The sequence below is a fragment of the Ruegeria sp. CK3 genome (assembly GCF_056536565.1).
The window spans coordinates 1-113,091 of sequence record NZ_JBQFPV010000006.1; the positions used below are offsets into that span (position 1 = coordinate 1).

Consider the following 113,091-nt stretch of genomic DNA (forward strand, 5'->3'; position numbering starts at 1 on the left):
AACTCAACCTCAGATGCCCCCAGTCTATCCTGAGCGTCTCCACCGTCTCTCCAGTGCGTCTCACCGTCTCGCCGGTGTGTCACCAGCGCCTCAGCAGCGCCGGTGAAGGGGGTTCTAAGGTTTAGCGCAGAAGGCCGCAAGCGGAAAATTACATATCGGCGTATTTTTTTGCGTTTTCTTATTTTTAGACATAAAATCAATGTATTAATAAATGTCTTCGGGCGCCAATTCAGCAAGAAACAGACGCACTAACATGGGAACACCATAGCCCGACCGGAACCCCACAATGGCAAACCACAACATCTTGGGCCAAGTTAACCCACGGATACAATAAAGCCCGACTCGCGCCCGCGAGTCGAATCCGGTGACAGGCTTCAAAAACTCCGTTTTGCGCGTCGGTGTGGATCACTCTTTCCTCTACTTGCGCATTTCATTGGGATGCGGTCTGGTTCCCGAATGACAAGACACGATCCAATCTCGGCCTACCTATGACTGAAGGTATTTCCTACCCACTGGTGCGCACCGTCGGGCTCGACGGGGCTTTGGTGACATTTGCAGACAAGATGGATGAGGCCGCAAACCGCGCGGCCTTGGCGTTTCGGGCGCAGGTGGACAGCTTAGCGCTGCATGGGCTTATAGAGACATCGGCCTCTCTGGGGTCTGCATATGTTCGCTTTGACCCTCAGGTGGTTTCACATCTCGAGATCACAAGCCAACTGCAGCAGATCCTGAACCAACAAAACTGGTATTCTGCCCCTCTGCCACACGGTCGAAGACTGTGGCGGGTGCCAACCGTATATGGCACAGACCTTGCCCCACAACTGGAGGACGCCGCGCGTGTTGCTGGGCTGGACCCGGCCGAGGCTGTCCGGCGGCTTAGTCAGACACAAGTGCGTGTGCTGACCATCGGTTTTGCGCCGGGGCAACCCTATCTCGGGCCGCTGGGGCCCGAGTTCAACATACCGCGCCTGCAGGAGCTGACGCCCATGGTGCCCGAGGGCGCTCTCGTTTTGGCGATCTCACAGTTTGTGCTGTTCTCCGGCCCGACCCCGACCGGGTGGAGGCATGTTGGCCAAACGGCGTTCCGGTGCTTTCAGCCTGACAAGTATCAAGCATTTACCCTGCGGCCCGGTGATGAGCTTCAGTTCACCTCTGTCTCGCGTGAAGAACTTGAGGCGATCCGCGCCAATAATGACGACGGCCTTGGTGGCGCAACCTGCCAGGAGCTCGCCTGATGACCCTGTTGGTTCACCGCATTGGTCCGGCTTGTACGGTTCAGGATCAGGGGCGTATCGGCTATTTGGATCAGGGTCTCTCTCGTTCCGGAGCGGCAGATATTCTGGCGCTGCATGAGGGCGCAGCCTTGCTGGGACAAAGTCCCGATCTAGCCGCGCTGGAAATGGCAGGCATGGGTGGCACGTTCGAAGTGACGCAACGCACAAGGATCGCTCTGACCGGTGCGACGATGCAGGCGAGCATCGACGGCTCCCCGATCGTCTGGAATGCGTCCCACGTTCTTGAGCTAGGGCAAACGCTGACGATCGGTGCAACCGTGCAGGGCAACTACGGCTACCTGCATTTGGATGGTGGCATTGAGACCGAGCTGTTCCTCGGCTCGCGCGCGACACATCTGACAGCCAAGATCGGCCGCGCCGTTGCGGTGGGCGATGTGTTGCCCGCAGGGAAGACTGCTGGCGATGGCAGAATGAAGCTGTCCCCTTCGGACCGGTTCAATGGCGGCAGCCTTCGCGTCGTCGCCAGTTTTCAAACCGCGTTGTTCGATGATGAAACGCTGGATCGCTTTGCGCAGACAGAGTTCACGCGTGGCGCGCGGGCAAATCGGATGGGGATGCAGCTGGAAAGCAACGGACCGGGCTTTGCGGCTAAAGATCAGCTCAATATCCTGTCCGAGGTGATAACGCCCGGCGACATTCAGATGACTGGCACCGGCAACCCTTTCATCCTGCTGCCCGAATGCCAGACGACCGGAGGCTACCCCCGGATTGCAACCGTCTTGCCCTGCGACATGCCAAAAGCGGCGCAGACCTCGGCGGGCGGGACGGTTCGGTTTGAATTCGTGACTCTGGAACAGGCTGTAGAGATTGATGCCGCATTTCGCGCGGATCTTGCGCGCCTTCCGGGCCGCGTGGAACCTCTGGTCCGCGACCCTCATGACATCCCGGACCTGTTGTCCTACCAATTGATCGGCGGAGTGATCTCTGCCACCGACTAAGGAGACTATCTGATGCCGCGCGTGGATCTGAACGCCGATATGGGCGAGAGCTTTGGCCCCTGGAAGATGGGCGATGACGAAAGCCTGCTGAAGATCATAACATCCGCCAATATCGCCTGCGGATTTCATGCAGGCGACTGGGATGTAATGGCCAAGACCATGACATTGGCCGCTGAGAATGATGTGGGCATCGGGGCGCATCCCGGCTTTCCTGACCTACAGGGATTTGGGCGGCGCAATATGAAAGTGCCCCATGACAGCCTGCGCAATCTGGTGCGCTATCAGCTGGGCGCGGCTTTGGGTATGGCCGCAGCCACTGGCACAAAGGTGCGGCATCTGAAACTGCACGGGGCTTTGGCCAATATGTGTTCGGTCGACTTCGACATGGCGCGGGCCTGTTACCAAGGTGCGCTGGATGTTGATCCGGACATCATCATCATGGTGCTGGCGGTTACGAAACAGGAAGAGGCCGTGCGAGAGCTTGGCTGCAAATGGGTGGGCGAGATCTTCGCCGACCGGGCCTACAATGACGATGGCACTTTGGTGGATCGCAGCCTGCCCGGCGCAGTGATCCACGACCCTGAGATTGCCGGCCCTCGCATCCTGAACATGGTGCGCGAAGGGGCCATCATCACCGAATCCGGCAAACGGCTGGAGACGTCCATCGACACGATCTGCCTGCATGGGGACGGCGCAACTGCCGTACAGATCGCCCGGTCGGTCCGGGAAAACCTGATCGAAGGCGGGGTCGAGGTGACAAAGTTCACCCGATAGACATCAGCCCGTAATCCTGGGTCCCTAGCCTATGGCTGTTGCCTGAATTCAGTTCAGCGCATAGCATGCCCGCAAGTGCATGTTCTGAATACCGTATTTCTAGCAACGCTATTGGCTGGCCCCGCGCTCGCCGCCAGATCCCCGGCAAGGAGGCGTACATGTCTTTCGATCTGATGTCTTACACACCCCGAGGTGACAAAAAGAACTCGGACTTCTTTCACGAATACCTTCCTATGATCTACGAGCGCAGGACCAGCTCGGGCGTCGCGGATCAGGTCGGGCCGATGCGCGCGATTGTCATCCAGGTCGAATCCACGGCACTTTTCGATACGATGGTCGAGCTTTATGTGATGACCCCCTACCGCCACTCGGCCAGTTACCTAGGACAGACACACAAGTTCGCGGTCCTGCATTCGCATCCCGACTATCCGGCGCTGATCCTGATGGCCCCGCTGAGCGACAGTTTCGAGGACTTCATCCCCCGCATCAACCGGATGTACCCTCTGGCCCGCCCGACCCCGCAAACGCGGTATGTGGGTGAGGTTTTTGCCGCCTGCAATCTGAAAGAGCTAAGCAAAACTCTCGAAGAGCAGAACATCCGGTTTGAATATTCAGGTGATACGGAAAACCCGTTCTACACGCTGGATGGATTTCGCTTTACCACACCGTCGGATTTTACCTGCAACCGCGTTGGCTATTCCACCCTGGATTTCAACGACCCCGACAGTCTGGGCCTCGGCGACCGCGTTTTGCTGAGCGATACCGAGAAAGCTAGATTGGAAGAGGCTGCGGCCTTCGGCACCGCCTCGAACATCGCGCCGCTGATGCTGGGGATCGACCACCTCGCCACGCGGGTTCTGGCCGGAGAGCGCGAGGATGCGATCCTCGAGTTTCTGACGATGGTGCCCTATTACTTCTGGGGGGCTTACAACATCTTCGACATGAATTCGTCGACCAATGTGAATCGCAACGCCAATGTGGATGACGACAAGAAATCCCCGGCCAAGGTGTTTACGGCAAACAACACGCCGTCCTTCGTAAACTCATTTGCCAAACTGCCCATGCCGACCGAGGATTTCGTGCGCAATTTCGGCCGCCGCCTGCATCACATGGCGGTTGAGATTCAGGACGGTGACCACGGCGCGGGCGAAAAGAACGTGGATTTCGTCGTCAATACGCTCAAAAACAAGGGTGTTCCGTTCCTCGCCCATGTGGTGGGGGAATGCAAAGACGATCCCAACCTGAAACAGATCTTCTCGAAGCACTCGAAGAATACGCTGCTGATCACCGAGTATATCGAACGGTGCCACCACTACGACGGGTTCTTCACCAAGGACAACGTCGCGGCCCTGACCGCCGCCGCCGGGCAGGATGAACAATACGAGCACGGCCATGTGTTCGACTGAGCTGGTTTCATGAAAAAAGGGCTGCGAGGTTTCGCAGCCCAGACCCATCAGGAGAGTATATGTCGGGTCTTATGACGGCCCGATCATGAAACAGGTGACATTGCGCGCTTGAAGGCGGCGGCATGCCAGATCGGCCTGTTCGCGAGTCATGCCCTGGAACGTGGCCTCGAAACCTTTGGAGCTTTGATTGACCTTGCGCAACGTGCCGTCCAGCGCTGTCATCTCGGACAGAGCGGTTTTCAGCAGCACCTTCTCGGCTTCATAGCGCGTGGTGTAGCGGCCAACATTCACGCCCCACAGATGCCCGCCCGAGGTGGACAGCCGTGTGACGACCTCTTGTTCCGGCTCCGGTTGCTCGGCCGGTTGAGTCGAAGCCAGAACCAGATTGTCGGGCCGCAAGGCGGGACGTGTATCCGAGCTTTCGACCGGAGGCGCCGTCGGCGCGATATCAGCCTGTGCAATCGCTGCAGCGATCCCGTTCTTGATGCGGTCGCGATTTTCATCGGCGCTGTCAACAACCGCGCTTGCAACCTGTGTCGCCGCTGTTGGACGCATCGCCGGTCGCAGGCTGGTCTTGGGTGCGCCGGTCAAACGGGCAACTTGCGTGCCGCCCAAACCGGCATTGCCCGCGTAGGCCGGGCGCGCCGGGCGGCGGATCGGCGCGCGCGAGGGGGCGCGGCGGAACCCGAGATCCAACAGCTCAGCCACTTTGGCGTTCCGCGAGGCACCCGATTTGCCACCAAAGACCGTTGCGATGATACGCTCATCCTTGCGCTTAGCCGAGGCCACAAGGTTGAAGCCCGCCGCGCGGGTATAGCCTGTCTTGATCCCATCCGCGCCTTTATACGCGGTCAACAAGCGGCGGTTGGTGTTGGGAACCGTCTTGATCCCAGCATTGGTCGACTGGCGCGAGAACAGGTTGTAATACTGCGGGTAATCATACAGCAGATGCCGCCCCAGCGTGGTCATGTCACGCGCGGTAGACATATGCCCTGATTCCGTTAGGCCATGGGCGTTCTTGAAGGTTGTGCGGCTCATCCCCATTGCTTTGGCAGTGCGCGTCATGCGGCGGGCAAAGGCGGCCTCGGACCCGCTGATCGCAATCCCGATAGCCGTTGCGGCATCATTGGCCGATTTCACCGCTGCCGCGCGGATCAGGTAGCGGAACGCAATCGTCTGGCCCGACCGCAAGCCCAGCTTCGACGGAGGCTCGGCCGCTGCCGCCCGCGTGATGCGAACCTGAGTATCCAGCGTGATCTCTCCGTTCCGAACTGCCTCGAACGCGATATAGAGGGTCATCATCTTGGTCAGTGAGGCCGGGTGCAGGCGGGTATCAGCGTTGCGTGAGTGCAAGACCTCCCCCGTTCGCGCGTCGATCACCATCGCCGCGTAAGGCGCGGCCAAAGCTTTGAGCGGCGCGAAAGAGAGCACCAACATAAACGCTGTGAGGAATACGCCCATCCGGGCCGGGAATGTCCACCGACTCTGCACGATCTTTGCCTCTGTCTGCCTCGTTCCGCCGGGTTTTCCCGGTCGGATGAAATTTATTGATTATCACCAAGGCTAACACAGGACCCCGGCAAAATAAACCAAAAGCTGGGGTTTTCCCGGCATCGTGAGGGGCACGAACACCTTCTATATATAGGCGCAGCCCCTATACCGACCCACCAGATGAGCGATGATGACGGGAACAAGGCAAAGGTTGCGCGGTTTTTTCCGGAACTGCGGCCGAACGGCAACATCAGCCTAGGGCGCGCACCAGATCCGAAAGTCCGCCTAGATCCGACAGCTCTCGGAATCGGGGATGGTGAGAGGGTGTTTCGGCATGCTCGACCTCCCACACCAACCCATGCGGGACATGAACGCCCCAGCACCCGGCGGCAATCGGCGCAACCACATCCGACCGCATTGAGTTGCCCACCATCATCGCGGTCGAGGGGCCATCGCCATGCTGTTCAAAGATCGTCCGATAGGTCTCGGCCGTCTTTTCTGAGACGATCTCGACCCCGTCGAACAAATCCCCCAACCCCGATTGGGCCAGCTTACGCTCCTGATCAATCAGGTCACCCTTGGTGATCAGAATGACGCGGTGGGTCTCGGCCACGCCCTCGACCGCCTCGCGCGCATGGGGCAGGAGTTCGATGGGATGGGCCAGCATCTCTTGCCCCGCGTCGATCAACTGGCGGATGACCGACGCTGGAACGCGATCTTCGGTCACCTCAATCGCCGTTTCGATCATCGACAGGACAAAGCCTTTGATTCCATAGCCGTAGTGCTGGATATTCCGCTCTTCGGCGGCCAGCAGACGCTCCATCAGGTGGTCCCGTTCGGCGTGGTCTGCCAGCAATTGGGCGAAATGGGCCTGTGTCAGCTGGAAAAACCGCTCGTTATGCCAGAGCGTATCGTCCGCATCGAAGGCGATTGTGGTCAGTTTACTGTCCATTCCGAAAGGGTCCGCTGCCTCTTTATTCTGACGGCGTCAACGTTATATAAGCCCTCAGATAAACCCAATGCCTGAATCGGACAGTTGCGCGCGATGCTGGAAAACCCCTGGATGATGTCTGACAAATCGGATGACGACGGCGACTCGTCCGTCCTGCTGCAGACGCGACCCAAAACCAAGCGCCCTCCGCTGTATAAAGTGCTGTTGCTAAACGATGACTACACCCCGATGGAGTTTGTCGTTCATGTTTTGGAGCGCTTTTTCGGTATGACCCACGCGCAGGCGTTCGAGATCATGCTGACCGTGCATAAAAAGGGTGTCGCGGTGGTTGGCGTCTTCAGCCACGAGATCGCCGAGACCAAAGTCGGCCAGGTGATGGATTTCGCACGTCGGCATCAGCATCCGCTGCAATGCACGATGGAACGCGAAGAATAACGCAGGCCGGGCCGCCCGGAATTTATCATGTCCCCTCGTCTTGATCTTGCCTTGAACAGCGGTTTGACCCTGTCGCAACCGCTGGTGGTGATCGGCCCGACCCCCGAAGAGGACCTGTCAGCCCTGCCGCGCGAGGCGCAGGTGATTCAGCCGTTCAAACCTTTCCACGATCATTTCGCTAGTCAGGGCTTTGCCACCAAACCGGTGCTTGACGCCGCTTGCAGCGACGCGCTTGTGTTCTTGCCGCGCGCCAAGGCGCTGGCCCGGTCGCTTGTCCAGCAGGCATGCAGTTATGCCAGCGGGACTGTCGTCGTTGATGGGACCAAAACCAACGGTGTCGACAGCATTCTGAAAGACGTCCGCAAGCGTGTTGCCGTCGAAGGCCCTATTTCCAAGGCCCATGGCAAGATCTTCTGGTTTCAGGCCGACGCCGAGGCCTTCGCCGATTGGGCAGCACCCGAGAAGCAAAGCGTCGATGGCTACATGACGGCTCCGGGTGTGTTTTCCGCTGACGGGATCGACCCGGCATCGGCCCTTCTGGCGCAGTCCTTGCCGGACAAGATCAGCCCGCGCGTGGCTGATCTGGGCGCAGGTTGGGGGTATCTGTCGGCGGGTCTATTAAATAACGACCGCCTCAAAGCCCTTCATCTGGTTGAGGCGGATCACGCCGCGCTGACATGCGCGCAAGCAAACGTCCCCGATATGCGTGCTCAGTTTCACTGGGCGGATGCGGTGACCTGGACCGCGCCCGAGCCTATCGACACCGTCATCATGAACCCGCCCTTTCACACCTCACGCAGTGCCGATCCGGCGTTGGGGCAGGGCTTCATCAAGTCCGCCGCGAAGAACCTGACCCGCAACGGCACCCTGTGGATGGTTGCCAACCGCCACCTGCCCTATGAGGCAACACTGGCCGAATCCTTCGCCCAAGTTCAGGAAGTGGCAGGCGACAATCGGTTCAAGGTGTTTCAAGCCTCTCGCCCCCGGGCCTAAGCCCGGCTAACCTGCCCCAAATCAGGAGGATTCGGATGTCCTTTTCCATAGCTGGCAAGACAGCGATTGTAACCGGCGGGGCCAACGGGATTGGGTTGGCCATCGGGCGGCATTTTGCAGATGCCGGGGCCAATGTCGTCTTTGCAGATATGGATGAAAAACGGCTGGCCGAGGAATTGGGCGAGCAGGCCGACGATGGCAACATCCGCTATTTCGCCGGTGATTTGCGCGAAAAGCTGACCATCGCCAACCTGCTTTCGGCCACGCTGGATGCGTTCGATCAGGTCGACATTCTGATCAACGGCGCGCGTCAGGTGATCCCGTCTGACCCGCTGGACCCCGATGACGACTCGGTCCGGACCTTGCTGAACCAGAACCTGATGCCCGCCTTGCGCCTCAGCCAATTGGTGGCCAAGCGGATGATCAAACAATCCGGCGAGGATGAGGAAAACCCGGCGGGGTCCATCATCAACCTGTCTTCAATCGCAGCGCGGCGCACCCATCCGGATCTTATGGCCTATTCCGTCTCGACCGCAGCATTGGATCAAATGACCCGCTCACTGGCGGTTGCACTGGCCCCCAACCGTATCCGCGTGAACTCGATCGCGCTGGGATCGGTGATGAGCGCATCGCTGCAATCAACGCTAAAAGAAAACCGCGATTTCCGCGACGACATCGAGAAACACACCCCTCTGGCCCGGATCGCGGCCCCGACCGAACTGACGGAAACAGCGCAGTTTCTGGCCTCGGACGCGGCAGGGTTTATCACTGGTCAGATCCTGACAATTGACGGCGGCCGCACCTTGCTGGATCCCGTCGCAGCTCCGGCGCATTGACCATGTTTGATACCGAAAAGACCACCGCCTCAGCCTGGTTCCACCAATTGCGCGACGATATCGTTGCTGCTTTTGAAGCGCTGGAGGACAGCCACGACACCGGCCCGTTTGCTGACGCAACTCCCGGTCGTTTCGAAGTAAAAGAAACCAAACGCCAGTCCGAGGACGGCTCGGACGCGGGCGGCGGGCTGATGTCTGTGATGCGTGGCGGGCGCGTGTTCGAAAAGGTCGGCGTCAATGTCTCAACCGTCTACGGCACGTTGGGCGAACGCGCACAACAGGCCATGGCGGCACGCAAGGGCATCCCCGGCATGACCGAGGACCCTCGGTTCTGGGCCTCCGGCATTTCTCTGGTCGCCCACATGCAAAACCCACATGCCCCCGCTGTTCACATGAACACGCGCATGTTCTGGACACCACATGCCTGGTGGTTCGGCGGCGGGTCAGACCTGAACCCTTGCATCGAATATGACGACGATACCGCCCATTTCCACGCGACCCAGAAGGCACATCTGGACCCGCACGGACCAAGCCACTATCCGCGATTGAAAGACTGGGCGGATGAGTATTTCTACATCCCCCACCGCAAACGCGCGCGCGGCGTTGGTGGTATCTTCATGGATGACTACTGCACCGATGACTGGCAGGCGGATTTCGCCCTGACGCAGGATATCGGCAAAGCCTTCCTGCCTGCGTTCCTGCCTTTGGTCGAAAAACGCCGGGTCCAGAGCTTTTCAGACGCGGACAAAGACACCCAACTGGTGCATCGGGGCCTCTATGCCGAATACAATCTTGTCTATGACCGCGGCACCAAGTTCGGGCTTGAGACAGGCCACGATCCGGATGCGGTGCTGATGAGCTTGCCGCCCATGGCGAAATGGGTCTGAGGCTCAGAACCCAAAATCCATGAAGTTGTCAAAGCAATAGGCCTGTGCCGAGGTCGCCGACATATTCTCTCCGACCTTTCTGACCGTGATGGAATAGCCCGGATCGGTATCCGCGCCCGGAGGTGGTGTCAGCGAAAATTGCACAGTGCGCACGCCCGGCTCATAGGCACGGTAGATATAAATTCGCGTTGGGCCGGGTACGCCCAGCGTACGTATCGCGAAATCGCCGATCCCGCACCAGTAGTTCACGGGCGCCGATGATCCGATAGCCTTGACCTCATAGATGCCACCCTCCAACGGCGTTATCTGCGTCCGGTTTTGTGGCCCCACACGAACACCGAAGCCGACAGCCTGTGCAAGTTGGGGTGCTAGAACAAAGGCTGAGACCGCAATGAGCTTGGCAACACGCATCATCTTAACATCCTGAAATAAACTCTGTCCCATGAGAGTAACACAATTGGAGGTTGGGTCGAGAGGGGGGTCGGCAACAGACCGCAAACACATCAAAATACCTATATGCAACTGACAAGTCGGCGCATATCATCATGATATTTATTGCAAGTCTGGTGTCCCTGTGAGCCAAACATTTCCAAAGGACTGGTTTGATCTCTCGCCTGAGAAATACGCCGATTTCGGAGCGATGTTCTATTTGGCGGGCCTGACTCCAACGCATCAGAAACGCAGTTTGGCGCAGGTTCTCTATACCTTTGAAACGCCGTTGCGGCTGGGGCAATATCACATCTTCCGCCAGAACGGCTTTCCCCGAGGGTTCGTAACCTTTGCTGGCCTCAACCGTGAGGCTGAAAACAGATATGCCATTCAGGAAAAGCCCTTGAAGGATAAGGATTTCACCAGCGGGTCCTCGTTCTGGATCGTCGATCTGGTTGCGCCGTTCGGGCAGACCAATGAAATTGTCGACATTCTCAAGGCAGAAGTACCACACCCTCGCGTTCGAACGAATCGTCTGGTTGGTGACATGGGTCAGAACCGGATCGTAGAATGGAGCCGGGATGCCGCGGGCGAGGTCCATATGAAGCTCTATCGTAAGAAGGATTTCAAACGCTTGCTGGAACAAGGCGAGGGCTAGCATGGTCTCGGTTCCGGTCACGGGTGATTTGACAGGGGATGTCACGGGCTCACCGCCAAACGTTGCCACCGGGCAGGTCATTCTTGGCGACACTCCGGGAACATTTGATGTCGACAATTGGGCAATCGCGACCCCTCCGGCCAATGGGACGGCCACGATTGACGCGGATACCGGCGAATGGACCTATACGGTCGATCCCACCTTTTTTGACAGCCTCGACTTCAACCAGATCGCAACCGACACGTTCATCATTCAGGGGTCTGACGGGTTCTTCTTTGGTCAGGCGACTATCACCATTTCCATTCAAGGCGTTTGCTTTACCGCCGGGACGCTGATCGAAACCGAAACCGGACCAGAGCTCGTAGAGGCCATGACAGTCGGCGATCTGGTCCAGACCAAAGATCACGGGCTGCAGCCTATTCGGTGGATCGAGGCCAGCCCGATCCCCCCCGAGCGATTGCGTCGTGACCCTGAACTGCGGCCCGTGCGTATCCTGCGCGGCAGCCTTGGGCCCGACATACCCTCGCGCGATCTTCTGGTGTCGCAGCAACATCGCGTCCTGATTCAAGGACCGAAAGTCGAGCTGCTGTTTGGCGCCGCCGAGGTTCTGGTCGCCGCAAAACACCTGTGTTCGTGGCCGGGTATCTTCGTCGACACCTCAGACCAGCCGGTCGAATACTTGCATATCCTGCTGGATCAGCATGAGATTCTGACTGCCGAAGGCGCATTGGCAGAGAGCCTGTTTCTAGGCGACGAGGCGCTACATTCCCTGTCCTCGAATGGGCTGCAGGAGCTGGCCTCGATCTTTCCCGATCGCACCCCGGATAAATCCATCGGCTTCGGCCGCGCCGCCCGAATGATCCTGCGCGAGCATGAGGCCCGCGCCTTGGCCTAACTCTAACCTGTCGGGCCGATCCGTCCGCCCACATCCTGCGGCGCCAGCGCAACTGTCTTGATCACGGCATAGCATCGCGCGCCTGGTTGCAGGCCAAGCCCCGCAACTGAGCGTCGGGTGATCCGCGCCAGCACGATACCTGCCGAAGTTTCCATAGAGATAATCGCACCTGGCCCGTCCCCGGCGCGGATCGTCTCGATCGTGCCCTCCAAAACATTCAGGGCCGACAGCCCTGCTGGAGGCTTGTTGGACAGGATCACCTCTTGCGCGGGGATACGAATACGAAGCTCTGCACCGATCTGATGCGGGATACGCGGCAGAAACAGAGCCTCTCCACCCGCTTCCAACTCGGTCAAACCGTCCTCATGATGGGCCCGAACACGCACTTGCAGCACCGCGCCGACCGCGCGCACCCCCGCAGGTGTCACGGACGGATCGGCCAGCACTTCAGAGGCCGGACCATGGCGCGCCACCTTACCATCCTGGAGCGCAACAACCGAGGTCGCCAACCGCGCGACCTCGGCCGCGGAATGCGTGACATAGAGAATTGGAACCGAGACCTCATCCCGAAGACGCTCAAAGTAAGGCAGGATCTCGGCCTTGCGGCCTTCGTCCAACGCAGCCAGAGGTTCGTCGGCCAATATTAGACGTGGGCTGGCCAGCAAGGCGCGTCCGATCGCGACCCGCTGCTTCTCCCCCCCGGACAAACCGGCTGGGCGACGGTCGAGCAGATGACCGATGCCCAGCATCTCAATCACTTTGTCCGGGTCCTCACGCTTTGCACACCGCGGTGCAAACCAGCGCCCGAAAGACAGGTTCTGTCGCACGGTCAGGTGAGGGAACAGACGTCCTTCCTGAAAGATATAGCCGAGCCTGCGTTTGTGCGGCGGCAGCCAAAGCTTGGTGTCCGTGTCGAACAGGACCCAATCATCCACGGCGACGCGCCCGGCCTCGGGTCGCAACAGACCCGCCACGGCATTCACCACCGTAGTCTTGCCCGACCCCGAACGCCCGAATAGAACCGTCACACCCGGCGGAGCCTCAAAGTTGAGGTCCAGATCCAGCCCAGCAAGGCTGTGGCGCAGACGAACAGACAGGCTCATGACCCGGCCACCCGCGCCGCCGCACGGCGCCCGACATATTCCGACAATAGCAATGCCCCCATCGCGATGATGATCGAGATGACGACCAACCGGGTCGCCGCTGCCTCACCCCCCGGCACCTGCAGGAAGGCGTAGACGGCGGATGGCAGCGTTTGGGTCTGGCCTGGAATGTTCGACACAAAGGTAATCGTAGCCCCAAATTCGCCCATCGCCTTGGCAAAGGCCAGAATGGACCCCGCGATGACCCCCGGCAGGATCATCGGCAATGTCACCGTCGCAAACACCCAAGGGCGTGAGGCGCCCAGCGTAGCTCCCGCTTGTTCAAGTCGAGGGTCAACGGCCTCGATCGACAGACGGATGGCCCGTACCATCAAAGGGAACGCCATGATCCCTGCCGCCATCGCAGCGCCCGTCCACCGGAAAGCAAAAACGATCCCGAACTCGGCCAAAAAGCGTCCGACCGGACCCTGAACGCCAAAGGTCAGCAGCAGCAGGTAACCGGTTACCACGGGCGGTAATATCAGGGGCAAATGCACGAGACCATTCAACACCTGCCGTCCCGGAAAGTGCCAGCGCGCCAAAGCATAAGCCACGAATATCCCAAAGGGCAAAGTCGCCAGCGTTGCCCAGAACGACACCCGCAGGGACAATCTCAACGCGTCGATCTCGGCAGGGCCCAACCAATCCATAAGGCTCACCGTTCAGGCAGAGAAAACCCCTGCCCCTTGAACACATCTGACGCGAATTCGCTCTGGAGAAACGTCAGAAAATCCTGCGCCTCTGGCTTGGCAAAAGACATCTCGGCGACCGGGTATATGATGGGCGGGTGGCTGTCTTCTGGGAAGCTGCCAACAACACCAACCCGCACGTCAGCCTGAGCGTCCGTCCGGTAGACAATGCCCATCGGTGCCGCTCCGGTCGCGACCAAAGCCAGTGCCGCGCGCACATTGTCGGTTTGCGCGACCTGACGCTGCACTGCGTCCCACAGGCCGAGGCTCCGCAACGCGGCCTTGCCGTAGATCCCTGCGGGAACGGCATCGACCAATGCCATGGCCAGAAAGCCGCCCTCAAGATGTTCGGCCAGATCATAGGCCGCCGAGACCTCGCCAATATGCGTCCGGGGTGCGGCTCCGATCAGAACCAACCCATTGCCCAAGAGGGCGACTCGGGTTTCGGGCTTGATTACGTCATCCTTCTGCAACACATCCATCCAATCCTCATTCGCGGAAATGAACAGATCAGCCGGAGCGCCTTGCTGCAACTGACGCGCAAGAACCGAGGACGCGGCATATGAAATCGTGACATCGTTGCCGGTTTCGCGCTGATACGCGGTCGAAACCTCGTCCAAAGCAGTCTTCAGACTGGCCGCCGCAAACACCAAAATCCCATCTGCCCCGGCCCGAAGCGGAGCCAGCAAAAACGCGCCAAGCGCCAGCGCTGCCACAAGAAAACGGCAAGGGGAGTGTCGGGCCATGTCCTCTCCGGCCTGAGGGGTTTCGGTCCCTTCTGGGGATATCGGAGGCAACAGGCCCCGCGCAAGCGCCTTTCCGACTTTGCCTTCAATCGGGTGTGCAGTGATGCCTTTGGCGGAACAGGCAGCCATCGCTGACGCGATACCCGAAGAAAGGTAAGAAATTCGTGCAAACCCTCTTGCACCCACCCTCAGGCTTGGCTACATGCACCGTCACGGGTGATTAGCTCAGTTGGTAGAGCGCTTCGTTTACACCGAAGATGTCGGGAGTTCGAGTCTCTCATCACCCACCATCCTTTCCTCGCAGTGCATCAAGGTCTTACGCCACTAGCGCCATTTTCTGTGCTGCGCATGAAACTATGTCCGCTGCGCCTCCGCTTCTGTTATACGGAAAAGATGTCTAGTACACAGGAGCTTTGGGCGACTGCAATATTCGTAAACGAACTATCAGCAATTGGCAGGCGACTTTGCGGAAGGGCGTTCAATCTCGACCCAAATCGTTACTAGAGCGTTCTGATGCGGCGAAGTGGCCACGAGAGACTGAGTTGCGCGCCAAGGAGTTTCGTCTCTGGAGTCAAGCAAAGCGGTTTTTTTTGGCCTCGGCGCAGCATTTGACACATTAGGCTCAGAGTGGTCATTCGATCCGATCTTACGAACAGCTGCCTTGCGGGAAAAGCTGCCGTAACCTGACTGGTTGCTGATGGTCGATCTCAGCCTAAAGTAGGCTTTCATTTTTCACTGCTCCAAGACTCTACAAATTAGTTTGCTCTGCGTTGTTCCGACTGATTAGGCCTGACCCTCCCATTTTTGACATCATAGCCTTCGCATAGTCGCGTTTTGCTTGCGCAGGGTCCTCGAAGCGAGCATGCACGACGCAAAAGAAGAGGGCACCGTCATCTAAACCGTTGCGAGGCGTAAACCAATCAAACGGGTCGGTTGGCTTTACCGATGCAAACTGGTTGGTTGATGGCGCGGCGGGTGCGGCACTGGCTTCATTATTTGTGATATCGTCAAGCAGTGTTGGACGGACCGTGCCGGTGTCCGGTGTGAGGATACCCATGATCTGCTCGCGGCCAGCCGGTACAAAACGCCCACTTTCTTCGATTGGAAACCGGATCGGCTGCCCGGCATAAACATCACGCTGCACTTCGCTGTTCCGGACTACTATCGTTCCGTTAACCAGCACATACGGAATGCCTTCTGACGGCAGACCTTGCTGGCCAAGGGTATAGTTCGCCTTTTCGGTCACAGTCTCCGGATCAAAAATCGTGATATCCGCGACCATGCCTTCTTGCATACGCCCACGCACCTCCATTGCACGCAAGCCAGTGTCACCCAATCGCTTCGCATGTATGTAACTCAACTGAGTGAGTGTGAGCATCAGCGGCACATTCGCTTCGCGAGCTAGTCTCAGGACAAGCGCATGACTGCCTGCGGACCGAGGATGCCCGGCATAGTCTTCGTAGGGGGCATCCCAACTCATCAAGTTGCCCTCGATATCCAACCCGGCCATACCGTCGCCCGAGATGCCATAGCCCACGATGGTGATCCAATCATTCAACCATTGCTCTCTTGGCGGGCTGAAAACAATGGCCGTCCGTCCCGGTTCATTCTCGGCGAAGCTCAAGAATTCGTCTTTGGTTACGAAGCGATCAAGCTGGGGGTCAAAGATAGTGTCTTCGTATTTGTACCCCATCGACCCTTCCCAGTTTTCGGGGGCGATGATCGAAGCGCCGTAGTTTCCCGATCCCGCAGTCCAGGGATAGTAGCTGGACCAGACGTTGTAGCCTTGGTCGCGGGCCATCTGGAGCTTTTCCTGATTTTCCCACCATCCATAGTCATTGTCATGATGTATGTGCAACGGCGCGCCCAGCACCATCGCGTTGACCAGAATTTCGTTAACACCGGTCTGTGTTTCGGTGGGCGTCGAAGCACTGGGATGAAACCGGTGGTGCACAGATGTTAACCGCCCATAACGCGACGCAGCCCGTTGTGCTTCGAACATCTCATAGGTTGTGATACCTTCGCGGGCGTAGCCGATGGTCGATCCCACGCCGAGGGCTCCAAGACGAAGCCCCTCATCCAGTTGGGCGGTGATTTCGTTCATCTGCTCGCGGTTGCTTGGAACCGATGACCAGCCCTCGAAACCGTCTTCCACGGATTGTGCCCGCAGTGCGAAGAAGTTCCGGAAGTCGATGTCCCCACCTTCCAGAACAAGGCCGTCATGTACCCGCATCCGCGCGAATTCTTGTCCAACGACTGTGCCATAGTTTGCCTGCGTCACGCCTTGGCGCGCAGCGTACCATTGGTCGATATTCGCGGCTCCGACCTCAAAATCCATTTGCGTCGTAACGCCATCGCGAAGGTTGACCTTGATACCCCAAGGATCCAGCCCGTGTTGTTCAAGGTCGATAAACCCGGGCGCCACAACATGCCCTGTCGCGTCGATGGCCTCTCTGCCGTCAATATCTTCGTCGGTAATCGCTGCGATCCAGCCATTGCTTATTCCAACGTTGGCGATCTGATCGAACCCGGTTTCCGGATCCATTACCCGACCGTTGAGGATGACCACGTCGTAGGTTTGCGCGACGCAGAAAGTGGAAAACACGGACAACGTGCCAGCCAGAAACAGGGTACGCATGGATAGATCCTCCCTTTGATCAGCAGAATTGCATATTTCAACGCTTTTGATGTCTGCTTTCGACCCACACTAGAAAACGATCCGGGTTCGCAGGCCGAACAGCGTAATGCTATCCTGAGAGGGGTTCGGCAGCGGGTTCGAAATGTACTGCAGGGACGGCGTGATCTGCAGCCCGGGTGAGATTGAAAACCGGTAGAAGGCTTCCAGAGTGAATTGATCGCCATCTATGCCTCGTGCCTCGGCCCAGTTCAGGCCCAGACCGGCCAGATCGGTATTGCGACCATAGTAACCCAGACCGGCAGAAACCGACCGGTCATAGAGCGCTGCGGTCCCTTTTGAAGCCCCTGCCCGAAAGAACGGCATCCACTTATTGTCAACAAACCATGCGGCAGAAAACGCAGCGCCATAGTCTTCCGCCCGGCTGCCATCTTCGGCCGCATCCGCATGCCAGAGGGTCAGATGGACATTGTCGAAATAAATGCGATGAAAGCCTGACGTGTACCCAAGTTCGAGCGATTTGAAGAGGTTGCCGTCGCTGAACACATCAAAGTTTGGATCAGACGGATCGGCGTTTGCATCTGCAACGCTCGCGACAGCGTAGAAGTTTTCACTCAGCTTGATCCCACCGGCAATACCAAGACCTGGGTTGGGTGCGTTAAGTGTTGGGTTGGTGTTGAAGGACAGGTTTTGGAAGCCACTATAGGGGCTGACCAGCCCATAGATATCCACAAAGTCCGTTACATCAATCTGCCCGAATTGCAGCGTCCACGAACCGTTTTCGGCCCTTTGGGTCCAGAACAGATTGGTCAGCAGCAGACCGCTATCGTTGAAGGCAGTCCCGGTGATCGACAGCGCTCCGCCATCCAGCCCAAGAAACTGCGGGGCCACATCGGTATAGCTATGCCGGTCTTCGATCTTGAATGTCAGGGAACCCCGTTCAGTCGCCTGCCAACTCCCGTAGAAACGCGCAATTCCGCTGGCCGCTTCGCCGGTTCCCAGATCAGCATTCGTGGTTTGGCCCAGCGCCAGGTAATCAATATTGAACCGAAACCCACCCTCAGCCAGTTGGTCTTTCCACTCAAACCAACCCGGTGCGATGTTGCGTGGAAAATCTGAACGGTATTGTGGGTCGGTGAGCCCATCTCCGGGGGTAAGATCAGCTTCGACCGAAGAGGGCCCGGACAGTCCTTGCGCCGAGGCAGCGCCAGCGACGGTAATACTCAATGTAGCAGCCAGAAGTCTTATCATTCAGACGCCCTTGCCCCACCGGTCTTGCGATTTCCCGCCGCACGGATGCGATCAGCGGCACGCTGCTTCCATTCCAGCCTGTCTGCCGTGGTTTCGAGCGTTTCGACACGTTCCGTTTCCAACTGGAAAGTCGCGTTCATCGGCATCTGGCCATCCACAACCATCATATTCTGAACAGACGGATCGATGGTCAGCATGCCCGTCAGCCGAACGGGTTCATGAAAATAGCTGGGCGCCCAGTTCCCGTTCAACCGCACACGGATCATCTGGTTGGGCGGAGGGGGAGGCATGTGACTGCACATCCCGCGTTCCGGAACCAAATACGCCACAGCCCGACCGTCTGGATCATTCGGAGCAGGAATGGCGAAACCAGCCAGTGTGATTGTTTGACCATCGAATTGCGGATTTCCGTTTGTCCCCGCCTTTCTCCGACGTTCCATCACAACTTCGCGCTGATCGAGCAGCCAGTCGATATCAATTCCATCAGCAGCCAAGGCATCCTCAGTCTCGGTCAAAAGTACTTGCCACTTTTGCCGCTCTTCTTCGCTGCCACCATCCTGCTGCAGCCTGCCGCGCAATCGAACGACGTAAAGAACATCGTCGAATTGTTCAGGGCTGAGCTCGCGATAGGGGTCTTCGAAGACCTGCGCAGATGGGTCTGGCAGGTCGGCCCAATCTAATGCGGTTTCAGGCGCCGCCAGCGCAGAATGCCCACACCAAAATAACCCTGCGAATACTACCCAGCGGAACCAATGGTGCATAAATTCTCTCCGGCTACTTAGACAGGTCAATTCAGTGTGTTTTTGTAGATAACGCCATCTTTCATGATCAGTCGAATCGTATCAGGGCTTTCAGGCCTCGGGTCGGCGCCGAACCATTGATCACCCGTACCAACAACCGAGAAATCTTCGAGCGGGTTACCGTCGATCAACAGGATATCCGCATAGGCGCCTTCTTCGATCACACCGAGTTTTCCAGCGGTATACGGGTTCATGAAGTCACCTGACAAAGCGACTACCTCGCCACCCGTCGACGTCAGTGTGACCATCGAAGTGTAGGGCCCGAAAAACTCATTGTTCAGGTGCTTTTCATAAGCAATCTGGATATTGCACGCCTCAACCGAACCAACGCAGTCGGTCTGGAACCCTCGCTTCACCGGGCATTCCTTCATGTTGTCGATATAGCCTGCAAATGTGGCTGAGGCAGATTTGGCTTTGGCAAGGCTTGCGGGCACGCTGGCCACCGCCGGAATATCAAGCAAGCCGGGATCGAATGCCGTCAGGTTGGTGGTGATATACGCCCCTTTTTCGTTCATGACTTGGGCAATTTCACAGTCAAACGAGAAGCCGTGTTCGATCGACATCACACCTGCATCAAGCGCACTCAGGATCGCTTCTTTGCGATAGGAATGCGCCATGACATAGCTGCCATACTCATTGGCTACTTGCACAGCGGCCCTGATTTCCTCAGGCGATCCAGCCAGTAGTTGCCATGGGTCAAAGGCCGAAACGACACCGCCGGATTGCATGAACTTTAACTGGGTCGCACCCATACGGAAATTGTTGCGCGCAAACCTATAGACGTCGTCGACACCGCTCACCTCCTGCGCCAAGTTCAGACGGCTCATGTTGGTCTCTGAGCCCGGTGGAGCGGTGAAATTCGCGAAATCAGCATGACCGCCGCGCGTTCCGATAAATGCACCGGATGGAAAGTAACGCGGTCCTTCAATTTGGCCTGCGTCAATTGCGCGGCGCAGCCCGCCATTGGCACCACCTGCGTCCCTGACTGTGGTGAAGCCCTGCATCAAATACATCTCGGCCATCCGAGCGCCGTGAATCGCGAAATCTTCCCAAGTCGTGTTGGCCTCCATCGCAGGCAGAGTCGGCCCCATCAGCATCAGGTGCGCGTGCAGTTCGATAAACCCGGGGGTCAGTGTCCGCCCCTCTCCGTCAATGACCGTGGCATTGGGGGCATCAATCGCATCGGTTGAGACGGCCTTGATCAGGTTGCCCTCGACCAGAACGCTGGCATTTTCGATACGCTGTTCATTCACACCGTCGAAGACATGCACGTTGGTAAACAGCGTTTGGGGTTCTTCCTGATCCTGAGCTTGTGCGGGCGCTGAAACAGAGAGACCTGCGGCGACAATTGCCGCCGAGCAAAGAGACATTCGCAGACCGGACATAAGTACTCCCTTCATATTCGTGTTTTGCCAACTGTAGCCCGGAAAGTTTTGCCTCGGTTGCCAGTTTCGCATTAGGATGTTCGAATGTGACTGCAAAAATGGCCACTGATCACAGCATTTGATCCTGAAAGGGTTACGAGATTGCCGTTCAACTCCACCTCTCAAGAGCACAGCGAAGGGTTCATTCGCCTCGCATTGGCAGCTCCGTTTCTGCAGTATCTCACCGACCGCGAACTCGATCCGCAACCCGCCTTGGATCAGGTCGGCTTGAAGTCCGAACTGTTGTCTGACCCTTCTGTCTATGTCCACTCAGAGCTGGTTTACGGTCTGCTAAATGCCTTCTCAGACGTGTCCGGGGACCGATACCTTGGCCTGAATGTAGGAGAGACTTTTGACCTGCAGGAATGGCCTCCATTTGCTCAGGCCCTGCAATCAACAAATTCTCTGTTCGAGTTTTTTACCCGCTTTGTTGGGCTTGTCCCGCAGGAGTCCAATTCTGTGCGGCACAGCCTTGTCATCGAAGCAGACAAAGCAACTTATCGTATCGAGAGGCAACAGGAACCCGCTGTCCCACCCATTCAAGTGACCGGTTTTGGAGCCGCAATCTATGTACGGCTCCTGGAGACTGTCGTCGGAGAATCCTGGGATTCTTCGCGTGTGCGATGGGAAAGCCGTTATATTACGGGTCTACCGGTCAACTACAAAGGGATCGAAGTTGGCTTGGGACCTGACCCCGGAATGCAAATCAGTTTTCCTGTCGAATGGTTGTTTCTGCACCATGCCTCTGAGGGTTCTGCCAAACCTATTGCCTCAGCTCGACAAAACGAAGAAGTAACGGTGGTGGCCGCTTTGCGATCCGTCCTACGCGACAAACTGGATGAAACTGATCTCGGGCCAGAGGTTGTGGCCGGACTACTGGGAATACAGCCGGAACGATTTCTGAAAGCGCTTCAACAACAAGGCACAACACTCCCCCGCGAAATAAAACGGCTGCGTGTCGATGTCGCCAAAGAGCACCTCAGAGATGACAAGATGACAATTGCTGAGATCGGTCTACTCCTTGGCTACTCAGACAAGTCCCATTTCACGCGCTTTTTCCGGGGTCAAACCGGAATGACACCGACCAAATTCCGCCTTGGTGCGTAATTTCGTTGTAACGCCTTGGACTGCTTGCTCCCTCCATAGGAAGTGCAGGTCGTCAAGAATTTGCGACAGATTTTTGGAACCCTATTAAAGGATCGCAGTGGGATAATTCCCCGCGTACCGGAGTTATGTCTCCCACAAGAACGGTGCGTCAGATTCTATGCGGGTCTTGTTAGGTTAAGTTGGTTTGATACCCTTTTAAGTGCCTGGATTGTTTTGTTTCGCGCCGCTCGTCAGAGTCCTTTTCCCTGCAGATCATTTCGGCCCAAGATCTCCTCGGAAGGGACAACCAAGAAGGACAGCAAAGTATGACTTCTCTGACAGTGCATTGCCGATGTGAGGTATGGCTAAGGCATAAATCCTTTAGGTACCCCAAACTCCAATGACCCCACGCTACTTCCTGTCAACGACTGCAGAAAAGCAATCAGGTTTTGAATTTCCAACTCTGTGAGTTGGACCGGAACAATGTCACTTTTATTGCGTTGACGCTCCATTTCATATTCGTCCTCCCACACTATGAAATCGATTTTTTGAAACCATGGCACCTCGGGCAATGCAGCCATTTCAGGCGTCCAACTGTCTAGGCTTGCCTGCGGATTCAAGTGATGGCGAATGACGCTTTCCAGATCGGGAAAGGCTCCATTGTGACCGTAGGGCGCGGTCAGGGCAACGTTGCGCAACATAGGTGTGCGAAACCTATAGGCATCCTCTAGACGGTTGCTTTCACCCATGCGGCCGACATCTCGGACGAAGGGATCCCACTGCCGGGTGCGGCCCGGTCCAAAGGGCGGCAAACCCAAAGCATAAAACTTCTGATCTGACATCAGCGGTCCGGCATGGCAGCTGGAGCAGCGGGCTTTGCCGTAGAAAAGCTTCATCCCATCCAATTGGGCCGGCGAGAGGGCATTCGTGTCACCCGCGAGGTAGTGATCAAACGGGCTGTCGGTGCTCCGCCACTCGATCGCCATGAAAGCGGCCAGAGCGTTGGCGACTTGCGTAATCGTGATGTCTTCGGGCGTCTCGACCTCGTCAAAGGCGGCGACGATGGCCGGGCCATAGCGTGGATCGGTGCGGACGCGTTTCGCCAGAATAGGCCAGCCTTTGTCGATCCGATCATGCACCGCACCAGTGACCTCATTCTCGGCCACATTGCCCGCCATCTCGAATTGTGAGGTCAGGGGAAACAGAGCCTGTGCCGCCAGCAGGGAATTCAGGCCCTCAGGCAGCCACTCCTGCGCTGGGGAATTGAAGCCGTTGCCGTAGACGTCTGAAATACTCAGCCTGCCGTCGTGAAAGACTGTGTGAATTTCCTTGGCCCCAAGGTTCCACAAGCCCGGAGAGTTGCGAGGGATGCGTTTGCGTATTCTGTCTGCCCCGGTGCCAGGTGTGCGGTCCAGTCCCAACCCCTGCCCGCCTTCTCCTATGCCCAGTGACAACCCGTCAGAGGTGCCGAAATCCGGGTGGTGGCAATGGGCGCAGCTGATATTCTGGTTGCCCGACAGGATCGGGTCGTAAAACAGTTGATGACCAACGGCGGCCTGTTCCATATCAAATGGGATAAAGTCATCATCGGTGAGCGGTCGCGGCAAATCCTGTGCCGCAGCGGCCCCAACCCAGAAGAGAGCAACCAGCCCATGCGTCAGCTTGTTTTCGCCCTTTGCATATTTGCGTCTCCGGCTCTGGCGGAACTGGAGCAAGCGCGCGACATGATGGAAGCCGGACAGTTTGAAGCCGCGCGCGAGGAGCTTCTTCCAGCAGCTCGCTCGGGCAACGCCGAGGCTGAGGAGTTGATCGGCGTGATGTACGGGCTGGGTCTCGGGGTCGAGCAGGACTATGAGCGCGCCTTTGAATGGTATCTGCGCGCCTCGATGAAGGGGCATCCGGGGGCTCAGTCGGGCGTTGGCTGGTACTATGAATTGGGTCTGGGCATGCCCGCGCCCGATCTGGTGCGCGCATACATGTGGTACACGCTCAGCGCTATCGGCGGCGACCCCGATGCGGCGATCAGCCTTGAGGAAGTGGTCAAGAGAATGTCGCCAGAGCAGATCGAAAGGGCGCATGTGCTGGTCAACGACTACAAAGGGTGGATGTACCCGTTTCGGTGAGGGCCGGGCCATAAAGCCCGGCCTACGTACTTAGTTCAGATCCGCATCGCGTGAGGCGTTTACATCGGCCTCAGCCGCAGCAACCGCTTCGGTCAACGCACCAAAGATTTCGTCCCCACGGGCAACGTTGGACTGGAACCAGTCATACACCGGGGTTGCGGCCTCTTTGAACGCTGCCTTCTGATCGGGCGTCAGCACGTAGAGGTCTCCGCCACCGGCGACAAAATCCTCATACGCCTGGATCGACTTGCGCTTGGGCGAGGCAAAGGTGGCCTGTTGCAGCGCATAGAAACCGTCGACCACGACGCGGCGCATGTCCTCAGGCATCTCCTGGAACTTGGCGTTATTCATCCACCACAGCGCGCCCATATAGGCGTGGCCGTCCAGCGTGACATATTGCAGACCCGCGTCGGGGAATTTCATGCCCATGATGTCGGTGATGCCGTTCTTGGAGCCCTCAACCACACCGGTCTGGAAGCTGGTGAACAGTTCCGGCCATGGGATCGGTGTCGGAGAAGCGCCCAGCGCTTTGACCAGTTCCTGCGGCAGGTCGGCGACCACGGTGCGGATTTTCAGACCTTCCATGTCGGCAGGCTCGGCAATGCGGCGCTGAGTGTTGGCGAAGTTGCGCCAGCCGCCTGTGTTGCCGATGGTCATCAGGCGGATCGCACCGCCGGAATCCTCCAGCGCCATATCGCGCATGGTGCGGGTGAAATCGCCGGACAGAACATGCTCGGCAATGCGGTCATCGGCCATCAAGTAAGGCAGGTCCAGAACCTGCACGTAAGGAAAGATGCCCGAGGCCCCGCCCGAGGTGGAGATATAGATGTCGATCGTGCCATCGGCCACACCTTGCAGGCATTCCGCGCCGTTCGAACAAAGTTGGGTGCCGATGAACAGCTCGACCTCAATCGCGCCGTTCGAGGCGGCCTCGACATAGTTCTTGAAGACGATCAGACCATCATAGTCTTCGTCATTTTCGTTCGAGTTTGCGGTGGCGCGCAGCGTGTAGTCAGCGGCCGTAGCAGCCATGGCGGATGCGGCCACAAGCGATGTGGCCACCGCTGCGGTTTTGATGAATTCTCTGAGCATGCGTTTCCTCCCTGTGGAACTCAGTTAGTTGGCAAATCCCGTTATCTTCGGGATCGTCATGGATAGTGCGGGGATATAGGTGATCAGGAAGATCACCATGATTTCGACGGCCAGGAACGGCAGGATCGCCTTGGCGATGGTTTCGACCCGCTCGCGCGATACGGCGGCGGCCACGAACAGCACCAAGCCCATTGGAGGTGTGGCGAGGCCGACGGTCAGGTTGACGCTCATGATGATAGCAAAGTGGATCGGGTCGACGCCCAGGCTGGTGAAGATCGGGCCAAGGATCGGACCAAGGATAATGATCGCGGGGCCTGCATCCAGAAACATGCCGACGATGAACAGTAGCAGGTTGATCAGAAACAGCAGGATCAGCGGGTTTTCCGACAGGCTCAGGATCAGCGAGGCCAGTTGTTCCGGCGCATGGCTGAGGCTGACAACCGTCTTGAACGCCATCGCCGCGCCGACCAGCAGCAGGACAACGGCCGAGGTCATGCCTGCATTGCTGAGAACTTCTGGCACTTCTTTCCAAGTCAATGTGCGCAAGACGAAGAAGCCGATGATGAAGGCGTAGCCCACGGCGACGGCGGCGGCCTCGGTCGGTGTGAAGATGCCGCCCAGAATGCCGCCCAGAATGATCACCGGCGTCATCAGCGGGAAGAAGGCTTTGAGGCTGGCCTGACGTCGTTCGGGCCATGTGTATTTGCGGCTGGCAACGGGGAAATCGTAGCGGTCGGCCATGAGTTTGATCATAAGCATCAGGCCTACGCCGACCATCACGCCCGGCACAATGCCTGCAAGGAACAGCGCGGCGACGCTTTCGCCCATGACATAAGCGTAGATGATCATGATGCCCGAAGGAGGGATAATCGGTCCGATCACCGAACTGGCCGCCGTGATCGCGGCGGCGAATTTGCGGGTGTAGCCCTGTTTCTCCATCGCCGGGATCAGCATCGACCCAAGCGCCGAGGTATCCGCCACGGCGGACCCCGAGAGGCCCGCGAAGAGGATCGAGCTGAGGACGTTCACATGCGCAAGACCGCCGCGCAGGTGGCCCATCAGAGCCTGGCTGAACTCGACCAGGCGGATGGTGATCCCACCGCGGTTCATCAGCTCTCCGGCCAGCATGAAGAAGGGGATCGCCATCAGCGGGAAGCTGTCCATGCCGTTATAGACATTTCGATAGAGCAGCGTGATGTCGTTAGTCTGTCCGTTCAACCACAGCAGGATACCGGGCGCGGCCAAAAGGGCGAAAAAGACCGGCAGGCCAATCAGCAGGAAAACCAGGAAGGTGGGCAGGAACCAGATCAGCATTTATTCGGCCCCCACTGCCGCGTCAGGAATTTCGGGCAACAGGTGACCCCCGCCCAGCAGAGTGAAGAAGGATCGCAGGATCAGCTCGATATTCACCGAAATCAGAAGGATGATCCCCACCAGCAACGAGGCCATCATCCAACTGCGGGGGATGCGGTACCATTCGTCGAACCCAAAGGATGTGGGTATGTATAGCGCAGCGGTGGCGAATCTGCCGCCAAAGCCAGTGACCTCAGACCAGCCGATATTGACCGCGACCAGCAAGACGGCGAGCGAAACCAGCAGTAGGAATAGGTTCAGCGATTGGCCGATCAAGCGCGGCAGAAAGCGCTCCAGCATATCAATGGCTACAAAGCCGCCACGCCGGAACGCGGTGGGGGCCATAAGGCCGGTCATCCACAACATGCAAAACCGCGCAGCCTCATCCGGCCAAGGCAAAGCATTGCCTAGCACGTATCGGAAGAACACTTGTATCAGGATTGCGATCACCATGAGTGCAATCGCAACAACACCAACCGCGCGGCCCAGACGCAGCACGGTTTCGTTCACGAATGCAATCGGTGCAAGCACCGATGCCAGTCCGCTCATGCGGATCCTCCCTTGTTCAGCCGCGGGTTTGCCCCGCGGTCGTCAAATCGCGCTTAGTGCTGCGCGAATTGGCCGAGTTTCCCGGCGTAAAAGGTCAGCGCGTCTCCATCCGCCATGCTGGCCTTAAGAACCTTTCCCACCACAATAACGTGATCGCCCGCATCGTGATACGCGTGTTGTTCACATTCGAACCGCGCCAAGCAGTCCGGCAGGATCGGCGTTCCGTTTTCGCACCGCTCATGCTCGATATCGCGCAGCGCAAAGGCGTCTTTCGAGCAGCCAAAGCACAGCTCGGCCTGTTCAGAGGACAGCACATGCACGCTGAAATGACGGGCTTTGTGGAAATAAGGGAAACGGCGCGAGTTGCGGTCGCCCGCCCACATGATCAGGGGCGGATCCAATGAAAGCGACGAAAAGCTGTTGGCTGTAATGCAAACAGGGCCATCGGCGCTGTCGCAGGTGACGATGGTTACACCGGTCGCAAAGCGGCCGAAGGCGTCGCGCAGAGTGCGGGTGTCGTCCTTATGCGGAACGAAGGTGTGGGTCATGTCCTTTGAGATTGCATTCATCATGGTACCTCATGCCCCAGCGCCGCCTCATAGAGGCGGTACCAGCTTTCACGATCCAGTTTGACTTTCAACGCGTCCGAGGCGCGTTTGATCCGATCCAGATTGTTGGTGCCCAGAACTGGCAGGATGTTGGCCGGATGCGCCAACAAGAAGGCCACGGCAACCGCGGCGCGATCCACGCCGAACTCGTCTGCGATTTCATCCGCGACAACGCCCACCGGCGGGTTTCCAGCCATCAATAAGCCACCACCCAACGGCGACCACGCCATCAGCGGATGACCATGTTGCTGGTGAAAAGCCAGATCGCCATTGGTGAAGGGGCTGATCTCGCCAAGAGAGACCTCGATCTGGTTGGTGACCAGTTGGGTTTTCATCGCCGATTGTAGCAGGGACCAATCCCAAGGCCGGAAGTTCGACACGCCGACCGCGCCGACCTTGCCGCTCGCGACGACCTCGTCCAGAGCCGCTCCGGTCTCATGGTGGTCCATCATGGGATCAGGGCGGTGAATCAGCAGCAGGTCGATATGGTCAATCGCCATTTCGGACAGGGACGTCTCCACCGATTTCACGATATGCGCGCGCGAGGTGTCATAGTATTTCACCTTGGCATCCGCATAACGGCCACAGGGCGCGACGATGTCGCATTTGGTGACGATCTCCATCCGCTGGCGCAGACCGGGATTGGCGCGCAAGGCTTTGCCCAGAACCGCCTCGGCCCCGTAGTCGCCATAGATATCGGCCTGATCAAAGGTGGTGATACCCTGATCCAGACAGGCCTGAATCTTGGCTTCGACATGCGCCGCCGATGTGTCTGCATCGTCGCCCAAGCGCCACATGCCATAGACAAGGCGGCTCATTTCCAGCGAGTCAGATAGTTGCACACGTTGCATCAGCGACGAACTCCGTTGCCCAGCGGGGTCGCCGGTGTAGTTGCAGGCACGCGCCCATAAGCTTCGGGCAGCGAACAGGTTTTCAGGTTGGGCAGCACGCGGGCGCCGAAGTGTTTGGCTTCATCCATGTGCGGATAGCCCGAAAAGATGAAGGCGCGGATGCCCATCTTTTGGTATTCTTCAATCTTGCTCATAACCTGATCGGTCGACCCGACCAACGCTGCGCCACAGCCCGAACGCGCACGGCCAACGCCGGTCCAGAGACCGGGTTCGACATAACCATATTCATCGGCCAGATCACGGTTCTTGGCCTGATGCGCCACGCCTAGCGAGGTCGCGTCCAGCGCCCGTTCCCGGATTGCACGGCCATATTCGTCATCCAGTTTCGAGACGATGTAGTCCGCATATTCCTGCGCCTCGGCCTCGGTATCGCGAACGATCATGTGGACGCGCAGGCCGTAGTCCAGTGTGCGATTGTAGTTCTCAGCGACCGCGTGAACGGCTTTCATCCGCTCGGCCAGTTGGTCCTTGGTTTCGGGCCACATCAGGTATACGTCACAATGCTCGCCACACAGGTCCAAAGCGGATGGAGAATAGCCGCCAAAATAAAGCAGCGGGCCTCCGGTCTGATAAGGCTTGGCCGGGTCAGTCGTCAGGCCTGAAAAGTTGTAGACCTCACCCGCATGATTGATCTCATCCTGTGTCCAGGCCTGTTTAAGGATCTCGACCACTTCGCGCGAGCGCTGGTAGCGGAACGCGCTGTCGGCTTTCTCACCGGGAAAGTCGGAGGAGATGATGTTGACCGTCAACCGCCCCTTCAGCATGTGATCCAGCGTTGCAATGGTGCGGGCCAGCATGATCGGTTGCATCTCGCCACAGCGTACAGCAGCCAGCAGGTTGATCCGGTCGGTGATTGGGGCGCAGCCCGCGACAAAGCTCAGCGTGTCCTGACCGACCTGATAGGAGGACGGGCATAGGATGTTGCGGAAGCCCTGCGCTTCGGCCTCTTTCACAATGCCGGAACAATGCTCCCAACTCGACCGCAGGTCGCCATCGGGTACGCCAAGGAACTGGTAATCATCGGAACACAGCGCGGCAAACCACGAAACTTCGGCCGCATCCAGATCGGGGGATGTGATGGGGACGATGCTCATTTGATTCACGCTCCGTATATCTTTGACTTTCCTCTTGCGTAGCAATCGCTTTGATGTAGATCAATAGTGTATCAATTTTTCCTGCGACCGAGTGAAGCGTCCTCTGTGCCTGCCTCCAACCGAAACCCAAATGCCCTGCCGGTATATATTCAGATCGCGGAACTTCTGATCCGCGACGTCGCGGCTGGGCGCCTTATTGATGGTGAGCGTTTACCGCCCGAGCGTGAGATGGCGGCGGAGTTGAATGTCTCGGTCGGAACTCTCCGAAAATCGCTCTCGGAGCTAGAAAAAAAAGGGATGTTGGAGCGTATCCAGGGCTCGGGCAACTACATCCGCGAAACCGGCACACAAAATAGCGTCTATGCAATGTTCAGGCTGGAACTACCTGAAGGTGGAGGCCTGCCACGTGCGGATATCCTTTCAGTTGACCATCTGAATAAGCCCGTCGATCTGCCGAAATTCGGGGCTTCTGATGCCGGTTCGCGCGTCCGGCGAATGCGCTACCTGAATGATACAATCATCGCAGTCGAAGAAATTTGGCTCGACGAATCAGCGGGCCTGATCGACCAGAGCCTGCTGTCCGACTCACTCTACCGCTACTATCAGCGCCAATTGGGCTTTTGGATCGCAAGGGCCGAAGACAGAGTCTCGGTCCAACCGCTACCGGACTGGACACCTCCTGACTTCACCAAACCAGCGGGCCAAACGGTAGGCTACATCGAGCGGTTCAGCTGGTCGGAAAATGCCGAACCCGTTGAATTCTCAAAAACATGGTTCGACCCAGATCGGGCCAACTACGTACAACGTTTGAAGTAAAAGGAATCGCACATGACCCGGACCATCAATTACGGGCTAATTGGATGCGGCATGATGGGGCAAGAGCACCTGCACAATATCAGATTGCTGGAAGGCACCAATGTAGCAGCGATCTTTGAGCCCGATTCAGAGATGGCAAATGCCGCCAAGGCAATTGCGCCAAATGCGGCCATGGTGGGTTCCGTGCAAGAGCTTCTGGCGGTTGAAGAACTGGACTGCGTCGTCATTGTTAGCCCAAACCATCTTCATGTGGACCAGATTTACGAAATTGCGGAAACACGTCCGCTTCCGCTTTTGGTAGAAAAGCCATTATTCACCGACCCGAAAGACGTGGCCCGACTCGAGCAGTTGCAGAGCGACTACCCTTGCCCGATTTGGGTTGCGATGGAATACCGGTACATGCCCCCTATTGCTGCTCTGATCGAGAAGGCTCAGGTGGCCGGTGGTATAAAAATGCTATCGATCCGCGAGCATCGTTTTCCGTTCCTGGACAAGGTCGGCCATTGGAACCGCTTCAACCGCAATACTGGCGGAACTTTCGTCGAAAAATGCTGCCACTTCTTCGACCTTATGCGTCTGATATTGCAATCCGACCCGGTGCGCATAACCGCAAGTGGAGGACAGGCGGTGAACCATTTGGACGAGAGCTACGATGGTCAAACCCCAGATATTCTGGATCACGGCTATGTTCTTGTGGATTTTGCCTCAGGCGCGCGCGCGATGTTGGAACTTTGCATGTTTGCCGAAGGCTCTCGCTATCAGGAAGAGATATCCGCCGTCGGACCGGACGCCAAAATCGAGGCGCTGGTTCCAGGACCCGTGCGCTTTTGGCAGGACCACTTGGGTGCCCCTCCGCCTCCGCGCGTAATCGTTAGTCCGCGCAATCCCAAAGGCCCTGTATCAATGGTCGTTCCAGTGGACCCGAACCTGTTGGCGGCTGGGGATCACAATGGGTCGACCTACTATCAGCACAAAGGTTTCTTGGCCGTGCTTCGTGGCGAAAAAGCTCAACCGGACGTGAGTTTGAACGACGGCCTCTGGGCCGTAAGAATGGGACAAGCGGCGCAACAGGCAGTAGTCACAGGCGAAACGGTGCACATAGTCGATTGAATAGGATCAAAGACACGGGTGCGTGTTGCAGCACCTAAAAGACCCCATATCGCTCGAGTCAATGTCATACATCGCCAATCGAGTTAGCACAGGGCCATTTCCAACGATTGTGCAAGCCTACGTTTGCGCAGTCCTACTTGGATGCCTCGCTACACTTTATGTCTTGCCTTCCCGGCTGCGAATGGCCGCCTTTCATTGTCGAGTGAGATGTTCTCGCGAATGCAGCTCAGGTCGGCTTGCCCTGGGCAAACCGAAACACCTTTCTTCCGAGTTGGCGTCCAAGCTCCAATTAGCCCAGTGCCCAGCATGATTGCGATGTCGTGCAACTTGCGATACCGGCGACGGACCTGCTCAATCATCCGATGGCCCTTTCGGTTGCACCCACGTACTGAGCCTCAAGGTCAAGATTAAATGTCGCGCTCTGATCCAGAATGCGGAAGGGATGGAAGCATAGCCTGATCTTTGGTCACTAGAACTATTTTGTAGTCGGTTACACAGCTAAAGGCCTCTACATAATCCATTCGATCACATGGGTTCGTTGGGTTTCGTGTCTCTCATCACCCAAGATGCCTCTTTAGAAAGATGCGCCTCCTCGCCCGATATCCCTGTGGCATTGTTGCAACCGGTTGCAGCAATGCGGTCTTGGTGCATAATACTGTCACCATGACACTGCCCAACTCCATCCCCGCCCATTTGCCTGCAAGGCACCTGCCATGAGCGTCACTCTCAAAGATGTCGCCGCGCTGGCGGGTGTGTCGCGATCAGCCGTTTCGCGCACTTTTACCGAAGGGGCTTCGGTCTCGGCCAAAACCCGCAGCAAGGTAGAAAAAGCCGCGAAAGAGCTGGGCTATAGCCCCAATGCGCTGGCCTCGTCGCTGACTACGGGGCGGACCAAGCTGATCGGGCTGATCTCGAACAACTTCCACAACCCGATCTTTTTGGAGGTGTTCGACCAGTTCACACGGGCCCTGCAGGAGCGCGGACTGCGTCCTTTGATCGTGAACCTGACCGATGAGACCGAGCCTGCCAATTCCGTTCGGATGTTGCGGCAATACTCGGTCGATGCGGCCATCGTCGCTTCATCGACCTTGCCCCCCAGTTTTGCCAAGGCGTTCCACGACGCTGGGGTTCCCGTCGTGCATACCTTTGGCCGCTCGGCCACCTCGCCCGAGGTGCATGTAGTAGGCATCGACAACGTAGAATGCGGGCGTATGGCCGCGCGAGAGCTAGTGGCCCGGGGGTATAAACGCGTCGGGTATCTGGGGGGGCCGAAGGATGCGACCTCGGCCATGGACCGTTATCGCGGGTTCATCGAGGAAACCGCGCAATATGCGAACCTCAAGGTATCCTATTCCTTCGCGCAGAACTACTCATTCGATGCTGGCAGGGCCGAGATGCTGCGGCTATTGGGCGACACCCCGGCCGAGGGGTATTTCTGCGGCGATGACATCCTGTCGATTGGCGCGCTGTCGGCCCTAAAGGATCATGGGCTGACGCCAGGGCGCGACATCGGCGTCATTGGCCTGAACGATATGGAAATGGCCCGTTGGGAAAGCGTCGACCTGACCACCATTCACCAGCCAATCAAACAGATCATCAACGCCTCGGTGGATCTGGTCGAGGAGATGTTGAAAGAGCCTCAGAGATACCCTGAGGCCCGTATTTTCCCCTGCCGGGTGATCGAGAGGGGCACGCTGCGCCCCCGACCGTGATTACCGGAACATTGGCGGACGAGCGTCTTTCCACGCGCCGTCCTCTTTGCCTGACGCGACGGCGGCATGAACGGCGGCGATCGAGCGCACACCGTCTGAGGCGCCGGGCAGACCGTCTCGAGCCTCACCTCGGATCGCATCGGCCAGATCACAATAGATATTGGCCACGGCCAGCGGGAAGCCCTCGGGGTGGGCGATGGCCACGCGAGACAGGCGCTGCACTTCGTCATGCAGACCACCCTCGCCCTTTTCGATGATCTGGGTGCGCCCTCCGACTGGCGTGTAGATCAGCTGGTTGGGCTGTTCGGACGCCCAGCGCAAACCGCCGGTTTCACCAAACACCTGAATGTCGAACCCGTGTTGCCTCCCGATCGCCACGGACGACGTCCACAAGCGACCGACTGTGCCGCCTTCAGTACGGAAATTGATCATCGCGTCATCCTCCAACTCGCGGCTGGAAATAGTCGAGGCCATATCGGCGGACAGGGATTTCACCTGATCATCACAGACAAAACTGGCCATATGCAGCGCATGGATACCGCAATCAGCAAACTGGCCAGAGACACCCGCCATCGCCGGATCATAGCGCCAGCGGACCCGAGGGTTTTCGGCATCCGTCGCGTCGCCGTGATGGCCATGGCTGAAATTGGTCACCACCAACCGCACGTTGCCGATATCTCCTGCCCGCACCATCGCACGGGCCTGCCGGACCATCGGATAGGCCGAGTAGCAGTAGTTCACCGCGCATATCTTGCCCGAGGCCTCGGCCACGCGCACGATCTCTTCGCCTTCATCGACCGTCATGGTCATAGGCTTTTCGCACAGGACGTTGAAGCCACTCTGTAAAAACGCTTTGGCTATTTCAAAGTGGGTGGAGTTCGGCGTGGCAATCGTGACCAGATCAATCCTGTCGGGGCGGTCTTTTTCGCCTGCCAGCATGTCCTGCCAACTGCCATAGGCGCGGTCGGCGTTGATACCCAATCGCTGAGCAAATTCACGGCCTACCTCGGGCCGATGATCCAGAGCGCCGGCCGCGAACTCGAACATCCCGTCCGCCTGCGCGCCCAACCGATGAGCAGGGCCGATCTGGCTTCCTTCACCGCCACCAATCATGCCCCATTTCAGCTTTGCCATGGTCTTTGTCTCTCTTCAATTTTACCGAGCAAGAGCGATCAAAAATCGCTGATATCTTTCCACTGCCGCTGGTCCGACGAGGCCAGCGCAGCCGCCAGCACCCGGTTGACCTCATGCCCGTCGCGGAAGGTCGGCCAGATCGGATTGCCGGTGTGAATGGCCTGCAGGAAATCCTTGGCCTCGATGATGATCTGGTCCTGGTAGCCTGTTCCGTGGCCGGGGCCCTGGCAGAAAGGCTCATAATCCGGATGGGCGGGGCCGGTCAGGATCTTGGTGAAGCCACGCTGCCCTTCTGGCCCCTCGCGGCGATAGAGCCAGAGGGCGTTCTGATCTTCCTGATCGAACCGGATTGCGCCCTTGGTGCCCGAGATCTCATAGGCATAACCCATCTTGCGGCCTGTCGCGACGCGGCTGAAATAGAGGTTGCCCATCACACCGTTTTCAAAGCGGCACATCATCTGGGCATGGTCGTCATTCGTAACCTCCCCGCCCGGGCGCGTGCGATGAACGGTTTCGACATCGGCCATGACCTGCGCAATCGGGCCGATAAGCGCCAGCGCGCCGTTCACCATATGCGGGGCCAGATCTCCGATCGTGCCGTTGGCCATGCCGGTCGTGCGCCACGTGGCGGGGGCGTCGGGGTCGGCATAGAAATCCTCGGTATGCTCACCGCGAAACCAGGTGATGTCGCCGATCTCACCATCTGCAATCAGCTTGCGCGCGTATTGGCTGGCAGGGGTGCGGATATAGTTGAAACCCACCATGTTGACCACGCCGGCATCCTCGGCCGCGCGCGTCATGGCCAGACTGTCCTCCAGTGACGCACCCAAGGGTTTTTCGCACAGAACCGGCTTACCTAACGCAAAGGCCGCCTCAGCGATATGGCGGTGCGTTTCCTGAGGCGAGGCGATGACGATCGCGTCGACCTTCGGATCCTCGACCAAAGCGCGCCAATCGTCGGTCGCGCGCTGGAACCCATAGGCCGCACGGTATCGTTCGGCACTTTCAGTGGACGAGGCGCAAATCACCTCGAGCTGCGGACGCAGAGCAGTGTTGAACACAGCGCCCACGGCGGACATGGCAACAGAATGCGCCTTGCCCATATAGCCGCCACCAACAATTCCAATTCCGATTTCAGGCATCTGTCGCGGCTCCGAACATACTATTTGCAACCGGTTGCAAAATCAGTATCGTGTGAATCGATTCAACGCAAGGTCCAAACTTTGCCGACGACGTTACGCCGGAGGAACATCACGTGAGCGCTTTGGTCGAGGGCATCAAAGGAAATCGGTTTGCGGTTTTCGGTCGTGCCGGAATGGATATGTTTGCCGATCCAATCGGCGTCAAAAGCGAGGATGCCGACACGTTCCATGCCGATCTCGGCGGATCGTCGGCCAATATTTGCGCGGGTCTGGTCAAGCTCGGCAGTCGGGCATCATTGGTTACGTCGGTCTCGGACGATGCAGTTGGTCGATTCTGTCTGAACCGCCTGCGACACTACGGTGTCGACACCTCTTACATCCGCATTGTCGGCGGTGAATTCCGCATATCCCTGGCGATCTATGAAAGCCGGATCGAGAATTTTCAGAACGTCATCTACCGCAATGGGGCAGTCGATTTCCAAGTCACCGAAGAGGACATGGACCGGATCGATTTTTCGGCATTCTCAGCCGTGATATCCGCCGGAACTGTCTTTGCCGCGGAACCGTCACGCAGCGCCACGTTTCGGGCTTTTGACAATGCCCGCGCCGCAGGGTTGCCAATAATTTTCGATATCGACTATCGCCCTTATAGCTGGCCATCGCCCGAAGTGGCGGCCGACGTCCTGTCCCGGGCCGGAGAGGCCAGCGACCTGATTGTCGGCAATGACGAGGAATTCGGCTTCATGGCCGGCGGTATCGAAAAAGGGTTCGCAAAGGCCAAAGAACTTGCCGAAAAGCCGGGCCGCATCGTCATATACAAGATGGGTGAAAAAGGTGCCGTTACGATGATGGACGGCCATGAGATTCACACGGGCATCTACCCGGTTACCGCAGTCAAACCTAACGGAGCAGGGGATAGCTTTATGGCAGGTTTGCTGGCCTCAGTCGCCGCAGGCTATTCGCTAGAAGAAGCCGTCATGCGCGGATCGGCTTGCGCCTCCATCGTGGTTTCGAAACCCGGATGCGCCCCCGCCATGCCCACGACACCCGAGCTGGATGCGTTTCTGGCCGACCACCCCGGCCCGACCACATAGGAGGCCCCCATGCATATCGCGCCCCATGACAACCAAAACAAAGCCATCGTCAATGTCGACGATCCGCTGGTTCCGCTGAACTATTTCAACATCGTCAAACTCAAGCGCGGCGAGGCGTTCGAATACCAGGTGCCGGGTTATGAGACCTGCATCGCCCCCGCCACCGGCTCCGTGGATGTTGACGTCGAAGGCGTGCAATTCGCCAAACTGGGCAACCGGGGCGAGGACGTGTGGGATGGTGAGCCAGAGGGGGTTTATGTCCCGGTTGGCGCCAAAACGCAGCTGGTCTGCGTGTCGGATGAGGCCGAGGTTTTCATCGCCGGGGCCAAGTATGACAAGGTTCTGGACCCGTTCGATGTACGCGAGCATGACCTCGTGCAGTACGGCAGCGACGACACCAAAACGCATCGCAAGATCAAACATATCCTGGGGCAAAAACAACAGGATAAGGTCGGCCGCCTATTGGTGAGTGAGCTGTTCACCGTCGGCCAAGGCGGCTGGTCGGGCTTTCCCAGCCACAAACACGACACCAACCGCCTGCCGGATGAGACGCGCCACGACGAGACCTATAACTTCCGTTTCAAACCCAATTGGGGCTCGGGCCTGCAGATGTTGCAGCGCGAAGACAACGAACCGGGGGATGCCTATCACATCGTCGATGGCTCGACCGTTTGTATCGACAAGGGCTATCATCCCTGCTGCGTGTTGCCGGGATATGAGATGTATTATTTCACCATCCTCGGCGGGCTGACGCAGCGATCGCTGGTGCAGTATTTCCAACCCACCCATGCCTATCAGGTCGAGACGATTCCGGGCATCAAAGACATGATCGCGAAGTTTAAATGACCCTTGTCACCCTGAAAGACGTCCTGCAGCCGGCTTATGAACAGGGCTATGCCGTCGGCGGTTTGGTAACCCTCGGCTGGGAGGACATGCGCGCCTATGTGGCCGCTGCCGAGGCCGAAAACGCACCGGTCATCCTGCAAGCCGGTCCCAGCTGTCGCGAACACACGCCCCTGCCCATCCTTGGTAAAATGTTCCGCCATCTGGCCGAGGGGGCCTTTGTCCCCGTAGTGGCACATCTGGACCATGGTTACACGTACGAGGACTGCAAGATCGCGCTGGAGAGTGGCTTTACGTCGCTGATGTTCGACGGCTCGCGCAAACCGTTGCAGCAGAATATCGACGAGACCGCCGCGATTGCCGAAATGGCCCACGCGGCCGGGATTTCCTGTGAAGGTGAGATCGGGTTCGTCGGCTATTCCGGCGGTGAAGGCTCGAACGGAACTGACCCCGAGGAGGCCGCGCAATTCGCCCGTGAAACAGGCGTGGATGCGATGGCGATCTCGGTCGGGAATGTCCACCTGCAGCAGAACAAGGAAGGCGGTCTGGACGAAGACCGCATCGCCCGGATCGACGCGCTGACCGAGGTTCCGCTGGTTATCCACGGAGGCTCGGGAGTGCCGGTCGAGCAGCGCACGCGCTTGGCCCAAGGCACCTCGATCTGCAAGTTCAATATCGGAACCGAACTGCGCATGGCCTTCGGGAACGCCTTACGCGACGCTTTGAATAGTGACCCCGAAGGGTTTGACCGCGTGACCATCCTGAAAGAGACCCATGACCCGGTAGAGGCAGCCGCCCGCACCGTGATCCGGGCCTTTGGAGCACCGCCTCAGCGGTAGCTAGATCGGGATGTGAATAGCTCAGCAATCTATACCATGTGGTCAGATTGATTGCCTTCCTCATGCATTTTTTTGACCCTCTAGCGTAGAAAGCGAACATTCGACCTGCGGTCGGCGAAAGAGGGAAAAGAGTCTAAAGTAATCGATGCTGCGCTTCAGGCAAATGTCTGCTATTGAAAACGAGAAAGAAGACTGGATACAAACACTTGTCAGAAATCTCCGTGCCAGATGGTGTTCTCACCTTTCCGCAAACAGTAAGTGACGAAGAACTGCTTGATGGTGTAAAAATGTGGGTCGACATGCTCGCTGAAGAACGGTTCTCCGAAGCATATCAGCTCACAGCGCACGACAGCCACTATGCATGGACACCCGATCTAATTCGATCAGTAGTCGCAGGTTATGGCTTACCACACGAGTCGGGAGAACACGAATATAGGATCTCCAAAATTTGTGAGGCCAGAGGCGGACCTTCACCACGCTGGGTAGTTGATCGATGGAAAGACGCTGAACCGAGATACCGCGTTGGGTTTGTTTCGTTTGATCTTCCGTTAGATGGAGAATGGTCTGACCTCACCGCAACTTTTGAAATCGTGGTACGCCACGGCCAGTTAGTCTTGGTTCTACAAGATATCCACGTTTTCTAGTCGATTCACGCACAAGTGGTCGTTCGTGCAAAAGCAGTGAAATGCTGTTTTGTTCACTCTGCTGCTCTTCAATGGAGCAATTTTGGGCGGCAGGTTCCTGCTAAGCGGCGTTCCGGTGCCAAATTATCTGCCAAAAAGTCAATCTGGTACTCCATAAAGATTTCAGGCTTCGGAAGATCCATTGATTGGCAGGCGACTAGCGGCAGGCGACGTGGTGAACTTAACTAGATCGACCCACCTTCAACCATGAAATTCCCGGCGCTGCACATGGCGGCGTCGTCCGAGGCCAGAAATACTACCATCCGCGCCACGTAGACCGGGTCGATCGGGTCTGGTAGGCATTGGCGGTCAACCTGCTTCGCCAGCGCCTCGGGAGTGACCCACAGGTCTTTCTGGCGTTGGGTCATGATCCAACCGGGGACAACAGTGTTCACGCGGATCCGGTGATCCCCCAGCTCGCGCGCCATGGTTCGGGTGAGACCATGAACCGCAGATTTGGCGGTGGCATAAGCGGGGAAACCTGCGCCGGCCTCCCACCAGGAATTCGACCCCAGATTGACGATGGAGCCTGCGCCCCGTTCGATCATTGCAGGGGCAACCGCCTGAATGGCAAAGAACATATGGCGGATATTGGTCGCCATACGTTCATCCCAATAGTCCGCAGTTACCTCGCGCCAGTCATGTCGGTCATCTTGTGCCGCGTTGTTGACCAGAACATGCGCGGGGCCCAGTTCCTCGGTCAGTTGCTCCAGCGCATCGCGCAGCGCATCGATATCGCGCAGATCGCATTGGGCAAAGGCATGCTCACCTTCCAGCTCCGCCAGCAACTCATGGCCTGCATCCGCGTTGAGGTCCAGAAACCCCACCTTGGCCCCTTGTGCCGCAAAGGCACGCACGGTTTCCGCGCCGATACCGCCAGCCCCGCCCGTTATGAAAACCGTCTTGCCGTTCAGGCTGGGATAGGTGGCAAATTCTGGGGTCATCCGTCACGCTCCATGATCCACTCGACCTCGGGGGCCGCAACAAAGCGCCATTTCCGCAATGGTCCGGCCATGACGTTCAGATAATACATCTCAAACCCGTAGGGTGCTCCGCAAGGGTGATGGCCGCGCGGAACGGTCACAACATCGCCATCCGAAACCGCCATTGTTTCATCCAGCTGGCCGTCATCGGTATAGACGCGCTGAATTCCGAACCCGTTGGCCGGGTTGAGGCGGTGGTAATAGGTTTCCTCGAGATAGGTAATGCGCGGGAAGTCATCCTCATCATGGCGGTGGCTAGGGTATGAAGACCAATGACCGTTCGGGGTGAACACCTCGGTCACCAGCAGGCTATCGGCGTAGTCTTCATTCTCCATCGCGATATTGTTGATATGGCGCGTGTTCACGCCCTTGCCGCGTTCGGTCAGAGTGATGCCATCCGGCCCAATCCGCCGGGCCTGATGCCCGCCTTTGCCGGGGGCCGAGCAGACGGCGATGACGCAATCGGTTTCGGCCACGGCCTCCCATTCGGTGCCGATGGGCAGGTAGAGGCAATGAGGCGGTGATTTCTCGAACACATTCATCCGGTCGCCCAGAACGCCCCAATCCTGCCCGGCGCCGGTGATCTGTGCCTTGCCTTCGACCATGACTAGAATGACCTCACGATCTCCAGTGACCTCGGCCGCCTTGTCGCCCGCGCGCAGGTGGTAGAGGCCGAACCCGACATAACGCCACCCGGCGCTGGCCGGAGTGATATCGTGGACCTTGCCACGGGTGCCGAATGGTTTCTTGAGCAAATCTGCCATGTTGGTCTCCGGTAATGGGCGGCCTTTCAGACCGCCCGGTTCTTATTTCAGGCGGATTGCCGTGTGGTCAGCGCCGAAAGCGCATTCGATAGCTGCGCCTCAGACCACCCCTCAGCCACAGCGCTGCGCAGGATGTCTGCCTGACTGTCCGGCGCATTCCCTCCGACCGGAGGGTCCGTGTCGAGATTGGTTGGGAAAGGATAGCCTTCGGAAGTTGCGGCGATCGCGGCCTCTAGCTGCGTAGCAGTCAGATCGCCCCGTTGTTTCAAGGCGATGAGTGACGGAAACACCGCCTCGGACATAGCGCGGCGATCCACGGCCTCCATCGCCCGACCAAAGGCCGAGGACACCTGAAGCAGGTTTGCCATGCGATGAATGTCCGCGCTGCAGTTTTCGCCCGCCGCATGGAACAGCGCGGGGTTGAAGAACACGGCGTCCCCCTTTTGCAACGGCAGCTGCACATAGTTTTCTTCGAAATGCGCGCGGTGATCCGTGTCGTGGAAAGCAAGATATCCGGGCGCATAAAGCTGCGAGAACGGAAGCAGCTTGGTTGGGCCAGACTCCACCGGCATATCGCAATGCGCTACAGCGCCCTGCAACGTCAGAGCTGCCGTAAGAAAATGCGCGTGCGCGGGATAGCGTGCTGCGCAGTCTGCCGTATGAAACCCAAGATGATAGTCACGGTGCGCTTGCTGTGCCTGCCCGCCGGGACGCACCTGGTTGATCTGCGCCGTGACCTGATAGTTCGGGCCTAGCCAAGCCTCACACGCGGCGGCAATCGAGGTGTTTCCGAAATAGAGCGCAAAGCCCTCGGGATCGCGCAGGCACTGTTTCTGCAACGCGTTCCATATCCGGTCATTGGCCCCAGAGGCCGCAAAGTGGTCGCCCTCACCCCCGCCGCCCTGACGTTCGTCTTCGATGATCTGGCGGAACACATCTGTGGCCCGGTCAATCACACTTGTATCCGGATACGCCTGTTTCAGGGCGATGACGCCTGCGGATTTGGCAAGAACCCAAGCCCATTCGGCCAGCAAGGCCTGCCGATTGTCTGCTTGCTCTAGTAGCGGACGCAAAGCCTGCATGTCATAGACGGGCACATTGTTTTCCACAGACGCAGCAAACGGCACCGCGTCCACCGAAAGGGTCTGTGAGGTCAACACCTTGAATTCATCCAGATCACAGGATTCCCGGTCAAAATAGCCGACATATCCGAGTTCTTGATTTACCATGACTTTCTCCTTTCTCATGGCTTCGGTGTTGCCCCTTGGGGCGGTGTGTTACGCGGTGATCTCCAATCCTGCCTTGCCGCAGACGTCAACGATGTGGTCGTAGCCCTTCTTAGAGTACTCATAGGGCGGCGCTTTGGCCGGGTCCTGTTCTGCCTCAACGACGATCCAACCGTCATAATCCATCGCTTTCAGCGCATTTGCGACCGCTTGGAAATCAATGCAGCCGTCACTGGGCACCGTGAACGCGCCTGCAATCACGGCGTCCAGGAAACTGCGGTTGTTTTCCCGCACATCCTGCACGACGGCCGGACGGATATCCTTGAAATGCACGTGATGCACGCGGTCGCCCCAACGGTTCAGGGTCGCCATTACGTCGCCACCGCCAAACAGCAGGTGACCGGTGTCAAAGCACAGCTTCACCTCGGGGCCTGAACCTTCCATCAACCAGTTCACGTCATCTTCGCTTTCAATGATCGTGCCCATGTGGTGGTGATAAGCCATTGGCATGCCCTGATCACCCATCCATTTTGCCAGTTCGGTCAGCTTGGCCGCGTAGGAGAGCACCTCATCTTTCGACAGTTTCGGGCGGTCATTGACCGGCGTCCCGATCTGGCCCTGAATTGTGTTGGAGCATTCGGCGTAAACGATGCACGGACTGTTCAACGCCACGAACTGTTCAACCTGTTCCCGTACCGCGTCTTGTTCCGACGCGAAGTCGTTGATCAGCGACGCACCGGAACACCAGCCGCCACAAAGCGCGATATCGTTGCCCTCAAGATAGGCGCGCAGCCCCTCGGTATCGCTGGGCATACGCTGGCCCCGTTCGACGCCGGTGTAACCAATCTGACGCGACTCCTGCAGCGCTTGTTCCATTGTGTATGCAGCGGTCAGGTCCGGCAGATCGTCATTCTGCCACGCGATCGGAGAGATCCCGATTTTCACGCTCATTTTGTGTTTCTTTCCTTGATGGCAACCTCATAAGCCGCGCGTTTTTCATTCACTTCGGGGCGGGTGCTGACCTCGGGCACCGCGACTTCCCACCATGTGCCGCCATATTCGGTCGAGGGGTACGGATCGGTGTCGATGACCACCACATAAGGCCCTGAGATGTCGCCGCGTTTGGCCAGCGCGTCCTCAAGCTCGGCGATCGAGCTGACCTTGACCGAGGTCGCCCCCATCGCCGCCGCATGCGCCGCGAAATCAATGTTCGAGGCGGTTTCGTGGACAGTGTGATCCAGCAGGTTGTTAAACTCGGCCCCGCCGGTGCCCATTTGCAGTCGGTTGATGCAACCAAAGCCCCGGTTGTCGGTGATCACAACGGTGAAGGACACGCCCATCATCGCCGCCGTCGCCATTTCCGAGTTCGCCATCATGTAGGTGCCGTCGCCCGTAAAGCAGATCACGTCGCGATCCGGTTGGGCCATCTTGATGCCCATGGCGCCTGCGATCTCATAGCCCATGCAGCTGAACCCGTATTCCATGTGATACGCCCCGGGTCGCGGCGCTTTCCACAGCTTGTGCAGCTCACCCGGCATTGTGCCAGCGGCACACATCACCACCGTGTCGTCATTCGAGGCGCGCTGAACTGCACCCACCACCTGCATATCAGTGGGCAGAGCGTTCCCGTCCCCCGGCGCATCGGTCAGCGCGTCAACCTTGCCAAACCAATCCGCTTTGAGTGTGTCGGCCACAGGATCAGCATTGTAGCCCTGCAGCGAGGCGCCCAGCTCCTGCAAGCCAACGCGCGCATCGGATTGCAACGGCATCGCGCCGTGTTTCTCGGCATCATAGGCGGCTGTGTTGAGGCAGACCATCTCGCGCGCGGGGTTTGAAAACAGGCCCCATGAGCCGGTCGTGAAATCCTGCAAGCGCGTGCCAACGGCCAGCACCAGATCGGCCCCGGCGCAGATGTCATTGGCAGGCTCACCGCCCGTCACACCAATTGGGCCGAGGTTCAGGGGATGATCCCAGGCCAAAGCGGATTTGCCGGCCTGCGTTTCTGTGATCGGAATGTTATGTGTCTCAGCAAAACTCTGCAGCGCATCCGTTGCGTCCGAATAGTGCACCCCACCGCCCGCAACGATAACCGGACGTTTGGCCGCTGAAATCGCGGCCACAGCGCGCGCCAGTTCGCCTTCATCCGGGCGAATACGGCGTTGGAACCACACGCGCGGTTCAAAGAAGCTTTCTGGGTAATCATAGGCCTCAGCCTGTACGTCCTGACAGAAGGCCAAAGTGACCGGCCCACAATCCGCCGGATCCGTCATCGTACGGAAAGCACGCGGCAGAGCAGTCAGCAGATGCTCGGGGCGCGAGATACGGTCATAGTAGCGGCTAACCGGGCGGAAACAGTCATTGGCGCTGATGGTGCCATCGCCAAAACTCTCGACCTGTTGCAACACCGGGTCCGGCCCGCGCGAGGCGAAGACGTCGCCCGGCAGCAGAAGAACCGGCAAGCGGTTAACATGGGCCAGCGCAGCAGCAGTGACCATATTGGTCGCGCCCGGCCCGATGGACGAGGTCACCGCCATCGCCCGCGTGCGCCGCATCTGTTTGGCATAGGCAATCGCGCAATGCGCCATCGTCTGTTCATTGTGGCCACGATAGGTGGGCAGCGAGTCTTTGACGCCATGCAGCGCCTCACCCAGCCCGGCCACATTGCCGTGGCCGAAAATGGCCCAGACACCTGCGATAAAAGGCTCTCCGGCCTCATTCATCTGCGCGCCCAGATAGCGCACCAAAGCTTGCGCTGCGGTCAGTCGGACGGTTTTGCCCATTGTGATCCCTTTCAACACAAGGCCAATTTGGCCAATTCTGCGATTTCGTTGGATGTCGGACCGAATGGTCCCGTTTTGGGGGAACGGCGTTAAACCGTTCCGCCCAGTGACCCTTCCAATTGGGCCAATTCCTGCCCTCCTGCCATCAGGTCCTGTAATTCTTCAGGTGTGATCTCACCGCGTCTTGCGGTGCCCAGCGTTTTGCCCCGGTTCAGCACGGTAAAGCGGTCGCCGACGGCCAGCGCGTGGCGCACGTTGTGGCTGATGAAAACCACACCGACGCCTTGGCTGCGCACCTTGTCGATGGTCGCCAGCACGTTCGAAGTTTGCCGCACCCCAAGGGCCGAGGTTGGCTCGTCCAAAATCAGAATCTTAGCACCGAAATGAACCGCGCGCGCAATCGCAACCGTCTGGCGTTCCCCTCCAGACAGGGTGCCCACAGCCTGATCCGGGCCACGCAGGTTGATGCCCATCTTGCGCATCTCTTCCATAGTGATTTCGTCAGCCAGATTCTTATCGAAGAAGCTGATACCAGCCACTTTACGCGTAGGTTCGTTGCCCATAAAGAAGTTGCGGCTGACACTCATTAGCGGGATCATGGCCAAGTGCTGATGCACTGTTGCGATCCCCGCTGAAATAGCATCGCGCGGGTCTTCAAAGTGCATCGGTTTGTCTTCGAAGAAAATCTCGCCCGAAGTTGGTTTGTGAACGCCCGACATCGTCTTAATGAAGGTCGATTTGCCTGCACCATTGTCGCCGAGAAGACAGTGGCATTCCCCCGGTTTAAGATCAAAGCTGACGCCTGCCAGCGCAATCACCGAGCCGAAGTGTTTCTGGATGTCGACCATACGAATGATCGGCTTGCTATCCTGCACGTCCCCATGGTGGAACTTGGTATCGTCAGTCATCTCAGTGTTCTCCTGTGATGATGCGGCGGATATAGGTGTTCAGGATTACGGCACCCAACAGGATGATCCCCAAGAAGACCCTAAACAATGAGCTTTCTACGCCGGCAAAGAACAGCCCCTGCTGTACCACGCCAAAAATCAAAGCGCCCAAAGCAGCCCCCAGAACCGAGCCATATCCGCCGGTCAGCAGCGCGCCGCCAATTACAACCGCAATAATCGCTTCAAACTCCTTAAGCAAACCACGGTCCGCGCCAGCCGAGCCGAACTCCATAACCTGACAAGTGGCGAAGACCGTGGCGCAGAAGGCGGTGAACATGAACATCAGTATTTTGACTTTGTTCACTGGCACGCCTGAATTCCGCGCTGCCTCGGCGTCGCCACCCGCCGCGAAAATCCAGTTACCAAACTTGGTTTTGGTAAGCAGCACGTGACCAAAAATAATGATACCAATGGCCCAGACAATCAGCATGGGAATACCGTCAACAACAGGCTGACCCGCGCGCGTTCCACGCTCGAACGTTTCGATCAAGCCGTTTTCGCCAAGCCAACTGAAGAACCCTTGTCCGACTTTGCCACCGAAGATCGATGCCAGCCAGTCACCTTCCGCGACGTCTTTGATGCCGCCAATGATCGTCTTCCGCTCGATGGTTTGCGGCAGATAAATGGTGAAGCCGCGCAGGATAAACAGAAAGGCCAAAGTCACGATAAAGCTGGGCAGGCCAGTTCGCACCACGATAAAACCGTTCAAGGCCCCAATCGACACACAGAGCGCAAACGTCACAATGATAGCCATCCACACGGGCCAGCTGAGTGTGACTGAGAAGATCGCGATCATCATCCCGGCAAAGCCGATCATCGAACCGACCGATAAGTCAAATTCGCCTGCGATCATGAGCAGGCACGCCCCTACGGCAATGATCATGAACTGCGCCGAAACGATCGACCAGTTCAGCACACCCTGACTGGTGAACATGCCACTATCGAATGCAAACAACAGAAAAAACGTAAATACGGCGACGGTGCCGACAATTCCACCCAGCTCAGGGCGGATCAGAGCACGGCGCAGCGGCGAGATCTCTTTGATCCGTTCGTCTTCAACTGCTGTGGATTGAGCTGACTCAGACATTGTGGTCCTCCCCTCGCGGGTGATCCAGAAAAATTGGAAGTAGGTCTGAGCGGGCGCCTTAGCACGCCCGCTCAGCTAGGAAGATTAGCGGTATTCACCCGCGAATTCTTCGATTTTCTCCAGACCGTCAGCAGTCACGAAACCGGGGCCAGAGTTGATGTTGTTGCCTGGCAGAACGCCGTAACGGTGGTAATTGGTCAGAACAACAACCGGCAGGTAGGCCTGCAGGAACGGCTGCTGGTCGATTCCCCACTGAATGGTACCGTCCTTGATGGCTTTGACAATCTCGCCACCCAGATCGAACGTGCCGAAATAAATGTCACCGGCCATGCCGTTCTCTTGCAGCGCCAAGATGGTTGGGTCGGCAGAGGTGGGGCCAAGCGTCAAAACAGCGTCCGTCTCCGGGTTAGCCGACAGGTAGGCCAGAACGCGGTTCTTGATCTCAGCCGGATCCTGTCCCGCGTCGATCATCTGTTCACCAAGTTCAATACCCAGGCCGTCCGCGAAGCCCTGGCACCGCTCTTGGCTGGATGGCTGGACGATATAGTGGTTGACACAAAGGAAAGAGCCAATGCCGTCACCTTTCGCCCGAAGACCAGCCGCGTAGCCGGCGTCGTATTCGGGCTGCCCGACATACATCAGGGCGCCAACTTCGCGCGCCTTATCGGGCGTCCCAGTGTTCATAATGATCACGTCGATCCCGGAATCTACAGCAGCTTTGATTGGGCCTTCGAGAATATCCGGGTCAGCCAACGTGGTGATGATACCGTTGGGACCGGAGGCCGCAGCCTGATCGATGATGCGCGCCATATCCGCAAGGTCACCAGTAGGCGGGTTGCGATATTCCACCTCGACACCCATCTGCTCACCAGCCAAAGCGATACCGTTCTTGATCGTGTTCCACCAGCTGTCACTGTCAGGGGCATGGCTGACCAGGATGTACTTTTCGCCTTCAGCCGCGGCACCGCTTGCGGCCGCCACCGCGACAGCACTGGCCATCAGTACTCGTTTCACAAACTTGTTCATTTGGTTTCCTCCCATAAAACCGTCTGTTTTCGTCCTAGGCTATCAGCCCCATTTATTCGGTTGGGCCGAATCTGTATTGCCCGGGTCTGTATCCGAGCTGTTTTTAGTTTGAAGAAATTCAATCATTTTGCAACCGGTTTCAAAACTTCAGCCAGATGAACCGGCCTACCGGACTGCGCCGACAGCGTTGCTGCCTCGGCCATGGCGAGGGCTGCAACCCCATCTTCCAGCGAGACCGGAACCTGCGCGCCCGAGACCACGGCCTCCAAAAAAGCGGCCCACTCGGCCTGGTAGGCGGGCATGTAGCGTTCAAGAAAGAAATAGGTCGGCTTGGCCCCAACGACGCCGGAGGAGGTCGACTTAACAACTGTGTTTTCCAGCACGTTCTGAGCCTGCAGAAGACCTTCGGAACCCAGCAGCTCGATCCGCTGATCATAGCCATAGGCCGCCCGGCGTGAATTCTTGATGGCCGCGATACGACCATCCGCGTAAGTCATTGTGACAACGGCGGTATCCACATCTCCGGCTGCGCCAATTTCCGGGTCGACGATCGACGAGCCGACAGCGGAAATCGTCGTCGGGACCTCTCCCATCAGGAAATTCGCCATGTCGAAATCGTGGATCATCATGTCCCGGAACAAGCCACCCGAAACTTTGACATAGCTCACCGGTGGCGGGGCGGGATCGAACGAAGTGATGGATAACAGTTCAGCCTTGCCGATCTCGCCCGCATCCACAGCCATTTTCAATGCCGAAAAACTGGGATCAAACCGACGGTTGAAGCCGATCATCACGGGCTGACCATGTGCCGCAACCGACTGCTGGCAGGAAATGGCGCGCTGGAGGTTCAGATCGACGGGTTTTTCACACAAAACTGCTTTGCCTGCCGCTGTTGCGGCCTCGATCAGGTCCGAATGCGTGTCGGTCGGCGTCGCGATCAGAACCGCGTCGATTTCAGGGTCAGCTATGATCTGGTCCGAGGTTCGAACCTCGGCACCGTGGTCATTGGCCAGATCCTCTGCCGCCTGAGCCATGGCATCCGAGACAGCACATAACACACTGCCCGGATGGGCCGATATCGCCCGCGCATGCACCCGCCCGATCCGTCCGGCGCCCAGCAATCCAACCTTCAACATCCAAACCCTCGAATCCTGTTATCTGGCGTAACAATGGATTTTTTTGCAACCGGTTGCAACATTTTTGTCGCCTCTATTTGGTAGCAAATGTACCAAAGGACGCGAGCCACACCGCGCGCCCCGCCCAATGCACTCACTGAAGTGCAGGAAAACCCGAGTCTTCCCGGTCACATCTTCTTGGGTCTTCAAAAGTTTGGGTAGATATCCCGATTAAACTCGATAGGCTCAACGCTTGTAGCCAGTGGCCCAAAACCGCAAAGCGAACAGGATGTTGAATGGTACTGCGTAGTTTCTTTTCGATCGACAGCGAGAACATGTTGGTCACGTCCAGCCCCAGCGCTGGGATTGTAGGCACACCGATCCGCAACAACTCGGACACGCCGAATGGAACCGTTTTTCAATATACTTCGGGTGGGGGAACCACGATCACCGTGGATGACACCTCGGGCACTCCGGATGTGTTCGAAGATGATCAGGCCTTCAGCCATACCATAACCGATGGCGGCGGGATTGTGGCCAACGGAACGCCCGTTGAATCCGAATCCTTCATCGACATTCGGCAACTTGACGAAAACGGCCTAGAGACCGGCCCTGTCATCCGGCTGTATGTCTTTTCGCAAAACGGCGTGACTTCGGATGTCTGGGGTTTTGCAGCCTCAGAGCGGCTGATAGATGGGGCGTCCTACGTCAAGGTTGCGGGATCAAATACGGGGTCTTCGCTGTATTCGGACTATGTGGCTTGCTTTGCTGAGGACACATTGATCGAAACAGCCGACGGTTCGGTTCCCGTGCAGCAGATCCACGTCGGTCAAAAGGTCTGGACACGGGACAACGGCCTGCAGCCAGTTCTGTGGATCGGGAGCACATCCGTTCCGGCAACCGGGCGCTTTGCCCCTGTGGTATTTGCCCCCAACACGCTGGGGAACCCGAGACAACTAGTCGTCTCGCAGCAGCACCGGATGATCATCGACACCAGCGTAGCCGAGCTTCTGTTTGGCGCGCCCCACGCATTGGTGGCAGCCAAGTTCTTATGCGGCATGGACGGAGTATCGATTCGCGAAGGCGGGCATGTCAACTATTGGCATGTCATGTTCGATCAGCATCAAATCGTCAGATCTGAGGGCGTCCTGAGCGAGAGTTTTTTCGTAACTTCGAACTCGATCGGAGCGCTGGACCACCCGCAGCGTGCTGAAATACTGTCACTTTTCCCTGAGCTGCGCGGAAATCCCAACGCTTATGGGCCGACAGCTGCACCCATTCTAAAACCACATGAAGCGGCTGTTCTCAGGTCTCATCTCTCCCGTTTGAACACCACAGGATCCCGCGTAGCGGCACAGTAACTACGGGAATCCCCCAATTTCGCGCGCTGTGCGCATTTGTTAATCATTGGTTACTGATTTACCTACCACTCAGTAACCCTCTAAAGAAGGGCTGGCGCGACCCCCTCAGCCAGCCCTTCTGAACCTTCCCCGCCAAAGCGAAGAACGGATCGGACAAGCCGCGTGTTTTTCTTGGGTGGAATGGCGATCCCTGAAGGACTCGAACCCTCAACCTGCTGATTAGAAGTCAGCTGCTCTATCCAGTTGAGCTAAGGGACCGCTGCGCCCTTCTTGCTGGTTTTAAGGGCGGGGTTCAAGGGCCAAGCGCATGAACACGCTGTTTGGATCGTCTTCGTAACCGTAGATCGGGCCGCAATAGGAATAACCCAGCGTCTCATAGAGCTTACGCGCAGCCGCATATTCCGGCAGATGTGACGCACCCGTTTCAAGCACAAGCGCCTCTATGCCCTCATTTGCTGCCATATCGGCAAGATGCGCCATCATCACCCGCGCCAGACCGCGCCCGCGTGCGGCTTCGACAACGTGAACGGATTTCACTTCGGCCGTACCATCGGGCAGCGTCTTTAACGCACCGCAGCCCAAGGCGCGTCCCTCTTCGAAAAGACCCCAGAAGCGGATGCCGTCACCCGACAAGGCTTCGGGTCCCATGGTATGATTGCTTTCCGCCGGACCCGCTTGTTCGCTATGGGTAAAATGCGCTTCAACCACAGGGCGCAAGGCATCCGACGTGGGGTCGGCCAGTCGAATTTCGATCATTCAGTGCGTCCAGGGGCTGCGACGGTCCGTTGCGAAATTCTCGCCATACCCGCGCGGACGCAGGTTGGGCTTACGCTTGTGCGGCTCGCTGACCTGCACGTCGATACCATTGTCCTTGGCGTAATCCAGCGCCTCTTCCTTGGTGTCGAATTTCAGGCGCACCTGGGTCTGGGTGTCATCGGATGAGGTCCAGCCCATCAGCGGATCAACTTCACGCGAGGACGCAGGCGCATATTCCAAAACCCACTTGCGGGTTTTGGCCATGCCCGAGGTCATCGCATTCCGCGAAGGCTGGTAAATCCGTGCGCGCATCTCGCCTCTCCGTACTCATTTGGCTGGCTTTGTTTATGCGCCACAGCATCCTTTCGGACAAGTCCGCAATTGTCGCAATTGCGTGCAATGGAAATGCCCCCTTGAACCGGAACAAAAACAGATCAAAATCAGGCGCGAAAGGAATCCCCCCTCTATGGCCTATGCTCATTCCGACAAGACCCAGCTGACCTCAGAAGACGTCCGCGCCCGCTTGAAGCTCGAGGGCGGCAAGGCGTTCGTGATGCACACCGATTTTGCGCCCGCCGGGGACCAGCCTACGGCCATCAAAGAGCTGGCGGGCGGCGTTCTGGATGGCGAGCGCGATCAGGTTCTGCTGGGCGCGACCGGAACGGGCAAGACCTTCACCATGGCCAAAGTGATTGAGGAAACGCAGCGCCCCGCCATCATTCTTGCGCCCAACAAGACACTGGCCGCGCAGCTATATGGCGAGTTCAAGGGCTTCTTCCCTGAAAACTCAGTCGAGTATTTCGTGTCTTACTACGATTACTACCAGCCCGAGGCCTATGTGCCGCGCAGCGACACCTACATAGAAAAAGAATCCCAGATCAACGAACAGATCGACCGGATGCGCCACTCAGCCACCCGCGCGCTTTTGGAACGTGACGACGTGATCATCGTTGCCTCGGTCTCGTGCATCTATGGTATCGGTTCGGTCGAGACCTACGGGGCGATGACGCAGGATCTGAAGGTCGGCAGTGAGTATGATCAGCGTCAGGTGATGGCCGATCTCGTCGCGCAGCAATATCGCCGTAACGATCAGGCGTTTCAGCGCGGGTCGTTCCGGGTTCGGGGTGACTCGCTAGAGATCTGGCCCGCCCACCTTGAGGACCGCGCGTGGAAGCTCTCCTTTTTCGGTGAGGAACTGGAACAAATCACCGAATTCGACCCCCTGACCGGCGAACGCGCCGCGACGATGGAGCAGGTGCGGGTCTACGCAAACTCGCACTACGTGACGCCGAAACCGACGATGCAACAGGCAATCATCGGGATCAAAAAGGAACTGCGCATCCGGCTGGACCAACTGGTGGGCGAAGGCAAACTGCTGGAAGCCCAACGTCTGGAGCAACGCACCAATTTCGATCTGGAAATGCTTGAAGCCACCGGCGTCTGCAACGGGATCGAGAACTACTCGCGCTATCTGACCGGTCGCGCGCCGGGCGAACCGCCCCCGACCCTGTTCGAATTCATCCCCGACAACGCCATCGTCTTTGCCGATGAAAGTCACGTCTCCGTCCCTCAGATCGGCGGAATGTACCGGGGCGACTATCGGCGTAAATTCACGCTGGCCGAACACGGGTTCCGACTGCCGTCGTGCATGGACAACCGCCCGCTGAAGTTCGAGGAATGGGATGCCATGCGCCCGCAATCCGTCTTCGTCTCGGCCACCCCTGCGAAGTGGGAGATCGAGCAGACCGGCGGTGTGTTCACCGAACAGGTCATCCGCCCCACCGGCCTTCTGGACCCCGAGGTCGAAATCCGCCCCGTGTCGATGCAGGTCGACGACCTGCTGGACGAGGTGCGCAAGGTCTCCGCCAACGGGTTCCGCACGCTGGTGACAACCCTGACCAAACGTATGGCCGAGGACCTGACCGAATACCTGCACGAACAGGGTATCAAAGTCCGCTACATGCACTCGGATATCGACACGCTGGAACGGATCGAAATCCTGCGCGACCTGCGTTTGGGGGCGTTCGACGTGCTGGTCGGCATCAACCTTCTTCGCGAAGGCCTCGACATTCCCGAATGTGGGCTGGTCGCCATTCTGGACGCGGACAAAGAGGGGTTCCTGCGCTCCGAGACCTCTCTGGTCCAGACCATCGGCCGCGCCGCGCGGAACGCCGATGGCCGGGTGATCATGTATGCCGATAAGATCACCGGCTCGATGGAGCGCGCGTTGAACGAGACCAACCGCCGCCGTGCCAAGCAGATCGCCTATAACGAGGAACACGGGATTACGCCCGAGACGGTGAAGAAAAACGTCGAGGACGTTCTGGCCGGTCTCTACGAAGGCGACGTGGACATGAACCGCGTCACCGCCACCATCGACAAACCGATGCACGGCGCCAACCTCGAAGCCCATCTGGATGGCCTGCGCGAGAAGATGCGCAAAGCCGCCGAGAATCTGGAATTCGAAGAGGCGGCCAACATCCGGGATGAGATCAAACGTCTGGAAGCGGTCGATCTGGCCGTCGCCGACGACCCCATGGCGCGGCAATGGGCGGTCGAGAAAGCCTCGGAAGACGCAGTGAAATCGCGCGGGCGCTCAACGGCTGGGCGGCCGGGCCAGCGGGGTGGGAATGTGAAGAGGCGGAAACGGTAGATCGCGCGCCCATCAATGGCCAAATCGAATCCGAGCTGAGCTTTCGATCGCGTCTTGGACTTCAGGCAATTGATCTGCAGATGAGAAATGAAATTCGCTATAACTGTCGGCCATCCCTCTTTTAGGGACGATGGACTTGTAGGACATGTTTTTGTGATTTCCTTTTACTGAAATAAGGAATCGTTTTTTTGTATTTTGTATCGAAATGGCGAGGAAGTTTGGTGCGGCAGTCCATTTTCTAGATTTACCTTCAGATAAGGTGAATACATACTTTTTCGCGATTTGATTTAGAAGTTCACGCATATTCTCAATCAGATTTTCCGGTAAATTTTCTCGTCTACTTGCCTCGATGAAATTAGTAAAATTGCTCTCTGGGTTTCCAGTCTCAATGTCCACCTCCTCTTCGTCGTGAGAAGATTGATCGATCAGTATAGCTTCATTTGTCTTGCCAACCGCCAGCGGAAAAAAGTCACTTATCGAGACCTCGATGGTTTTGCTCTGTTCATCAAAGACTGGATTATTTAGGCCAACTACAGATTTCGCGCACACTTGTGGGGACTTCCTGCCGCCGAGCGCCGAAAGCTCACGTATTTCCACGACATTTATGTCACCAAGCCATACTCCGTTCGAGAGCTTTGAAACACCTTTCAAGATCAACTTCATCAATCTACTCCAATCCGGCAATCGCCACATTTTTACTGCAGCAAATACTGCAGTAACTTTATTGTGTCAACCGCGCCCACGGGAGAATGGGCAGTATTTGGCGCAACCCAGTGCCCAACACTCCACCCTTGCAGCCCAGCGCCCCCTCCTCCACGTTTGAAATCACAGGTTGTGATTCCAAGCGGTTGCCATGACGAAACCCAACACCCTCCCCTCCACGCATGAGGTCCAAAACGCCATTCACCGGGTGCGCGGCACTCGCGTGGTGCTGGCCGAGGATCTGGCGCAGTTCTACGGAAAATCCGTCAGCGCCTTCAATCAGGCCGTCTCGCGCAACAAAGACCTGTTCGAGGGCTACCGTTTTCAACTGACCGACGCCGAGGTCACCGATTTGCAATCACAGAATGTGATTTCAAAACCCAAAGGCCGCGGCGGGCGGCGGGTCAATCCTTGGGTCTATACGGATTACGGCGTGGCCATCGCCTCGGCCCTGTTCAAGGACCCGCGCGCGATCAGGATCACCCGGATGATCACCGAGGCCTTTGTCGACGGTGCGAACGCTCTGGACGAGACCCCGCACAGCCTACCGGAAATCCTGCCGCCCGAGGACGCCCCGGCCCCGCTGCTGCCCAATGGGGAACAACTGCGCGATCTGGCCGAAAACATCCTCGATTCCGGTAAGCAGAGACTTGTTGACTATATCGCCAGCCCTAGCACCAATCGCAAACAGACCGTGGCAGCGATTATGAAGACGCTGGCCGAAACCGCCAGCGAAGATGTCCGCACCCAGCAGGAACGCCTGCGCTTGAGCATTGCCCAGCGCCTGGCCACCGGTGACTATGCTGACGATGATGACCGAAAGCGGCTGCTGGACTTGTTGAACGCAATGAAGGGCTAGCCCGTCACACACTTGCCAAAGGACAATCTGCGGCTAGGTTCCTCGCTATGCGCTTTGTCCTGCTCTCACTGCTGCTCGGCAGCCCCGCCTATGCGTGGAACGCCACGATTGGCGAGATCTGCACGTTGACACACGAGACCGAAGCAGAGGAGATCCGGCTCACCTACGATCCGGCGCAGCCGCTCTATACCCTCGAAATCACGCGCCGCATCGAAGGTTGGACGCAATCACCTTGGTTTGCCATGCGGTTTGAAGGCCCAAACCCGATTGAGATCGGAACGCCACGACACAAGCTGTCGGACGATGCGATGTCCTTGTTCGTCTCAGACACCGGCTTTGGCAACGTCTTGGACGGCCTCGAGTTCAACCAAACGGCCTATGCCTTCACGCAAGACCACCTGACTGAATTCTCACTGGAAGGTGCCGCGCCAGAGGTGCGCAAGTTTCGCACCTGCGCAGCGTCGCTGCTCTCGTAGCACTGCCTGGAGTGGCGCGGATCGGCCTGTGGTCAAACGTGCGTTCAGCCTTTGTCCCAATGGGCAATCACGTCAAAGCCTGCCGGGGTTGGCGGCGCTTCCATGAATTCAGCGAAATGCCCCCAAAGCTCGGCCACTTTTGGAGCGTTTGCGTTCGAGATATCCTCGCTTTCGACCACCGAGATCACGTATCCGGTGCCGTCCTCGTTCATCACATTGGTAAAACAGTGCATGCCGGGCATGCCCATGATTTCAGATTTCAATTCGTTCATCTTCGCCGTGGCCGCCTCGCGCGTGCCAGGCTTCATTTTAAATTGAGTTACGCGTGCAAACATCTTTGTCCTCCCAAACTGGGCGAAATTGCCCGATGGAGGCACCAAACTGGTACCAACGCGGCGCATCATAGCATGAACTTGCAGATTCCCGCAGCTTCACAGGCCAAGCGGTCGCAGAGGAGACAGCCCTCAACCCACGGGTTTTAGGGCTTGATGAACTTGGCGTTGCCCAAGGACCTTTGGCTGGCGCTGGTTTCGCGGGGCGAGGTCGTGTCCGGCGAGGGGGCCGTTTGACGCTGCGCCACATCCGGTCCACAGGCCACTCCGTCACCGTCGGGGTCGTTGCGGGGATGATAGCCCGCATAGCCTTCGTAAAACGTCCCAAACCCAATCGCCCGAGAGGCATCGCAGCCGGCCAGCGCGATTAGGTGCACCATGGCCTCATCCCGGCCATAATCTGAAAGGCGCACGAACATGTTGAAGGAGATCAACGCGACGGTCAGCGGCAGGCACAGAATCATAAGCAGAATACGCACCGGAGAAAGCGCGCGACGCCGAGCGGCTTCGGCCCGGCGCTGACGTTTGCTCGGCAAGGGATCGTCCAATTTGGATTTGCGAAACTTCATGCCATCGCGATACAGGGGATTTGTGGCGAAGCCGAGGCAGAACACGGCTCGCACACAGAGATCAGCGAGTATAGGATCACCTTTACGCTTACCAATGCGAGGCAAAATGCCAACCAAAGACCCCTACCAACCGTTGGACGACACCGCCCGGGGCCTGATCCGCGAATTGATGGATGTGGCGACCCATGCTGCGCTCGCCGTTCTGAGGCCGGGCACCGCTGTACCGTCAGTATCGCGGATTGCTCTTGCAACAGATGCCGAGAAGCAGCCAATCTCGTTGATTTCAAGCCTATCGGATCATAGCCGGGCGCTACAGAACAACCCTGCCTGCGCCCTTCTGATCGGGGATCCAGGCCGTAAGGGGGATCCGCTGACGCATCCTCGGCTGACCTTGCACGCGACGGCGCGTTTGATTGCACGGGGAACGGCGGATCATGACAACCTCCGCCAGAGGTATCTGTCACTGCGCCCGAAGGCCAAGCTCTATGCAGATTTCGCAGATTTCAGCTTTGTCCGCTTTGAGGTTGAAGATGGGCTGCTGAACGGCGGGTTTGGCAAAGCTTACCGCGTCGAAGCTACAGACATCTGACACTGGGAAACGAGACCTGTGTCAATTGAATGTCTCAGCCACGTCATACATGACCGGCTCGAAACTCTTGCACAGCTCATTGATCTTGCGGTTGCGGTCGCGCATTTCCGGGGTGCGCAACATGGCCAGAAAATCCTCGCGCCGTTCCCATTGCGAATAGTTGGCAATCCGGGTCTGAGCGTCGTTGACATGCAGGCCGGCCGATACAAATCCGGGCTGTTTTGAGATAAACTCGGAATAAGCATCCGTCAGCGCCTCAAGCAGGTCCTGACAGGTGCCGGGTGTCATCTCAAATGTCGTGATAACGGTCTGAACGCTGGCGGTTTTGGCTATGGTCGGCATCTGGGTCCTCCTTTGGCTTACCCTCAGCCTAGCACAGGATTCCAAAACGTCTTGTCTTTCCTGCAGCCCAAAGCGAAGCCGCCCCGGTAAAGGGGCGGCTTGCAGGTATTGTTACTCTTCCAGACGCATCTGTACCGAGACATCACCGCTCAGGCTTTCGGCCCAGCGCAATTGGACGGCATCGCCATTGCTGCCCTGTTCGACATCGGCATAGGGAAAGGAATAGCGCACCGACCCCAGCGCCGTTCTGAGCGGCCCCAGAACCGCCACCGCATCGCAACTGCGCGCCTTGGAGCCAAACGGCAATCGACCGTTCGAGTCGATAGTCCAGACCTGCGAGGCCGAGTTCTGGCTGTGCCGCACCCGCAGCGGGTTTTCGACCTTGACGTCAATCCCGTGATAGGTGTTGTTGCTGAACGTGACATTGATGTGCTGATCCGCATCCAGATCCGCAAAGGACGTATCCACCCGGTCGGCACGCTCTAGGTCTGTCCCACTAGAGCGGAACTTGTTACCGGTCACCGCCAGCCCGTTCAGAAAATGCCCCGGGCCGTGCGGACGGATCACGATATAGCTGAACCAGGGCGGCGCTTCGCTGGAATAGAAAATATTGTCGGTGATACTCATAGCGCTGAAGGAATAGCCGGAGACATAGGCGGGCGTCGTGTCACGCTCATTCGTCCACTGCACAAAGCAATTGTCCACGTAGTTCTCGGCGATGGTCGAGCTGTTATAGGTGCCGATCATGATCAGCCCTGCGGTCCGCACCCCTTGCGGGATACTGTCGCCCTGGAAGAAGTGGTTTCCAAGGATCATGTTGTTGTCGCCCCCAACAACCGCAAAATGCTTGAAGCGCACCGCCCGGTTGTGGCGGATCTTCACGTCATTCGAGGTGGTGTTCAGCGCGATGGACTTGCGATCAGGCACAATGAACGACTCTTCTGACGACAGGAACTGGCAATTGTCGATCAGCATCCCCTTACAACCCGTGCCGATCGAGGTGATGCCGCGATCCAACGGGCGGCTGATGAAACAATCCGACAATGAGAACGTGCTGCCCGCGGGTGCCAGACGAATGGCACTGCAGCGGCCGTTGCACTGGAACTCGATCTGCTCCATCCCGAACTTGCGCAGCACTCCGAAATTGCCGAAATCCAGCAGGTATTTGAAGGATACAAAAGTGAAGGTCTGGGTCCCTGCCGCATCATACATCGGCGCATTCAGCGTCAGCTCTCCGGCGCTTTCATCTTTGCCGCGCACGTAAATCTCGCGCCCGACGCCGCTGCCCTGAACCAGCGAACCAATTGGGATGTTCGTGACGTTGGCCACATTGGTCAGACGGGTCGAATCCGCCAGATCATAGGTCGCGACCGAAGTGAAGGTCTCGGTATCCCAGGCCGAGCTGCTTTTGACATCGAACTGACCGTTACGGATAACGCGACGTGTCGAAAACCCCGGCCTGTTGGGAACGGCGGCAAACATGTCGATAGGGGCTGTCACTTCGATCTTGCGCCCACCCAGATCCAGCGATTCATGGTCCGAGTTGTTCAACAGCGCCTGAAACGCTTTTTTGAAGGCCAGCTCTTCATTCCCGAAAGCGGCAATATAGGCGGGGAGGTCATAGTTCTTAAGCAGCAAAAGCATCTTGTCGTCGGGCATCGTGACTGTGCCTTCAAACTCGACCTCAGAAGACAGGGTGGTGTTCTCGGCCAGACGATAAGTGCCTTGGGGCACAAAAATGCGACGGCCTCCAGCGGCCTGATCCGCTGCCTCGAATGCGGCCGAGTCGTCGGCTATGCCGTCGCCCACCGCGCCATAGTCGCGCACATCCACACGGCTAATGATCTCACGCAGGAACACGCTGGTGACATCTGCGATCTCAAGATCATCGACGCGGATGACGGCCCCGTTGGCGCCCTCGACATCAATGCCGAAATGACCGTAGAGCGCACTGACACCCCAAGCCATGTCCACGCCCGGACGTCGCCCCGTGCCTACAATGGCGGTGATCTCGGTCACTGCGCCATAACTTGCCAGCTGAGTGGCTGGGCCTTGCTCGATTACCCCCGTCAGGTGGGTGTCGCCTGCTGCACCGGCCCAGGCCGCGATGCGCACCTCGGGCAGAGGACCACTGATCGCCTTGACCCGCGCCTTGATCTGCAAATAGCACCCCGGCAGGATCTGGGTCTGGCCCATGTAGCGCAACTGCTGCGGACTGTTGATCTTCAGGATCTCAAGGCAGCCGCCAAAATCCGCATCCGACGGCACAAATGCCCCGGTGCCCGAACCATCATAGGTCGGTGAGCCCGGCGTACCATCGCCCGCAGACCATACGCCCAGACCGTTTTCGAAAGCAGGCGGCATGAACACAATGCCGTCGGTGATTGCCTTGTTCATAGAAATCCCTTTCCTCGTCGCGCGGCCCAATGGCTGCACGTTCAAACGCCGTGTTCAGGTCCATCCCGAACGCGACAGTCTGAGTACCCAAAAGGGATTAACCGCCACTCATACGACCGTGACGGTGCTGTTGCATCAGGCTGCGGGGTCAGCGCGACCCAATAGCTGCACGCCGTTGATCTTCCAGCCATTCTCCTGCTGGATCATCTGGTAGTCGAGAATGTGAACCGCGCCATCGCCATCGGTAATCATGACCTTCTGCCACAGCGCGCCTGCGACCTCGCGCAGTTCCAGAAATCGCACATCAGAGGGACGCCAGACCATGGGATAGCCATTGCGTACCATCGCTCCGAAATTGTCAGGGTTTCCAAAGAGACGCTGAATATTGGGGCTGGCAAAGGTAAAGGCTGTGGCGAAATCATCCGCCTTGAAGGCCTGAATCTGGGCCGCGATATTGGCCTCGATCTCGGTGCTCTGGGCAAACGCACCCGAGGCCAGACCAGCACTCAGGGACAGGGCAAGCAGTAAACTACGCATGGGGTTACCTCCTGACGGAACGGTAGCCCCATGCGGGATCAGGTCAAATCAGACCAGCTCTCCGGCCAAGGCCTTGTCGATCAGCGCGATCGTTTCCGGCACGCCATAGAGGGCGATGAAGCCACCAAAACGCGGGCCTTGTGAGGCCCCCAACAGTACCTCGTAAAGGGCGGTGAACCAACCACGCATCGGATCAAACCGCTCACGCCCGATGGAATAGACCACCGATTGCAGCGCCTCATCCTCGGCAGGGCCGTCATAGGCCTCGAGCGCGGCCTTGAGCGCCTCCAGCGCTTCGCGCTCTTGATCCGTCGGGGCGCGGTGCTTGCGCGTTGGTTTGACGAAATCATTGAAGTAGCGCACGGCGAAACCAGCCGCCTGATCCAGATCGGGGTGGCTTTCTGCCGTTGCCTCAGGCGCATAGCGGCGAATGAAACCCCAAAGCGCCTCTTTGTCCTCGGCCCCTGAAACCGACGCGAGGTTCAGCAACATGGCAAACGGTACAATCAAGGTCGATTCCGGAACATCACCGCCATGAATATGCCAGACCGGGTTGTTCAGCTGCGCCTTCAGCTCCTGCCCCGGATAGGCCCGCAGCTGCTGATGGTATTCATCGTAGGCCTTGGGAATGACGTCGAAATGCATCCGCTTGGCCGTCTTGGGCTTTTGATACATGAAATACGACAGGCTTTCCGTCGGCGCATAGGTCAACCATTCGTCAATCGACACACCATTGCCGGACGACTTCGATATCTTCTGACCGTTTTCATCCAAAAACAACTCATACGAGAAATGCTCGGGCGCTCGGCCACCCAACGCACGGCAGATAGCGTCATAGATCTTTTCGTTGGTGGCGTGTTCCTTGCCGTACATCTCGAAATCGACACCAAGCGCAGCCCAGCGCGCGCCAAAGTCCGGCTTCCACTGCAGCTTTACGTTGCCGCCGGTCACGGGAACGGTCCATTCCTTGCCCGTCTCATCATCAAAGGTCACGGTGTAGGTTTCGGCACATACCTTTTTCATCGGCACATACATCACCCGCCCGCTTTCGGGATGCAGAGGCAGGAAGATCGAATATGTTTGCTGCCGCTCTTCGCGGAGACTTTTCAGCATGATCGCCATGATCTCATCGTAGCGTTCGACAGCACGCTTTAGGATCTCGTCAAACTGCCCGGACTCGTAGAATTCCTTGGCCGAATAGAACTCATACTCGAACCCAAAGGTGTCGAGGAATCGGCGTAGCATAGCGTTGTTGTGCGCCCCAAAGCTTTCGTATTCACCGAAGGGATCGGGAACCAAAGTCAGCGGACGCTGCAAATGCTGCTCCAGAATCTCCGGGTTCGGCACGTTGCTGGGCACTTTGCGCATACCGTCCAGATCGTCCGAAAAACAGATCAGCTTGGTCGGGATATCCGAAAGCGCCTCGAACGCGCGCTTGACCATCGTGGTTCGCGCGACCTCACCAAAGGTACCGATATGCGGCAGACCCGAGGGGCCATAGCCTGTCTCGAACAGCACAAACCCCTTCTCCGGAACGTTATTCTGATAGCGTTTGAGCAACCGGCGCGCCTCTTCGAAAGGCCAGGCCTTGGACGACATTGCGGTTTCACGCAGTTCAGACATCAGATTTGCTCCATCGGGAAAAACAGCGCCGGTCGCCCTTTGCAACCGACCGCCCCCTCCTATTGTGCCGGTGCAGCATGAGTCAATAAAAGCACGGGGTTTTTCTAGCGCCGCCCCCTGCAAATAAGCATAAACTCAGTGTGCAGAACCATTTTGAAATCCCGGGCAACGCGGTAACCTTCCGAAAAGATACACTGCACAAGCACGAGGTGCCTGATGAACCGCCCAGATATCTTTGCTTTTTTGCTCATCCTAGCGGTTAGCATCGCATCAGGACCCAGACCGGCGACGTCGCAGCCGAGCGAAGACGTGAAGACTTGGCCGAGAGGGGCGCTGCGGTTGGAAACTCCCATTCCCGACCTAAGTGCGTTGAACCACCGTCCTGCCGGCCGTCACGGTAAGATACAGGCCGTCGGCGATGAGCTTTTCTTCGCGGATGGTACCCCGGCCCGATTTTGGGGGGCGAACCTTCAAGCCTATGCGCTGTTCACGACCGAACCTCGGTTCATGCGGGCCCATGCCCAACGCCTTTCTCGGTTGGGCTTCAATCTGGTGCGCATCCACCACCACGACTCGCATTGGGTGCAACCCAACATCTTTGGCAGCGAAGCGCAGACAACGCGCAAGCTCGATGCCTTCTCATTGAAAAAACTGGACCAATGGATCGCGGCACTAAAGGCCGAGGGCCTTTACATCTGGCTCGACCTTCATGTCGGTCGCAGCTTTACACCCGAAGACGGGGTCGAGGATTTCGAAGAGATCGCCAAGGGTGAGACCTCGATTCGCGTCAAGGGATTCAGCTACATTTCACCCAGTATCGAAGCGCTGATGCTTGATTTCCAGGACAAGTATCTACGACACATCAACAAGATAACTGGGCTATCCTACGCAGAAGATCCTGCGGTCATTGCCGTTATGATCACAAACGAAAATGATCTGACACATCACTTCGGAAATGCGCTGCTGCCAGACAAGAACGTCCCCCTGCACAACGCCGTCTATATGGAGGCCGCGCGCGAATTTGCCGTGGAACACGGCCTTAACCCGGAACTCACCTGGCAATCCTGGCTGCACGGGCCGTCCAAGCTGTTCCTCAACGAACTTGAACGCCGCTTCAATGACCGAATGATCGAGAATATCGAAGCCACAGGGTTTGAGGGTTTGATCACCACAACCAGCCTGTGGGGGGGGATGTCGGTCGCCGGGCTGCCCTCTCTCACGCGCGGCTCCATGGTTGATGGGCATAGCTATGGAAGTTCAGGCGAAGTTATTTACGACCCAAGAACGCAATCCGGCTTTCTGGATTGGCTGGCCATTGGACAGGTGGTCGGAATGCCGTTCAGCATTTCCGAGTGGAACATCGGCGAATTTCCCGGCGACGACAGGTTTATTGCACCGCTCAATGTGGCCGTGCGCGCCGCCCATCAGGGGTGGGATGCCCCCATTGTCTATGGTTATGCGCAGCAGCCCTTAAATGGCCCGCTTCGCCCTACCAACTGGAGCATGGCCGAAGACCCCGCGATGATGGCCATGATGCCTGCGGCTGCTCTTCTCTATCGGCAGGGCCATGTGCGCCTTGCGGAAAAGACCTATGCCCTTTGCCCCGATCACGAGGCCTTTTTTGGCAGTTCGATAACGCCGGCATCCTCGGTTGGCATACGAACAATCGTCGAGCAAAGCAGATTGGTCACCTGCATGCCAGACACGCCGGCGCTGCCTTGGCTGCAAGCCTCGGTCCTGGAGGGGCAGCCATATGAAATACTCGATACCGAGCGCTCTTACCTGGAACCGGACGCTCAAACCGTTGCGGCGGATACCGGTGATTTTTATCGGGCATTCAACGATGGCCTGATTGTCATTGACACGGCCAAGACCCAGGCCGCCGCAGGACACCTTTCGGACAAAACGGTCGCCACCACGAATGTGGCTTTCGAGGTCGAGAACCCAACAGCAGCTGTTGTTGTCCAAAGCCTTGATGATGAAGAGATCACAACTTCAGGACGCATTCTGGTCTCATTGGCCGGCCGCGCAGTTCCGGAAGAACTCTCTTTCCGGATCGAGCCCTTAGTCGGACGGCTTCAGATTAAAGCACAGCCTGAGCTGACGCTTCGCTTCCCCGACCAGAGAAAAGCCGCCGTGGGAGCACACAGTTTTCAGGACGGTGTGCATGTCATTGACCTTGACAAATTGGGCACCGGGAACTGGTTTTATCTCGAATAGAAATCCGGGGGCAGCATGAAACCCGTGCGCAACCACATTCCAATTGAACCGCCCAACTCCCCCTCCTGTCGTGTCGGTGCAGCATGAGTCAAAAAAGCACGGGGTTTTTCTTAGGGCCAAGGCCGATTCAACCGGTCAACTGGTCCAGTTTCGCCGCCCAGATAAAGTCATTCTCGCTGAGTCCGCCGATTTCATGGGTTGTCAGCCTGACATCCACATAGCCCCAGCCGAACGAGATATCGGGATGGTGGCCCTGCTGATCCGCCAGCCATGCACAAAGATTGGCCAGATATGTCGCCTTAGCGAAACCCTTGAACGCGAAGTGGCGGCTAAGCTCGGTCGACCCGACATTCAGTGTCCATTCCGATGACAGCTCGCCCATATGAGCATTCGCCTCGTCTGCCGTCAGGGCTGGAATGCCGCCGGAACAAGGTACGCACGTACGGTCTGACAAGTTGCAGGTTTGTCCTGTTGTGGTCATTTTCGATCACTCCGCTGCTGTTGCTTTGGGTGGGAACTTGTTGGGCAATAGACCGAGCGACTGCGCCTGTCTTACATCTGCCAACAGGTCCCTGTCGGCCGCGGCGAACAGCGCCTCGGGGTCTTGCAGAACAAAGTAGCCCATCTGGTGCATGTCGATCCGGTATGGAGTACGCAGGATCGTCAGCACGTCGAACGGGTCCCGGTCCGGCATATCACTTTCGACCGCATAGACAAGTTCAGTGGGCGAGGACGCCAGCCCCGATCCAAGCGCTTTGATCTCACCGTCTTGCCACCGTAACCCGAACTCGATCGAGAACCAATAGAGCCGGATCAGCCAAGCATAGTCCTTCGGCCCAGCCTGCACCCCGGCCTTGCCGATGGCCTGACTGAACGCCGCAAATCTGGGATCGCTGAGCAAGGGCGTATGCCCAAAGATCTCGTGAAAGATGTCCGGCTCTTCAATATAGTCGAAATCCTCGCGTGAGCGGATAAAGGACGCTGCCGGAAACACTCTGTCGGCCAGCATCCCGAAGAAGGTCTCGAACCCGATCAGAGCAGGCACAGGCTGAACCCGCCATCCAGTCAGGTCCAACAAACGTTCCGAGATATCCGTGCAGGAGGGCACACGGGTCTTCGGCAACTCCAACCGTTTCAGGCCTTCCAGATAGTCACGCGCCATGTATTTCTGCACGTTGTCCTGCTGCGCCGAGTAGAGATCAGCCCAAACGGCGTCCTCTTCAGCCGTATACGCGATATGACCCTTCGCATCGGCGATTTTAGCGCGGTATTTCGTTGATTTCGGCATCTTCTCCTCCCCTTCGCAAATATTCTATTCAAGGGCGGTGGCGAATTCAGTTTCTCTCGGTGGAGAAATCGACTAAAGTTGAATGATTCATTTTATTTTTGGGGTAAAGTTGACACAAACATTTCAGCCCGCTGACCTCGCCATCCTGCAGCAGCTACAAACCGATGGCCGACTATCGATGCAGGAGCTTGCAGACCGCACGGGCCTGTCGGCCTCGCAATGCTGGCGTCGGGTGCGGGATCTTGAGGCATCGGGCGTTGTATCCGGCTACACCGCGCAGGTTCGCGCCAAGTCTGTCGGGCTGAACGCCATTGCCTACATCCACGTCGCTTTGCAGAGCCATCAGGAAGACAGCATCAACGCGTTCCTCCGGCTGGTAGAGACGGAACCTCAGATCGTGGAATGCGCGTCGATTACCGGGGATCATGACTTCCTCCTCAAGGTCTATGCCAAATCGCCCGAAGATCTTGAGCTTTTCATCATGCAGCGCCTTTTGAAGTCAGGCCTGGTACGTGACACCCGTAGCAACTTCGTGTTGCGCCAAACCAAAACTCGGGGGCCATTGCCAATTCTCTGACCCTCGCCAGCAAAAGCCGTTGAACCTGCCCGCCAGCCCTCCTATCGTGCGACGGCAGCAAATGACTCAGGACGACCCAATGACCGATCAAGTACCACACCCGATGTCTCCGCAAGATTGCCTTGTGGCGATCATGGTCGCGATCTCGGCGTCGGATGAGACGATCCGCACCGCCGAACTGGTCAAGATCGAAGGCGCGGTGAATATGCTGCCTGTTTTTGCGGGCTATGACATCGACCGCACCCGCCGGGTTTCGCAAATCGTGTTCGACCTGTTCGAGCAGGAAGACGGGCTGGATGCGCTGTTTGGCCTGATCCGAGAAAACCTGCCCGAACGCCTGAACGAAACCGCCTATGCGCTGGCCTGCGACGTAGCCGCCGCAGACGGTTCACTGGCCGAGACCGAGCTACGTTTGCTGGAAGAGATCCGCTATGAGTTGAACATCGACCGCCTGCACGCTGCCGCGATCGAACGCGGTGCCCGCGCGCGCCACACGATTTAGGTTCAACTGCCGTAAAGAGACCCCCAGCGCTCAATCAAAGCCCGCTGAAGCTTGCGCGACCGTCGGTTCCAACTGCGGGCACCTTCAGGACGCTCGCGCTGCTCTCGCGGGATCGTGGCACGGTGGTCCACATCTGCCGTAAAGATCGCAAAGGCCAGTTCGGACCCGTCGGCCGTGGTCAGAAAGCCGCCAAGACCTGAGACGAAGTTCAGCGTTCCGGTTTTTGCATTCACCTTGATGGGGTGATCCTTGACCGCCCGACCCTGACTATCGGTCAGCGTGAAAGGCTTGAGCAAGGGCCGCAGCGCCCCGGTTTTGCGCGCCGCAACAAGCGCCTTCACCAAATCGCCGGGAGGCATGCGAGACGCATCACCCAGACCAGAGTGATCCACCATGGCGATTTGGTTGGCCCCATAGGTCTCAGCCGCCCAGCGGTTCATCTCTGCCGCCGAGTCCGCCAGGTCACTCGGCCTGACCCCGCGTGCTTTCGTAGCCGCCATACCAACCATTTCTGCCGTCAAATTGGTCGAGTATTTCAACATCCCGCGCAGGATACTCTCCAACCGGTCACTCTGATGCACAACCAACGCAGTGCCTTTCGGGGTTTCCTGAGTGACTTGCACCCGACCAAGAACAACCCCGTTTGAGCGGGCAAGCGTGCGAAACACATCGCCCGCATAAAGTGCAGGTTTTCGAACGGGCAACCAACGTGCGCCGCCGTTGCCCAGCGCGCCTTTAGCCACGGTCCAGCGGTCCTGACGTGCGCTGGGTTGATAGGTGTAGATCGGCAGGCTGCGCGGTTCCACCCGCATCACGGCCATATCGACATCCGGCCGGTACTTGGCGCTGCGCGCATCCATCGTGACTTTGTAGTTCGTCCCGGCCCGCTTCCATTCGAAATGAACGCGGTTGAAGTTCAAAGAAATTCCACTGATCGCCGGGCTATAGCCCAGATGATCCGGTTGCCCGGGGTCGATGCTGAACACATAGGGCAAGGCTCCATCATAGACCTTGAACGCCCCGCGCACCTCGGTCACCCCGGCCTCGCGCAGATTGGCTGCCATGCTTGCCAATGCATCCGTGTCCAGCAGAGGGTCCCCGCCACCGACAAGGATCAGATCGCCCTTTAGAATGCCATTCTCAATTGGTCCATCCGCCAGAAGCTTGGTCTCAAAGCGATGATCTGGACCCAGTACGTCTAACGCATAAAGCGCGGTCAGCGCCTTGCCCACACTGGCCGGAGGCAACCCGGCCTCACCCCCGAACTCCTCAAGCTGAGTGCCTGTCTCAACATCTGCCACAGCAAAGATCACATCGCCCCGCAGCCCGGCTGCGCGCACGAACCGCTCGGCCCCGGTCAGTTGAGGCCCTCGGGCCTGAGGCCGCAGGGACACCAAGGGGGCCTGCGCCACGGCAGCCGCAGGGATCGCAGCTGCGCTCAACCCTGCCAGAAACAAACGGCGTGAAATACGATCAACCATGGGTCAATTAAAATCCCAGAGATGAAATTTGGACAACCATTGCATGAGAATATGCAGGCAATGTGGCTATTCGGGCAACACTCCGTTTGCCCAGTTGCCGCGATTGCGAAGATCAGTTGAACTGAGATTGACCATCGGCACGTTCACGAAACACCATGCCGGCGCCTGCGCGCGTCCCAATAGATGCCGCGCCTGCCCGTCAATCCTGTATGGCACATAAACCCGTGCCGCTGGCGACATCCGCGCGGAAATCCGATCCCCTGGTCGCGCCACAACGCCCACGGGGACGCTGTCCATGATCAGCCGCCAGTCCTTCCATTGGTGAAACTGCGCCAGATTGTCGGCCCCCATGATCCAGACGAACCGAACTTGAGGATATAGCCGCCGGAGGGCCACCAGAGTATCCGCCGTCGCCCGCGTACCCGTCAGCGCCTCGATATCCGTAACGTCCACCCGAGGGTGCTGCATCACCGCCCGCGCGGCCTCTAACCGACGCGGCAAAGGCGCAGGCCCTTTCTGTTTCAGAGGGTTACCCGGAGAAACCAGCCACCACACACGATCCAAACCGAAAGCTTTCATCGCCTCAAGCGTGACATGCACATGACCTTGATGCGGAGGATCAAAGGACCCTCCGAACAGCCCAATGACCTGTCCGGGTCGAGCATATGGTATCTGGCTGCGCAACATCCCTAGCTGATGTTCAGAACTGAAGCAGCTTGTCAATCAATCGGTTGCACCGTATCGCCCACCCGAACGCGTCCAGAGCGCACCACTTCGGCGCACCACCCGCCATGCCCACGCACCGCAGAGTAACCACCTTCGCCCAGCGCTTCCTCCATCCGGCTGCAAGGCGCGCAGATCACGGTAAAGCGCAGAACCGCCTCTCCTACCTGCACCTCGCGTCCTTTGAGCGCAGAGAGGTTGATCCCCGAAACCACCAGATTGCGCCGCAATATCTCTGGCGCGATCGGCCCTTGTCCAAGATACGAGCCAATCGCTGCCAGATGCTCCTGTTGGATCAGCGTCACCGCCCGCTTGCCCGAGCGACTGCGATCTCCATCCAAACCATCAGCGGAAATCATAGCGTCGCCTAAAGTGACGATCGCCGCCCGCCGGGCTGGACGCACTCCGATCCAATCGACCCGACCGGGCTTTGCCCAACCAGCAATCAATTCCGCAAGTTCTGACATCTCACGCGCCCCTCAAACCGATGCCACTCTAGCCCGCCCAAGGTCTAAGCAAAAATCACGAAACCACCAGCTTGCCCCGCCCGCCCCGCTTGGATATCAAGCGTTTCAACTCAATTTCCCCGACCCAGAGGACGCGACATGGCCGCCTATCAATATGTCTACCACATGCAGGGTGTCTCAAAGACCTATCCCGGTGGCAAGAAGTGCTTTGAAAACATCCACCTGAGCTTTCTGCCCGGTGTGAAAATCGGTGTTGTCGGCGTCAACGGCGCGGGTAAATCGACCCTGATGAAGATCATGGCGGGCCTCGACAAGGATTTCACGGGCGAGGCTTGGGCCGCCGAAGGTGCCAAGGTCGGCTATTTGCCGCAGGAACCAAAGCTGGACGAAACCCTGACCGTTCGCGAAAACGTCATGCTGGGCGTGGCGGAAAAGAAGGCGATCCTCGACCGCTATAACGAACTGGCGATGAACTACTCGGATGAGACCGCCGACGAAATGGCCAAGCTGCAGGACGAGATCGACAGCCAGAACCTGTGGGACCTCGACAGCCAGATCGACGTCAGCATGGAGGCGCTGCGCTGCCCGCCGGACGATGCCAACATCGCCAACCTCTCGGGGGGTGAGAAACGCCGCGTGGCGCTCTGCAAGCTGCTGCTCGAAGCGCCCGACATGCTTCTGCTCGACGAACCGACCAACCACCTGGACGCCGAGACCATCGCCTGGCTGCAACAGCACCTGATCGACTACAAGGGCACCATCCTGATCGTCACCCACGACCGCTATTTCCTGGACGACATCACCGGCTGGATCCTCGAACTCGACCGTGGCCGCGGCATTCCGTACGAGGGTAACTATTCCGCATGGCTGGAACAAAAGGCCAAACGGCTGGAGCAGGAAGCGCGCGAGGACAAGTCCAAACAGAAGACCCTGCAGCGCGAATTGGAATGGATGCGTCAGGGTCAAAAGGCCCGTCAGGCCAAATCCAAGGCCCGGATCAACGCCTATAACGAACTGGCCGAACAGTCCGAACGCGAAAAGCTGACCCGCGCCCAGATCGTCATCCCCAACGGCCAGCGCCTTGGCGGCAAGGTGATCGAGGTCGAAGGCCTGTCGAAACACATGGGCGACAAGCAACTGATCGAAGGGCTGGACTTTGCCCTGCCCCCCGGCGGCATCGTCGGCGTCATCGGCCCCAACGGTGCGGGTAAATCGACCCTGTTCAAGATGCTCACCGGTCAGGAACAGCCCGACAGCGGCACCATAACGCTGGGCGACACGGTCGAGCTGTCCTATGTCGACCAGTCCCGCGACGACCTCAAGGATGGCGATACCGTGTGGGAGGCGATCACCGGCGGCGCCGAGATCATCCAACTGGGTGACGCGCAGGTTAATTCCCGCGCCTATTGCTCGTCCTTCAACTTCAAGGGTGGCGACCAGCAGAAAAAGGTCTCGCTGCTGTCAGGCGGTGAGCGCAACCGCGTTCACATGGCCCGCCTGCTGAAAGAGGGCGGCAACGTCCTGCTGCTCGACGAACCAACCAACGACCTCGACGTCGAAACCCTGCGCGCGCTGGAAGACGCCTTGGTCGATTTCGCCGGCTGCGCCGTTGTGATCTCACACGACCGTTTCTTCCTTGACCGGATTTGCACGCATATTCTGGCGTTTGAGGGCGATGCCCATGTGGAGTGGTTCGAGGGTAACTTCGAGGATTACGAAGAGGACAAAAAGCGCCGTCTGGGACCGGATGCGCTGGAACCTAAGCGCTTGAAGTACAAGAAGTTTGCGCGGTGAATGCCAGCCCCAATACGGAGTTCAAGCGCCAGTGCGTTTTTTGCGGAGACAAGCCACGGTCGAAAACAAACGAGGATATTATACCCCGGTGGTGTTCTAAGCTATCCGGGAAGGACAAAATTCCTATTGTTCTGGCAAAACTGAATGGTGAGTTAATTAAGTTACCTTTCAAAAGGTTGGTGCTACCCGCGTGTGAGACCTGCGACAATTCCAAGTCGGAATTTGAAAATCGACCAAAATACGCCTTCGAAGCTCATTTAGATGGTGAGATAAACGAAGACCAAGCGACTGTTATTCTTGATTGGATGGATAAAATTCGAGTTGGATTGTGGCGTTACGAGTTGGGACTAAACGACGATAGACACTCTATAGAACCTAGGTTCGCTATCAATCAAAGAATTGGAGCACACGACCGGATAGCGATTGTTCAACGTCTTAGGAACAAAGATGTCGAAGGTATAGCGCTTTCAGGTATCAGCAGACACTCGTTCTTAAGACTACCTTCTGTATTTGGCACTATAGTACGAGACGTAGCAATTATTAGCTACTCCGGAGCATATTGCTTATATGACTATTTCGGAATGTCATTCCTTAAGTCAGTGGATGAATTAGACGGAAAAGCAGATACTTCTAGAGTTTTTAAAGGCTTTACGAGCTTAGACAGATCAATCAGAGAGCTTTCGCTAGTCGGTGGAACCCAACTATTTCAGTTTCGAGATTTCTTCCCCGGCCAGCACGTTGGTGCTCTTAACGGCAAAACGTTTTTCAACTCTGGCTCTGGGAATCAAATGTTTGAAGAGGGGCAAAGAGTCACAATTCCTAGAACCAGTTATGGACCGGAATCATTTGGTCCACTTTTTGAACTTAACGTCGTGGAACTACAAATTGCCGCTCGGTACGTAATTTCAACGCTCCCTACCGGCAACCGTATCAAAAATAATCTTCTACTTAAGAAAGAGCTTGAGCACGATGCCAGTTTTTGGCTCGATGCACTAAATAGAAACAGCGTCTTTTATCGAAGGCGTCATCTAATCTCGATACCCAAATCCAAATGATTCAAGCAAGCATAGGATGAGGATTCACCCGATCACTCACTCAAAGATCCTACCCGAACACCCGCACGATCTGCTCCTGCGCACCAAACCACTTGCAAACTTCGACCTCCCAAATGATGGGGTGAAACCCCATCCTACGACTCTCCGAAGGTGCCCTCGTTGACCACACCACTCCGGATCAACACGACCTGCGCGAATACCGCGGTGGATTGACGAATGCGGCCGGACCGAAAGTGAAATTCCGTCGGCGGATTCACGTTCAAATCACCCGTTACGCCCTGAATTCACAGCGCATCCTGTTCAATCCACCCTTGCCACATCCCTGCCCCAATGCCATATCCAAAGGGCTAACGTTTTTCTATTTCGACCCACTGTCTCCTTCTACGGCGCTCAGTCATTCGATCCAGACCGACGACGCCAGGCTGCCGCATCAACGTGGGCAGCACTAAAAAGGAGACACGGATATGCCTGCAGGCACCGTAAAATGGTTCAACACCACCAAAGGCTACGGCTTTATCGCACCCGAAGATGGCGGCAAAGACATCTTCGTTCACATCTCGGCTGTCGAGCGTTCGGGCCTGACCGGTCTGGCCGACAACCAGAAAGTCACCTACGAGCTGCGCTCGGGTCGTGACGGTCGCGAAAGCGCAGACAATATCGAACTGGCATAAGCCACTCGGACGGGCGGGGGTAAACCCCGCCCATTTTTGTGGCCGAAAGGCCTCATATCACAATTTCGTAATATCTGCCCCATAATTGACCAATTAAGATATCATTCTGGAATTCGAGTGATGATTTTTCAGGTCAATTCAAGAGGCGCACATGTTTACACGTCGTGTTTTTCTGGCCGGAACGGCCCTGAGCCTTCTCCCCGGTATTGCCGTTGCCAAGAAGGCTGCCGAGTATGATCCCACACCGCAATTTGTCCGGATCAAAAAGCAGTTTCAGCCGGGGCAGCTGCTGGTCGTGCCGCGATCATTCTACCTGTACTACGTGACCGAACCGCGCAAGGCGGTCCGCTATGGCTGTGGTGTCGGCAAAGCCGGGTTGGAGTTCACCGGCACTGCGACCATCGACGTAAAGAAGGAATGGCCCACCTGGCGGCCTACGCAAGAGATGATTGAGCGGGACCCGGTGGCCTATGCCCGTTTCAAGGATAACGACTATGTTCAGCCCGGCGGGGGGGACAATCCGTTGGGCGCGCGCGCGCTCTATCTATTCCAGAACGGGGTCGACACGTATTTCCGCATCCACGGCACAACGCAGCCACAGACGATCGGACGGGCCGCGTCGAACGGATGTATCCGGATGATGAACGAACATGTGGTGGATCTATACAACCGCGTGCCAATTGGAACGGTCGTCACAGTGGTCTAACGGCCCCTAGCCCTGTTCACCCGACATCTTGACCAGTTCCAGCACCAATGGGCCAAGCGCCTCGACAATCCGCGCGACGCCTTGGGCATTCGGGTGAATCCCATCCGGCTGCATGTATTGGCTGACGGCGTTCGGATCACCACCCGAGGCGAGACCGTCAAAGAAACTCTCGGCGTAGAGGACATCAAACTGTTCAGCCAAATCCGGGTAAATCGTGTCGAACGCCTGTTTGTAGTCCGGACCATAGTTGCCGGGGGCCTGCATGCCAATCAGCAACACGTCGACATTGCTTGTTTCAGCCGCGCTCAAGATTGCGGTCAAGTTAGCCCGCGACAGGTCGGGGTCGAGGCCCCGCAGCAAGTCGTTGCCACCCAGCGCAACGATCATCGCGTCCACATCTGGCGTCAAAGTCCACTCGACCCGCGCCGCGCCGCCCGCCGTTGTGTCCCCCGAGACACCCGCGTTGATTAATCGAACCTCAGCGCCGTTCGCCTGCAGCCAGCGTTCAAGCTGTGGGACAAACCCATCCTGTTCGACCAACCCATAGCCTTGGGTCAGCGAATCCCCCATTGCGGCAATCACCACGGGCTCGGCTGTTGCCGTATAGCCCCAACTGACAAACAGCCCTGAAACCAGAACCTTGCGCAGAGCTACAAACGCTCCATATCCCAATTGACTGCCCTCCGATGGAAAGACCAATGACTTCAGCTGTTCTTACGCTCCAAAATGCCTCTTTGTCTCTGGATGGCAATGCCGGGCGGGTCGATATCCTGCATGAAATCTCTCTGTCCGTGACGAAGGGTGAGAGTCTGGGGCTGATCGGGCCATCCGGGTCGGGCAAATCTTCGCTGCTGATGCTGATGGGCGGGTTGGAGCAAGCGACCGGCGGTCGCGTCTCGGCTTTGGGTCAGGATCTGACGACAATGGATGAAGATACTCTGGCCCGCTTTCGACGCGACACGATGGGTATCGTGTTCCAGAACTTCCATCTGATCCCCACCATGACGGCACTGGAAAACGTTGCCACCCCACTGGAGTTGGCTGGCCACAAGGACGCATTCACCCGCGCCGAAGCAGAACTCGACACCGTCGGCCTGTCCCATCGGCGCGACCATTATCCGGCGCAATTGTCCGGGGGTGAGCAGCAGCGTGTTGCCCTGGCCCGCGCCTCGGCCCCGCGCCCTCAGATCCTTCTGGCGGATGAGCCGACGGGCAATCTGGATGAAACCAACGGTGCGGCAATCGTCGATCTGCTGTTCGGCCTGCGGGACAAGCACGGCGCGACCTTGGTGTTGGTCACGCACAGCCCATCTCTGGCAGCGCGCTGCGACTGCGTTGTGCGCCTGCGCGATGGCCGCATCTCGGATGAGACCAATCAAGAGGCAGCGGAATGAGCCTGCGACTGGCCGGACGGCTGGCACGTCGTGAACTGCGCGGAGGCCTGCGCGGCTTTCGTATCTTCCTCGCCTGTCTCGCCCTTGGGGTTGCGGCCATTGCTGCGGTCGGCTCGGTCCGCTCGGCCATCCAGACAGGGTTGACGCAGGAAGGGGCCGCCTTGCTGGGCGGGGACGCGCAGCTTGAGTTCACCTATCGCTTTGCCAGCGACGAAGAACGGCGCTGGATGGACGAGACCGCGCGACAAGTGTCCGAGGTTGTCGATTTTCGGTCGATGGCTGTCGCCGCGCAAGACATCGGAACCGAGCGGGCCCTGACACAAGTCAAAGCGGTGGATGGCGCTTATCCCTTAGTGGGGTCTGTCACTCTGGCCCCGGAGATGCCACTGGACGACGCTTTTGCGGGCGCAGACGGCCTGCCTGGTGCCGTCATGGCCCCCGCATTGATCGATCGGATGGGACTGGTGGTCGGAAATCGTTTTGCCTTAGGCACGCAGGAGTTTGTCCTGATGGCGGCCCTGCGTCATGAGCCGGACGGTGCGGCGGACGGATTCGCCCTTGGGCCAAGAACACTGGTCCGAACCGAGGACTTGCAGGCCTCCGGCCTATTAGCACCGGGCACGCTGTTTTCGACCAAATACCGCCTTGATCTACCCAGAGGCACTAATCTTGAAGACCTCTCCCAGCAGGCCAAGGAGGCATTCGACGGCACCGGCATGCGCTGGACCGACGCCCGCAACGGGGCACCGGGCATAACTGAATTCGTCAACCGCCTCAGCGCGTTTCTGGTTCTGGTCGGTCTTTCGGGGCTAGCAGTCGGAGGCATAGGCGTATCCGCAGCCGTCCGCGCGTACCTGTCACAGAAGACCGAAACCATCGCCACCTTGCGCACCTTGGGGGCCGACCGCGCGACGATCTTCCAGACCTATATGATCCAGATCGGGCTCTTGTCGGGGATCGGAATAGCCATCGGCGTCACATTGGGCGGGGTCCTGCCGCTGGCTTTGGCCCCAATGATCGAAAGCCTGCTGCCGATCCCAGCGGTTTTCGCCCTCTACCCGCAAGCTCTGGCCGAGGCTGCGATCTACGGCATTCTGACCGCTTTCCTGTTTACCCTGTGGCCACTGGCCCGAACTGAGGAGGTGCGCGCCGCCACCCTGTTCCGCGACGCGCTGACTACGGCCAGCGCCCTCCCCCGACCCATCTATGTCATGGCCACCGGTTTCGGGCTGCTCCTGCTGATCGCAATCGCCGCGTGGTTCAGCGGCTCGGCCCGACTGACGCTCTGGACCAGCGCCGGGTTGGTGGGCGCGCTCGTACTTCTGTCCCTGTCGGCCATCGCCATCGGCCGCCTCGCCCGCGCGGGCAAACCCGCAGCACGTGGCCGCCCTGCCCTACGATGGGCGCTCTCGGCTATTTCCGACCCACGTGAGGGCGCGGCATCGGTGGTCCTGTCCCTCGGTCTCGGCCTGTCTGTTCTGGCCGCCGTTGGGCAGATCGATGGGACCTTGCGCAACGCGATCTCGGGCAACCTGCCGGATGTTGCGCCGTCCTATTTCTTTGTCGACATCCAAAAGGACCAGATGCCGGGCTTCACCGAGCGTCTGGAATCCAACCCATCCGTCAGCCGGATCGAAAGCGCACCGATGCTGCGCGGCATCATAACCCAGATCAACGGACGCCCCGCGCGCGACATAGCCGGGGACCATTGGGTTCTTGAAGGCGATCGAGGTATCACTTACTCGACCCGCCCGCCCGAAAACGCCCGCGTTACAGCAGGCGATTGGTGGGCCGAAGACTATTCCGGAGAACCGCAAGTCAGCTTCGCCGCTGAAGAGGCCGCTGAGATGGGCCTGACCCTTGGGGATGAGTTGACGGTTAACATCTTGGGCCGAGATATCACGGCCCGCCTGACCTCATTGCGCGAGGTCGATTTTTCGACCGCAGGTATGGGCTTCATCATGTCGATGAATCCTTCGGCGCTGGCCGGGGCACCACACAGTTTCATCGCCACCGTCTATGCCGAGGAACAGGCCGAAACCGCGATTCTGCGCGATTTGGCTAACCAGTATCCCAACATCACCGCGATCCGGGTGCGGGACGCGATTGACCGGGTGTCGGGCCTGTTGGCCGGGTTGGCGGCGGCAACCTCCTACGGGGCGGGCGTCTCGCTTTTCACAGGATTTTTGGTCCTAATCGGCGCAGCAGCTGCCGGAGAGCCGGCGCGACGCTACGAGGCTGCGGTTCTGAAAACACTAGGGGCGAACCGGCAGCGCATCCTGTTCAGCTTTGCTCTGCGCGCTGTCTTGCTGGGAGCGGCCGCCGGGGGAGTCGCCCTTATGGTCGGCATTCTGGGGGGCTGGGCCGTCGCCACCTATATCTTCGACACCGGCTACGCGGTTATCTGGCCTTCGGCGGTTGGCATCGTTTTGGCCGGAATGGTCGTGACATTGGGCGCAGGGCTTGCCTTCGCCCTACGGCCGCTATCGGTAAGACCAGCCCGCATCCTACGCGCCAGCGACTGATCCCTTAGCGCACGCAGGCGACGGGTTGCAGGATTTTCAACAAAGGATCGTTGTCACAAACCAACGCGTCCAACGTGATTTCGTCAAGCGAGGCGTAAAATACCTCAGCCGCGTCCTTCAGCGCCAGCTTCAATCGACACGCATCGGTCAGAGGGCAGGTGTTGTCGGCATCCGCAAAACACTCGGCAATCGGCAACGCGCCTTCGACATCCCGGAACACCGCCCCCACCCGGATCTCGTCAGCCGAGCGCGCCAGCGACATGCCACCATTGCGGCCCCGTTGGGTGCTGAGATAGTTCAGTTGGCTCAACTGGTTGATCACCTGAGCCAGATGGTTCTCGGAAATGTTGCAGACCTCGGCGATCTCGGCCTTGGTCACCAGCCTCTCGGGATGCGCCGCGCAATACATCAACAGGCGCACGGCAATATTCGTCCGTTTGGTAATCCGCATAAGGGCCTCCCTAAATCAATGATGTGATCTTATTGCATGTCCGGCAAAAAAGCGGTTTGACATACATCAATCGACCCAAAGGACATCTCGCGCTGATGGCAGATCCCTATTTCTTCGGCTATGGCAGCCTCGTGAACCTGGCCACACATGACTTTCCCGATCCCCGGCCCGCAAAGCTCAAAGGTTGGCGACGGGCATGGAAGCATACCGACTTGCGTTCGGTCGCGTTCCTGACGGCAGTCCCTGATCCTGACTCCGAGATCGAAGGCATGATCGCCCATGTGCCCAAAAACGACTGGGCCGCGCTGGATGAGCGCGAGTGGGCCTATGACCGAATTCCCGCCACGCAGTCGGTCGCGCATCCGCTTACGCAGGATGTGGAAATCGCTGTTTATGCGGTGCCGAAGGACCGGCACAATGCGCCGACAGATCATCATCCGCTGCTGCTGAGCTACATCGACGTCGTCGTGCAAGGATATCTGCGTATTTTTGGACCGGACGGGGCCGATCGGTTCTTCGCAACAACGGATGGCTGGGACGCGCCCGTCTTGAATGACAGGGCCGAGCCAAGATACCCGCGCCACCAACAGCTCAAACCTGACGAGACAGAATTTGTTAACGATCGCTTGCGCCGGGCGTCGGTGCGGGTCATCCAACCGCACCAACAAAAAGAGGCAGACGAATTGCCTGCCTCGTTCAAGTTCTAAGGTCCGGCAATCAGCCTTGCGCGCGGATTACTTGCAGCAAAGGCAAGAGTGCCGCCATCTCGGGCCCGCGCTCCATCCCGGTCAGCGCCTTGCGCAGCGGCATGAACAGGCCCTTGCCCTTGCGACCCGTGGCCTCTTTGACGGCCTTGGTCCAAGTGCCCCACGTGTCGCCATCAAACGGACCGTCGGGCAGTAGCGCTATAGCCTCAGCGATGAAGTCGCGATCCTCATCTGCGATCAGAGGCTCCGCCCCATCCCGGCACAGCTCCCACCAACCTTTGAGATCGGCCAGAGTGGTGATGTTCTCGCGCGCCATAGCCCAGAACGGCTCAGCCAGATCGGCAGGGACGCCCGCCTCGGCAACGGCGTCTGCAACATCCGCCAGCGGCAGCGATTGCAGGTGCTTCGCAGTCAGCGGGAACAGGTCCTGCACATCGAACTTGGTCGGAGCTGCTCCAAAACGGTTGATATCGAACCCGTCGATCAGCTCGGCCATCTCGGAACGCAGCTCAACCGGATCAGACGAGCCTAGACGCGCCATCAAGCTCAGCAAGGCCATCGGCTGCACGCCCTGTTCACGCAGATCACGCAGGGCCAGCGTGCCCAGACGTTTCGACAGCGCCTCGCCCTGCGGGCCGGTCAGCAGCGAATGGTGCGCAAAACGGGGGCAAGCGCCACCCAACGCCTCGATGATCTGAATCTGCGTTGCAGTGTTGGTGACGTGGTCCGAGCCACGCACCACATCGGTCACGCCCATCTCGGTATCGTCCACGACAGACGCAATCGTGTAGAGAACCTGCCCATCGCCGCGGATCAGCACCGGATCGGAAACCGAGGCCGCATCGATCGAGATGTCGCCCAGAATGCCGTCATTCCACTCGATCCGTTCGTGATCCAGCTTGAAGCGCCAGACGCCATTGCCACGCTCAGCCCTCAGCGCGTCTTTCTCGGCCTCACTCAGGTTCAGCGCGGCGCGGTCATAGACCGGCGGCTTGCCCATGTTCAGCTGCTTCTTGCGCTTGAGGTCCAGCTCAGTCGGCGTCTCAAACGCCTCGTAAAACCGGCCCATCTCGCGCAGCTTGTCAGCGGCTTCGGCGTAGCGGTCCAGACGTTCGGACTGACGCTCGACCCGATCCCAGTGCAGACCCAGCCACTCAAGATCCTGTTTGATCGCGTCGACATATTCCTCTTTCGAGCGCTCAGGATCGGTATCGTCGATGCGCAGGATGAAGGTGCCGCCTGCTTTGCGGGCGATCAGGTAGTTCATCAGAGCGGTGCGCAGGTTGCCCACATGGATATAACCGGTGGGCGACGGGGCGAAACGGGTGGTTGTCATGGGTGTCTCCTGTTGGCGCGGCTCTTGTCACAAAGGCGCGTTTTTGTCCAGCAGGCGTTTCGGACTACCCAAGTTCCGCAGGACCCCCCAGATCGCAAGATGAACAAATATTAACACGCAATGTTCATCCACGCAGACTAAGTACCGGTGTATAAGGTGGCACGCGACCCGAAGCGAACTACCTTTTTCGCTGGCGTTCTGACAGGGAGACTAAGAAATGGCCATCAATTTAACACGCAGAGCGGCCCTGGGCGCCGCAGCAGCCCTTCCATTTGCATCCGCAGCGACCCCACTTTTGGCGGCCGGAGCCGAGACAAAGGCGAACTCGACCATCGCAAGATCATTCCAGCTGGGCGACTTCACGGTCACAACCCTGCTGGATGGCAGCTTGCCGCGCGACGGTGCGCAGGAAATCTTCGGTGGCGGCGCCTCGGATGAGGAATTCGCCAAAGTATCAGCCGAAAACTTCATCTCGCCTGACGTGGCACAGTTCTTTTTCACGCCGACTCTGGTGAACACAGGCTCAGAGCTGGTCCTGTTCGATACCGGACTTGGACAGGGCGGCATTCAGGCCGCTTTGGCAGATGCAGGTGTCACGCCCGATCAGATTGATGTGGTTGTGCTGACCCACATGCACCCGGACCATATCGGCGGCATGACCACCAATGACGCGCCGACATTCCCCAATGCCCGCTATGTCACTGCTGCACCGGAATATGACTTCTGGTCCGCTCAAGAAGCCGGGAACCGGGTCGGCGATCTGGTCGCGACCAAAGTCACCCCTCTGGCCGAGAAGATGAGTTTTATCAAGGACGGCGGAGACGTAGCCTCGGGCGTGACGGCGATGGCGACCTTTGGACATACCCCTGGTCACATGGTCTATCACCTGGAAAGTAACGGCCAGCGTCTTATCCTGACAGCGGACCTTGCCAATCACTATGTCTGGTCCTTTGCGCACCCAGAATGGGAAGTTCGGTTCGACATGGACAAAGCCGCCGCAACGGAATCACGCCGTAAGATTTTGGGCCTGCTGGCCGCCGACAAAGTACCGATGATCGGCTATCACATGCCCTTCCCGGCTGCCGGTTTCGTGGAAACCCGAGGGGACGGGTTCCGTTTCGTGCCCGTCAGCTATCAGATGGCAGGCTAAGCCTTCAATACCCGGGGTCCGGCCGGACCTTTGAGCCATCGGCAAACCGAGACAAGCGAAACGCGGCCGGATCCACACAGGGCGTTCTGTGCATAACCAGGTCTGCCATCAACAGGCCCGCACCGGGGCCGATGCCGAAACCGTGGCCAGAAAATCCGGTGGCAATGAACAGGCCCGGCAGATCATCGACCGACGACATCACCGGGATCGCGTCCGGGGTCACGTCAATCATCCCCGCCCAGCTTTGGACGATCTCGGCCTGTTCCAGCGCCGGATAGCTCTTGCGTGCATTCGCCCATGCGCCGCGTATGACCTTTTGCGACGGCTCTGGATCCAGCACGCGGCAATGTTCGAACGGAGTCACATCGGTGGGCAGCCAGCGCCGATCCTCTCGAGCCTCGGTCGCCCAGCGGCCTGACAGTCGAAAGCGCAGCGATCTCCATTCCTGCGCGAAGGCTGGCAGGAACTTAAAGGCAAGCCGGAAACTGTCGGGCACGATATCCACCGTGTTTTCATGACCCGAGGCGATGGTATAGCCGCCATCCGCCCGCTTTCGGATTGCAAACCCATCCGACCACAACGCGACCTCTGGCCCCTCGGCCACCGGCGACGCGCGCATAACTGTGTTCAACACCTTAAGCTGAGGCAGGTCGATCCCTGCATTTCCCGCAAACAGGCGCGACCACGCCCCGCCCGCCAACACCACCCGGTCACACGCCACGCGGCCCCGTTCGGTGAACACTCCGGCAACGCGACCCTCTTGCATATCGACGCTACGCACGGCGCAATTGGTCATGACGATTGCCCCGCGATCACGAGCGGCGTCAGCAATGGCGGGGGCGGCCCATTGCGGCTCGGCCCGACCGTCTTGCGGCATGTAGAGACCGCTTGAGATATCCGACTGCGCCCCGGGCATCAGCTCGGCCAGTTCCGCACCAGCAACGATCCGCGCGCCAGTGTCCAACCCGTCGACATGACGCATCCAACGTTCAAGATTGCGCGCTTCCCGCTGGCCTGAGGCCCCGAACAGAATCCCTGACTGCGTATAGCCGGTCTGACGCCCGATCCGGTCCTCCATCCCGCGCCAAAGGCGCAGGGATTCTTGCATCAAAGGGATCTCCCTCGGGTCACGCATCCCGAGACGCACCCATCCCCAATTGCGAGAGCTCTGCTCGCCCGCGATCTGGCCCTTTTCACAGAGCAGGACCGAAACGCCCCGCTCGGCTAGCTCCAAGGCTGTTGATACACCAATGATACCGCCGCCAATCACCACGACATCGGTATGTTTCGGCAGTGAGAGATCGGAGTCGAAGACAGTAGGCTTGGGACCGGGCATCAAAAGCTCATGGACAATCGCATGGACCGCCATGGAGACCGACCGCTGCGCCACTGGCAACCGGTTTTTTGAGGCTCACATAAGGATTGTGCAGACCTGTGGCGCGTACGCCAAAGGTGCCGCGAAATATGCCGCACCGTCTACGACTTTAGTCTAGCGATTTACGCCGCGCCTGACAGCTCAGCCCATTTCTGACGCAGATTGGCCGAGAACCCGCTCGCTTTGGGCTTCGACCCGGTCCGGACCTCTTCCTGAGGGACGAGATCAGGGAATTCAGGCCGCTTCATCGGCGCGACATTCTGCTGACCTGCATCTTCCCTCAGCATGTCCGCAATGGCCGCATCCAGTTTCTCCTCGTCCAACTCTTGAGGAGGAGATTCCATCGTATTCAGCGCACGCGGCGCGTGAAGCGATTTATCATATTGCTCATTCATCGTAACACCACACTGTTCACTCAGACATCCCACCCGGATGTGGCGTCGTCAGGCTAGAAACAGTTTGCCATGACCCTGCGCCCCTCGCAGCAATACGTCACACCCGCCTCACATGAGGCAATATCCAAGCATAAATGTGGCGGAAAAATGTCGCAATAACAAGGGTAGGCCGTGGAACACCCCGGAAAACCACCCGTACGCGTACGGTATCGGAAACAATGATGCAGTTTAGAGCATCACCATACCAAAAATGGGAAACAATCCGCCTTGTTTATCCCTGATCACGCCAACGATTCACAATTGGATAGCGACGATCCAACCAGAAGGCCCGGCTGGTCAGGCGCGTGCCAGGGGCGGATTGGAACCGTTTATACTCGCTGATGTAAATCAGATGCTCTACCCGTTTGGCATCGACCTCATCGAAACCGGCCGCAACACAATCGGCAATCGAGCCATCCTGATCGACCAGGATATCCAAGATGCCATCCAGAACCGGATAGTCCGGCAGGCTGTCGCTGTCTTTCTGATCTTCGCGCAGCTCGGCGCTTGGGGGTTTGTCGATGACCGACGGTCGGATGACCTCGCCTTCAGGCCCCATCATCCAGTCGCGATGATTGGCGTTGCGCCAGCGGCAGGTCTCGAACACGCGGGTTTTGTAGAGGTCCTTGATCGGGTTGTAGCCCCCGTTCATGTCCCCATAGATAGTGGCATAACCAACCGCGACCTCGGATTTGTTGCCGGTGGTCAGCAGCATCTCACCAAACTTGTTCGAGATCGCCATCAGCAACACACCACGCAGGCGCGACTGGATGTTCTCTTCGGTCAGGTCGGCATCACGACCCGCGAACAGAGGGGCCAGAGTTTCGGTCACCGCAGCGCGGCTGTCCGAGATCGGCACGTAGTCATAGTGAACACCCAGCGCCTTGGCGACTGCCTCGGCATCATCCAGCGAGGCCTTGCTGGTGTATTCCGATGGCAGCATCACGCAGCGCACATTTTCAGCGCCAATCGCGTCGACGGCAATGGCCGCAACCAGGGCTGAATCGACCCCGCCTGACAGCCCGAGAACCGCCTTTTTGAAACCGGTCTTGCCCATGTAGTCACGCAAGGATTGGACCATGGCACGGTAGTCCTGTTCCCACACATCCGGTTGGGGGACGATCTCGGCCGGGGCGATGCGCCAGCCGTCATCGCCACGCTCAAGATCCACATGGCGTATCGCTTCGTCGAATACAGGCATGCGGAAGGCAAGCTCACCACCCGGGTTCAGGCCAAAGGTTGCCCCGTCAAACACCTGATCATCCTGCCCGCCGACCATGTTCAGATAGATCAGCGGCAATCCGGTCTCGACCACGCGCGCCACCATATGGTTCAGGCGCACATCATATTTGTCCCGAAAATAAGGAGAGCCGTTGGGGATCAGCAGAAACTCTGCCCCGGTTTCCTCCAGCGTTTCAGCCACGTCCGGGTGCCAGCCATCTTCACAGATCGGGCTGCCGATGCGGAAATTGCCCACCGAGTACGGCCCACCCAGCGGGCCGGAATCATACAAGCGCACCTCATCAAAAACGGTTTCGTTCGGCAGGTGGTGCTTCAGGGACTTGCTGGTGATTCGGCCACCATTCAGGATCAGATAAGCATTGTAGAGGCTTTCATCTTCGACCCACGGCCCGCCGATGGCAATGGCAGGACCCTCCGCACAATCCACAGCTAGAGCCTCGATCGCGGCCATGGCAGCGCGGTGAAACACGGGTTTCATCACAAGGTCCTGCGTGTTGTAGCCGGTGATGAACATCTCGGGGAAGGCGACAATATCGGCCCCGGCCTCGCGGGCCTCCTGCCACGCTGCGCGCGCTTTGGCGGCATTGCCGGAAATATCCCCCACGGTGGGGTTAAGCTGCGCCAGAGTGATGCGGAAACGGTCGGCCATGCTGCCCTCTTGCCTTCGTCAGTCCATTTGCATTTAGCAGATCACCGCGCGAGTGAAAGGGCCATGCGGCAAAAGCCGTTGCTCTGCCCGTGACGGTCCCTTAGTTTTGCGCCGAAGAAAGCAAGCAATGATGACCGGGCAGGCAGGAACAACAATGGATGTGATCCGCAATTCGATTGCTGCAGGGGCCATGACCCTGATCGCAGCGGCAGCCTTTGCACAGGACGGAGCAGTCATCGTCAAAGATGACGAGGTCGGAGGCGTCTACGAAGGCACCTTCCTGAACGGCTTGCGGCATGGGACCGGGTCGTATCGGCTACCCAACGGGTTCGAGTATTCGGGCGAATGGATCGAGGGCAAGATTCAGGGGCAAGGCACGGCGCGTTTTGCGAATGGCGCGATCTATGAAGGTTCCTTCGCCGATGGCCAGCCGGACGGCCAGGGCAAGATCACCTATCCCGATGGCGGCACCTATGAAGGGACGTGGTCCAACGGGGCCATCAACGGAACCGGCGTGGCCCAATATGCCAATGGCCTGCGATATGAAGGCGCGTTCAAAGACGCGCGCCATCATGGCAAGGGCACTCTGTCCGACCCCAACGGCTATTCCTACGAAGGCGACTGGGTCGACGGGGAAAAGCAAGGCATGGGCAAGATCACCTCGGCCGATGGCTCGGTCTATGAAGGTGAGATCGAACAGGGTCAGCGCCATGGTCAAGGTCGTCTGGTTCAGTCGGACGGCGTTGAATATGACGGTCAGTGGCAGAACAACGTCATGACAGGCACCGGGCGGCTGACGCTGGCCAACGGGGATGTCTACGAGGGCGCATTGCTGGACGGGCGCCGTCAGGGCAAAGGCAAGGAAACCTATGCCAACGGCAACGTTTATGAGGGCGACTACGAAGACGATCAGCGCCACGGCAAAGGCACCTTCACCGGAACGGATGGCTACAGCTACACAGGCGACTGGTCCCGTGGTCAGATCGAGGGCTTTGGCGAGATCACCTATCCGGACGGCTCAACCTATATCGGCGAACTCAGCGCGGACCTGCCTCATGGCAAGGGCCAGAACACCTATCCCGACGGCACCGTCTATGATGGTGAGTGGGTTGCGGGCGTGTTCGAAGGCCGAGGCAAGGCCACATATCCAAACGGTGTCGTCTATACCGGCGAGTTCCGGAATGCGGTGAGCCATGGCACTGGCATCGTCACCTTTGCCAACGGTTACCGTTATGAGGGCGAATGGGTTGATGGTGCGCGACAGGGCAAAGGCAAGGCCAGCTACGCGGACGGCACGATCTATGACGGAGATTTCCTGAATGGCAAGCGCCACGGCAAAGGCACGATCACAACGCCTAGCACCTTCACCTACACGGGCGATTGGGTTGACGGCAAAATAAGCGGAGTGGGTGTTGCGACCTACAGCACGGGCGATGTTTACGAAGGCGGTTTCCTCGACAACAAACGCCACGGCGAAGGCACCATGCGCTATGCCAACGGGCAAGAGGAGTCTGGCGTGTGGGACAATGACGCTCTGCCCGCGCAAAGCGCAGCAGAAGAAGCGCCCGCGCAAGAGGGTGAACCCGCTCAGGCGGAAAACACTGAGGAACCAACGGAGGCCGAACCCTCCGACGGTTAATCCACTACCACGGAACGGATTTTCCAGCCCAATCGAAGAACCCACCCGTGTCATCGGTCGTTAGACCGTTGACCACGTTTAGCAAATTCTGAGCGGCCTCTTCAGGCTCCACCGCCGGATGCCGACCAAGGTATTTCTGCGTGAAGGCCGTTTTGACGGTGCCGGGATGCAAAGACACGCAGATCGCCTGTTTGTGCGTGCGCGAAAGTTCGATCGCCGAGGTATGGACGATCTGATTCACCGCAGCTTTTGCGGCCCGGTAGCTGATCCAACCCCCGATCCTGTTGTCTCCGATCGACCCCACACGCGCCGACAGAACACCAAAAACAGATCGCCTATCGCGTGGTAGCAACCTGTGCGCACGGCTGAGGACCAAGGCCGGACCAACCGAATTCAACGCAAACTGATCCATCATGGCCTGCGCCGATACAGCTCGGATCGTTTTTTCCGGCTCCCCCCCATTGACCTCCAACGCGCCGGAGACGACCAAAACCAGATCGAACGGATCAGGCAGGTCATCCAACATCTGCAAAGACTCGTCCGGTTGGGTCAGATCAAACCCGTCAACCGACCGGGACAGGCTCGTAACCTGTGTACCCTGCCCCTCAAGACGCGCGCAAAGCGCCGAACCAATTCCGCCAGAAGCGCCTATAACCAAAGCTGTTTTCATGTCTCACGACCTAGCGGCGGCGATGGTTGGATCAATGATAGGTCTCCAAGAATTCGCACAGAAAGGACCACGCCCTCATTTTGGTTCTTTTCATTCCGCGCAAGCTGGGTATAACCTCATCCTCATGATCAACCGCGCAGATATCCTTGTTGCCGACACCGCCGTTCGCGGTGCGTCGCTGCGTGGCCTACTGATCCTAATCCGCCTCTGAGCGTGCCATCCGGCGCGCCCGCTCAGAGGAGGACGCCAGCGCGCCAAGAGGCTTTAGGACAGAAGAAGAAAGAGAACCCCATGACCAACGTGACCGACCAAGACCGCGTCTTGATCTTCGATACCACTTTGCGCGACGGCGAGCAGAGCCCCGGCGCAACCATGACCCATGACGAAAAGCTCGAGATTGCCGAGCTGCTGGACGAAATGGGCGTCGACATTATCGAAGCCGGTTTCCCCATCGCATCCGAGGGCGACTTCAAGGCCGTTTCCGAGATCGCGCAACGCTCGAAAAACAGCCGTATCTGCGGTCTGGCCCGCGCGAACTTCGCCGACATTGACCGCTGCTGGGAGGCGGTTAAACACGCCGAGAAGAACCGTATTCACACCTTCATCGGCACATCCCCCCTGCACCGCGCCATTCCGAACCTGACGATGGACGAGATGGCCGAGAAGATCCACGAAACCGTCAGCCACGCGCGCAACTTGTGTGAAAACGTTCAGTGGTCACCGATGGATGCGACGCGGACAGAGTGGGACTACCTCTGCCGTGTAATCGAGATTGCGATCAAAGCAGGCGCAACCACGATCAATATCCCTGATACGGTGGGGTACACCGCCCCGGTCGAAAGCGCCGATCTGATCAAACGCCTGATCGAGACCGTACCGGGCGCGGATGAGGTAATCTTTGCCACCCACTGCCACAACGACCTTGGCATGGCGACCGCGAACTCTCTGGCCGCTGTTGCAGGTGGTGCGCGTCAGATAGAATGCACGATCAACGGTTTGGGCGAACGCGCGGGCAACACGGCTTTGGAAGAGGTTGTGATGGCGCTGCGCACCCGCAACGACATCATGCCTTGGCACACGGGCATCGACACGACCAAGATCATGCATATCTCGCGCCGCGTGGCGACCGTGTCGGGCTTCAACGTTCAGTTCAACAAGGCCATCGTCGGCAAGAACGCTTTCGCGCATGAAAGCGGCATCCATCAGGATGGCATGCTGAAGAACCGCGAAAACTTCGAGATCATGCGCCCAGAGGATATCGGTCTGTCCGGTACCTCTCTGCCTTTGGGCAAACACTCAGGCCGCGCCGCGCTGCGCGACAAGCTCGAAACGTTGGGTTTTGACGTCGGTGACAACCAGCTCAAGGACATCTTCGTTCGGTTCAAAGATCTGGCCGACCGCAAGAAAGAGGTGTTCGACGATGACCTCATCGCGTTGATGACCATGGACGAGCATGACGACTACCTGCAGCTTGTTTCAATGAAAGTGACTTGCGGCACCGGCGGTCAGGCCGAAGCAACCGTTGAGCTTGAGATGGACGGCAAGGACATCATCGCCACCGAGCATGGTGACGGGCCTGTGGATGCTACGTTCAAAGCAATCCGCGCGATCTATCCCAACACCGCCCGGTTGCAGCTGTATCAGGTTCACGCAGTGACCGAAGGTACCGACGCGCAAGCCACCGTCTCGGTCCGCCTGAGCGAAGACGGCATGATCGCAACCGGCCAATCGGCCAACACAGACACGGTTGTTGCGTCAGCCAAGGCCTATATCCATGCGCTGAACCGCCTGATCGTTCGTCGCGAGAAAACCGGCCCCGGAGCAGACACGCGTGAGATCAGCTACAAAGACCTGACCTAGAAACGGCAAAGGGCTCCCGCACCCGCGGCGGTCCGGCTTCGCCGAGACCCACCTTGGGTTTTGGGCCCGAAAGCGCGCCTGCAGCGCGCTGTCGGGCCCAAAACGTTTGACGGCATCTTTGATGCAGGCAAACGGGGCGGAAGCTTTGCTTGCTCCTCAACGCATCTTCAGAGTTGTTTGAACAACCCGGACAATCTGCGGGTTTCCTGATCCAAATCGAAGGGCGCGTTGATCACAAACATTCCAGACCCGACCATCCCATGCCCTTTGCGCGCTGCGGGGAATGTCACTTCGTGTTTCAACACCTTCGGGAAATCTTGAGACGTCAGCGCATCCACCATCGGCTTTTGACGGCCATCTTTCAGGATCGGATACCACAAGGCGATCACACCGACGTTCCACTTGCGATGCAGTTTGGCGATGATCCCCGGCAGGCGGTCGTATTCCGCCTTCACCTCGTAGCTGGGGTCAATCAACAGCATACCCCGTCTGGGCGTCGGCGGCAGCAGGGACTGCGCCAGCTCATACCCGTCCTGCTTGTAGACGCGCGTATTGCCCCCCGGAACTGCCAGAGACAATGCCGCATATTCCTGCGGATGCAATTCAGCGAGGTGCAGACTGTCCTGTGACCTCAGCAGGCTAGCCGCAATCAGGGGCGATCCGGGGTAGCTGGCCTCTCCAAAACGCGCGCGGGTCAACTCGATCGCCTGCGCCAGCGGATGATCATCGCCAAACCATGCACCACGCTGCACCCGCTCGATCCCGGCGGCTGCTTCTCCGGTCTTGCGCGCCTCATCTGAATCTAGCTTGTAAAGCCCACGTCCCGAATGGGTTTCGACATAGGTCAGCGGTTTGTCCTTTTGGGTCAGATAGGACAGCGACCATGCCAATAAAGCGTGCTTTTGCACATCAGCCAGATTCCCAGCGTGGTAAATATGTTGATATGAGAGCATGTTGCCTTCTAAAGTCCCTGCAAATGAGGCGAAAAGGTGCTGATTGCCGTGGAATCAGCCCTTTTACCGGGCGAGTTGGCACCCTATAAGTCATCCGTCCCGGAACCGTCGAGTCGCGGGCAGTAGAAAAACCGACATACAGGATCAGGGGAAACATGGGGATCTTTGGCAATCTGGGCGGCCTGTTCACAGCGGACATGGCTATCGACCTTGGAACGGCAAACACGCTGGTCTACGTCAAGGGGCGCGGTGTGATCCTGTCTGAACCCTCGGTTGTGGCCTATCACGTCAAGGATGGCGTTAAAAAGGTTCTGGCGGTTGGCGAAGACGCCAAGCTGATGCTGGGCCGAACACCGGGTTCGATTGAGGCCATTCGCCCAATGCGCGAAGGTGTCATTGCGGACTTCGACACCGCCGAGGAAATGATCAAGCATTTCATCCGCAAAGTGCATAAGCGTTCGACCTTCTCGAAGCCGAAGATCATCGTCTGCGTCCCGCATGGCGCGACCCCGGTTGAAAAACGCGCGATCCGTCAGTCGGTTCTGTCCGCAGGCGCGCGTCGCGCTGGTCTGATTGCCGAACCGATTGCAGCGGCGATTGGGGCAGGCATGCCAATCACCGATCCGACCGGCAACATGGTTGTCGACATCGGCGGCGGCACCACCGAGGTCGCGGTTCTGTCGCTGGGCGACATCGTCTACGCCCGCTCGGTCCGCGTGGGTGGAGACCGTATGGACGAGGCGATAATATCGTACCTGCGTCGTCAGCAGAACCTTCTGGTCGGCGAATCCACCGCTGAACGCATCAAGACCACCATCGGCACCGCCCGCATGCCCGACGACGGCCGTGGCCAGTCGATGCATATCCGCGGTCGCGACCTCCTGAACGGCGTGCCGAAAGAAATCGAGATCAGTCAGGCTCAGGTGGCCGAGGCGCTGTCAGAGCCCGTCCAGCAAATCTGTGAGGCGGTGATGACCGCGCTGGAGACCACGCCTCCCGATCTGGCCGCGGATATCGTGGATCGCGGCGTGATGCTCACCGGCGGCGGAGCGCTTCTGGGGGATCTGGATCTTGCTCTGCGCGAACAGACAGGACTGGCCGTGTCGATCGCCGATGAAAGCCTGAATTGTGTGGCTTTGGGCACCGGCAAGGCGCTAGAATACGAAAAACAGCTGCGCCACGCGATTGACTACGAAAGCTAAGGCGCGCACCCTTTAGAAAATAGGGTAAACTCGGCCCGAGCAGCACGGGAAGGTAACCTGTGGCAAAAGACCGATCACAGCGCGACGACTACACGGCCCCACTGAGGCGTTTGCTTCTGGGGATCGTTGTGCTGTGCCTGCTGGGCATCTTCATTGTCTGGCGGATCGACAGCCCTCGGGTTGAACGGTTCCGCGCGCAGGTTGTAGATGCTGTTGTGCCCTCAATGGATTGGGCCATGGTTCCGGTCACCGCAACCGTCAACCTGTTCCGTGATTTCCAAAGCTATCAGAGCCTGAGCGAGCAGAACCGCGAGCTGCGCTCGGAACTGCGGCTGATGCGCGCCTGGAAAGAGGCAGCGTTGCAGCTGGAACAGGAAAACGCGCGGCTACTGGATTTGAACAATGTGCGGCTTGATCCGCGCCTGACCTATGTCACCGGCGTTGTGATGGCCGATAGCGGCTCTCCCTTCCGGCAGTCGGTGCTGTTGAATGTAGGAGAGCGAGACGGGATCGTCGATGGCTGGGCCACGATGGACGGGATCGGGCTAGTTGGCCGTATCTCGGGTGTTGGGCCGGATACAGCGCGCGTTATTCTGATGACTGACGCCTCAAGTGTCATTCCCGCAACCATCCAGCCCTCGGGCCAGACCGCTTTGATCACGGGCGACAATACCCCGGCCCCATCCGTCGAGTTTCTGGAAAACCGTGAGCTTGTGCGCCCCGGCGACCGGGTCGTGACCTCGGGCGATGGCGGCGTGTTTCCCGCCGGCCTGCTGATCGGCCAGATCGCCGCCGACCCCGGAGGCCGCCTGCGCGTGCGTCTCTCTGCCGATTTCGAACGGTTGGAGTTTCTGCGCGTTCTTCGCTACAACTCTGCCCCCACGATCCGCGATCCGGGGCAGATCGTTGGCCCCTCACGCCCCGCCGCTTCGTTGTCACCTGAGGAAGCTGGCGATGGATAAACCAGCCTCTCATAAATGGGCTATGCGCGGTCTTTATGGGGGGCTGGCGGTGTTTGTTCTGTTCCTGCATCTGCTGCCGCTGGATACGAAACCGGATCGCTGGCCTTTCCCGGACTTTCTGATCGTCCTGACCTTTGCATGGGTGCTTCGGCGGCCGGACTATGTGCCGACCGTTTTGGTCGCTTTGGTCATGTTGCTGGCCGATCTGCTGCTGCAACGCCCTCCGGGCCTATTGGCCGCACTGGTGGTGCTGGGCGCGGCTTACTTGCGGTCTGCGGCACCTGGGATGCGAGATGCGGGCTTTGTGGCTGAATGGATGTCCGTCAGCGCCGTCGTTGCTGGCGTGTTTCTAGGCAACCGGGTCATCCTTGCGATCCTATCTGTTGACCAGGCGGCTTTGTTACCGGTTATGATCCAGCTTGTGCTGACAATTCTGGCCTATCCGGTCATTGTGCTGCTGTCTCAGAGTGTATTCGGCGTGCGCCGCGTCTCGGCCGCGGATGCCAGCGCTGCGGGGGCGCGTGCATGAAACAACGCAAGATCAAAAGCGAGGGTGTCGCCTATAAACGTCTGCCACGGCGGGCCCTGCTGCTTGGCGGTCTGCAGGCGGTTTTTGTTGGCGGGTTGGCCGCGCGCATGCGGTACATGCAAGTCGATCAAGCGGATGAATATCGTCTTCTAGCCGAAGAAAACCGGATCAATATCCGCCTTATCCCGCCGACGCGGGGGCGCATCTATGACCGCAACGGGCAGATCATAGGGCAGAACTCACCGTCCTACCGCATCGTCATTGTGCGCGAGGATGCCGGTGACATCGACAAGGTGATCGCCAAACTCTCGGACCTGATCCCCCTGAACGAGGATGAGATTGAGCGCGCGCGCACGGAAATGCGACGCTCGGCCCCGTTCCTGCCGGTCACATTGGTCGATCAGGTGACGTGGGAAGATATCTCGAAAGTCGCGGTGAACGCCCCGGCCCTACCAGGGGTCACGCCCGAGGTCGGGCAAACCCGGCAATACCCGCGCTATGAGGATTTCGCCCATATCGTCGGCTATGTCGGCCCGGTCAGCGACTATGACCTCAGCCAGATCGAAGACCCCGAGCCAGTGCTGCGCATCCCCCGGTTCCAGATCGGCAAGGTCGGCCTTGAGGCCAAGCAAGAGATCGACCTGCGCGGCAAAGCAGGCTCCAAACGTGTCGAGGTCAACGCCACCGGCCGCGTCATGCGCGAATTGGACCGGCAGGAAGGCCAACCGGGTGCTGATCTGCAACTCTCGGTCGACGCGGACCTACAGCAATACGCTCAAGCACGGCTTGCCGGAGAAAGCGCCGCCGCCGTTGTCATTGATTGCGAAACCGGAGATCTGCGGGCAATGGCCTCGGCCCCCAGTTTCGATCCCAACCTGTTCGTGCGCGGTATCTCGGTCGCGGATTATCAGATCCTCACGCAGGACAAATATCGCCCCCTGGCCAACAAGACGGTTCAGGGCACTTATCCGCCTGGATCGACCTTCAAAATGGTCACCGCGCTGGCCGCGCTTGAGGCCGGTGTCGTTGGTCCTGGTAATACCGTCTATTGCCCTGGCCACCTCAAGGTCGGCAGCCGCCGCTTCCACTGTTGGAAACGCGGGGGGCACGGTATGGTGGACCTCAATACATCGCTCAAGCGCAGCTGCGATGTCTACTATTACGACGTGGCGATCAAGGTCGGCATCGACAAAATCTCGGAAATGGCGCGGACCCTCGGGCTTGGTATCAAGCACGACATCCCTATGTCCGCCGTGCGTGCCGGTCTGGCGCCCAATCAGGAATGGAAACAACGCACTCATGGCGAGGACTGGCTGATCGGCGATACGGCCAATGCATCGATCGGGCAAGGATTTATGCTGGCCTCACCGATGCAGCTGGCCGTGATGACCGCACGGATCGCCACGGGGCGGGCCGTGACACCGCGTCTGGTCCGCTCGATTGATGGGGTCGAACAGCCAACGGGCGCGGGTGAGCCGCTTGAGATCAGTCCGGCCAATCTGAACTACATCCGCGAGGCGATGTGGTCGGTCTCAAACGACCGGCGCGGCACGGCCTATCGTAGCCGGATCATCGCCGATGACCTCCGCATGGCGGGTAAAACCGGTACCAGCCAGGTACGCAACATCACCAAAGCGGAACGTGCGGCAGGAGTGATCCGCAATGAGGACCTGCCCTGGGAACGGCGCGACCATGCGCTGTTCGTCAGCTTCGCGCCTTACGACAAGCCCAAATACGCCATCGCGGTTGTGGTCGAACATGGCGGCGGTGGCTCCAAAGCGGCGGCCCCGGTCGCGCGCGACATCATGCTTCAGGCGCTTTACAACGGCACGCCCCCGCTCGAGGCCTACCCGGCCGGAGATCGAGAGCGCATCAAGGAACAGCAAAAACGGCTCGAGGGCGACCGCCGCCCCAAAGCGCGCCCCAGCGAGAAGGACCGCGCATGAGCTATCTTGAATATGCGGTCAAATCCACGCCATCGGGGTTCCGTAAATTCCTATATATGAACTGGCCACTGACGCTGTTGCTGATCAGCACGGCCAGTGCAGGGTTCTTGATGCTGTACTCGGTGGCGGGTGGCTCGTGGATGCCATGGGCCGAGCCTCAGATCGAACGTTTCGGGCTGGGCCTGACAGTGATGTTCATCGTCGCGCTGGTGCCGATCTGGTTCTGGCGCAACATGTCGGTACTGGCTTACCTGGCCTCAATCGCGCTGTTGGTGTTTGTGGAGCTGTTCGGAACCATCGGCATGGGCGCACAGCGCTGGATCGACCTTGGGTTCATGCGCCTTCAGCCGTCCGAGGTGATGAAAGTCGCGCTGGTGATGCTGCTGGCGGCCTATTACGATTGGCTGCCCTCGCACAAAACCTCACGCCCACTTTGGGTTCTGATCCCGGTCGTTCTGATCCTGATCCCTACCTTCATGGTGCTGCGCCAACCGGACCTTGGGACCTCGATCCTGCTGCTGGCCGCAGGTGGAGGGCTGATGTTTCTGGCCGGTGTACACTGGGCCTATTTCGCCGCCGTGATCGCCGCGGTCGTTGGCCTGATTGCGGCCGTCTTCAATAGCCGAGGGACCGAGTGGCAGTTGCTAAAGGACTATCAGTTCCGCCGGATCGATACGTTTCTTGATCCCTCGACCGACCCACTGGGCGCGGGCTATCACATTACACAATCCAAGATCGCCCTGGGATCAGGCGGATGGAATGGGCGCGGGTTCATGCAGGGCACGCAATCACGACTGAACTTCCTGCCTGAAAAACACACCGATTTCATCTTCACCACATTGGCCGAAGAGTTTGGCTTTGTCGGTGGCATCACCCTGTTGCTGCTTTACGCGCTGATCCTGATCTTCTGCATGGTCACGGCCCTGTCGACCAAAGACAGGTTCTCATCGCTTGTCACCATGGGGATCGCCTTGAACTTCTTCCTGTTCTTTGCGGTCAACATGTCGATGGTGATGGGGCTGGCTCCGGTTGTCGGGGTGCCTCTGCCCATGGTCAGCTATGGCGGGTCGGCCATGCTGGTTCTGATGGCCGCCTTCGGTGTCGTGCAAAGCGCCCATATCCACCGCCCCCGCTGATCGGAAAGCCCCTCCATGCCTTTCAATATCCTGTTCTCCGCACGTCCTGAGCTTTGGCCGGTGTACCAGCCGCTTTTGACCGATGGCCTGCAAAAGGCAGGCGTCGCGTTCAATCTGGCAACCGAATTCCCCGAGGATGAGGTGGACTACATCGTCTACGCCCCAAGCGGCGGGCTGCTGGATTTCACGCCCTATACCCAGCTGAAAGCGGTCCTCAGCCTCTGGGCTGGGGTCGAGAAGATCGCGGGGAACGAAACGCTGACCGTACCATTGGCGCGGATGGTGGATCACGGGCTGACCCAAGGCATGACCGAATGGGTCGTGGGGCACGTGCTGCGCTATCATCTGGGGATGGACCAGCACATCAAAGTGCAAGATGGTGTGTGGACGCCTGACGCGCCGCCATTGGCGAACGAACGGCAGGTCTGCATTCTGGGCCTTGGCGCATTGGGGCAGGAAGCGGCCCAAGCGCTGGCGGCATTGAATTTCAACGTCACCGGATGGAGTCGCACCCCAAAAGACGTCCCCGGAGTAACCTGCCTGAGCGGCGAAGACGGGTTGCGAGAGGCTCTGTCAAAGGCCGAGATCGCCGTCCTGTTGCTGCCTGATACACCGGCGACCGAGAACACTTTGAACGCCGAAACCCTTGCGTTGGTGCCCAAAGGCGCGCGGATCATCAATCCGGGACGTGGGCCTCTGATTGACGATGACGCGCTATTGCAGGCGTTGAACACAGGCCAGATCGGACATGCCACGCTGGATGTGTTCCGGGTTGAGCCTCTGCCCGCCGATCACCCCTATTGGGCGCATCCGAACGTGACGGTGACGCCGCATATCGCCTCGGAAACGCGGCCCGTGACGGCGGCGCAGGTGATTGTCGAAAATATCCGACGCGGGGAAGCTGGCGAGCCGCTTTTGCATCTGGTGGATCGCCAGCTGGGGTATTGATCCCCCCTAGGACCGGGGGAGAAAGGTTTACGCGGCGATCAGGCCGCGCCCTTTCAGCAAGGCCTCGACACCCGGCATCCTACCCCGGAAGGCCAGATACAGCTCCTCAGCCTCGCGCGAGCCGCCGGTGGACAGGATGTTGTCTTCCAGAGCTTTGGCGCGTTCTGGATCAAAGGCACCCCCGGCCTCTTCAAAGGCCTCGAACGCGTCGGCATCCATCACTTCGGACCACATGTAGCTGTAGTAGCCCGAGCTATAGCCATCGCCCGCGAAAACATGCGCGAAATGTGGGGTCTCGTGGCGCATGCCGATGGATGCGGGCATGCCGATGCCCTCCAAAACCTCGGCCTGTTTCGCCATCGGGTCCGCCGGGGCAGCGCCTTCATGGAAAGCCAAGTCAACCAAAGCCGAGGCGACATATTCCACCGTCTGGAACCCCTGATCAAAATTCGCGGCTTTCAGCACTTTCTCGAGCATTTCCTGCGGCATTGCCTCGCCTGTATCCGCGTGGGTGGCGAACTCGGCCAGAACCTCGGGGACCTCCAGCCAATGTTCGTAAAGCTGGCTTGGCAGTTCGACAAAGTCGCGCGCCACGGATGTGCCCGAGATGCTTTCATAGGTCACATTCGACAGCATCTGATGCAGGGCGTGCCCGAACTCATGGAACAGTGTGCGCGCGTCGTCATAGGACAACAGCGCCGGATCGCCTTTGGCGAAGTTGCACACGTTGATCACGACCGGAGCCTGTTCCTTGGGGAACTTCGCCTGACCTCGCATTGCGCTGCACCAAGCGCCCGACCGTTTGGACCCACGTGCGAAATAGTCACCAATGAATACCGCGATATGCTTGCCCTCTCGCGTCACCTCCCACGCCCGGCAATCGGGGTGGTAGAGCGGCACGTCCAGCGGTTTGAACTCCAACCCGAACAGACGGTTGGCGCAGGCGAACGAGGCCTCGATCATCCGGTCCAGTTGCAGGTAGGGTTTCAGCGCGGCCTCATCCAGATCATGCTCGGCCTTGCGGCGTTTCTCGGCGTAGTAGCGCCAGTCCCATGCCGCCAGAGGGCCGTTGACACCATCCTCCTGCATCATCGCGGTCAGCACCTCGGCATCTGCGTCGGCGCGCGCCTTGGCAGGCTCCCACACTTGCATCAGCAGGTCGCGGACGCGGTCAGGCGAGCGAGCCATTTCGGTCTCAAGCTTGTAGTCGGCAAAGCTGTCATAGCCCAACAGCTTGGCACGTTCTTCACGCAGGGACAGGATTTCGGCGGCGATGTCGCGGTTGTCAGTCTCACCACCATTCGCCCCGCGCGCGGTCCAGGCGCGATAGGCTTTTTCCCGCAGGTCGCGGCGGGTTGAGAACTGAAGGAACGGCACAATGATCGACCGGGACAGGGTGACTACTGGACCAACAGCGCCCTTTTCCTGACCCGCCGCGCGTGCGGCATCGACAACGAAATCCGGAAGGCCCTGCAGGTCATCCTCGGACAGGTCCATGAACCAGTCGCGCTCATCCACCAGCAGGTTCTGAGTGAATGAGGTTCCCAGTGACGCCAGCCGCGCCTTGATCTCTTGCATCCGGGCGTCCTTCTCGCCCTCCAACGCCGCGCCGGCGCGGACGAAACCGCGATGAGACAGCATCAGCACGCGGGCCTGTTCGTCGCTTAGGCCCAAATCATCGCGCCGCGCCCACAGGTCGGCCATACGTTTGAACAGCGCCTTGTTCGAGGATATCCCCGAAAAATGCGCCGCCAGCTTTGGCGAGAATTCTCGCTGCAATTCCTCGCGTTTCGGATTGCTGTCCGCGCCCGCAACTGTGAAGAAAACTGACAGAACTCTGTCCAGTTGCTCACCCGCGGCCTCAAGCGCTTCGATCGTGTTGGCGAAACTCGGGATTTCAGCGTTTGCAGCGATCGCGTCGATCTGCGCGTTGTGCGCCTGCAGCGCCTCATCCAGCGCAGGGGCGAAATCATCATCCGAAATCTTGGCAAAAGGGGCGAGTTCGAACGGAGTGGTCGAGTCGGACAGGATCGGGTTGGTCATTCTGATCTCCTTTGACCACAACCTAGGAAGGGCCGGTCAGATGATCCAGAGCAACACGGCGTTTATTCACCACCGGCGCCGCAAATCGGGCAGTCAGAGCGCTTGGAGAGGGTGATCTTTCGGCTTTCACCATAAAGCGCGTCGTAGATCAGCATTTCGCCGCGCAGCGCTTGGCCGGCCCCGGTGATCACCTTGATCGCCTCAACCGCCATCATGGACCCAACCACGCCCGGTAAGGGGCCGATCACGCCTGCCTCGGAACAGGATGGGGCCAGACCGGCTGCGGGGGCTTCGGGGAAAATACACTGGTAGCAGGGGGCATCATTGGCCGGATCGAAGACGCTCAGCTGTCCTTCCCATTGAGACAACGCGCCCGAGATCAGCGGTTTGCCCAACGCAACGGCCGTGCGATTGGCCAGATAGCGGGTTTCGAAATTGTCGGTGCCATCTAGGATCAGGTCGAAGTCGCCCAAAAGGTCGTTCGCGATATCATCGCTCAGACGACGATTGTAGGGCAGGACAGTGACGTTGGGGTTCTGTGCCTCCATCGCTTGCTTGGCCGAAAACACTTTGGGCATTCCGATATCGGCATCGCGGTGGATGACCTGACGCTGGAGATTGGCGTTTTCGACCACGTCGTCGTCGATCACCCCTATCGTGCCAACACCCGCTGCCGCCAGATACTGCAAGGCAGGAGCGCCGAGACCCCCGGCACCAATCACCAGCACGCGCGCCTTTTTCAACCGTTTCTGCCCCGGTCCACCCAGTTCGCGCAGAACGATGTGGCGGGCATAGCGGTCTAGCTCTGTCTCAGTGAACCGGTCCGAGGGTTTGACCTCGGCCAGATCCGCTTCGGGCTGCGCCCGGTTTCGCAGCGCTTTCAGCCCCTTGCCATAGACCATGACCAGAGCAGCCGCTCCGGCCAGCATCAGCCACAGCGCCGCCGATCCTCCGGTTGCTTCGCGCAGGGGATGACCGCTTGGCAAAACCAAATGCGACAGGATCACCCCGGCCATAAGCACACTGACCGAGGTCACACGCGCCGTCCAGGACACGCCCGCGATATAGCCGACGCCCCACAGACCCGCGGTAAGGACCAGAACCAGCAGCATCAGCCGCGCCCGGTTGAGCCGAACCCGCCCGACCCACGCTCGGTATAGCCAAGGGTTTCGGTCAGTTCGAACGTCGCCTGCACGACGGGCGCTACAATCAGCTGCGCGATGCGTTCTCCGTGGGTGACCTCGAACCGGTCTTGCCCTGCGTTCATGACGATCACACCCAGCGGGCCGCGATAGTCGCTGTCGATGGTCCCCGGCGTGTTGGGCAGGGTGATGCCGTGCTTCAAGGCCAGCCCGGAGCGCGGGCGGACCTGAACCTCATAGCCCGCCGGGATCTCGATTCGCAGGCCGGTGGGGACAAGGGCGCGCTGCCCCGGCTCCAGGAAAATCGACGCGCCTTCGGGCAGGTTGGCGCGCACATCAGCACCGGCCGCGCCCGAGGTCTCATATGACGGCAGGGGCACAGAAACGTCTGCACCCACTTCCCGAATCACGCGGATAGCTACCATCTGTATTCCTTCTGTCTTATCCGGCCAGTGCGTCGGCGATCTTTTGTGCCAAACGCGTGGCGACCATGTCTTTGCCCATGCGCGGCCAGCTCTCGGCCCCTTGATCCGAGATCAGGACGACCGCATTTTCCGAGCCCCCCATGATGCCGGTTGCCGGGCTGACGTCGTTTGCCACGATCCAATCGCACCCCTTGCGGGCGCGCTTTGCTGTCGCGTTTTCGATCACATCGTCGGTTTCCGCTGCAAAGCCCACAACCAGTTCAGGGCGACCCGCACCCATCTGCGAGACGCGTTTCAGGATGTCGGGATTCTCGGCGAACTCCAGCGACGGCAGACCATCCCGGCTCTTCTTCAGTTTCCGATCCGAAGCTGTGGCCACCTTCCAGTCGGCGACTGCGGCAGCAAAAACACCTGCATTCACAGGGAGCGCCGCATCCACTGCGTCCGACATCTGCTGTGCTGTCTCAACCTGCACGACCTGCACGCCTTGGGGTGGCGGAACGTCGGCGGGACCAGTGACAAAAACCACCTCGGCCCCAAGCGCCGCCAAGGCGCGGGCAACGGCAGTCCCTTGCGCCCCGGATGAGCGGTTGGCGATGTAGCGTACCGGATCAATAGGTTCATGCGTCGGGCCGGAGGTCACAAGGATGCGTTTACCCTTCAACGGCCCGTCGGCCAATTGCGCCTCGACGGCGGCAACGATCTCTAGCGGTTCGGACATCCGGCCCGGGCCATATTCGCCACAGGCCATGTCGCCCTCGTTGGGTCCTACAAAGCGGATGCCGTCCTGCTGCAACTGTTTTAGATTGCGCTGGGTCGCCGGGTGATCCCACATGCGAACATTCATGGCGGGCGCGCATAGAACCGGCGTGTCCGTGGCCATCAGCAGGGTCGAGGCCAGATCGTTGGCCAATCCTGCCGCCATCTTGCCCATCATATCCGCCGTAGCTGGGGCAACCACGATCAGGTCGGCCGAGCGTGACAGCTGGATATGCCCCATCTCGGCCTCATCGGTCAGGTCGAAGAGATCGCGAAAAGCTTTCTGACCTGCAAGTGCAGAGACCGACAGCGGTGTCACGAACTCCTCAGCGGCACGGGTCAAAACGGGAGTGACTTGCGCGCCGCGCTCTTGCAGCCGTCGGATCAGGTCCAGTGACTTATAGGCCGCAATGCCACCGCCGATGATCAGCAGAATACGTTTGGATGCCAGCATGTTCAGCCCTTCCCGTCCCGGTCGGTCCCGACATTAGGCAAGGCCACCGGGTAGTTCCAGCGGTTAATTCTGCGTCTCAAACGCTTTGCAAGGGTCTTCACGCTCTATTTCCGGGCTGTCGATCACCGCATCAAAGGTTCCGTCGATCACTCCTCCTTCGGACTGACCCAGAACAAAGACCTTCAGCCCTGGCTTCAGGCGCGACAGAAAGGTCGGGATGCCCCGGTCTGTCCTAGCGTGGCCATTGCCGGTGATCACGGCAATCGGGCCACCGGTTTCCTCGTCCGCGCGCAGGATTGCTCGGGTCAGCACCGCGTCTCGCAGACGTTGGATCGAGACCATTTGCGGCAACATCTCGGCGGGCAAAGCATCGCAATGTGCGGCCAGTTGATCCGCCTCGCGCGCAGCCTGATCCTCGGGCGACAGCGGAACGGTCAGGCCATAGCGCGCGGCGTCTGCCCCGAGGGCCGTGGCCGCGCCCTTCTCCATCGCGGCGCGCGCGGCTGTGCGTGGAACCATGGCGCCATAGACCGGCGCGTCCGAAGCCTGAAAGACTGGGTAGTACATACTCAGTGGGGGCCAACCCGACCCCGCCCAGCGCAGGATCCGAGACAATTCCTCGGGGTTGGAGGCGGCGGTCTGAGCCAGACGCTGCGCGCCTTCTTCGGTAACCATTTCCCACACCACCGCGGACGGAGCGATCGCGCCCAACGCCTCAGTCTGCACAAGGTGATGGCGCGGGTTGTCGTGTATTTCACCAAGTATCACCACGTCCGCATCCTGCATAGCTGCGAGGACATCCTCGGGGATCAACTCACCGGCTTGGACCGGGCGCACAGCGCTGGCCGTAAACGCCAGCACACACAGCAGAATCGCAAATCTTGTCATGCGATGAAGTGTTGCACCTCACGCGATTGGGCTTCAAGGTTCTTGCGCATCTTGGTGAAGGCTGCGGCCTCAAGCTGGCGTACACGCTCCTTCGATAGACCCAGCTCATTCCCCAAGCTTTCAAGGGTCCGGGCCGGTTCGCGCAGCTTGCGTTCACGCACGATAAATCTTTCGCGGTCATTGAGGGATTGCATCGCCATCAGCAACCATTCGCGCAGCTGCTCGGTGTCGTGGCGATGTTCAACCGCCTCGGCGGCCTGCTCACGATCATCTTCCAGCGCATCAATCCACTCACGCCCATCTTCATCCGCTGACTGCACCGCGTTGAGCGAAAAATCCGAGCCGGACAGACGCCCTTCCATCATCTCCACATCGCGCAAGGGCACACCGATTTCCGTCGCGATCATCTGGTGTAGCTGATGCCGATCCAGCTCTTGCCCCTCGGTGGCGGCTTCACGCTCCAAGCGGGCCTGAACGCGGCGCATGTTGAAGAACAGAGATTTCTGGGATGAGGTCGAACCGGTCCGCACCATCGACCAGTTACGCATCACGTAATCCTGGATGCTGGCTTTGATCCACCACACCGCATAGGTCGAGAACCGCACACCGCGATCAGGGTCAAACTTGTCTGCGGCTTTCATCAATCCAAGACCGGCTTCTTGGATCAGGTCGTTCATCGGGGCGCCGTAGCGCTTGAACTTGGCCGCCATCGAAATAGCTAGACGCATGTAGGCGGTGATCAGTCGGTGCAGTGCTTGTTCGTCGCGGTTGTCACGCCACGCATAGGCCAGTTGCAATTCGGTTTCCGCGTCCAGCAGTTCGGCCTTCATCGCTTTGCGGGACATCGAGAAATCGGATGCGTTGTCCAGTGCCATGAAACTCTCCCTTTTTGCAGGCATTAGCCGGGCTTGCCTTGCCGACTTAGGGTCGATACGCAGATCATCACCAAGTGGATCACCAGAAAGGTAAGAATTGTGACCGCCAATTTAACCTTTGTGCTGGGAGGAGCCGCATCGGGAAAGTCGGCATATGCCGAACAACTGGTTGTATCCTCTGGGAAAAACCGGATGTATCTTGCGACATCACAAGTGTTTGATGGCGAGATGCAGCAAAAGGTCGATCGCCACATCGAACAACGCGGGTCCGGCTGGGAAACTGTCGAGGCACCGCTGGACCTTGCTTCTGTTTTGGCGAAACTGAGTCCTGACCAAGCCTGCCTGATTGACTGCGCCACGATGTGGCTGACCAATCACCTGCTGGCCGAGAACGATCTGGATCAGGCCCAAGCCCAACTGCTGAGCGCCCTGCGCCGTTGCCCGGCGCAGCTTGTAGTTGTCTCGAATGAGGTTGGTCACGGCATCGTGCCTGAAAACGCCCTCGCCCGCCGGTTCCGCGAGGCGCAGGGTCGGTTGAACATCGCGCTAGCAGCAAAGGCCGACCTGGTGGTTCAGGTCACGGCGGGGCTGCCGATGGTTTTGAAGGGACAATTGCCATGACGCGTCTGCATCTGGTTCGCCACGGGCCCACCCATGCCAAAACGATGGTCGGCTGGTCCGATCTGCCCGCCGATCTGAGCGATCAGGCCGCGCTGCAGCGGTTGCATGATCACATCCCGGCGGATGCGGTTGTCGTCTCATCCGACCTGTCGCGCGCGGCGGATACGGCAACGGCGATCCAAGGCCGGCGCCTGCGCCTGCCCCACCACCCTGACCTGCGCGAGATCAACTTCGGCACATGGGAGCTGCGCGGTTTCGCCGAGATCGAAGCCGAAGACCCCGAGCTTGCCTTTGCCTATTGGGACAATCCCGGCGAAGTACGGCCGCCGAACGGAGAAAGCTGGAACGATGTCCGCGCGCGAGTCGACAAAACCGTCGACGCGCTGATGGCTGCATATGCGGGCGCGGATCTGGTCATCGTTGCCCATTTCGGAGTGATCCTGACGCAAGTACAGCGCGCTTTGGATATTGAGGCGCAACAAGCGTTTTCACACCGGATCGACAACCTGTCAGTCACCCAGATCGCCTATCACGCGGGCAAATGGTCAGTCGGCGCCATCAATCATCTTCCGTGATCCGGCAGGTCACAAATCACTGATTTACGCGCGCGTCCGGCTCCGTCATCCTTCGATCATGACCTATGATCTCTTTATCGGTGACCGCCTGTTTTCCAGCTGGTCCATGCGCGGCTGGTTGATGCTCGAGAAATTCGGCCTGCCCTATCGCAGCCACTTGGTTGGCCTCTATTCCGGCACCATGGCCGCGGATTTGGAACCCCTTGCTCCGGCCCGTCTGGTTCCCGCCATGCGTCTGCCCGATGGTACGGTTGTGGGCGAAAGCCTCGCAATGGCCGAGACGTTGGCTGAACGGCACCCCGAAGCTGGCCTTTGGCCGTCAGACCCAGCCGCGCGCGCAACGGCCCGTTGGCTGTGCGCCGAAATGGTCGCGGGTTTTACCGCACTACGTGGGGAATGCCCGATGCAGTTGGCGCATGTTTGGAAAGGGTTCCAACCGTCAGCGGACACTTTGAATGACCTCGCCCGGATTGAGACGCTTTGGGCGCATGCTCGGGCGATCTCGGGCGCGTCGGAGGGTCCGTTTTTCGGAGCCTACTCGCTGGCCGATGTCTTCTACACCCCTGTTGCGGCTCGGATCATTGGGTATGATCTGCCGGTCTCAGCCGAAAGTCGCAACTATTGCCTAAGCTTGCTGTCGGATACATCGGTCCGACAATGGCGCGCGATGGGGCTGACCGTTCAATACAATCCGTACCCCTACCCAGAATATTCCCCTTCGGCCTACTGGCCAGTTGGCAAACCGTCCGAGGCACGACCCGCCGAAGAAGGCCCCTCGGTCAACGCGCACTGCCCGTATTCCGGCGAACCGGTCACCGATTTCCTCGACCTCGACGGCCAGCGCTGGGGGTTCTGCAACACGTTCTGCCGCGACAAAACAGTCGCCGACCCGGGCGCATGGCCCAAATTCACCACAATGCGCGCAGCCGTTAACCGTTCTTAAACCTCGGCCATGGCAGCAACGTCCTGTTAACCAAGAACAGGATTGCCATGGTTGCCCGCGCTCACACGGTTGCGTTTCAAGGGGTTGATGCCCGCCCGGTCGAGGTGCAATGCGCCGTCTCACCGGGCCTACCCGCCTTTTCAATCGTCGGTCTGCCGGACAAGGCGGTATCCGAGGCGCGAGATAGGGTGCGCAGCGCGCTTGGTTCCATGGCCATCGCCTTGCCGTCCAAACGCATCACCATCAACCTGTCCCCTGCTGACCTGCCCAAAGAAGGTAGCCATTTCGACCTTCCCATCGCCGTCGCCCTCCTGTCCGCTTTGGAGATCATCCCAGCAGACGCGGCCGAGGGCACTGTTGCGTTAGGCGAATTATCCTTGGATGGGTCGCTGGTTCCAGTCGTAGGCGCGTTGCCCGCCGCGATGACAGCGGCGGCCGAGGATCGCGCCCTGCTCTGCCCCCGCGCCTCAAGCGCCGAGGCTGCATGGGTGGACGCCACTCAGGTCATCGGAGCCGGTTCGCTGGGCGACGTGGTGCGCCATTTCTCTGGTCAGGCCCCACTGTCTGCGGCCATACCGGGCGAAGTCAGCCTGTCCTCCAACACCCGCGATCTGCGCGACGTCAAAGGACAGGAACGCGCCAAACGTGCGCTTGAGATCGCGGCGGCGGGACGGCACCACTTGATCATGATCGGCACGCCGGGATCGGGCAAATCCATGCTCGCAGCGCGCCTGCCCGGCATCCTGCCGCCTTTGACCCCGGTCGAGGCGCTGGAAACGTCGATGATCCAATCCCTCTGTGGGTTATTGGACGAAGGCGGCATCAACCGGACGCGGCCCTTTCGCGAACCGCATCACACCGCCTCGATGGCGGCGATTGTCGGCGGCGGACGCGGTGCAAAACCCGGAGAAATCTCTCTGGCCCATAACGGGGTGTTGTTCATGGACGAGTTCCCCGAATTCCCTCGCACCGTTTTGGAAACCCTGCGCCAACCGATTGAGACTGGAGAGGTCATGGTCGCCCGCGCCAACGCCCATGTGAAGTACCCCTGCCGTTTTATGCTGGTCGCGGCAGCCAACCCGTGCAAATGCGGGCTCCTGACCGATCCGTCCCGCGCTTGTTCCCGCGCACCGGGCTGTGGTGAGGACTACCTGAACCGCATCTCCGGCCCTTTGATGGACAGGTTCGATATGCGCATCGAGGTGCCTCCGGTAGCGTTCACCGACCTTGATCTGCCGCCGTCTGGCGACAGTTCGGCCACCGTAGCCACGCGTGTGGAACAGGCCCGCGCCGTTCAGTCTGCTCGGTTTGAAGGTCACGAGGGCGTATGCCAAAACGCTGATATCGAAGGTAAATTACTGGAAGAGGTCGCCGCCCCAGATGCTGAGGGCAAAGAGCTGTTGCTCAAGGCCGCCGACCGGTTCGGCCTGTCGGCGCGCGCCTTTCACCGCATCCTACGAGTCGCGCGAACCATCGCCGATCTGGATGGCTCCCCTGATATCCGGCGACCACACGTGGCCGAAGCGCTAAGTTTTCGGATCAGCGCACGGGCTATGGCTTAGATGTTCGCCCTCAGTATGTTGCGAGGCCGATTGGGATACAAACTACGGCGGAACTGATCATTGCCAGTCGTCCTAGACAAGTACCGCAGCTCACCGCTTGCGCCATGTTCCAGAGGTGAACTCAACCCTCAGTGCGTCCGTCCATTTCAATGTACGGACCCAACTAAGCGCTGCCCCACACCTGCTGCGCTTAGACTTTGGCCTCAATTGCCTGCCAGATCTTTTCGGCGATGTTCTCACCGTTGAAGCGCTCAAGCTCTTGAATCCCGGTGGGGGAGGTGACGTTGATCTCGGTCAGGTAGTCTCCGATCACGTCGATCCCGACAAAGATCTGACCTTTTTCTTTCAGCAGAGGGCCGATGGCCGCGCAGATTTCGAGATCCCGCTCGGTCAAACCGATCTTTTCGGGTCGTCCGCCGACATGCATGTTGGATCGCGTCTCACCTTCGGCCGGGACGCGGTTGATGGCACCAACCGGCTCTCCATCCACGAGAATCACCCGTTTGTCGCCGTTCTTCACATCCGGCAGGAATTTCTGAACAATCAACGGCTCGCGCGAGAATCCGGTGAACAGCTCATACAGCGAGGTCAGGTTGCGGTCATTGGCATCCAACCGGAACACCCCAGCCCCTCCATTGCCATAGAGAGGTTTCAGGATGATGTCCTGATGCTTGTCCTTGAAGGCCTTGATGGTCTGCATGTCCCGCGCAATCGTGGTCGGAGGGGTCAATTCGGGGAAATCCAGAACCAGTAGTTTCTCGGGGTAATTGCGTACCCAAAACGGGTCATTGACCACCAAAGTTTGCCCCTTCAACCGATCCAGCAGATGCGTCGAGGTGATGTAATGCATGTCGAACGGCGGGTCCTGACGTAGCCACACCACGTCAAACTCAGCCAGATCAACTTCACGCTCGGGACCGAGGACCGCGGGGTCTCCGGCAACGCGCTGAACCTGCATGTCTTGTCCTCGCGCGGTGATCCGCGCCTCCTGGTAGGCCAATTGATCCGGCCCGTAGAAGAACAGCTCATGCCCGCGGGCCTGTGCCTCTTCCGCGAGGCGGAAAGAGCTGTCGGCGTTGATATCCACGGCCCCGATCGGGTCCATTTGAAAGGCGATTTTCATGGCATGTCCCTCAACTTCACGCCAGATACATGGCGCAGCAGGCCGAGGGGTTCAATGGGGCTTAGGCCGGTCCGAAGGCGTTTTCGATTATTTGAACAGCGCCCGTGCCATCGACCAGCGCCGCGTCGAACCGAACATTCGTCAGTTGCCCGCCCGGTTCATTTTCAAGAAACTGCGCCGCTGATGCGCAGATACGCTGGGTCTGCCGTGGGGTGATCCGAGCCGCAGCCATGTCGAAACTGATGCTTTTCTTGACCTCGATGAAAACCAGCCCTTCACCATCCCGCGCGATCAGGTCAATCTCACCCCCGGCACCGCGCCAGCGTCTGTGAGCGATCGAGAATCCACGGCGTTCATAGTCGGCTGCAACCCGCAATTCCGCAGATTGCCCTGCATGATAAGATACCGACCCCCGCACCGCACGCTGCGTCATGTCATCCCTTTCCCAGTTTGAGAGCCTGCTGGTAAATGGGACGTCTGGGAAGATCATACATCTTTGACACCAAATCCGCCGCATCCCGAACCGAATGGGTTTGCAAGGCCTGTTTCAAAGCCTCTTCTACGTCAGATTCGTTAACGCTTGGCGAATGGCTGCGATCCACGAGCAGAACGACCTCACCCTTGGGGGTTTGGTCTCGGTAGGCCTCTGCCAGGTTTTGCAAAGAGCCACGTCGGACTTCCTCGAACTTCTTCGTCAGCTCGCGGCACAAAGCCGCCTGCCGGTCGGAGCCGAGGATGTCGGACAGATCGGACAAGCATCCAGCAACGCGCTTGGGTGATTCGTAGAACACCAGCGTTCCGGGAATATCCCGCAGCGCCTCGATTCGGCTGCGACGAGCGCCAGACGCATTCGGTAAAAAGCCCGCAAAAAAGAACGCATCCGTTGGCAGACCCGCCAGTGTCAGCGCCGTCAGCGCGGCGGACGGGCCCGGAGCGCAAGTGACGGTGTGCCCAGCCTTGGCCGCCTGCCGCCCTAAATCGTAGCCCGGATCGGCGATCAGCGGCATACCGGCCTCGGACGCATAGGCAACGGATTGCCCTGCAGCCAAAGCATCCATGATCTTGCCGCGTGCGCCTGCTCCACTGTGGTCGTGATACGCCTGAATGCGCCGCCCGCTCAAGGGGATACCGTGGATTTCCATCAACCTACGCAGACTACGGGTGTCTTCTGCCGCGATCATGTCGGCCGAGGCCAACACATCCAACGCTCTGAGCGTAATATCGCGCGCCGTACCGATCGGAGTGGCAACAAAATACAGGCCAGCAGCCAAACTTATGTTTTGGAAATTCAAAGCTGGACCCTCACAGCGTGACGTTTATTATCGCGGCTCGATAGAACAGCAGCGTCGCAAGCCGCCGGATCAGGGAGTTTTCTTTTAGATGTTTACCGTTTGCAAGTCCGTAAGCAAGTTGGCCAAAACCACAATTGCCCTGACCACCGCCGTTTTTCTGGCAGCATGTGAAACCACTGGCGTCGGCGGAGGCCCCTCGATCAACACCTCGGAACCGGTGCCCGTCGCGCTTCTGGTTCCGCGCGGATCAGGCCAGTCTGGCGACGCAGCGCTGGCGCAAAGCCTTGAAAATGCAGCACGTCTGGCGATGTCGGACCTGCCGAACGTTACAATCGACCTGCGTGTCTATGATACGGCAGGCAATGCCGGTACGGCCTCGGGCGTGGCGCAACAGGCTGTGGCGGATGGGGCCAAGATCATCATCGGACCGGTCTACGCACAGGCCGCCAACGCGGCCGGTCTTGCGGTACTGAACAACAACGTCAACGTTCTGTCCTTCTCAAACAACACGAGCATCGCGGGTGGAAATGTCTTTGTGCTGGGGCCGACATTCCAGAACACCGCCAATCGACTGGCCAATTATGGCGGAAGACAGGGTAAGACCGGAGCAATCATCGTACACAGCAATGACGCCGCCGGAGAGGCTGGCCGCTCAGCCATTGCCAATGCACTGGCCAGCAGCAGTATGAACAACGCTGGCAGCGTCGGCTACGACCGGTCGCAGCAGGGCGTGATCAACGCGGTGCCCAACATCAAATCCGCCATGGATTCCACCGGTGCGGACTCGGTCTTCCTGACTGCAACCACCGCAGGCGCGCTGCCCTTGTTCTCGCAGCTTCTACCTGAAGCGGGGGTTTCGCCGTCGACCTCTCAGTATATCGGTCTGACACGGTGGGACATTCCAGCCCAAACGCTGGAGTTGCCCGGTGTTCAGGGCGGTTGGTTTGCTCTGCCTGATCCCGCAAAAGCGCAGGCCTATCGTCAGCGCTATAATGCAACCTATGGCGAAGCGCCTCATCCGATCAGCGGGCTGGCCTATGACGGCATCGCCGCCATCGGGGCGCTTGTCAGCCAAGGCAAATCGAACGCCTTGACTGGGGCTGCGCTGACTCAGAGCGCCGGTTTCCAGGGCGTTGGCGGCATCTTCCGCCTGCGCTCGGACGGTACCAATGAACGCGGTCTGGCGGTTGCCACGATCCAGAACAAACAGGTGGTTGTGATTGACCCTGCCCCTCAAAGCTTCTCAGGGGCCGGTTTCTGACCAGCCTCACCTGACTGCAGTGCCTGAAAACTCACTTATCTGCCCGCCAGAGGATATTTTCGACAGTGCCCGCGTTGACGATCAGCTTTCTGCGGCGTTCGAGGCAGGTGCTGACAATTCCGCGTTGCGTGCTGAAACGGTGCGTATTCTGCGTGAGGCGCAAAAATCCGGGCGCGCTGCCATCGCCGAGGCGTTTGCCGCCCACCCTTTCGAAGCGCGCCCTCTGACCAGGTCCTATACTTACCTCACAGATTGTCTGGTCGGCACTGCGATGCGCGTCGCCAGCGAGCATCTGCACCCTCTGGCCACCCCGACACAGGGGGAACGCATCGCTGTTCTGGCGGTCGGCGGCTATGGGCGCGGTGAGATGGCACCCGCCTCGGATGTCGATCTGCTGTTTCTAACGCCCTACAAGATCACCGCCTGGGCCGAGAGCGTGATTGAATCCATGCTCTATATCCTATGGGATCTGCGCCTGAAGGTCGGCCATTCCTCACGCACGATCAAGGATTGCCTGCGTTTGGGAACCGAAGATTTCACCATCCGCACCGCGATGCTGGAACAGCGCTATCTGGCTGGTGATACGAATCTGGCCAAGGAACTGGACCAACGCCTGAAGGCCGATCTGTTCAAGGGCACCGAGCGCGAGTTCATCGAGGCCAAGCTTCAGGAACGCGACGAACGCCACTTGAAACAGGGCCAGCGCTACGTGGTCGAACCCAATGTGAAAGAGGGCAAAGGCGGGCTGCGCGATCTGCAATCGCTCTACTGGATCGCGAAATACATCTACGGTGTGCAAGACGTGGCCGAGCTGGTCCCGCTGGGCCTGTTCACGCCCGATGAATTCAAGACCTTTGCCGAGGCCGAGAATTTCCTTTGGGCCGCGCGCTCACACCTGCATCTGGTCACAGGTCGCGCGACCGAACAGCTGACCTTCGACATGCAGGTCGAGGTTGCGGCGCGCATGGGCTATGAAGATCGGGCCGGGCGGCGGGCCGTCGAAGTGTTCATGCAACGCTATTTCCGCCATGCCACCAGCGTAGGGGAATTGACGCGGATCTTTCTAACCAAGCTGGAGGCCCTGCATATGAAAGGGGCGCCGCTGCTGGAGCGGATTTTCCGCCGCCGCCCTCGGGTCAAACCCGGGTACAGCATGGTTCATGGTCGTCTGGACATCGCTGATCCGGGTACATTCCTGACCGACAAGCTGAACATGTTGCGCCTGTTCGAGGAAGGCCTGCGCACAGGTATGCTGATCCATCCGGATGCTATGCGGCTGGTTACGGCCAATCTGCACCTGATCGACGACGATATGCGCGGCGACAAGGAAGCCCAGCGCATCTTCCTCGACCTGATGCTGAAACATGGCAACCCGGAACGCGCCCTGCGCCGGATGAACGAACTTGGGGTGCTATCAGCCTTCATACCCGAGTTCGAACCCATCGTAGCTATGATGCAGTTCAATATGTATCACAGCTACACGGTGGACGAGCATATCATCCAGTGCATCGTCAACCTCGCCCAGATCGAACGCGGAGAGCTGGTTGAATCGCTGCCTCTGGCGTCCTCGATCCTTGAAGGGGGCGTGAACCGCAAGGTCCTCTATGTTGCGCTGCTGTTGCACGACATCGCCAAGGGACGGCCCGAGGATCACTCTATCCTCGGGGCACAAATCGCGCGGAAAGTGGCACCCAGGCTGGGGCTGAACAAATCCGATTCCGAGACGGTCGAATGGCTGGTGCGGTATCACCTGCTCATGTCGGACATGGCGCAGAAGCGCGATATCTCGGACCCTCGGACCGTGCGGGATTTTGCCAAGGCTGTGCAAACGGTCAAACGGCTGGATCTGCTGACCGTGCTGACCGTTTGTGACATTCGCGGTGTCGGGCCCAATACGTGGAACAACTGGAAGGCCACGTTGCTGCGCGCGCTGCATGCGGAAACCAAACGTGCCTTGGAAACGGGCATGGAGGACCTGAACCGCGCCAATCGCGGGGCCGAAGCCAAGAAGCTGCTGCGCGCAGAACTGATCGAATGGTCCAAGGCCGATCTGAAGACGGAAACCGGGCGGCACTATGCGCCGTACTGGCAGGGCCTGAACGTCTCGACCCATGTGGAATTTGCCGAGATGCTACGGGCGCTGGAACACAGCGGCGATCCCGGCGCGATGGAGATCCGCCTGCATCCGGACGAAGATCGCGACGCCACCCGCGCCTGCTTTGCCATGGGTGATCACCCCGGTATTTTCGCACGGATCGCCGGGGCCTTGGCCTTGGTCGGTGCCAACGTCGTGGATGCCCGCAGCTACACCACCAAGGATGGCTATGTCACGGATGCATTCTGGATACAGGATGCCGAAGGCCACCCGTTCGAAGCCAGCCGTCTGCCGCGTCTGACCCAGATGATTCACAAAACGCTGAAAGGCGAGGTCGTGGCCCGCGACGCGCTGAAATCGCGCGACAAGATCAAGAAACGCGAACGCGCTTTCAACGTGCCGACCCATATCACCTTCGACAATGACGGGTCCGAGATCTACACGATCATCGA

General features: G+C 58.6%; 108 protein-coding genes and 2 tRNA genes (1 of these 110 only partly in view). 50 read left to right on the top strand and 60 right to left on the bottom strand.

Annotated features, from left to right (window positions below):
- Positions 1–488 precede the first annotated feature (488 nt).
- The 4 genes from ACR0C3_RS09375 (at position 489) to ACR0C3_RS09390 (ending at position 4,413) form a co-directional block, all read left to right on the top strand.
- The gene (locus ACR0C3_RS09375; RefSeq protein ID WP_480758181.1) at positions 489–1,235 is read left to right on the top strand and encodes a 5-oxoprolinase subunit B family protein; all 747 of its coding nucleotides are present in this window, start codon (positions 489–491) and stop codon (positions 1,233–1,235) included.
- On the top strand, positions 1,235–2,233 hold the full coding sequence (locus ACR0C3_RS09380; RefSeq protein ID WP_480758182.1) for a 5-oxoprolinase subunit C family protein: 999 nt from the start codon (positions 1,235–1,237) through the stop codon (positions 2,231–2,233). Before ACR0C3_RS09375 ends, ACR0C3_RS09380 begins: the two co-directional genes overlap by 1 nt.
- Before the next feature lie 12 nt (positions 2,234–2,245).
- Positions 2,246–3,007, top strand: a complete 762-nt coding sequence (locus ACR0C3_RS09385; RefSeq protein ID WP_480758183.1) for a LamB/YcsF family protein — start codon at positions 2,246–2,248, stop codon at positions 3,005–3,007.
- Positions 3,008–3,165: 158 nt separating this feature from the next.
- Positions 3,166–4,413, top strand: coding sequence for a hypothetical protein (locus ACR0C3_RS09390; RefSeq protein ID WP_480758184.1), 1,248 nt, complete (start codon positions 3,166–3,168; stop codon positions 4,411–4,413).
- Positions 4,414–4,482: 69 nt separating this feature from the next.
- On the opposite strand, the gene ACR0C3_RS09395 is transcribed toward ACR0C3_RS09390, so the two are convergent.
- Positions 4,483–5,874 (bottom strand): D-alanyl-D-alanine carboxypeptidase family protein, encoded by a 1,392-nt coding sequence (locus tag ACR0C3_RS09395; RefSeq protein ID WP_480758185.1) that lies wholly within the window; start codon positions 5,872–5,874, stop codon positions 4,483–4,485.
- Between the two features lie 280 nt (positions 5,875–6,154).
- Positions 6,155–6,856, bottom strand: a complete 702-nt coding sequence (locus ACR0C3_RS09400; RefSeq protein WP_480758186.1) for an HAD family hydrolase — start codon at positions 6,854–6,856, stop codon at positions 6,155–6,157.
- Positions 6,857–6,949: 93 nt separating this feature from the next.
- Between ACR0C3_RS09400 and clpS the strand changes: the two genes are divergently transcribed.
- The 4 genes from clpS to hemF are packed head-to-tail and all read left to right on the top strand — an operon-like array spanning position 6,950 to position 10,007.
- On the top strand, positions 6,950–7,291 hold the full coding sequence (gene clpS / locus ACR0C3_RS09405; RefSeq protein WP_170378718.1) for an ATP-dependent Clp protease adapter ClpS: 342 nt from the start codon (positions 6,950–6,952) through the stop codon (positions 7,289–7,291).
- Between the two features lie 27 nt (positions 7,292–7,318).
- Complete coding sequence (locus tag ACR0C3_RS09410) at positions 7,319–8,284, top strand: class I SAM-dependent methyltransferase (RefSeq protein WP_475220501.1); 966 nt, start codon at positions 7,319–7,321, stop codon at positions 8,282–8,284.
- Between the two features lie 35 nt (positions 8,285–8,319).
- Positions 8,320–9,120, top strand: a complete 801-nt coding sequence (locus ACR0C3_RS09415) for an SDR family NAD(P)-dependent oxidoreductase (RefSeq protein WP_170378722.1) — start codon at positions 8,320–8,322, stop codon at positions 9,118–9,120.
- A gap of 2 nt (positions 9,121–9,122) precedes the next feature.
- Positions 9,123–10,007, top strand: a complete 885-nt coding sequence (gene hemF, locus ACR0C3_RS09420; protein WP_480758187.1) for an oxygen-dependent coproporphyrinogen oxidase — start codon at positions 9,123–9,125, stop codon at positions 10,005–10,007.
- A 3-nt stretch (positions 10,008–10,010) separates the two neighbouring features.
- Here hemF and ACR0C3_RS09425 read toward each other — a convergent pair whose 3' ends face one another.
- Positions 10,011–10,421, bottom strand: coding sequence for a hypothetical protein (locus tag ACR0C3_RS09425; protein ID WP_480693463.1), 411 nt, complete (start codon positions 10,419–10,421; stop codon positions 10,011–10,013).
- Positions 10,422–10,581: 160 nt separating this feature from the next.
- Between ACR0C3_RS09425 and ACR0C3_RS09430 the strand changes: the two genes are divergently transcribed.
- Positions 10,582–11,094 (top strand): toxin-activating lysine-acyltransferase, encoded by a 513-nt coding sequence (locus tag ACR0C3_RS09430; RefSeq protein ID WP_480758188.1) that lies wholly within the window; start codon positions 10,582–10,584, stop codon positions 11,092–11,094.
- Between the two features lies 1 nt (position 11,095).
- The gene (locus tag ACR0C3_RS09435; protein ID WP_480758189.1) at positions 11,096–11,989 is read left to right on the top strand and encodes a Hint domain-containing protein; all 894 of its coding nucleotides are present in this window, start codon (positions 11,096–11,098) and stop codon (positions 11,987–11,989) included.
- 2 nt (positions 11,990–11,991) lie between these two features.
- Here ACR0C3_RS09435 and modC read toward each other — a convergent pair whose 3' ends face one another.
- From modC to modA, 3 genes are read right to left on the bottom strand one after another with little or no spacing between them, the layout of a single operon-like run.
- Positions 11,992–13,092 carry a molybdenum ABC transporter ATP-binding protein gene (gene modC / locus ACR0C3_RS09440; protein ID WP_480758190.1) on the bottom strand — a complete coding sequence of 367 codons (1,101 nt, stop codon included), beginning with the start codon at positions 13,090–13,092 and terminating at the stop codon, positions 11,992–11,994.
- Positions 13,089–13,781 carry a molybdate ABC transporter permease subunit gene (modB, locus tag ACR0C3_RS09445; protein ID WP_480758191.1) on the bottom strand — a complete coding sequence of 231 codons (693 nt, stop codon included), beginning with the start codon at positions 13,779–13,781 and terminating at the stop codon, positions 13,089–13,091. Before modB ends, modC begins: the two co-directional genes overlap by 4 nt.
- Positions 13,782–13,786: 5 nt before the next feature.
- Entirely contained in the window at positions 13,787–14,566 is a 780-nt protein-coding gene (gene modA, locus ACR0C3_RS09450) for a molybdate ABC transporter substrate-binding protein (protein ID WP_480758484.1), read from the bottom strand.
- Positions 14,567–14,780: 214 nt separating this feature from the next.
- Here modA and ACR0C3_RS09455 point away from each other — a divergent pair.
- A tRNA-Val gene (locus tag ACR0C3_RS09455) sits at positions 14,781–14,856 on the top strand.
- 458 nt (positions 14,857–15,314) lie between these two features.
- Here the strand turns inward: ACR0C3_RS09455 and ACR0C3_RS09460 are convergent.
- The 4 genes from ACR0C3_RS09460 to ACR0C3_RS09475 form a co-directional block, all read right to left on the bottom strand.
- Positions 15,315–17,204 carry an amidohydrolase family protein gene (locus ACR0C3_RS09460; RefSeq protein WP_480758192.1) on the bottom strand — a complete coding sequence of 630 codons (1,890 nt, stop codon included), beginning with the start codon at positions 17,202–17,204 and terminating at the stop codon, positions 15,315–15,317.
- A gap of 69 nt (positions 17,205–17,273) precedes the next feature.
- On the bottom strand, positions 17,274–18,452 hold the full coding sequence (locus tag ACR0C3_RS09465) for a carbohydrate porin (protein ID WP_480758193.1): 1,179 nt from the start codon (positions 18,450–18,452) through the stop codon (positions 17,274–17,276).
- Complete coding sequence (locus ACR0C3_RS09470; RefSeq protein WP_480758194.1) at positions 18,449–19,213, bottom strand: DUF3299 domain-containing protein; 765 nt, start codon at positions 19,211–19,213, stop codon at positions 18,449–18,451. The genes ACR0C3_RS09465 and ACR0C3_RS09470 overlap by 4 nt, the downstream gene beginning before the upstream one ends.
- A 26-nt stretch (positions 19,214–19,239) precedes the next feature.
- Entirely contained in the window at positions 19,240–20,652 is a 1,413-nt protein-coding gene (locus ACR0C3_RS09475) for an amidohydrolase family protein (protein WP_480758195.1), read from the bottom strand.
- Between the two features lie 126 nt (positions 20,653–20,778).
- Between ACR0C3_RS09475 and ACR0C3_RS09480 the strand changes: the two genes are divergently transcribed.
- Entirely contained in the window at positions 20,779–21,783 is a 1,005-nt protein-coding gene (locus ACR0C3_RS09480) for an AraC family transcriptional regulator (protein ID WP_480758196.1), read from the top strand.
- 344 nt (positions 21,784–22,127) lie between these two features.
- Here ACR0C3_RS09480 and ACR0C3_RS09485 read toward each other — a convergent pair whose 3' ends face one another.
- The gene (locus tag ACR0C3_RS09485; RefSeq protein WP_480758197.1) at positions 22,128–23,327 is read right to left on the bottom strand and encodes a cytochrome-c peroxidase; all 1,200 of its coding nucleotides are present in this window, start codon (positions 23,325–23,327) and stop codon (positions 22,128–22,130) included.
- Positions 23,328–23,414: 87 nt separating this feature from the next.
- On the opposite strand from ACR0C3_RS09485, the gene ACR0C3_RS09490 reads away from it, so the two are divergent.
- A complete protein-coding gene (locus ACR0C3_RS09490) occupies positions 23,415–23,885 on the top strand; it encodes a tetratricopeptide repeat protein (protein WP_480758485.1) in 471 nt (156 codons plus the stop codon).
- Between the two features lie 30 nt (positions 23,886–23,915).
- On the opposite strand, the gene ACR0C3_RS09495 is transcribed toward ACR0C3_RS09490, so the two are convergent.
- Genes ACR0C3_RS09495 through ACR0C3_RS09520 form a run of 6 tightly spaced genes read right to left on the bottom strand, consistent with a single transcriptional unit; the run spans position 23,916 to position 29,492 of the window.
- Complete coding sequence (locus ACR0C3_RS09495) at positions 23,916–24,977, bottom strand: TRAP transporter substrate-binding protein (RefSeq protein WP_480758198.1); 1,062 nt, start codon at positions 24,975–24,977, stop codon at positions 23,916–23,918.
- Positions 24,978–25,001: 24 nt separating this feature from the next.
- Positions 25,002–26,291 carry a TRAP transporter large permease gene (locus ACR0C3_RS09500; RefSeq protein ID WP_480758199.1) on the bottom strand — a complete coding sequence of 430 codons (1,290 nt, stop codon included), beginning with the start codon at positions 26,289–26,291 and terminating at the stop codon, positions 25,002–25,004.
- On the bottom strand, positions 26,292–26,879 hold the full coding sequence (locus tag ACR0C3_RS09505) for a TRAP transporter small permease (protein ID WP_480758200.1): 588 nt from the start codon (positions 26,877–26,879) through the stop codon (positions 26,292–26,294).
- A 53-nt stretch (positions 26,880–26,932) separates the two neighbouring features.
- Positions 26,933–27,448: a flavin reductase family protein gene (locus tag ACR0C3_RS09510; protein WP_170487878.1), complete on the bottom strand. Its 516-nt coding sequence runs from the start codon at positions 27,446–27,448 to the stop codon at positions 26,933–26,935.
- On the bottom strand, positions 27,448–28,338 hold the full coding sequence (locus tag ACR0C3_RS09515) for an aldo/keto reductase (RefSeq protein WP_480758201.1): 891 nt from the start codon (positions 28,336–28,338) through the stop codon (positions 27,448–27,450). The genes ACR0C3_RS09510 and ACR0C3_RS09515 overlap by 1 nt, the downstream gene beginning before the upstream one ends.
- On the bottom strand, positions 28,338–29,492 hold the full coding sequence (locus ACR0C3_RS09520; RefSeq protein WP_480758202.1) for an LLM class flavin-dependent oxidoreductase: 1,155 nt from the start codon (positions 29,490–29,492) through the stop codon (positions 28,338–28,340). Before ACR0C3_RS09520 ends, ACR0C3_RS09515 begins: the two co-directional genes overlap by 1 nt.
- 105 nt (positions 29,493–29,597) lie before the next feature.
- On the opposite strand from ACR0C3_RS09520, the gene ACR0C3_RS09525 reads away from it, so the two are divergent.
- The 3 genes from ACR0C3_RS09525 (at position 29,598) to ACR0C3_RS09535 (ending at position 33,130) form a co-directional block, all read left to right on the top strand.
- Positions 29,598–30,308: a GntR family transcriptional regulator gene (locus ACR0C3_RS09525; RefSeq protein WP_480758203.1), complete on the top strand. Its 711-nt coding sequence runs from the start codon at positions 29,598–29,600 to the stop codon at positions 30,306–30,308.
- Positions 30,309–30,320: 12 nt separating this feature from the next.
- Positions 30,321–31,418, top strand: a complete 1,098-nt coding sequence (locus ACR0C3_RS09530) for a Gfo/Idh/MocA family protein (protein ID WP_480758204.1) — start codon at positions 30,321–30,323, stop codon at positions 31,416–31,418.
- A 713-nt stretch (positions 31,419–32,131) separates the two neighbouring features.
- Positions 32,132–33,130 carry a LacI family DNA-binding transcriptional regulator gene (locus ACR0C3_RS09535; protein ID WP_480758205.1) on the top strand — a complete coding sequence of 333 codons (999 nt, stop codon included), beginning with the start codon at positions 32,132–32,134 and terminating at the stop codon, positions 33,128–33,130.
- On the opposite strand, the gene ACR0C3_RS09540 is transcribed toward ACR0C3_RS09535, so the two are convergent.
- Together ACR0C3_RS09540 and ACR0C3_RS09545 are read right to left on the bottom strand one after the other, a co-directional pair.
- A complete protein-coding gene (locus tag ACR0C3_RS09540; RefSeq protein WP_480758206.1) occupies positions 33,131–34,264 on the bottom strand; it encodes a Gfo/Idh/MocA family protein in 1,134 nt (377 codons plus the stop codon). It abuts the gene before it with no gap.
- A gap of 38 nt (positions 34,265–34,302) precedes the next feature.
- Complete coding sequence (locus ACR0C3_RS09545; RefSeq protein ID WP_480758207.1) at positions 34,303–35,406, bottom strand: Gfo/Idh/MocA family protein; 1,104 nt, start codon at positions 35,404–35,406, stop codon at positions 34,303–34,305.
- Between the two features lie 113 nt (positions 35,407–35,519).
- Between ACR0C3_RS09545 and iolC the strand changes: the two genes are divergently transcribed.
- From iolC to ACR0C3_RS09565, 4 genes are all read left to right on the top strand, one after another.
- Positions 35,520–36,500, top strand: coding sequence for a 5-dehydro-2-deoxygluconokinase (gene iolC / locus ACR0C3_RS09550; protein WP_480758208.1), 981 nt, complete (start codon positions 35,520–35,522; stop codon positions 36,498–36,500).
- Between the two features lie 9 nt (positions 36,501–36,509).
- Positions 36,510–37,346, top strand: a complete 837-nt coding sequence (locus tag ACR0C3_RS09555) for a 5-deoxy-glucuronate isomerase (protein ID WP_480758209.1) — start codon at positions 36,510–36,512, stop codon at positions 37,344–37,346.
- Positions 37,343–38,182 carry a class II fructose-bisphosphate aldolase gene (locus tag ACR0C3_RS09560; RefSeq protein WP_480758210.1) on the top strand — a complete coding sequence of 280 codons (840 nt, stop codon included), beginning with the start codon at positions 37,343–37,345 and terminating at the stop codon, positions 38,180–38,182. The genes ACR0C3_RS09555 and ACR0C3_RS09560 overlap by 4 nt, the downstream gene beginning before the upstream one ends.
- Before the next feature lie 206 nt (positions 38,183–38,388).
- Entirely contained in the window at positions 38,389–38,826 is a 438-nt protein-coding gene (locus ACR0C3_RS09565; RefSeq protein WP_480758211.1) for a hypothetical protein, read from the top strand.
- 224 nt (positions 38,827–39,050) lie between these two features.
- Here ACR0C3_RS09565 and ACR0C3_RS09570 read toward each other — a convergent pair whose 3' ends face one another.
- The 9 genes from ACR0C3_RS09570 to iolG form a co-directional block, all read right to left on the bottom strand.
- Complete coding sequence (locus ACR0C3_RS09570) at positions 39,051–39,809, bottom strand: SDR family NAD(P)-dependent oxidoreductase (RefSeq protein ID WP_480758212.1); 759 nt, start codon at positions 39,807–39,809, stop codon at positions 39,051–39,053.
- On the bottom strand, positions 39,806–40,612 hold the full coding sequence (gene iolB / locus ACR0C3_RS09575) for a 5-deoxy-glucuronate isomerase (protein ID WP_480758213.1): 807 nt from the start codon (positions 40,610–40,612) through the stop codon (positions 39,806–39,808). The genes ACR0C3_RS09570 and iolB overlap by 4 nt, the downstream gene beginning before the upstream one ends.
- A 47-nt stretch (positions 40,613–40,659) precedes the next feature.
- Positions 40,660–41,841, bottom strand: a complete 1,182-nt coding sequence (locus tag ACR0C3_RS09580) for a phytanoyl-CoA dioxygenase family protein (RefSeq protein ID WP_480758214.1) — start codon at positions 41,839–41,841, stop codon at positions 40,660–40,662.
- A gap of 48 nt (positions 41,842–41,889) precedes the next feature.
- Positions 41,890–42,789, bottom strand: a complete 900-nt coding sequence (gene iolE / locus ACR0C3_RS09585) for a myo-inosose-2 dehydratase (RefSeq protein ID WP_480758215.1) — start codon at positions 42,787–42,789, stop codon at positions 41,890–41,892.
- Positions 42,786–44,618: a 3D-(3,5/4)-trihydroxycyclohexane-1,2-dione acylhydrolase (decyclizing) gene (iolD, locus tag ACR0C3_RS09590; RefSeq protein ID WP_480758216.1), complete on the bottom strand. Its 1,833-nt coding sequence runs from the start codon at positions 44,616–44,618 to the stop codon at positions 42,786–42,788. Before iolD ends, iolE begins: the two co-directional genes overlap by 4 nt.
- Positions 44,619–44,707: 89 nt before the next feature.
- Positions 44,708–45,526 carry an ATP-binding cassette domain-containing protein gene (locus ACR0C3_RS09595; protein ID WP_480758217.1) on the bottom strand — a complete coding sequence of 273 codons (819 nt, stop codon included), beginning with the start codon at positions 45,524–45,526 and terminating at the stop codon, positions 44,708–44,710.
- 1 nt (position 45,527) lies between these two features.
- The gene (locus tag ACR0C3_RS09600; protein ID WP_170767239.1) at positions 45,528–46,652 is read right to left on the bottom strand and encodes an ABC transporter permease; all 1,125 of its coding nucleotides are present in this window, start codon (positions 46,650–46,652) and stop codon (positions 45,528–45,530) included.
- A gap of 84 nt (positions 46,653–46,736) precedes the next feature.
- Positions 46,737–47,678 carry a sugar ABC transporter substrate-binding protein gene (locus ACR0C3_RS09605; protein ID WP_170378787.1) on the bottom strand — a complete coding sequence of 314 codons (942 nt, stop codon included), beginning with the start codon at positions 47,676–47,678 and terminating at the stop codon, positions 46,737–46,739.
- 122 nt (positions 47,679–47,800) lie between these two features.
- Positions 47,801–48,814: an inositol 2-dehydrogenase gene (iolG, locus tag ACR0C3_RS09610; RefSeq protein ID WP_480758218.1), complete on the bottom strand. Its 1,014-nt coding sequence runs from the start codon at positions 48,812–48,814 to the stop codon at positions 47,801–47,803.
- Between the two features lie 275 nt (positions 48,815–49,089).
- Between iolG and ACR0C3_RS09615 the strand changes: the two genes are divergently transcribed.
- Complete coding sequence (locus ACR0C3_RS09615) at positions 49,090–50,154, top strand: Hint domain-containing protein (RefSeq protein ID WP_480758219.1); 1,065 nt, start codon at positions 49,090–49,092, stop codon at positions 50,152–50,154.
- Positions 50,155–50,335: 181 nt separating this feature from the next.
- Here the strand turns inward: ACR0C3_RS09615 and ACR0C3_RS09620 are convergent.
- The 3 genes from ACR0C3_RS09620 to ACR0C3_RS09630 all read right to left on the bottom strand — a co-directional run bounded on the left by ACR0C3_RS09620 (position 50,336) and on the right by ACR0C3_RS09630 (position 51,222).
- A tRNA-Arg gene (locus ACR0C3_RS09620) sits at positions 50,336–50,412 on the bottom strand.
- Positions 50,413–50,433: 21 nt separating this feature from the next.
- Positions 50,434–50,910, bottom strand: coding sequence for a GNAT family N-acetyltransferase (locus ACR0C3_RS09625; protein WP_480758220.1), 477 nt, complete (start codon positions 50,908–50,910; stop codon positions 50,434–50,436).
- The gene (locus ACR0C3_RS09630) at positions 50,911–51,222 is read right to left on the bottom strand and encodes an ETC complex I subunit (RefSeq protein WP_170378795.1); all 312 of its coding nucleotides are present in this window, start codon (positions 51,220–51,222) and stop codon (positions 50,911–50,913) included.
- 154 nt (positions 51,223–51,376) lie between these two features.
- On the opposite strand from ACR0C3_RS09630, the gene uvrB reads away from it, so the two are divergent.
- Positions 51,377–53,563, top strand: coding sequence for an excinuclease ABC subunit UvrB (gene uvrB, locus ACR0C3_RS09635; RefSeq protein ID WP_480758221.1), 2,187 nt, complete (start codon positions 51,377–51,379; stop codon positions 53,561–53,563).
- Positions 53,564–53,575: 12 nt separating this feature from the next.
- Here the strand turns inward: uvrB and ACR0C3_RS09640 are convergent, their stop codons facing one another.
- Complete coding sequence (locus ACR0C3_RS09640; RefSeq protein WP_480758222.1) at positions 53,576–54,226, bottom strand: hypothetical protein; 651 nt, start codon at positions 54,224–54,226, stop codon at positions 53,576–53,578.
- A gap of 190 nt (positions 54,227–54,416) precedes the next feature.
- Between ACR0C3_RS09640 and ACR0C3_RS09645 the strand changes: the two genes are divergently transcribed.
- Positions 54,417–55,124, top strand: a complete 708-nt coding sequence (locus tag ACR0C3_RS09645) for an ORF6N domain-containing protein (protein ID WP_480758223.1) — start codon at positions 54,417–54,419, stop codon at positions 55,122–55,124.
- A gap of 47 nt (positions 55,125–55,171) precedes the next feature.
- On the top strand, positions 55,172–55,600 hold the full coding sequence (locus ACR0C3_RS09650) for a hypothetical protein (protein ID WP_480758224.1): 429 nt from the start codon (positions 55,172–55,174) through the stop codon (positions 55,598–55,600).
- Positions 55,601–55,644: 44 nt separating this feature from the next.
- Here the strand turns inward: ACR0C3_RS09650 and ACR0C3_RS09655 are convergent, their stop codons facing one another.
- Positions 55,645–55,908, bottom strand: coding sequence for a hypothetical protein (locus tag ACR0C3_RS09655; protein WP_480593703.1), 264 nt, complete (start codon positions 55,906–55,908; stop codon positions 55,645–55,647).
- 170 nt (positions 55,909–56,078) lie between these two features.
- Positions 56,079–56,501 carry an excalibur calcium-binding domain-containing protein gene (locus ACR0C3_RS09660; RefSeq protein WP_480758225.1) on the bottom strand — a complete coding sequence of 141 codons (423 nt, stop codon included), beginning with the start codon at positions 56,499–56,501 and terminating at the stop codon, positions 56,079–56,081.
- Between the two features lie 106 nt (positions 56,502–56,607).
- On the opposite strand from ACR0C3_RS09660, the gene ACR0C3_RS09665 reads away from it, so the two are divergent.
- The gene (locus ACR0C3_RS09665; RefSeq protein WP_480758226.1) at positions 56,608–57,090 is read left to right on the top strand and encodes a HugZ family pyridoxamine 5'-phosphate oxidase; all 483 of its coding nucleotides are present in this window, start codon (positions 56,608–56,610) and stop codon (positions 57,088–57,090) included.
- 21 nt (positions 57,091–57,111) lie between these two features.
- Here the strand turns inward: ACR0C3_RS09665 and ACR0C3_RS09670 are convergent, their stop codons facing one another.
- From ACR0C3_RS09670 to ACR0C3_RS09685, 4 genes are all read right to left on the bottom strand, one after another.
- Positions 57,112–57,432, bottom strand: coding sequence for an antibiotic biosynthesis monooxygenase family protein (locus ACR0C3_RS09670; protein WP_170462743.1), 321 nt, complete (start codon positions 57,430–57,432; stop codon positions 57,112–57,114).
- Positions 57,433–57,543: 111 nt separating this feature from the next.
- Positions 57,544–59,829 (bottom strand): glycosyl hydrolase family 28-related protein, encoded by a 2,286-nt coding sequence (locus ACR0C3_RS09675; protein ID WP_480758227.1) that lies wholly within the window; start codon positions 59,827–59,829, stop codon positions 57,544–57,546.
- A gap of 135 nt (positions 59,830–59,964) precedes the next feature.
- Positions 59,965–60,366 carry a DUF4864 domain-containing protein gene (locus tag ACR0C3_RS09680; RefSeq protein ID WP_480758228.1) on the bottom strand — a complete coding sequence of 134 codons (402 nt, stop codon included), beginning with the start codon at positions 60,364–60,366 and terminating at the stop codon, positions 59,965–59,967.
- 48 nt (positions 60,367–60,414) lie between these two features.
- Positions 60,415–61,989, bottom strand: coding sequence for a lysine--tRNA ligase (locus ACR0C3_RS09685; protein ID WP_480758229.1), 1,575 nt, complete (start codon positions 61,987–61,989; stop codon positions 60,415–60,417).
- Between the two features lie 339 nt (positions 61,990–62,328).
- Between ACR0C3_RS09685 and ACR0C3_RS09690 the strand changes: the two genes are divergently transcribed.
- A complete protein-coding gene (locus ACR0C3_RS09690; RefSeq protein WP_480758230.1) occupies positions 62,329–64,209 on the top strand; it encodes a cellulase family glycosylhydrolase in 1,881 nt (626 codons plus the stop codon).
- A 127-nt stretch (positions 64,210–64,336) separates the two neighbouring features.
- On the opposite strand, the gene ACR0C3_RS09695 is transcribed toward ACR0C3_RS09690, so the two are convergent.
- Positions 64,337–64,690, bottom strand: coding sequence for a 4a-hydroxytetrahydrobiopterin dehydratase (locus ACR0C3_RS09695; protein WP_170691407.1), 354 nt, complete (start codon positions 64,688–64,690; stop codon positions 64,337–64,339).
- Between the two features lie 6 nt (positions 64,691–64,696).
- The gene (gene phhA / locus ACR0C3_RS09700) at positions 64,697–65,497 is read right to left on the bottom strand and encodes a phenylalanine 4-monooxygenase (protein ID WP_480758231.1); all 801 of its coding nucleotides are present in this window, start codon (positions 65,495–65,497) and stop codon (positions 64,697–64,699) included.
- Positions 65,498–65,606: 109 nt separating this feature from the next.
- On the opposite strand from phhA, the gene ACR0C3_RS09705 reads away from it, so the two are divergent.
- Positions 65,607–66,074 carry an Lrp/AsnC family transcriptional regulator gene (locus ACR0C3_RS09705; RefSeq protein ID WP_480758232.1) on the top strand — a complete coding sequence of 156 codons (468 nt, stop codon included), beginning with the start codon at positions 65,607–65,609 and terminating at the stop codon, positions 66,072–66,074.
- Positions 66,075–66,153: 79 nt separating this feature from the next.
- Entirely contained in the window at positions 66,154–66,576 is a 423-nt protein-coding gene (locus tag ACR0C3_RS09710; RefSeq protein WP_170378829.1) for a tellurite resistance TerB family protein, read from the top strand.
- A 2-nt stretch (positions 66,577–66,578) separates the two neighbouring features.
- On the opposite strand, the gene dacB is transcribed toward ACR0C3_RS09710, so the two are convergent.
- The 3 genes from dacB to ACR0C3_RS09725 form a co-directional block, all read right to left on the bottom strand.
- A complete protein-coding gene (gene dacB / locus ACR0C3_RS09715) occupies positions 66,579–68,057 on the bottom strand; it encodes a D-alanyl-D-alanine carboxypeptidase/D-alanyl-D-alanine endopeptidase (protein ID WP_480758233.1) in 1,479 nt (492 codons plus the stop codon).
- A gap of 66 nt (positions 68,058–68,123) precedes the next feature.
- Positions 68,124–68,744 carry a nicotinate-nucleotide adenylyltransferase gene (locus ACR0C3_RS09720; RefSeq protein WP_480758234.1) on the bottom strand — a complete coding sequence of 207 codons (621 nt, stop codon included), beginning with the start codon at positions 68,742–68,744 and terminating at the stop codon, positions 68,124–68,126.
- A gap of 32 nt (positions 68,745–68,776) precedes the next feature.
- On the bottom strand, positions 68,777–69,247 hold the full coding sequence (locus ACR0C3_RS09725; RefSeq protein ID WP_480758235.1) for an MOSC domain-containing protein: 471 nt from the start codon (positions 69,245–69,247) through the stop codon (positions 68,777–68,779).
- 138 nt (positions 69,248–69,385) lie between these two features.
- Here ACR0C3_RS09725 and ettA point away from each other — a divergent pair, with 138 nt between their 5' ends.
- The 4 genes from ettA to ACR0C3_RS09745 all read left to right on the top strand — a co-directional run bounded on the left by ettA (position 69,386) and on the right by ACR0C3_RS09745 (position 73,473).
- The gene (ettA, locus tag ACR0C3_RS09730; RefSeq protein ID WP_480758236.1) at positions 69,386–71,041 is read left to right on the top strand and encodes an energy-dependent translational throttle protein EttA; all 1,656 of its coding nucleotides are present in this window, start codon (positions 69,386–69,388) and stop codon (positions 71,039–71,041) included.
- Positions 71,038–72,096, top strand: coding sequence for a hypothetical protein (locus ACR0C3_RS09735; protein ID WP_480758237.1), 1,059 nt, complete (start codon positions 71,038–71,040; stop codon positions 72,094–72,096). The genes ettA and ACR0C3_RS09735 overlap by 4 nt, the downstream gene beginning before the upstream one ends.
- A gap of 464 nt (positions 72,097–72,560) precedes the next feature.
- Entirely contained in the window at positions 72,561–72,767 is a 207-nt protein-coding gene (locus ACR0C3_RS09740) for a cold-shock protein (protein WP_170378838.1), read from the top strand.
- Positions 72,768–72,918: 151 nt separating this feature from the next.
- Positions 72,919–73,473, top strand: a complete 555-nt coding sequence (locus ACR0C3_RS09745) for a L,D-transpeptidase (RefSeq protein WP_170378840.1) — start codon at positions 72,919–72,921, stop codon at positions 73,471–73,473.
- A 6-nt stretch (positions 73,474–73,479) separates the two neighbouring features.
- On the opposite strand, the gene ACR0C3_RS09750 is transcribed toward ACR0C3_RS09745, so the two are convergent.
- Positions 73,480–74,145, bottom strand: coding sequence for an arylesterase (locus tag ACR0C3_RS09750; protein ID WP_480758238.1), 666 nt, complete (start codon positions 74,143–74,145; stop codon positions 73,480–73,482).
- A gap of 26 nt (positions 74,146–74,171) precedes the next feature.
- On the opposite strand from ACR0C3_RS09750, the gene ACR0C3_RS09755 reads away from it, so the two are divergent.
- Entirely contained in the window at positions 74,172–74,867 is a 696-nt protein-coding gene (locus ACR0C3_RS09755; protein ID WP_480758239.1) for an ABC transporter ATP-binding protein, read from the top strand.
- Complete coding sequence (locus ACR0C3_RS09760) at positions 74,864–77,392, top strand: ABC transporter permease (RefSeq protein ID WP_480758240.1); 2,529 nt, start codon at positions 74,864–74,866, stop codon at positions 77,390–77,392. The genes ACR0C3_RS09755 and ACR0C3_RS09760 overlap by 4 nt, the downstream gene beginning before the upstream one ends.
- 4 nt (positions 77,393–77,396) lie before the next feature.
- On the opposite strand, the gene ACR0C3_RS09765 is transcribed toward ACR0C3_RS09760, so the two are convergent.
- Positions 77,397–77,843 carry an RrF2 family transcriptional regulator gene (locus tag ACR0C3_RS09765; RefSeq protein ID WP_170490778.1) on the bottom strand — a complete coding sequence of 149 codons (447 nt, stop codon included), beginning with the start codon at positions 77,841–77,843 and terminating at the stop codon, positions 77,397–77,399.
- A 95-nt stretch (positions 77,844–77,938) separates the two neighbouring features.
- On the opposite strand from ACR0C3_RS09765, the gene ACR0C3_RS09770 reads away from it, so the two are divergent.
- Positions 77,939–78,550: a gamma-glutamylcyclotransferase family protein gene (locus tag ACR0C3_RS09770; RefSeq protein ID WP_480758241.1), complete on the top strand. Its 612-nt coding sequence runs from the start codon at positions 77,939–77,941 to the stop codon at positions 78,548–78,550.
- A 10-nt stretch (positions 78,551–78,560) separates the two neighbouring features.
- On the opposite strand, the gene gltX is transcribed toward ACR0C3_RS09770, so the two are convergent.
- Positions 78,561–79,886 (bottom strand): glutamate--tRNA ligase, encoded by a 1,326-nt coding sequence (gene gltX / locus ACR0C3_RS09775; RefSeq protein ID WP_480758242.1) that lies wholly within the window; start codon positions 79,884–79,886, stop codon positions 78,561–78,563.
- A gap of 217 nt (positions 79,887–80,103) precedes the next feature.
- On the opposite strand from gltX, the gene ACR0C3_RS09780 reads away from it, so the two are divergent.
- A complete protein-coding gene (locus ACR0C3_RS09780; protein WP_480758243.1) occupies positions 80,104–81,036 on the top strand; it encodes an MBL fold metallo-hydrolase in 933 nt (310 codons plus the stop codon).
- Positions 81,037–81,040: 4 nt separating this feature from the next.
- On the opposite strand, the gene ACR0C3_RS09785 is transcribed toward ACR0C3_RS09780, so the two are convergent.
- The 3 genes from ACR0C3_RS09785 to ACR0C3_RS09795 all read right to left on the bottom strand — a co-directional run bounded on the left by ACR0C3_RS09785 (position 81,041) and on the right by ACR0C3_RS09795 (position 84,736).
- Positions 81,041–82,372, bottom strand: a complete 1,332-nt coding sequence (locus ACR0C3_RS09785) for an NAD(P)/FAD-dependent oxidoreductase (protein WP_480758487.1) — start codon at positions 82,370–82,372, stop codon at positions 81,041–81,043.
- A 161-nt stretch (positions 82,373–82,533) separates the two neighbouring features.
- Positions 82,534–82,755, bottom strand: a complete 222-nt coding sequence (locus ACR0C3_RS09790) for a hypothetical protein (RefSeq protein ID WP_480527608.1) — start codon at positions 82,753–82,755, stop codon at positions 82,534–82,536.
- A 322-nt stretch (positions 82,756–83,077) separates the two neighbouring features.
- Positions 83,078–84,736 (bottom strand): NAD+ synthase, encoded by a 1,659-nt coding sequence (locus tag ACR0C3_RS09795; RefSeq protein WP_480758244.1) that lies wholly within the window; start codon positions 84,734–84,736, stop codon positions 83,078–83,080.
- A 130-nt stretch (positions 84,737–84,866) separates the two neighbouring features.
- Here ACR0C3_RS09795 and ACR0C3_RS09800 point away from each other — a divergent pair, with 130 nt between their 5' ends.
- Positions 84,867–86,375, top strand: a complete 1,509-nt coding sequence (locus ACR0C3_RS09800; RefSeq protein WP_480758245.1) for an MORN repeat-containing protein — start codon at positions 84,867–84,869, stop codon at positions 86,373–86,375.
- Between the two features lie 4 nt (positions 86,376–86,379).
- On the opposite strand, the gene ACR0C3_RS09805 is transcribed toward ACR0C3_RS09800, so the two are convergent.
- Entirely contained in the window at positions 86,380–87,045 is a 666-nt protein-coding gene (locus ACR0C3_RS09805) for an SDR family NAD(P)-dependent oxidoreductase (protein ID WP_480758246.1), read from the bottom strand.
- 291 nt (positions 87,046–87,336) lie between these two features.
- On the opposite strand from ACR0C3_RS09805, the gene ACR0C3_RS09810 reads away from it, so the two are divergent.
- Positions 87,337–88,905, top strand: a complete 1,569-nt coding sequence (locus ACR0C3_RS09810; protein WP_170553395.1) for a 2-isopropylmalate synthase — start codon at positions 87,337–87,339, stop codon at positions 88,903–88,905.
- A gap of 167 nt (positions 88,906–89,072) precedes the next feature.
- Here the strand turns inward: ACR0C3_RS09810 and ACR0C3_RS09815 are convergent, their stop codons facing one another.
- On the bottom strand, positions 89,073–89,858 hold the full coding sequence (locus tag ACR0C3_RS09815; RefSeq protein WP_480758247.1) for a 23S rRNA (adenine(2030)-N(6))-methyltransferase RlmJ: 786 nt from the start codon (positions 89,856–89,858) through the stop codon (positions 89,073–89,075).
- A gap of 155 nt (positions 89,859–90,013) precedes the next feature.
- Between ACR0C3_RS09815 and ACR0C3_RS09820 the strand changes: the two genes are divergently transcribed.
- The 6 genes from ACR0C3_RS09820 to ACR0C3_RS09845 are packed head-to-tail and all read left to right on the top strand — an operon-like array spanning position 90,014 to position 96,581.
- Positions 90,014–91,060 carry a rod shape-determining protein gene (locus ACR0C3_RS09820; RefSeq protein WP_039523195.1) on the top strand — a complete coding sequence of 349 codons (1,047 nt, stop codon included), beginning with the start codon at positions 90,014–90,016 and terminating at the stop codon, positions 91,058–91,060.
- A gap of 59 nt (positions 91,061–91,119) precedes the next feature.
- The gene (gene mreC, locus ACR0C3_RS09825) at positions 91,120–92,022 is read left to right on the top strand and encodes a rod shape-determining protein MreC (RefSeq protein WP_170480731.1); all 903 of its coding nucleotides are present in this window, start codon (positions 91,120–91,122) and stop codon (positions 92,020–92,022) included.
- The gene (locus ACR0C3_RS09830) at positions 92,015–92,551 is read left to right on the top strand and encodes a rod shape-determining protein MreD (protein ID WP_480758249.1); all 537 of its coding nucleotides are present in this window, start codon (positions 92,015–92,017) and stop codon (positions 92,549–92,551) included. Before mreC ends, ACR0C3_RS09830 begins: the two co-directional genes overlap by 8 nt.
- The gene (gene mrdA, locus ACR0C3_RS09835; RefSeq protein WP_170642806.1) at positions 92,548–94,497 is read left to right on the top strand and encodes a penicillin-binding protein 2; all 1,950 of its coding nucleotides are present in this window, start codon (positions 92,548–92,550) and stop codon (positions 94,495–94,497) included. The genes ACR0C3_RS09830 and mrdA overlap by 4 nt, the downstream gene beginning before the upstream one ends.
- Entirely contained in the window at positions 94,494–95,633 is a 1,140-nt protein-coding gene (rodA, locus tag ACR0C3_RS09840) for a rod shape-determining protein RodA (protein ID WP_170462716.1), read from the top strand. Before mrdA ends, rodA begins: the two co-directional genes overlap by 4 nt.
- 15 nt (positions 95,634–95,648) lie before the next feature.
- Entirely contained in the window at positions 95,649–96,581 is a 933-nt protein-coding gene (locus ACR0C3_RS09845; protein WP_480758251.1) for a 2-hydroxyacid dehydrogenase, read from the top strand.
- Between the two features lie 27 nt (positions 96,582–96,608).
- Here ACR0C3_RS09845 and ACR0C3_RS09850 read toward each other — a convergent pair whose 3' ends face one another.
- From ACR0C3_RS09850 to ACR0C3_RS09875, 6 genes are all read right to left on the bottom strand, one after another.
- Positions 96,609–98,624, bottom strand: coding sequence for a M3 family metallopeptidase (locus ACR0C3_RS09850; RefSeq protein WP_480758252.1), 2,016 nt, complete (start codon positions 98,622–98,624; stop codon positions 96,609–96,611).
- Between the two features lie 62 nt (positions 98,625–98,686).
- Positions 98,687–99,736, bottom strand: coding sequence for a HesA/MoeB/ThiF family protein (locus tag ACR0C3_RS09855; RefSeq protein ID WP_480758253.1), 1,050 nt, complete (start codon positions 99,734–99,736; stop codon positions 98,687–98,689).
- Complete coding sequence (gene dut / locus ACR0C3_RS09860) at positions 99,736–100,191, bottom strand: dUTP diphosphatase (protein WP_480758254.1); 456 nt, start codon at positions 100,189–100,191, stop codon at positions 99,736–99,738. Before dut ends, ACR0C3_RS09855 begins: the two co-directional genes overlap by 1 nt.
- 16 nt (positions 100,192–100,207) lie before the next feature.
- Positions 100,208–101,404 carry a bifunctional phosphopantothenoylcysteine decarboxylase/phosphopantothenate--cysteine ligase CoaBC gene (gene coaBC / locus ACR0C3_RS09865; RefSeq protein WP_480758255.1) on the bottom strand — a complete coding sequence of 399 codons (1,197 nt, stop codon included), beginning with the start codon at positions 101,402–101,404 and terminating at the stop codon, positions 100,208–100,210.
- A 63-nt stretch (positions 101,405–101,467) separates the two neighbouring features.
- The gene (locus ACR0C3_RS09870) at positions 101,468–102,292 is read right to left on the bottom strand and encodes a ChaN family lipoprotein (RefSeq protein WP_480758256.1); all 825 of its coding nucleotides are present in this window, start codon (positions 102,290–102,292) and stop codon (positions 101,468–101,470) included.
- Positions 102,289–103,167, bottom strand: coding sequence for an RNA polymerase factor sigma-32 (locus tag ACR0C3_RS09875; RefSeq protein WP_170378887.1), 879 nt, complete (start codon positions 103,165–103,167; stop codon positions 102,289–102,291). Before ACR0C3_RS09875 ends, ACR0C3_RS09870 begins: the two co-directional genes overlap by 4 nt.
- A 99-nt stretch (positions 103,168–103,266) precedes the next feature.
- On the opposite strand from ACR0C3_RS09875, the gene cobU reads away from it, so the two are divergent.
- The 4 genes from cobU to ACR0C3_RS09895 are packed head-to-tail and all read left to right on the top strand — an operon-like array spanning position 103,267 to position 106,868.
- A complete protein-coding gene (cobU, locus tag ACR0C3_RS09880) occupies positions 103,267–103,788 on the top strand; it encodes a bifunctional adenosylcobinamide kinase/adenosylcobinamide-phosphate guanylyltransferase (RefSeq protein ID WP_480758258.1) in 522 nt (173 codons plus the stop codon).
- Entirely contained in the window at positions 103,785–104,363 is a 579-nt protein-coding gene (locus ACR0C3_RS09885; RefSeq protein WP_480758259.1) for a histidine phosphatase family protein, read from the top strand. The genes cobU and ACR0C3_RS09885 overlap by 4 nt, the downstream gene beginning before the upstream one ends.
- Before the next feature lie 58 nt (positions 104,364–104,421).
- The gene (locus ACR0C3_RS09890) at positions 104,422–105,306 is read left to right on the top strand and encodes a glutathione S-transferase (RefSeq protein WP_480758260.1); all 885 of its coding nucleotides are present in this window, start codon (positions 104,422–104,424) and stop codon (positions 105,304–105,306) included.
- A 47-nt stretch (positions 105,307–105,353) separates the two neighbouring features.
- Positions 105,354–106,868 carry a YifB family Mg chelatase-like AAA ATPase gene (locus tag ACR0C3_RS09895; RefSeq protein ID WP_480758262.1) on the top strand — a complete coding sequence of 505 codons (1,515 nt, stop codon included), beginning with the start codon at positions 105,354–105,356 and terminating at the stop codon, positions 106,866–106,868.
- Positions 106,869–107,058: 190 nt separating this feature from the next.
- Here the strand turns inward: ACR0C3_RS09895 and gshB are convergent, their stop codons facing one another.
- From gshB to rsmI, 3 genes are all read right to left on the bottom strand, one after another.
- The gene (gshB, locus tag ACR0C3_RS09900) at positions 107,059–107,991 is read right to left on the bottom strand and encodes a glutathione synthase (protein WP_480758263.1); all 933 of its coding nucleotides are present in this window, start codon (positions 107,989–107,991) and stop codon (positions 107,059–107,061) included.
- A 61-nt stretch (positions 107,992–108,052) separates the two neighbouring features.
- Positions 108,053–108,424 (bottom strand): YraN family protein, encoded by a 372-nt coding sequence (locus tag ACR0C3_RS09905; protein WP_480758265.1) that lies wholly within the window; start codon positions 108,422–108,424, stop codon positions 108,053–108,055.
- A 1-nt stretch (position 108,425) separates the two neighbouring features.
- Positions 108,426–109,283: a 16S rRNA (cytidine(1402)-2'-O)-methyltransferase gene (rsmI, locus tag ACR0C3_RS09910; RefSeq protein ID WP_480758266.1), complete on the bottom strand. Its 858-nt coding sequence runs from the start codon at positions 109,281–109,283 to the stop codon at positions 108,426–108,428.
- Between the two features lie 88 nt (positions 109,284–109,371).
- Between rsmI and ACR0C3_RS09915 the strand changes: the two genes are divergently transcribed.
- The gene (locus ACR0C3_RS09915; protein ID WP_170378902.1) at positions 109,372–110,544 is read left to right on the top strand and encodes a penicillin-binding protein activator; all 1,173 of its coding nucleotides are present in this window, start codon (positions 109,372–109,374) and stop codon (positions 110,542–110,544) included.
- Positions 110,504–113,091, top strand: partial view of a [protein-PII] uridylyltransferase gene (locus ACR0C3_RS09920; protein WP_480758267.1) — the 5' portion only. The gene runs 232 nt beyond the window's last position; the window shows 2,588 of its 2,820 coding nt (coding positions 1–2,588); it begins with the start codon at positions 110,504–110,506; its stop codon lies beyond the right edge, outside the window. Before ACR0C3_RS09915 ends, ACR0C3_RS09920 begins: the two co-directional genes overlap by 41 nt.

What these genes read in the sequence shown, in the direction of transcription:
- iolD (WP_480758216.1), bottom strand. Translation starts at nt 44,618, where the DNA reads ATGGGCAAAACCGTCCGACTGACCGCAGCGCAAGCTTTGGTGCGCTAT.
- ACR0C3_RS09640 (WP_480758222.1), bottom strand. Translation starts at nt 54,226, where the DNA reads ATGAAGTTGATCTTGAAAGGTGTTTCAAAGCTCTCGAACGGAGTATGG.
- ACR0C3_RS09415 (WP_170378722.1), top strand. Translation starts at nt 8,320, where the DNA reads ATGTCCTTTTCCATAGCTGGCAAGACAGCGATTGTAACCGGCGGGGCC.
- ACR0C3_RS09465 (WP_480758193.1), bottom strand. Translation starts at nt 18,452, where the DNA reads ATGATAAGACTTCTGGCTGCTACATTGAGTATTACCGTCGCTGGCGCT.
- iolG (WP_480758218.1), bottom strand. Translation starts at nt 48,814, where the DNA reads ATGTTGAAGGTTGGATTGCTGGGCGCCGGACGGATCGGGCGGGTGCAT.
- ACR0C3_RS09785 (WP_480758487.1), bottom strand. Translation starts at nt 82,372, where the DNA reads ATGCCCGGTCCCAAGCCTACTGTCTTCGACTCCGATCTCTCACTGCCG.
- ACR0C3_RS09760 (WP_480758240.1), top strand. Translation starts at nt 74,864, where the DNA reads ATGAGCCTGCGACTGGCCGGACGGCTGGCACGTCGTGAACTGCGCGGA.
- iolB (WP_480758213.1), bottom strand. Translation starts at nt 40,612, where the DNA reads ATGGCAGATTTGCTCAAGAAACCATTCGGCACCCGTGGCAAGGTCCAC.
- hemF (WP_480758187.1), top strand. Translation starts at nt 9,123, where the DNA reads ATGTTTGATACCGAAAAGACCACCGCCTCAGCCTGGTTCCACCAATTG.
- ACR0C3_RS09645 (WP_480758223.1), top strand. Translation starts at nt 54,417, where the DNA reads ATGACGAAACCCAACACCCTCCCCTCCACGCATGAGGTCCAAAACGCC.
- ACR0C3_RS09540 (WP_480758206.1), bottom strand. Translation starts at nt 34,264, where the DNA reads ATGGCAAAGCTGAAATGGGGCATGATTGGTGGCGGTGAAGGAAGCCAG.
- ACR0C3_RS09435 (WP_480758189.1), top strand. Translation starts at nt 11,096, where the DNA reads ATGGTCTCGGTTCCGGTCACGGGTGATTTGACAGGGGATGTCACGGGC.
- ACR0C3_RS09725 (WP_480758235.1), bottom strand. Translation starts at nt 69,247, where the DNA reads ATGTCAGAACTTGCGGAATTGATTGCTGGTTGGGCAAAGCCCGGTCGG.
- ACR0C3_RS09460 (WP_480758192.1), bottom strand. Translation starts at nt 17,204, where the DNA reads ATGCGTACCCTGTTTCTGGCTGGCACGTTGTCCGTGTTTTCCACTTTC.
- ACR0C3_RS09375 (WP_480758181.1), top strand. Translation starts at nt 489, where the DNA reads ATGACTGAAGGTATTTCCTACCCACTGGTGCGCACCGTCGGGCTCGAC.
- ACR0C3_RS09500 (WP_480758199.1), bottom strand. Translation starts at nt 26,291, where the DNA reads ATGCTGATCTGGTTCCTGCCCACCTTCCTGGTTTTCCTGCTGATTGGC.
- ACR0C3_RS09765 (WP_170490778.1), bottom strand. Translation starts at nt 77,843, where the DNA reads ATGCGGATTACCAAACGGACGAATATTGCCGTGCGCCTGTTGATGTAT.
- ACR0C3_RS09720 (WP_480758234.1), bottom strand. Translation starts at nt 68,744, where the DNA reads ATGTTGCGCAGCCAGATACCATATGCTCGACCCGGACAGGTCATTGGG.
- ACR0C3_RS09710 (WP_170378829.1), top strand. Translation starts at nt 66,154, where the DNA reads ATGACCGATCAAGTACCACACCCGATGTCTCCGCAAGATTGCCTTGTG.
- ACR0C3_RS09425 (WP_480693463.1), bottom strand. Translation starts at nt 10,421, where the DNA reads ATGATGCGTGTTGCCAAGCTCATTGCGGTCTCAGCCTTTGTTCTAGCA.
- ACR0C3_RS09660 (WP_480758225.1), bottom strand. Translation starts at nt 56,501, where the DNA reads ATGAAGTTTCGCAAATCCAAATTGGACGATCCCTTGCCGAGCAAACGT.
- ACR0C3_RS09395 (WP_480758185.1), bottom strand. Translation starts at nt 5,874, where the DNA reads ATGGGCGTATTCCTCACAGCGTTTATGTTGGTGCTCTCTTTCGCGCCG.
- ettA (WP_480758236.1), top strand. Translation starts at nt 69,386, where the DNA reads ATGGCCGCCTATCAATATGTCTACCACATGCAGGGTGTCTCAAAGACC.
- ACR0C3_RS09615 (WP_480758219.1), top strand. Translation starts at nt 49,090, where the DNA reads ATGGTACTGCGTAGTTTCTTTTCGATCGACAGCGAGAACATGTTGGTC.
- ACR0C3_RS09805 (WP_480758246.1), bottom strand. Translation starts at nt 87,045, where the DNA reads ATGAAAACAGCTTTGGTTATAGGCGCTTCTGGCGGAATTGGTTCGGCG.
- iolE (WP_480758215.1), bottom strand. Translation starts at nt 42,789, where the DNA reads ATGAGCGTGAAAATCGGGATCTCTCCGATCGCGTGGCAGAATGACGAT.
- ACR0C3_RS09885 (WP_480758259.1), top strand. Translation starts at nt 103,785, where the DNA reads ATGACGCGTCTGCATCTGGTTCGCCACGGGCCCACCCATGCCAAAACG.
- uvrB (WP_480758221.1), top strand. Translation starts at nt 51,377, where the DNA reads ATGGCCTATGCTCATTCCGACAAGACCCAGCTGACCTCAGAAGACGTC.
- ACR0C3_RS09665 (WP_480758226.1), top strand. Translation starts at nt 56,608, where the DNA reads ATGCCAACCAAAGACCCCTACCAACCGTTGGACGACACCGCCCGGGGC.
- ACR0C3_RS09895 (WP_480758262.1), top strand. Translation starts at nt 105,354, where the DNA reads ATGGTTGCCCGCGCTCACACGGTTGCGTTTCAAGGGGTTGATGCCCGC.
- gltX (WP_480758242.1), bottom strand. Translation starts at nt 79,886, where the DNA reads ATGACAACCACCCGTTTCGCCCCGTCGCCCACCGGTTATATCCATGTG.
- ACR0C3_RS09755 (WP_480758239.1), top strand. Translation starts at nt 74,172, where the DNA reads ATGACTTCAGCTGTTCTTACGCTCCAAAATGCCTCTTTGTCTCTGGAT.
- ACR0C3_RS09685 (WP_480758229.1), bottom strand. Translation starts at nt 61,989, where the DNA reads ATGTCTGAACTGCGTGAAACCGCAATGTCGTCCAAGGCCTGGCCTTTC.
- coaBC (WP_480758255.1), bottom strand. Translation starts at nt 101,404, where the DNA reads ATGCTGGCATCCAAACGTATTCTGCTGATCATCGGCGGTGGCATTGCG.
- ACR0C3_RS09830 (WP_480758249.1), top strand. Translation starts at nt 92,015, where the DNA reads ATGGATAAACCAGCCTCTCATAAATGGGCTATGCGCGGTCTTTATGGG.
- mrdA (WP_170642806.1), top strand. Translation starts at nt 92,548, where the DNA reads ATGAAACAACGCAAGATCAAAAGCGAGGGTGTCGCCTATAAACGTCTG.
- ACR0C3_RS09520 (WP_480758202.1), bottom strand. Translation starts at nt 29,492, where the DNA reads ATGAGCATCGTCCCCATCACATCCCCCGATCTGGATGCGGCCGAAGTT.
- ACR0C3_RS09800 (WP_480758245.1), top strand. Translation starts at nt 84,867, where the DNA reads ATGACCGGGCAGGCAGGAACAACAATGGATGTGATCCGCAATTCGATT.
- ACR0C3_RS09390 (WP_480758184.1), top strand. Translation starts at nt 3,166, where the DNA reads ATGTCTTTCGATCTGATGTCTTACACACCCCGAGGTGACAAAAAGAAC.
- ACR0C3_RS09790 (WP_480527608.1), bottom strand. Translation starts at nt 82,755, where the DNA reads ATGGAATCTCCTCCTCAAGAGTTGGACGAGGAGAAACTGGATGCGGCC.
- ACR0C3_RS09890 (WP_480758260.1), top strand. Translation starts at nt 104,422, where the DNA reads ATGACCTATGATCTCTTTATCGGTGACCGCCTGTTTTCCAGCTGGTCC.
- phhA (WP_480758231.1), bottom strand. Translation starts at nt 65,497, where the DNA reads ATGCCGAAATCAACGAAATACCGCGCTAAAATCGCCGATGCGAAGGGT.
- ACR0C3_RS09815 (WP_480758247.1), bottom strand. Translation starts at nt 89,858, where the DNA reads ATGCTCTCATATCAACATATTTACCACGCTGGGAATCTGGCTGATGTG.
- ACR0C3_RS09795 (WP_480758244.1), bottom strand. Translation starts at nt 84,736, where the DNA reads ATGGCCGACCGTTTCCGCATCACTCTGGCGCAGCTTAACCCCACCGTG.
- ACR0C3_RS09560 (WP_480758210.1), top strand. Translation starts at nt 37,343, where the DNA reads ATGACCCTTGTCACCCTGAAAGACGTCCTGCAGCCGGCTTATGAACAG.
- ACR0C3_RS09580 (WP_480758214.1), bottom strand. Translation starts at nt 41,841, where the DNA reads ATGGTAAATCAAGAACTCGGATATGTCGGCTATTTTGACCGGGAATCC.
- ACR0C3_RS09490 (WP_480758485.1), top strand. Translation starts at nt 23,415, where the DNA reads ATGCGTCAGCTTGTTTTCGCCCTTTGCATATTTGCGTCTCCGGCTCTG.
- ACR0C3_RS09650 (WP_480758224.1), top strand. Translation starts at nt 55,172, where the DNA reads ATGCGCTTTGTCCTGCTCTCACTGCTGCTCGGCAGCCCCGCCTATGCG.
- clpS (WP_170378718.1), top strand. Translation starts at nt 6,950, where the DNA reads ATGCTGGAAAACCCCTGGATGATGTCTGACAAATCGGATGACGACGGC.
- ACR0C3_RS09810 (WP_170553395.1), top strand. Translation starts at nt 87,337, where the DNA reads ATGACCAACGTGACCGACCAAGACCGCGTCTTGATCTTCGATACCACT.
- ACR0C3_RS09850 (WP_480758252.1), bottom strand. Translation starts at nt 98,624, where the DNA reads ATGACCAACCCGATCCTGTCCGACTCGACCACTCCGTTCGAACTCGCC.
- ACR0C3_RS09870 (WP_480758256.1), bottom strand. Translation starts at nt 102,292, where the DNA reads ATGACAAGATTTGCGATTCTGCTGTGTGTGCTGGCGTTTACGGCCAGC.
- ACR0C3_RS09600 (WP_170767239.1), bottom strand. Translation starts at nt 46,652, where the DNA reads ATGTCTGAGTCAGCTCAATCCACAGCAGTTGAAGACGAACGGATCAAA.
- ACR0C3_RS09470 (WP_480758194.1), bottom strand. Translation starts at nt 19,213, where the DNA reads ATGCACCATTGGTTCCGCTGGGTAGTATTCGCAGGGTTATTTTGGTGT.
- ACR0C3_RS09820 (WP_039523195.1), top strand. Translation starts at nt 90,014, where the DNA reads ATGGGGATCTTTGGCAATCTGGGCGGCCTGTTCACAGCGGACATGGCT.
- ACR0C3_RS09505 (WP_480758200.1), bottom strand. Translation starts at nt 26,879, where the DNA reads ATGAGCGGACTGGCATCGGTGCTTGCACCGATTGCATTCGTGAACGAA.
- ACR0C3_RS09675 (WP_480758227.1), bottom strand. Translation starts at nt 59,829, where the DNA reads ATGAACAAGGCAATCACCGACGGCATTGTGTTCATGCCGCCTGCTTTC.
- ACR0C3_RS09740 (WP_170378838.1), top strand. Translation starts at nt 72,561, where the DNA reads ATGCCTGCAGGCACCGTAAAATGGTTCAACACCACCAAAGGCTACGGC.
- ACR0C3_RS09530 (WP_480758204.1), top strand. Translation starts at nt 30,321, where the DNA reads ATGACCCGGACCATCAATTACGGGCTAATTGGATGCGGCATGATGGGG.
- ACR0C3_RS09630 (WP_170378795.1), bottom strand. Translation starts at nt 51,222, where the DNA reads ATGCGCGCACGGATTTACCAGCCTTCGCGGAATGCGATGACCTCGGGC.
- ACR0C3_RS09385 (WP_480758183.1), top strand. Translation starts at nt 2,246, where the DNA reads ATGCCGCGCGTGGATCTGAACGCCGATATGGGCGAGAGCTTTGGCCCC.
- dacB (WP_480758233.1), bottom strand. Translation starts at nt 68,057, where the DNA reads ATGGTTGATCGTATTTCACGCCGTTTGTTTCTGGCAGGGTTGAGCGCA.
- ACR0C3_RS09905 (WP_480758265.1), bottom strand. Translation starts at nt 108,424, where the DNA reads ATGACGCAGCGTGCGGTGCGGGGGTCGGTATCTTATCATGCAGGGCAA.
- ACR0C3_RS09875 (WP_170378887.1), bottom strand. Translation starts at nt 103,167, where the DNA reads ATGGCACTGGACAACGCATCCGATTTCTCGATGTCCCGCAAAGCGATG.
- ACR0C3_RS09605 (WP_170378787.1), bottom strand. Translation starts at nt 47,678, where the DNA reads ATGAACAAGTTTGTGAAACGAGTACTGATGGCCAGTGCTGTCGCGGTG.
- ACR0C3_RS09535 (WP_480758205.1), top strand. Translation starts at nt 32,132, where the DNA reads ATGAGCGTCACTCTCAAAGATGTCGCCGCGCTGGCGGGTGTGTCGCGA.
- ACR0C3_RS09680 (WP_480758228.1), bottom strand. Translation starts at nt 60,366, where the DNA reads ATGCGTAGTTTACTGCTTGCCCTGTCCCTGAGTGCTGGTCTGGCCTCG.
- dut (WP_480758254.1), bottom strand. Translation starts at nt 100,191, where the DNA reads ATGGTAGCTATCCGCGTGATTCGGGAAGTGGGTGCAGACGTTTCTGTG.
- ACR0C3_RS09515 (WP_480758201.1), bottom strand. Translation starts at nt 28,338, where the DNA reads ATGCAACGTGTGCAACTATCTGACTCGCTGGAAATGAGCCGCCTTGTC.
- rodA (WP_170462716.1), top strand. Translation starts at nt 94,494, where the DNA reads ATGAGCTATCTTGAATATGCGGTCAAATCCACGCCATCGGGGTTCCGT.
- ACR0C3_RS09545 (WP_480758207.1), bottom strand. Translation starts at nt 35,406, where the DNA reads ATGCCTGAAATCGGAATTGGAATTGTTGGTGGCGGCTATATGGGCAAG.
- ACR0C3_RS09595 (WP_480758217.1), bottom strand. Translation starts at nt 45,526, where the DNA reads ATGACTGACGATACCAAGTTCCACCATGGGGACGTGCAGGATAGCAAG.
- ACR0C3_RS09380 (WP_480758182.1), top strand. Translation starts at nt 1,235, where the DNA reads ATGACCCTGTTGGTTCACCGCATTGGTCCGGCTTGTACGGTTCAGGAT.
- gshB (WP_480758263.1), bottom strand. Translation starts at nt 107,991, where the DNA reads ATGAAAATCGCCTTTCAAATGGACCCGATCGGGGCCGTGGATATCAAC.
- ACR0C3_RS09655 (WP_480593703.1), bottom strand. Translation starts at nt 55,908, where the DNA reads ATGAAGCCTGGCACGCGCGAGGCGGCCACGGCGAAGATGAACGAATTG.
- ACR0C3_RS09915 (WP_170378902.1), top strand. Translation starts at nt 109,372, where the DNA reads ATGTTTACCGTTTGCAAGTCCGTAAGCAAGTTGGCCAAAACCACAATT.
- ACR0C3_RS09495 (WP_480758198.1), bottom strand. Translation starts at nt 24,977, where the DNA reads ATGCTCAGAGAATTCATCAAAACCGCAGCGGTGGCCACATCGCTTGTG.
- ACR0C3_RS09855 (WP_480758253.1), bottom strand. Translation starts at nt 99,736, where the DNA reads ATGCTGCTGGTTCTGGTCCTTACCGCGGGTCTGTGGGGCGTCGGCTAT.
- modC (WP_480758190.1), bottom strand. Translation starts at nt 13,092, where the DNA reads ATGAGCCTGTCTGTTCGTCTGCGCCACAGCCTTGCTGGGCTGGATCTG.
- ACR0C3_RS09780 (WP_480758243.1), top strand. Translation starts at nt 80,104, where the DNA reads ATGGCCATCAATTTAACACGCAGAGCGGCCCTGGGCGCCGCAGCAGCC.
- modA (WP_480758484.1), bottom strand. Translation starts at nt 14,566, where the DNA reads ATGGCCCGACACTCCCCTTGCCGTTTTCTTGTGGCAGCGCTGGCGCTT.
- ACR0C3_RS09695 (WP_170691407.1), bottom strand. Translation starts at nt 64,690, where the DNA reads ATGACCACAACAGGACAAACCTGCAACTTGTCAGACCGTACGTGCGTA.
- ACR0C3_RS09625 (WP_480758220.1), bottom strand. Translation starts at nt 50,910, where the DNA reads ATGATCGAAATTCGACTGGCCGACCCCACGTCGGATGCCTTGCGCCCT.
- ACR0C3_RS09845 (WP_480758251.1), top strand. Translation starts at nt 95,649, where the DNA reads ATGCCTTTCAATATCCTGTTCTCCGCACGTCCTGAGCTTTGGCCGGTG.
- ACR0C3_RS09670 (WP_170462743.1), bottom strand. Translation starts at nt 57,432, where the DNA reads ATGCCGACCATAGCCAAAACCGCCAGCGTTCAGACCGTTATCACGACA.
- ACR0C3_RS09555 (WP_480758209.1), top strand. Translation starts at nt 36,510, where the DNA reads ATGCATATCGCGCCCCATGACAACCAAAACAAAGCCATCGTCAATGTC.
- ACR0C3_RS09510 (WP_170487878.1), bottom strand. Translation starts at nt 27,448, where the DNA reads ATGAATGCAATCTCAAAGGACATGACCCACACCTTCGTTCCGCATAAG.
- ACR0C3_RS09410 (WP_475220501.1), top strand. Translation starts at nt 7,319, where the DNA reads ATGTCCCCTCGTCTTGATCTTGCCTTGAACAGCGGTTTGACCCTGTCG.
- ACR0C3_RS09400 (WP_480758186.1), bottom strand. Translation starts at nt 6,856, where the DNA reads ATGGACAGTAAACTGACCACAATCGCCTTCGATGCGGACGATACGCTC.
- modB (WP_480758191.1), bottom strand. Translation starts at nt 13,781, where the DNA reads ATGGATTGGTTGGGCCCTGCCGAGATCGACGCGTTGAGATTGTCCCTG.
- ACR0C3_RS09770 (WP_480758241.1), top strand. Translation starts at nt 77,939, where the DNA reads ATGGCAGATCCCTATTTCTTCGGCTATGGCAGCCTCGTGAACCTGGCC.
- ACR0C3_RS09570 (WP_480758212.1), bottom strand. Translation starts at nt 39,809, where the DNA reads ATGACCCCAGAATTTGCCACCTATCCCAGCCTGAACGGCAAGACGGTT.
- ACR0C3_RS09745 (WP_170378840.1), top strand. Translation starts at nt 72,919, where the DNA reads ATGTTTACACGTCGTGTTTTTCTGGCCGGAACGGCCCTGAGCCTTCTC.
- ACR0C3_RS09475 (WP_480758195.1), bottom strand. Translation starts at nt 20,652, where the DNA reads ATGAAGGGAGTACTTATGTCCGGTCTGCGAATGTCTCTTTGCTCGGCG.
- ACR0C3_RS09485 (WP_480758197.1), bottom strand. Translation starts at nt 23,327, where the DNA reads ATGGAACAGGCCGCCGTTGGTCATCAACTGTTTTACGACCCGATCCTG.